Source organism: Stenotrophomonas sp. 8(2023), assembly GCF_030345295.1.
Classification (GTDB): domain Bacteria; phylum Pseudomonadota; class Gammaproteobacteria; order Xanthomonadales; family Xanthomonadaceae; genus Stenotrophomonas; species Stenotrophomonas muris.
In genome coordinates this window covers 4,004,559-4,117,479 of record NZ_CP128404.1, presented here as the reverse complement: position 1 = coordinate 4,117,479, position 112,921 = coordinate 4,004,559, and the positions used below count along the sequence as shown (strand labels likewise).

Annotated in this window: 104 protein-coding genes and 2 riboswitches (2 of these 106 only partly in view); of the genes, 59 read left to right on the top strand and 45 right to left on the bottom strand. The window is 67.9% G+C overall.

Going from position 1 to position 112,921, the window contains the following annotated elements; genetic code table 11:
- The 6 genes from QP609_RS19005 to QP609_RS18980 all read right to left on the bottom strand — a co-directional run.
- Positions 1-909: the beginning of an MFS transporter gene (locus tag QP609_RS19005; RefSeq protein WP_014648652.1), read on the bottom strand. Its footprint begins 981 nt before the window's first position; the window shows 909 of its 1,890 coding nt (coding positions 1-909); it begins with the start codon at positions 907-909; its stop codon lies beyond the left edge, outside the window.
- 98 nt (positions 910-1,007) lie between these two features.
- Positions 1,008-1,802: an SDR family oxidoreductase gene (locus QP609_RS19000; protein WP_014648651.1), complete on the bottom strand. Its 795-nt coding sequence runs from the start codon at positions 1,800-1,802 to the stop codon at positions 1,008-1,010.
- Positions 1,803-1,944: 142 nt separating this feature from the next.
- Positions 1,945-4,122 carry a YccS family putative transporter gene (gene yccS / locus QP609_RS18995; protein ID WP_014648650.1) on the bottom strand — a complete coding sequence of 726 codons (2,178 nt, stop codon included), beginning with the start codon at positions 4,120-4,122 and terminating at the stop codon, positions 1,945-1,947.
- A 185-nt stretch (positions 4,123-4,307) separates the two neighbouring features.
- Positions 4,308-7,430: an efflux RND transporter permease subunit gene (locus QP609_RS18990; RefSeq protein WP_049403847.1), complete on the bottom strand. Its 3,123-nt coding sequence runs from the start codon at positions 7,428-7,430 to the stop codon at positions 4,308-4,310.
- Positions 7,431-7,461: 31 nt separating this feature from the next.
- Positions 7,462-10,695, bottom strand: coding sequence for an efflux RND transporter permease subunit (locus tag QP609_RS18985; protein ID WP_049440059.1), 3,234 nt, complete (start codon positions 10,693-10,695; stop codon positions 7,462-7,464).
- 74 nt (positions 10,696-10,769) lie between these two features.
- Entirely contained in the window at positions 10,770-12,014 is a 1,245-nt protein-coding gene (locus QP609_RS18980) for an efflux RND transporter periplasmic adaptor subunit (protein WP_014648647.1), read from the bottom strand.
- A 186-nt stretch (positions 12,015-12,200) separates the two neighbouring features.
- Between QP609_RS18980 and QP609_RS18975 the strand changes: the two genes are divergently transcribed.
- The 9 genes from QP609_RS18975 (at position 12,201) to QP609_RS18935 (ending at position 21,230) form a co-directional block, all read left to right on the top strand.
- Positions 12,201-13,520 carry a M20 family metallopeptidase gene (locus QP609_RS18975; protein ID WP_046432850.1) on the top strand — a complete coding sequence of 440 codons (1,320 nt, stop codon included), beginning with the start codon at positions 12,201-12,203 and terminating at the stop codon, positions 13,518-13,520.
- A 529-nt stretch (positions 13,521-14,049) separates the two neighbouring features.
- Positions 14,050-14,868 carry an NADPH-dependent 7-cyano-7-deazaguanine reductase QueF gene (queF, locus tag QP609_RS18970; RefSeq protein ID WP_014648645.1) on the top strand — a complete coding sequence of 273 codons (819 nt, stop codon included), beginning with the start codon at positions 14,050-14,052 and terminating at the stop codon, positions 14,866-14,868.
- Positions 14,869-15,153: 285 nt separating this feature from the next.
- Positions 15,154-15,447 (top strand): LysM peptidoglycan-binding domain-containing protein, encoded by a 294-nt coding sequence (locus tag QP609_RS18965; RefSeq protein WP_005419771.1) that lies wholly within the window; start codon positions 15,154-15,156, stop codon positions 15,445-15,447.
- 45 nt (positions 15,448-15,492) lie between these two features.
- A complete protein-coding gene (locus tag QP609_RS18960; RefSeq protein WP_014648644.1) occupies positions 15,493-16,005 on the top strand; it encodes a hypothetical protein in 513 nt (170 codons plus the stop codon).
- A 357-nt stretch (positions 16,006-16,362) separates the two neighbouring features.
- Positions 16,363-18,585 carry an NADP-dependent isocitrate dehydrogenase gene (locus tag QP609_RS18955; RefSeq protein WP_046432822.1) on the top strand — a complete coding sequence of 741 codons (2,223 nt, stop codon included), beginning with the start codon at positions 16,363-16,365 and terminating at the stop codon, positions 18,583-18,585.
- 316 nt (positions 18,586-18,901) lie between these two features.
- Complete coding sequence (locus tag QP609_RS18950) at positions 18,902-19,867, top strand: hypothetical protein (RefSeq protein ID WP_046432820.1); 966 nt, start codon at positions 18,902-18,904, stop codon at positions 19,865-19,867.
- A complete protein-coding gene (locus QP609_RS18945; RefSeq protein ID WP_014648641.1) occupies positions 19,860-20,408 on the top strand; it encodes an ATP/GTP-binding protein in 549 nt (182 codons plus the stop codon). Before QP609_RS18950 ends, QP609_RS18945 begins: the two co-directional genes overlap by 8 nt.
- Complete coding sequence (locus QP609_RS18940) at positions 20,401-20,817, top strand: roadblock/LC7 domain-containing protein (protein ID WP_197621720.1); 417 nt, start codon at positions 20,401-20,403, stop codon at positions 20,815-20,817. Before QP609_RS18945 ends, QP609_RS18940 begins: the two co-directional genes overlap by 8 nt.
- Positions 20,818-20,870: 53 nt before the next feature.
- On the top strand, positions 20,871-21,230 hold the full coding sequence (locus tag QP609_RS18935) for a hypothetical protein (protein ID WP_014648639.1): 360 nt from the start codon (positions 20,871-20,873) through the stop codon (positions 21,228-21,230).
- A gap of 74 nt (positions 21,231-21,304) precedes the next feature.
- On the opposite strand, the gene QP609_RS18930 is transcribed toward QP609_RS18935, so the two are convergent.
- Positions 21,305-22,051, bottom strand: coding sequence for a KilA-N domain-containing protein (locus tag QP609_RS18930; protein WP_014648638.1), 747 nt, complete (start codon positions 22,049-22,051; stop codon positions 21,305-21,307).
- Between the two features lie 155 nt (positions 22,052-22,206).
- Between QP609_RS18930 and aceK the strand changes: the two genes are divergently transcribed.
- The gene (gene aceK, locus QP609_RS18925) at positions 22,207-23,937 is read left to right on the top strand and encodes a bifunctional isocitrate dehydrogenase kinase/phosphatase (RefSeq protein ID WP_049439331.1); all 1,731 of its coding nucleotides are present in this window, start codon (positions 22,207-22,209) and stop codon (positions 23,935-23,937) included.
- An 80-nt stretch (positions 23,938-24,017) separates the two neighbouring features.
- On the top strand, positions 24,018-24,908 hold the full coding sequence (locus QP609_RS18920) for an energy transducer TonB (RefSeq protein ID WP_049404052.1): 891 nt from the start codon (positions 24,018-24,020) through the stop codon (positions 24,906-24,908).
- A 39-nt stretch (positions 24,909-24,947) separates the two neighbouring features.
- Here QP609_RS18920 and QP609_RS18915 read toward each other — a convergent pair whose 3' ends face one another.
- From QP609_RS18915 to trxA, 3 genes are all read right to left on the bottom strand, one after another.
- Entirely contained in the window at positions 24,948-26,522 is a 1,575-nt protein-coding gene (locus tag QP609_RS18915) for a sensor domain-containing diguanylate cyclase (protein ID WP_032961682.1), read from the bottom strand.
- 208 nt (positions 26,523-26,730) lie between these two features.
- Positions 26,731-28,476 (bottom strand): transcription termination factor Rho, encoded by a 1,746-nt coding sequence (gene rho / locus QP609_RS18910; protein WP_046429862.1) that lies wholly within the window; start codon positions 28,474-28,476, stop codon positions 26,731-26,733.
- A gap of 227 nt (positions 28,477-28,703) precedes the next feature.
- Positions 28,704-29,033: a thioredoxin gene (trxA, locus tag QP609_RS18905; protein ID WP_005411275.1), complete on the bottom strand. Its 330-nt coding sequence runs from the start codon at positions 29,031-29,033 to the stop codon at positions 28,704-28,706.
- Between the two features lie 508 nt (positions 29,034-29,541).
- Here trxA and rhlB point away from each other — a divergent pair.
- The 8 genes from rhlB (at position 29,542) to QP609_RS18865 (ending at position 36,654) form a co-directional block, all read left to right on the top strand.
- Positions 29,542-31,263, top strand: a complete 1,722-nt coding sequence (gene rhlB, locus QP609_RS18900; protein ID WP_049439326.1) for an ATP-dependent RNA helicase RhlB — start codon at positions 29,542-29,544, stop codon at positions 31,261-31,263.
- 164 nt (positions 31,264-31,427) lie between these two features.
- On the top strand, positions 31,428-32,114 hold the full coding sequence (gene ftsE / locus QP609_RS18895; RefSeq protein ID WP_014648630.1) for a cell division ATP-binding protein FtsE: 687 nt from the start codon (positions 31,428-31,430) through the stop codon (positions 32,112-32,114).
- Positions 32,115-32,117: 3 nt separating this feature from the next.
- Positions 32,118-33,065, top strand: coding sequence for a permease-like cell division protein FtsX (ftsX, locus tag QP609_RS18890; protein ID WP_197621437.1), 948 nt, complete (start codon positions 32,118-32,120; stop codon positions 33,063-33,065).
- Positions 33,066-33,072: 7 nt separating this feature from the next.
- Positions 33,073-33,915, top strand: a complete 843-nt coding sequence (locus tag QP609_RS18885) for a response regulator (protein WP_019660837.1) — start codon at positions 33,073-33,075, stop codon at positions 33,913-33,915.
- Positions 33,912-34,625, top strand: a complete 714-nt coding sequence (gene ung, locus QP609_RS18880) for a uracil-DNA glycosylase (protein ID WP_014648627.1) — start codon at positions 33,912-33,914, stop codon at positions 34,623-34,625. The genes QP609_RS18885 and ung overlap by 4 nt, the downstream gene beginning before the upstream one ends.
- Before the next feature lie 278 nt (positions 34,626-34,903).
- Entirely contained in the window at positions 34,904-35,779 is an 876-nt protein-coding gene (gene rpoH / locus QP609_RS18875; RefSeq protein ID WP_005411269.1) for an RNA polymerase sigma factor RpoH, read from the top strand.
- A gap of 169 nt (positions 35,780-35,948) precedes the next feature.
- Entirely contained in the window at positions 35,949-36,338 is a 390-nt protein-coding gene (locus QP609_RS18870; protein WP_080053023.1) for a type II toxin-antitoxin system RelE/ParE family toxin, read from the top strand.
- Complete coding sequence (locus QP609_RS18865) at positions 36,322-36,654, top strand: DNA-binding transcriptional regulator (RefSeq protein WP_014648626.1); 333 nt, start codon at positions 36,322-36,324, stop codon at positions 36,652-36,654. The genes QP609_RS18870 and QP609_RS18865 overlap by 17 nt, the downstream gene beginning before the upstream one ends.
- 78 nt (positions 36,655-36,732) lie before the next feature.
- Here QP609_RS18865 and purD read toward each other — a convergent pair whose 3' ends face one another.
- A complete protein-coding gene (gene purD, locus QP609_RS18860) occupies positions 36,733-38,016 on the bottom strand; it encodes a phosphoribosylamine--glycine ligase (protein ID WP_014648625.1) in 1,284 nt (427 codons plus the stop codon).
- 61 nt (positions 38,017-38,077) lie between these two features.
- Positions 38,078-39,661, bottom strand: coding sequence for a bifunctional phosphoribosylaminoimidazolecarboxamide formyltransferase/IMP cyclohydrolase (gene purH / locus QP609_RS18855; protein WP_014648624.1), 1,584 nt, complete (start codon positions 39,659-39,661; stop codon positions 38,078-38,080).
- 208 nt (positions 39,662-39,869) lie between these two features.
- Here purH and QP609_RS18850 point away from each other — a divergent pair, with 208 nt between their 5' ends.
- From QP609_RS18850 to QP609_RS18825, 6 genes are read left to right on the top strand one after another with little or no spacing between them, the layout of a single operon-like run.
- On the top strand, positions 39,870-40,487 hold the full coding sequence (locus tag QP609_RS18850) for a CDP-alcohol phosphatidyltransferase family protein (protein WP_075076469.1): 618 nt from the start codon (positions 39,870-39,872) through the stop codon (positions 40,485-40,487).
- A gap of 34 nt (positions 40,488-40,521) precedes the next feature.
- Positions 40,522-42,273 carry a bifunctional alpha/beta hydrolase/class I SAM-dependent methyltransferase gene (locus QP609_RS18845; RefSeq protein ID WP_049439322.1) on the top strand — a complete coding sequence of 584 codons (1,752 nt, stop codon included), beginning with the start codon at positions 40,522-40,524 and terminating at the stop codon, positions 42,271-42,273.
- Between the two features lie 23 nt (positions 42,274-42,296).
- Positions 42,297-43,601: a phosphatase PAP2/dual specificity phosphatase family protein gene (locus tag QP609_RS18840; protein WP_173390349.1), complete on the top strand. Its 1,305-nt coding sequence runs from the start codon at positions 42,297-42,299 to the stop codon at positions 43,599-43,601.
- Complete coding sequence (locus QP609_RS18835; protein ID WP_014648620.1) at positions 43,598-44,035, top strand: hypothetical protein; 438 nt, start codon at positions 43,598-43,600, stop codon at positions 44,033-44,035. The genes QP609_RS18840 and QP609_RS18835 overlap by 4 nt, the downstream gene beginning before the upstream one ends.
- A gap of 13 nt (positions 44,036-44,048) precedes the next feature.
- Positions 44,049-44,678 (top strand): lysophospholipid acyltransferase family protein, encoded by a 630-nt coding sequence (locus QP609_RS18830; protein ID WP_014648619.1) that lies wholly within the window; start codon positions 44,049-44,051, stop codon positions 44,676-44,678.
- A complete protein-coding gene (locus tag QP609_RS18825) occupies positions 44,675-45,670 on the top strand; it encodes a phosphatidate cytidylyltransferase (protein WP_014648618.1) in 996 nt (331 codons plus the stop codon). Before QP609_RS18830 ends, QP609_RS18825 begins: the two co-directional genes overlap by 4 nt.
- A gap of 126 nt (positions 45,671-45,796) precedes the next feature.
- Here QP609_RS18825 and fis read toward each other — a convergent pair whose 3' ends face one another.
- From fis to prmA, 3 genes are all read right to left on the bottom strand, one after another.
- Positions 45,797-46,072, bottom strand: coding sequence for a DNA-binding transcriptional regulator Fis (gene fis / locus QP609_RS18820; protein WP_005419706.1), 276 nt, complete (start codon positions 46,070-46,072; stop codon positions 45,797-45,799).
- 115 nt (positions 46,073-46,187) lie between these two features.
- A complete protein-coding gene (locus tag QP609_RS18815) occupies positions 46,188-46,955 on the bottom strand; it encodes a DUF3426 domain-containing protein (protein WP_049407899.1) in 768 nt (255 codons plus the stop codon).
- 42 nt (positions 46,956-46,997) lie between these two features.
- On the bottom strand, positions 46,998-47,918 hold the full coding sequence (prmA, locus tag QP609_RS18810) for a 50S ribosomal protein L11 methyltransferase (RefSeq protein ID WP_014648616.1): 921 nt from the start codon (positions 47,916-47,918) through the stop codon (positions 46,998-47,000).
- Between the two features lie 164 nt (positions 47,919-48,082).
- On the opposite strand from prmA, the gene QP609_RS18805 reads away from it, so the two are divergent.
- Together QP609_RS18805 and QP609_RS18800 are read left to right on the top strand one after the other, a co-directional pair.
- Positions 48,083-49,054 carry a hypothetical protein gene (locus tag QP609_RS18805; RefSeq protein ID WP_014648615.1) on the top strand — a complete coding sequence of 324 codons (972 nt, stop codon included), beginning with the start codon at positions 48,083-48,085 and terminating at the stop codon, positions 49,052-49,054.
- The gene (locus tag QP609_RS18800; RefSeq protein ID WP_032959077.1) at positions 49,051-49,425 is read left to right on the top strand and encodes a hypothetical protein; all 375 of its coding nucleotides are present in this window, start codon (positions 49,051-49,053) and stop codon (positions 49,423-49,425) included. Before QP609_RS18805 ends, QP609_RS18800 begins: the two co-directional genes overlap by 4 nt.
- 129 nt (positions 49,426-49,554) lie before the next feature.
- On the opposite strand, the gene accC is transcribed toward QP609_RS18800, so the two are convergent.
- From accC to QP609_RS18775, 5 genes are all read right to left on the bottom strand, one after another.
- Entirely contained in the window at positions 49,555-50,922 is a 1,368-nt protein-coding gene (accC, locus tag QP609_RS18795; RefSeq protein ID WP_164077586.1) for an acetyl-CoA carboxylase biotin carboxylase subunit, read from the bottom strand.
- Positions 50,923-50,932: 10 nt separating this feature from the next.
- Complete coding sequence (gene accB, locus QP609_RS18790; protein WP_005419696.1) at positions 50,933-51,412, bottom strand: acetyl-CoA carboxylase biotin carboxyl carrier protein; 480 nt, start codon at positions 51,410-51,412, stop codon at positions 50,933-50,935.
- A gap of 54 nt (positions 51,413-51,466) precedes the next feature.
- Positions 51,467-51,892 carry a lysozyme inhibitor LprI family protein gene (locus QP609_RS18785; RefSeq protein ID WP_197621436.1) on the bottom strand — a complete coding sequence of 142 codons (426 nt, stop codon included), beginning with the start codon at positions 51,890-51,892 and terminating at the stop codon, positions 51,467-51,469.
- Positions 51,889-52,338 (bottom strand): type II 3-dehydroquinate dehydratase, encoded by a 450-nt coding sequence (gene aroQ / locus QP609_RS18780; RefSeq protein WP_032959080.1) that lies wholly within the window; start codon positions 52,336-52,338, stop codon positions 51,889-51,891. The genes QP609_RS18785 and aroQ overlap by 4 nt, the downstream gene beginning before the upstream one ends.
- 273 nt (positions 52,339-52,611) lie before the next feature.
- Complete coding sequence (locus tag QP609_RS18775) at positions 52,612-53,340, bottom strand: DOPA 4,5-dioxygenase family protein (RefSeq protein WP_197621435.1); 729 nt, start codon at positions 53,338-53,340, stop codon at positions 52,612-52,614.
- A 164-nt stretch (positions 53,341-53,504) separates the two neighbouring features.
- Here QP609_RS18775 and QP609_RS18770 point away from each other — a divergent pair, with 164 nt between their 5' ends.
- Positions 53,505-54,332: an isocitrate lyase/phosphoenolpyruvate mutase family protein gene (locus QP609_RS18770; RefSeq protein ID WP_134966121.1), complete on the top strand. Its 828-nt coding sequence runs from the start codon at positions 53,505-53,507 to the stop codon at positions 54,330-54,332.
- 57 nt (positions 54,333-54,389) lie between these two features.
- Here QP609_RS18770 and QP609_RS18765 read toward each other — a convergent pair whose 3' ends face one another.
- The gene (locus QP609_RS18765) at positions 54,390-54,923 is read right to left on the bottom strand and encodes a hypothetical protein (RefSeq protein ID WP_134809360.1); all 534 of its coding nucleotides are present in this window, start codon (positions 54,921-54,923) and stop codon (positions 54,390-54,392) included.
- Between the two features lie 126 nt (positions 54,924-55,049).
- Between QP609_RS18765 and QP609_RS18760 the strand changes: the two genes are divergently transcribed.
- Both QP609_RS18760 and QP609_RS18755 read left to right on the top strand, forming a co-directional pair.
- Positions 55,050-55,646 (top strand): NAD(P)H-dependent oxidoreductase, encoded by a 597-nt coding sequence (locus tag QP609_RS18760; RefSeq protein WP_049407909.1) that lies wholly within the window; start codon positions 55,050-55,052, stop codon positions 55,644-55,646.
- A gap of 16 nt (positions 55,647-55,662) precedes the next feature.
- Positions 55,663-56,256 (top strand): TetR/AcrR family transcriptional regulator, encoded by a 594-nt coding sequence (locus QP609_RS18755; RefSeq protein ID WP_049439310.1) that lies wholly within the window; start codon positions 55,663-55,665, stop codon positions 56,254-56,256.
- A 5-nt stretch (positions 56,257-56,261) separates the two neighbouring features.
- On the opposite strand, the gene QP609_RS18750 is transcribed toward QP609_RS18755, so the two are convergent.
- Positions 56,262-57,056 carry a D-alanyl-D-alanine carboxypeptidase family protein gene (locus QP609_RS18750; protein ID WP_197621438.1) on the bottom strand — a complete coding sequence of 265 codons (795 nt, stop codon included), beginning with the start codon at positions 57,054-57,056 and terminating at the stop codon, positions 56,262-56,264.
- A gap of 132 nt (positions 57,057-57,188) precedes the next feature.
- Here QP609_RS18750 and QP609_RS18745 point away from each other — a divergent pair, with 132 nt between their 5' ends.
- A complete protein-coding gene (locus tag QP609_RS18745; protein ID WP_014648604.1) occupies positions 57,189-57,755 on the top strand; it encodes a GIY-YIG nuclease family protein in 567 nt (188 codons plus the stop codon).
- A gap of 7 nt (positions 57,756-57,762) precedes the next feature.
- Here the strand turns inward: QP609_RS18745 and QP609_RS18740 are convergent, their stop codons facing one another.
- Entirely contained in the window at positions 57,763-57,906 is a 144-nt protein-coding gene (locus QP609_RS18740) for a hypothetical protein (protein ID WP_162838509.1), read from the bottom strand.
- Positions 57,907-58,004: 98 nt separating this feature from the next.
- Between QP609_RS18740 and QP609_RS18735 the strand changes: the two genes are divergently transcribed.
- Positions 58,005-58,904: a LysR substrate-binding domain-containing protein gene (locus QP609_RS18735; protein WP_014648603.1), complete on the top strand. Its 900-nt coding sequence runs from the start codon at positions 58,005-58,007 to the stop codon at positions 58,902-58,904.
- A 34-nt stretch (positions 58,905-58,938) separates the two neighbouring features.
- Here QP609_RS18735 and QP609_RS18730 read toward each other — a convergent pair whose 3' ends face one another.
- Positions 58,939-59,655: a transporter substrate-binding domain-containing protein gene (locus tag QP609_RS18730; protein ID WP_180835826.1), complete on the bottom strand. Its 717-nt coding sequence runs from the start codon at positions 59,653-59,655 to the stop codon at positions 58,939-58,941.
- An 82-nt stretch (positions 59,656-59,737) separates the two neighbouring features.
- Here QP609_RS18730 and QP609_RS18725 point away from each other — a divergent pair, with 82 nt between their 5' ends.
- Positions 59,738-60,109 carry a VOC family protein gene (locus QP609_RS18725; RefSeq protein WP_014648601.1) on the top strand — a complete coding sequence of 124 codons (372 nt, stop codon included), beginning with the start codon at positions 59,738-59,740 and terminating at the stop codon, positions 60,107-60,109.
- 65 nt (positions 60,110-60,174) lie between these two features.
- Here QP609_RS18725 and QP609_RS18720 read toward each other — a convergent pair whose 3' ends face one another.
- Positions 60,175-61,014 (bottom strand): arylamine N-acetyltransferase, encoded by an 840-nt coding sequence (locus tag QP609_RS18720; protein WP_197621434.1) that lies wholly within the window; start codon positions 61,012-61,014, stop codon positions 60,175-60,177.
- Positions 61,015-61,217: 203 nt separating this feature from the next.
- On the opposite strand from QP609_RS18720, the gene QP609_RS18715 reads away from it, so the two are divergent.
- Complete coding sequence (locus tag QP609_RS18715) at positions 61,218-63,755, top strand: methyl-accepting chemotaxis protein (protein ID WP_197621433.1); 2,538 nt, start codon at positions 61,218-61,220, stop codon at positions 63,753-63,755.
- Between the two features lie 92 nt (positions 63,756-63,847).
- On the opposite strand, the gene QP609_RS18710 is transcribed toward QP609_RS18715, so the two are convergent.
- The 5 genes from QP609_RS18710 to QP609_RS18690 form a co-directional block, all read right to left on the bottom strand.
- Positions 63,848-66,370: a sulfite reductase flavoprotein subunit alpha gene (locus tag QP609_RS18710; RefSeq protein ID WP_197621432.1), complete on the bottom strand. Its 2,523-nt coding sequence runs from the start codon at positions 66,368-66,370 to the stop codon at positions 63,848-63,850.
- Positions 66,371-66,994: 624 nt separating this feature from the next.
- On the bottom strand, positions 66,995-67,558 hold the full coding sequence (locus QP609_RS18705; RefSeq protein WP_197621431.1) for a TlpA disulfide reductase family protein: 564 nt from the start codon (positions 67,556-67,558) through the stop codon (positions 66,995-66,997).
- Positions 67,555-69,903, bottom strand: a complete 2,349-nt coding sequence (locus QP609_RS18700; RefSeq protein WP_197621430.1) for a protein-disulfide reductase DsbD domain-containing protein — start codon at positions 69,901-69,903, stop codon at positions 67,555-67,557. Before QP609_RS18700 ends, QP609_RS18705 begins: the two co-directional genes overlap by 4 nt.
- On the bottom strand, positions 69,900-70,238 hold the full coding sequence (cutA, locus tag QP609_RS18695; protein WP_197621429.1) for a divalent-cation tolerance protein CutA: 339 nt from the start codon (positions 70,236-70,238) through the stop codon (positions 69,900-69,902). The genes QP609_RS18700 and cutA overlap by 4 nt, the downstream gene beginning before the upstream one ends.
- Before the next feature lie 68 nt (positions 70,239-70,306).
- Positions 70,307-72,097: an endonuclease gene (locus QP609_RS18690; protein ID WP_169411503.1), complete on the bottom strand. Its 1,791-nt coding sequence runs from the start codon at positions 72,095-72,097 to the stop codon at positions 70,307-70,309.
- Positions 72,098-72,408: 311 nt separating this feature from the next.
- On the opposite strand from QP609_RS18690, the gene QP609_RS18685 reads away from it, so the two are divergent.
- From QP609_RS18685 to QP609_RS18675, 3 genes are all read left to right on the top strand, one after another.
- On the top strand, positions 72,409-72,696 hold the full coding sequence (locus QP609_RS18685; protein ID WP_005411227.1) for a co-chaperone GroES: 288 nt from the start codon (positions 72,409-72,411) through the stop codon (positions 72,694-72,696).
- A gap of 81 nt (positions 72,697-72,777) precedes the next feature.
- Complete coding sequence (gene groL / locus QP609_RS18680; RefSeq protein ID WP_005411226.1) at positions 72,778-74,427, top strand: chaperonin GroEL; 1,650 nt, start codon at positions 72,778-72,780, stop codon at positions 74,425-74,427.
- Positions 74,428-74,559: 132 nt separating this feature from the next.
- Positions 74,560-75,171, top strand: coding sequence for a DUF6445 family protein (locus QP609_RS18675; protein ID WP_197621296.1), 612 nt, complete (start codon positions 74,560-74,562; stop codon positions 75,169-75,171).
- A gap of 92 nt (positions 75,172-75,263) precedes the next feature.
- On the opposite strand, the gene QP609_RS18670 is transcribed toward QP609_RS18675, so the two are convergent.
- Positions 75,264-76,427 (bottom strand): serine hydrolase domain-containing protein, encoded by a 1,164-nt coding sequence (locus tag QP609_RS18670; protein ID WP_197621295.1) that lies wholly within the window; start codon positions 76,425-76,427, stop codon positions 75,264-75,266.
- Between the two features lie 67 nt (positions 76,428-76,494).
- Positions 76,495-77,424: a retropepsin-like aspartic protease gene (locus QP609_RS18665; protein ID WP_197621294.1), complete on the bottom strand. Its 930-nt coding sequence runs from the start codon at positions 77,422-77,424 to the stop codon at positions 76,495-76,497.
- A 106-nt stretch (positions 77,425-77,530) separates the two neighbouring features.
- Here QP609_RS18665 and QP609_RS18660 point away from each other — a divergent pair, with 106 nt between their 5' ends.
- The 7 genes from QP609_RS18660 to QP609_RS18630 all read left to right on the top strand — a co-directional run bounded on the left by QP609_RS18660 (position 77,531) and on the right by QP609_RS18630 (position 82,982).
- Positions 77,531-78,238, top strand: coding sequence for a response regulator transcription factor (locus QP609_RS18660; RefSeq protein ID WP_014648590.1), 708 nt, complete (start codon positions 77,531-77,533; stop codon positions 78,236-78,238).
- A 32-nt stretch (positions 78,239-78,270) separates the two neighbouring features.
- The gene (locus QP609_RS18655; RefSeq protein WP_014648589.1) at positions 78,271-79,569 is read left to right on the top strand and encodes a HAMP domain-containing sensor histidine kinase; all 1,299 of its coding nucleotides are present in this window, start codon (positions 78,271-78,273) and stop codon (positions 79,567-79,569) included.
- A 72-nt stretch (positions 79,570-79,641) separates the two neighbouring features.
- The gene (locus QP609_RS18650; protein ID WP_032958244.1) at positions 79,642-80,142 is read left to right on the top strand and encodes a MarR family transcriptional regulator; all 501 of its coding nucleotides are present in this window, start codon (positions 79,642-79,644) and stop codon (positions 80,140-80,142) included.
- Complete coding sequence (locus QP609_RS18645; RefSeq protein ID WP_111206765.1) at positions 80,139-80,879, top strand: DNA alkylation repair protein; 741 nt, start codon at positions 80,139-80,141, stop codon at positions 80,877-80,879. The genes QP609_RS18650 and QP609_RS18645 overlap by 4 nt, the downstream gene beginning before the upstream one ends.
- A 48-nt stretch (positions 80,880-80,927) precedes the next feature.
- Positions 80,928-81,266: a DUF6616 family protein gene (locus QP609_RS18640; protein WP_046432768.1), complete on the top strand. Its 339-nt coding sequence runs from the start codon at positions 80,928-80,930 to the stop codon at positions 81,264-81,266.
- Between the two features lie 90 nt (positions 81,267-81,356).
- Entirely contained in the window at positions 81,357-81,614 is a 258-nt protein-coding gene (locus tag QP609_RS18635) for a hypothetical protein (protein ID WP_014648585.1), read from the top strand.
- A gap of 294 nt (positions 81,615-81,908) precedes the next feature.
- Positions 81,909-82,982: a 3-deoxy-7-phosphoheptulonate synthase gene (locus QP609_RS18630; RefSeq protein WP_014648584.1), complete on the top strand. Its 1,074-nt coding sequence runs from the start codon at positions 81,909-81,911 to the stop codon at positions 82,980-82,982.
- A gap of 262 nt (positions 82,983-83,244) precedes the next feature.
- Here the strand turns inward: QP609_RS18630 and QP609_RS18625 are convergent, their stop codons facing one another.
- Positions 83,245-83,862, bottom strand: coding sequence for a trimeric intracellular cation channel family protein (locus QP609_RS18625; protein WP_005411215.1), 618 nt, complete (start codon positions 83,860-83,862; stop codon positions 83,245-83,247).
- 84 nt (positions 83,863-83,946) lie between these two features.
- A riboswitch (glycine riboswitch) is annotated at positions 83,947-84,050 on the bottom strand.
- Positions 84,051-84,063: 13 nt separating this feature from the next.
- Positions 84,064-84,153, bottom strand: a riboswitch (glycine riboswitch).
- Positions 84,154-84,193: 40 nt separating this feature from the next.
- On the opposite strand from QP609_RS18625, the gene QP609_RS18620 reads away from it, so the two are divergent.
- The 3 genes from QP609_RS18620 (at position 84,194) to QP609_RS18610 (ending at position 85,504) form a co-directional block, all read left to right on the top strand.
- The gene (locus QP609_RS18620; RefSeq protein WP_111206764.1) at positions 84,194-84,469 is read left to right on the top strand and encodes a GIY-YIG nuclease family protein; all 276 of its coding nucleotides are present in this window, start codon (positions 84,194-84,196) and stop codon (positions 84,467-84,469) included.
- A gap of 144 nt (positions 84,470-84,613) precedes the next feature.
- Complete coding sequence (locus QP609_RS18615) at positions 84,614-85,045, top strand: nuclear transport factor 2 family protein (RefSeq protein WP_049408669.1); 432 nt, start codon at positions 84,614-84,616, stop codon at positions 85,043-85,045.
- A 3-nt stretch (positions 85,046-85,048) separates the two neighbouring features.
- Complete coding sequence (locus tag QP609_RS18610) at positions 85,049-85,504, top strand: hypothetical protein (RefSeq protein ID WP_046432762.1); 456 nt, start codon at positions 85,049-85,051, stop codon at positions 85,502-85,504.
- 92 nt (positions 85,505-85,596) lie between these two features.
- Here the strand turns inward: QP609_RS18610 and QP609_RS18605 are convergent, their stop codons facing one another.
- Complete coding sequence (locus tag QP609_RS18605) at positions 85,597-86,877, bottom strand: NAD(P)/FAD-dependent oxidoreductase (RefSeq protein WP_142235122.1); 1,281 nt, start codon at positions 86,875-86,877, stop codon at positions 85,597-85,599.
- Between the two features lie 123 nt (positions 86,878-87,000).
- Between QP609_RS18605 and QP609_RS18600 the strand changes: the two genes are divergently transcribed.
- Positions 87,001-87,780, top strand: coding sequence for an NYN domain-containing protein (locus QP609_RS18600; protein ID WP_014648580.1), 780 nt, complete (start codon positions 87,001-87,003; stop codon positions 87,778-87,780).
- Between the two features lie 112 nt (positions 87,781-87,892).
- Positions 87,893-88,513 carry a glutathione S-transferase gene (locus QP609_RS18595; protein WP_014648579.1) on the top strand — a complete coding sequence of 207 codons (621 nt, stop codon included), beginning with the start codon at positions 87,893-87,895 and terminating at the stop codon, positions 88,511-88,513.
- A 96-nt stretch (positions 88,514-88,609) separates the two neighbouring features.
- Here the strand turns inward: QP609_RS18595 and QP609_RS18590 are convergent, their stop codons facing one another.
- On the bottom strand, positions 88,610-90,787 hold the full coding sequence (locus QP609_RS18590) for a primosomal protein N' (RefSeq protein WP_289214020.1): 2,178 nt from the start codon (positions 90,785-90,787) through the stop codon (positions 88,610-88,612).
- Positions 90,788-91,199: 412 nt separating this feature from the next.
- Here QP609_RS18590 and QP609_RS18585 point away from each other — a divergent pair, with 412 nt between their 5' ends.
- From QP609_RS18585 to sppA, 4 genes are all read left to right on the top strand, one after another.
- A complete protein-coding gene (locus QP609_RS18585; protein ID WP_014648577.1) occupies positions 91,200-92,204 on the top strand; it encodes a hypothetical protein in 1,005 nt (334 codons plus the stop codon).
- Entirely contained in the window at positions 92,197-92,778 is a 582-nt protein-coding gene (locus QP609_RS18580; RefSeq protein ID WP_134809344.1) for a DUF3106 domain-containing protein, read from the top strand. Before QP609_RS18585 ends, QP609_RS18580 begins: the two co-directional genes overlap by 8 nt.
- A 206-nt stretch (positions 92,779-92,984) precedes the next feature.
- A complete protein-coding gene (locus QP609_RS18575; RefSeq protein WP_046432753.1) occupies positions 92,985-94,349 on the top strand; it encodes an MATE family efflux transporter in 1,365 nt (454 codons plus the stop codon).
- 115 nt (positions 94,350-94,464) lie between these two features.
- Entirely contained in the window at positions 94,465-96,387 is a 1,923-nt protein-coding gene (gene sppA, locus QP609_RS18570; RefSeq protein WP_032958263.1) for a signal peptide peptidase SppA, read from the top strand.
- A 98-nt stretch (positions 96,388-96,485) separates the two neighbouring features.
- Here sppA and QP609_RS18565 read toward each other — a convergent pair whose 3' ends face one another.
- Entirely contained in the window at positions 96,486-96,698 is a 213-nt protein-coding gene (locus tag QP609_RS18565; RefSeq protein WP_005414610.1) for a hypothetical protein, read from the bottom strand.
- A 111-nt stretch (positions 96,699-96,809) separates the two neighbouring features.
- Between QP609_RS18565 and QP609_RS18560 the strand changes: the two genes are divergently transcribed.
- Positions 96,810-97,586, top strand: coding sequence for an SDR family oxidoreductase (locus QP609_RS18560; protein WP_014038643.1), 777 nt, complete (start codon positions 96,810-96,812; stop codon positions 97,584-97,586).
- Between the two features lie 94 nt (positions 97,587-97,680).
- Here QP609_RS18560 and QP609_RS18555 read toward each other — a convergent pair whose 3' ends face one another.
- The 9 genes from QP609_RS18555 to QP609_RS18515 form a co-directional block, all read right to left on the bottom strand.
- Positions 97,681-98,394 (bottom strand): hypothetical protein, encoded by a 714-nt coding sequence (locus QP609_RS18555; RefSeq protein ID WP_041864295.1) that lies wholly within the window; start codon positions 98,392-98,394, stop codon positions 97,681-97,683.
- Between the two features lie 34 nt (positions 98,395-98,428).
- Entirely contained in the window at positions 98,429-99,118 is a 690-nt protein-coding gene (locus QP609_RS18550) for a hypothetical protein (RefSeq protein WP_014648571.1), read from the bottom strand.
- A gap of 43 nt (positions 99,119-99,161) precedes the next feature.
- A complete protein-coding gene (locus QP609_RS18545) occupies positions 99,162-99,752 on the bottom strand; it encodes a Sua5/YciO/YrdC/YwlC family protein (protein WP_080053022.1) in 591 nt (196 codons plus the stop codon).
- Between the two features lie 128 nt (positions 99,753-99,880).
- On the bottom strand, positions 99,881-102,373 hold the full coding sequence (locus QP609_RS18540; protein WP_049408649.1) for a DNA topoisomerase I: 2,493 nt from the start codon (positions 102,371-102,373) through the stop codon (positions 99,881-99,883).
- A 193-nt stretch (positions 102,374-102,566) separates the two neighbouring features.
- Entirely contained in the window at positions 102,567-103,496 is a 930-nt protein-coding gene (locus tag QP609_RS18535; protein ID WP_014648568.1) for an RDD family protein, read from the bottom strand.
- Positions 103,497-103,545: 49 nt separating this feature from the next.
- Entirely contained in the window at positions 103,546-104,310 is a 765-nt protein-coding gene (locus QP609_RS18530; RefSeq protein ID WP_014648567.1) for a pilin, read from the bottom strand.
- Positions 104,311-104,349: 39 nt separating this feature from the next.
- Positions 104,350-104,823, bottom strand: coding sequence for a DUF494 family protein (locus QP609_RS18525; protein WP_005419622.1), 474 nt, complete (start codon positions 104,821-104,823; stop codon positions 104,350-104,352).
- 43 nt (positions 104,824-104,866) lie between these two features.
- On the bottom strand, positions 104,867-105,994 hold the full coding sequence (gene dprA, locus QP609_RS18520; RefSeq protein ID WP_111206760.1) for a DNA-processing protein DprA: 1,128 nt from the start codon (positions 105,992-105,994) through the stop codon (positions 104,867-104,869).
- Positions 105,995-106,123: 129 nt separating this feature from the next.
- Entirely contained in the window at positions 106,124-107,254 is a 1,131-nt protein-coding gene (locus QP609_RS18515) for a LysM peptidoglycan-binding domain-containing protein (protein WP_032958270.1), read from the bottom strand.
- A gap of 126 nt (positions 107,255-107,380) precedes the next feature.
- Between QP609_RS18515 and def the strand changes: the two genes are divergently transcribed.
- The 5 genes from def to QP609_RS18490 all read left to right on the top strand — a co-directional run.
- Entirely contained in the window at positions 107,381-107,893 is a 513-nt protein-coding gene (def, locus tag QP609_RS18510) for a peptide deformylase (protein ID WP_014648564.1), read from the top strand.
- A gap of 120 nt (positions 107,894-108,013) precedes the next feature.
- On the top strand, positions 108,014-108,937 hold the full coding sequence (gene fmt / locus QP609_RS18505) for a methionyl-tRNA formyltransferase (RefSeq protein ID WP_053494589.1): 924 nt from the start codon (positions 108,014-108,016) through the stop codon (positions 108,935-108,937).
- A gap of 3 nt (positions 108,938-108,940) precedes the next feature.
- On the top strand, positions 108,941-110,272 hold the full coding sequence (gene rsmB, locus QP609_RS18500) for a 16S rRNA (cytosine(967)-C(5))-methyltransferase RsmB (protein ID WP_046432737.1): 1,332 nt from the start codon (positions 108,941-108,943) through the stop codon (positions 110,270-110,272).
- 24 nt (positions 110,273-110,296) lie between these two features.
- On the top strand, positions 110,297-112,006 hold the full coding sequence (locus QP609_RS18495; RefSeq protein WP_197621293.1) for a glycosyltransferase family 39 protein: 1,710 nt from the start codon (positions 110,297-110,299) through the stop codon (positions 112,004-112,006).
- A 152-nt stretch (positions 112,007-112,158) separates the two neighbouring features.
- Positions 112,159-112,921, top strand: the 5' portion of a protein-coding gene (locus QP609_RS18490) for an O-antigen ligase (protein WP_046432731.1). 497 nt of this gene lie beyond the right edge of the window; 763 of the gene's 1,260 nt are visible here — the first part of the coding sequence; its start codon is at positions 112,159-112,161; its stop codon lies beyond the right edge, outside the window.

Below are 112,921 nucleotides of genomic sequence, written 5' to 3'. Positions count from 1 at the left end.
GCCGAACGCGCCCAGCGGTACCAGGCCGATTTCCACCGTACGTGCTGACAGCTTCTCGCACAGCAGCGAGCCGACGCCGGTGCCCACCGAGAACAGGGCCAGCGCGAAGATGTACAGGGTCGGCTGGCCGCCCAGGTTGGTCACCGCATAGGCCGGCAACTGCGAGGTCAGCACGGTGCCGACGAACCAGAACCAGGACACGCCCAGGATCGAGTTGCGTACGGCTTTCTGCTGGCGCGCCATGCGCAGCACCGCCAGCGATTCCGGCAACGGGTTCCAGTTGATCTTCAGGTTCGGGTCGCCGGCATCGACCTTGGGAATCAGGCGGGCGGCGATGTTGCCGCAGATCGCCAGGGCGATGATCGCGCACGCGGCCACCACCGTGCCGTGGCTGCCAGCCACGGTGAACACCAGGCCGCCGACGATCATGCCGGAGAGGATCGACATCGAGGTGCCCATCTCGACCAGGCCGTTGCCGCCGGTCAGCTCTTCTGGCCTGAGCACCGACGGCAGCACTGAGTACTTCACCGGGCCGAACAGGGTGGACTGCATGCCGGTGCAGAACAGCGCGACCAGCAGTACCGGCAGGCTCTGGGTGAGGAAGCCGGTGGCCGCCAGCGACATGATCACGATCTCCATGGTGGTGGTGATCACGATCAGTCGCGATTTTTCCAGTTTGTCGGCGATCTGCCCGGCCAGCGCCGAGAACAGGAAATATGGCAGGATGAAGATGGCCGGTGCCAGGGTGGCGTACAACCCCAGTTCTTCCTCCGGCACAGCCATGAACAGCAACATGCTGATGATCGCCTGCCGGTACACGTTGTCGTTGAACGCACCGAGCGCCTGGACCACGAAGAACGGCAGGAAACGGCGCTGGCGCAGCAGGGCGAACTGGTTGTGACCGGACATGGAACCTCCTTGACCGGCGCAGCCTAGCATTCCTTCCCCTCCGCTGTGGATGCGGACCTGTGGGTGCGGACCGTTGGTCCGCACACCTGCCAGCACTCTCAGACGATATCGTCGACCACGCCGCCATCCACGCGCAGCGCCGCACCCGAGGTTGCCGAGGCCTGCGGCGAGGCCAGGTACACCACCATGTTGGCCACTTCCTCGACCGTGGCGGTGCGCTGGATCACCGAGGACGGCCGGTGCGCCATCACGAACTCACGGCCGATCTGCTCCAGCGGCTTGCCGCTGCGCTGGCGTTCATCCTCGAACATCGCCGCAAAACCATCGGAGAGGGTCGGGCCGGGCAGCACCGCGTTGACGGTGACGCCACTGCCGGCCACGCGCTTGGCCAGGCCGCGCGACAACGACAGCTGCGCGGTCTTGCTGACCCCGTAATGGATCATGTCGGCGGGAATGTTGCGCGCTGATTCGGAGGAAATGAACAGCACGCGGCCCCAGCCGGCATCGACCATTGCCGGTAGCAGCGCACGCGACAGGCGCACGCCGGACATCACGTTGGTCTGCCAGTAGCGCTCCCAGGTCGCGTCATCGGTCTCGAAGAAGTCCTGTGGGCCGAAGATGCCGGCGTTGTTGACCAGGATGTCGACCTTGGGCAGGCCGGCCAACAGTGTTTCGACACCGGCTGCATCAGAGAGATCGGCGGCGACGCCGAGCACGTCGGCTCCCGGCACGGTGGCGAGCAGGTGCCGGCGGGCGCGCTCGACGCTGTCGGTGCTGCGGCCATTGAGAATGACACGCGCACCAGCGCTGGCCAGTCCTTGGGCAATGGCCCGGCCGATGCCGGCGGTGGAGGCGGTGACCAGCGCGGTGCGGCCACTGAGCTCGATTTTCATGGCGATAGTCCGGAGCGGGGGGATTGCCCAGTATCCGCGCGGCCGCGTGATCGAACCGCAGCGCCACGCGCAACGCGCCGTTGCACACGGCGCAATTGACCCATGCCACGCGTGGGTGGGATCTCCGATCAGCGATGAGGAGTCAGGTCAGGCTGGTCACCGCTTCATTGGCCGCTGCCCGCACCTTCGGCAGCATTCGCAGTACCAGCGCCATCTGCGTGCGGATCAGCTGCAGTTTCGGCGGCATCGCCTCGTCGATCTGCTCCAGCTCGGCGGCCACCGCGCGGTCGGCGTCGTTGTCATCGTCGGCGACCGGTTGCCGTGCGGTCAGCGCCGAGGCCAGTTGCTGCAGTGCCTTGCGCACGCGCTCGCCGGCCGCCAATGCCAGCGGGTCGCCCGCATAGCTGTCCACCTGGTCGCGATGCGCGCCCAGCGCCGACAGGTGTCCCAGCAGCGTGTTGGACAGCGCCAGGAAGCGGAAGCCGGCATCCAGATTGCGGCGCACATGGCCGGGCTCACGCAGCATGTTCGACAGTGCGGTGGACAGCGCGGCATCGGCATTGTGCATGTCGCGCCGCGCGATGCGGTAGGCCAGGTCGTCGCGCATGCCGCTGCGGTACTGGCCCAGCACCGAATCCAGGTAGCGAGCCGCAGTGTCCAGCACGCGTGCCAGGACGAGATGCAGCTGCCGGCCCTGCCAGTCGGGCAGGACCAGGAACGCGGCCGCCGCTGCGATCGCGCAACCCAGCACCGTATCGACCATGCGCGGCACGATCAGCACGAAGCCGTCGCCGATCAGGTTGAAGCAGGTCAGTGCCATCACCGTGATCGCCGCCGACGCCACCAGGTAGCGGTCGGTGCGGGTGAAGAAGAACAGAAGTGCAGAGAGCAAGGCGATCAGCAGCTGCACGTGCAGCTGCGGGAACAGCTGCAGCAGCGCCCAGGTCAGCACCAGTCCGGCCAGGGTACCGACGATGCGCTGGGCCAGGCGTTGGCGGGTGGCGCCGAAGTTGGGCCGGCACACGAACACGATGGTCAGCAGTACCCACGAACCGTTCTGCGCATTGAACAGGCGGATCGCTGCAAAGCCGGCAATCAGCGCCAGCGCCATGCGCAGCCCATGCCGGAACAGCACCGAGCCGGGCGTAAGCTGCTGGCGGATGCGCACGCCCATCTCGCGCAGGGTGTGTGGGTTGCTGTCGCGCAGGCGGGTATCGACGTTGTCCAGGCTGGCTTCGGAGCGCTCGGCATCCAGCAGGCGCCGTTCGATGCTGCGCAGGTTGTGCACCAGCAGGTCCAGCGAGCCCAGCAGGCGCTGCCATTGCGGCCGCTGCTGGTCGCGCAGGTAGGCCAGCGCATCGGCCAGGTCGCGCCCGGCCTGCTGGTTGCCTTCTCCGTACACGAACGGACGGCGCAGCCGGATTGCCTCGCCCAGGCGGGCACAGGCCTGTCCCTGCAGGTCAAGCAGGCGCTGGCAGCGGTACAGCACGTCGCTGTGGAAGAACGCGTCCACCAGCGCGCCGTACGGGTAATGCGAGGAACTGGCGCGCTCGTGGAAATCCTGCGCCATGTAGTACAGGCGCAGGTAAAGGCCGGAGTTCACGCCGGGTCGGCCGGAGCGGCCGAAGCGGGCCAGGATCGCGGTCTTGGCCTCGTTCAGCGCGCCGACCACGCGGCGGTTCTGTTCGGCCAGGTCGAGCTGGCGACGTTGAAGGTCGGCTTCGCGCACCGGCTCGAACAGCGCGGCCTTCAGCTGCAGGTAGCGGCCCAGCTCAACGTACAGTCGCGCCACCCGCTCGCGGACCGGCCGGTTGGCGAACAGCGCGGTCCACAGGATCGACAGCAGGCCGTACCAGACCGCACCGGCCAGCAGGTGGCTGACCGCTTCCAGCGCACTGTGCAGGTCGCTGGCACCGTGCTGTTCCAGGCCGATCATGGTGTAGATCGCCAGCGTCACCGTGGCCTGGGCAATGGACGCATAGCGCTCGCCGAGCGCGCCGAGCAGGGTCAGGCCGAAGGTGGACAGCGCCAGCGCGCCGATGAAGATCCACGGCCACGGGAACAGCCAGATCACCGATGCTGCGGCAATGCAGAAGCACAGCAGCGACAGCGCCACCGCCTTGGTCCGGCCCCACCAGTTGTCATCGGTTTCGGCGATGGCACTGGCGATGATGCCGAGGAACACGCCGGGCAAGGCGGTCAGCGCATCCAGCTGCCAGCACACCGCCAGCGCCGCGGTCAGGGCGATGAACACCCGCAGGCCGTAACTGGCCTTCTCGTGGGCCCACAGGCGGCTGAGGCGGGATTGTCGGGCGGACATGCAGGCTCGGTGGAAGGGTCTCCGACCATTATTGCGGGTGTGGGGTGAAATATGGAGTGCGGACCAACGGTCCGCACCCACGGTAGTGGTAGTGCCGGCCGCTGGCCGGCAGATTTGCGGTACGGAGAAAGCCGGCCAGCGGCCGGCTCTACCCATAGATCCACGCCGCGCGTGGATGGGCCCTTCTAGGCCCGCTGCGCGCGCTTGAGCAGCTTGGCTTCGCGCCTGCGTGCGCGGCGTGCGCGCCAACGCTCGGCCAGGCACGAGAAGATCACGTACAGCGCCGGCGTGCTGAGAAGGGTCAGGCTCTGCGAGAACAGCAGGCCGCCGATCATCGCGATGCCCAGCGGGCGGCGCAGCTCGGACCCTTCACCCAGGCCGATCGCCAGCGGCACGGCGGCCAGGATCGCGACCATCGTGGTCATCATGATCGGGCGGAAGCGCACGATGCTGGCCTCGCGTGCGGCATCGCGCGGCGCCAGCCCATGCTCGCGCTGCGCCACCAGGGCGAAGTCGATCATCATGATCGCGTTCTTCTTGACGATGCCGATCAGCAGAACCAGCGCGATCATCGAGATCACCGACAGTTCGGTGTTGGTGCCGAACAACGCCAGCAGCGCACCGACGCCCGCCGCCGGCAGCGTGGACAGGATGGTGACCGGGTGGATCAGGCTCTCGTAGAGCATGCCCAGCACCAGGTAGACGGTCAGGATCGCGGCAAACACCAGGATCAGCATGTCGCTGGGATCTGAATTGAAGCCGAAGCCCGCATCGTCGGCCAGGCGGATGTCGCCAGGCATGCGCATGCCGGCGACGGTGGCATCGATGATCGCCTTGGCCTCACCCATGCTCACGTTCGGAGCCAGGTTGTAGCTGAGGTCCATCGTCGTGTACTGGTTCTCGTGGGTGATCTGCGAGGGGGCCAGGCCGGGCATCTGCGTGGCCACCGCGGTGATCGGCACCATGTCGCCGTTGCGCGCACGCACGTACACCTCATCCAGCGCCGCCGGGGTGGCGGTCTGCGAGGGCAGGGCGTTGACCACCACGCTGTACTGGTTGATGTCCGAATAGATGGTGGAGATCTGGCGCTGGCCGAACGCACCGTACAGCGCGCCGTCGATGGCGCCGACCGTGATGCCCAGGCGCGCGGCCTTGGCGCGGTCGATCTGGATGTTCTGGCGCAGTCCGGCATTGTCCACGTCGGTGCCGACGTCACGCAGCTTCGGGTTCTTCTTCAGTTCCGCCTGCAGCTTGGGCAGCCATTCCTGCAAAGCAGCCAGGTCGTTGCCCTGCAGGGAAATGCGGTACTGCGCGCCCTGGCTGGAACCGCCGCCATCGTTGCTGGGCAGGTCCTGGATCGCGCGCAGGCGCAACTGCAGGTCGGGGTAGCGATCGGCCTTGGCACTGAGTCGCGCCAACGCATGTGCGGTGGTTTCGCGGCGACCGTCGCTGCGTGACTTCAGCTCGATGTTGAACTGTGCACTGGAGCCCTGACGGCCGCTGCCGAGGCGCACACCCACGGTTTTCACTGCCGGGTCGGCCATCAGCATGTCGGTGATGCGACGCTGGCGGGCGACCATGTCCTCGAAGGAGACGGTGGCGCTGGAATTGGCGCGGCCCCAGATCAGGCCGGTGTCCTGCGGCGGGAACGCGCCCTTCTTCACCGCCCCGAACAGGAAGATGGTGACGCCGATCAGGATCAGCGGCGTCAGCGACAGCAGCAGCGCGTGGCGCAGCGAGAAGTCCAGGAACACGGTGTAGATGCGCAGCATGCGCTCGTGGCCGGCATCCAGCCAGCGTCCGAAGCGCGACGGCGGCGCGCTGTGGTCATGGGCGCTGAGGAAGCGGCTGCACAGCGCCGGGGTCAACGTCAGCGAAACGATCATCGAGACCACGATGGCCGCCACCAGGGTGACGGTGAACTCGCGGAAGAACGCGCCCATCATGCCGCTGGCGAACAGCAGCGGGATGAACACCGCGACCAGCGAGGCGGTGATCGAGACAATGGTGAAGCCGATCTCGCGCGCACCGGTCAGCGCCGCCTGCATGCGCGGCATGCCCTCATCGAGGTGGCGCATGATGTTCTCGATCACCACGATCGCATCGTCCACGACGAAGCCGATCGCGATCACCAGCGCCAGCAGGCTCAGGTTGTTCAGGGTGAAGCCCATCACGTACATCACCAACGCGGCACCGGCCAGCGACAGCGGCACGGTCACTGCGGCGATCAGCGTCGGTGCCAGCCGGCGCAGGAACAGCGCCATGGTCAGCACCACCATCGCCAGGCTGATCAGCAGGGTGATCTGCACTTCATGCAGCGACGAACGGATGGTCGGCGTACGGTCGAAGTACGGCGTCATCGTGGTGCCGGGCTGCAGGTAGTCGCGCAGGGTCGGGATCTGCGCCTTGACCCGGTCCACGGTCTCCACGATATTGGCGCCGGCACGGGTGAACACGTACATCACCACCGCCGGCTTGTGGTCGAACCACGCGGCCTGGTAGGCATCCTGCTGGCCGTCGTAGACATTGGCGATGTCCTTCAGGCGGATCACCCGGCCATCGCCCTGGGTCTTGACCACCAGGTCGGCGAAGTCCGCCGCACGCGCCACCGAATCGTTGGCGATGATCGCAGTGGTGGTGTTGCCATCGCTGAGGAAGCCGGTGGGCGAGGTCACGTTGGCCGCGCGCACGGCATTGCGCAGGTCGTCGGCAGTGAGTCCCAGCGCGTTCATCAGGCGCAGGTTAACGTCCACCCGCACCGCTGGCGTGGAGGCACCGGCGATGTCGACCGAGGCGACGCCACTGATCTGGCGGATGCGCTGCGCCAGCAGCGAATCGGCGACGTTGTACAGCTCATCGGCCGACTGCGTCTGCGAGGTCAACGCGATGGCGATCACCGGGTCGTCGTTCGGGTTCGCCTTCTGGTACATCGGCGAGCCCATGCCCGAGGGCAGGTCGGCCTGCGCCGAGTTGATCGCGGTCTGTACGTCCAGCGCGGCCGAATCGATGTTGTGGCCGCTCTGGAAGATCATGAACACCAGCGAGCTGCCTTCCGAGCTCGACGAGCGCATGCGGTCGATGCCCGGCAGCTGGCCGAGATGGCGTTCCAGCGGCGCGGTGACCGTGGAGGCCATGGTCGCCGCATCGGCGCCGGACTGGCTGGCATGCACGAAGATCACCGGGATCTCGATGTTCGGCAGTGCCGATACGCCCAGGCGCAGGTAGCAGATCAGGCCGACCATGAACAGGCCGATGGCCAGCAGCGCGGTGCCGATCGGGCGGCGGATGAAGGGGCCGGACAGGTTCATCGTGCGGCCCCTTGCAGCAGCGGGGCGTGGATCATGCCTGCGGCTCCTGCAGCGAACCGTCGCGCAACGCACGCTGCTCGCGGCGGCGGGCAAGCCACTCGGAGAAGCGCTCCATGTACAGGTAGATCACCGGCGTGGTGTACAGCGTGACCAGCTGCGACAGCAGCAGGCCGCCGACGATGGCGATGCCCAGCGGGCGGCGCAGCTCCGAGCCGATCCCGGTGCCCAGGGCCAGCGGCAGCGCGCCCAGCATGGCCGCGGCGGTGGTCATCATGATCGGGCGGAAGCGCAGCAGGCAGGCACGGCGGATTGCTTCGTGCGCGTTGGCACCGGCGCGGCGGGCCTCGATCGCGAAGTCCACCATCATGATGCCGTTCTTCTTGACGATGCCGATCAGCAGCACGATGCCGACGATGCCATCCACCGACAGGCTCAGGCCGCACAGCATCAGCGCCAGCAGCGCGCCGACACCGGCCGGCGGCAGCGTGGAGATGATCGTGATCGGGTGGATGTAGCTCTCGTACAGCACGCCCAGCACGATGTAGATCACCACCAGCGAGGCCAGCAGCAGCCACACCACGTCCGTCTGGCTGCCAGTGAACTCGGCGGCCTTGCCGATGAACTCGGCATGCAGGTGGGTGGGCATGTCCAGGCTGTCCTTGGTCTCCTGGATTGCACGCACCGCTTCGGACAGCGAATAGCCCGGCGCCACGTTGAACGAGACCGTCACCGCCGGCAGCTGCTGCTGGTGGCTGACCACCAGCGGCGCGCTGCTGACCTTGCCTTCGGCCAGCGCCGACAGCGGGATGATGTTGCCGGCGCCGACGGTGATGCCGGTGTTCTGCGCGCCGATGCCGGTGGCGGTCGACGAGTTCGACGAGGTGACCTGGCCGAAGCTGGTGGCATTGGTGCCGGTCAGTGCGCCGGCGCCGTTGGAGGCCACCGCCAGCTGCTCCATCAACGCGGTGCTGGTGCGGAACTCCGGCGCCACTTCCAGCACCACGCGATACTGGTTGAGCTCGGTGAAGATGGTGGAGATCTGGCGCTGGCCGAACGCATCGTAGAGCGTGTCGTCGATGGTCTGCATCGGCACGCCCAGCACGCTGGCCTTGTCGCGGTCGATGTTCAGCTCCAGGGCGCGGCCCTGGTTGGACAGGTTGTTGTCGACGTCAGCCAGTTCCGGGCGCTTGCGCAGCGCTTCGGTCAGGCGCGTGGCCTGGGTGGCCACCGTTGCCGAATCGACGTCCGACAGCGAGTACTGGTACTCGGTGGCGGCCACGCGGGTATCCAGGGTCACGTCCTGCACCGGCTTCAGGTACAGCGCCACGCCGGGAATGCCGGCCACCGCCTTCTGCAGGCGCGGCAGGATCTGCTCCAGGCCATCGCGCTGGCTGCGCTCCTTCAGCACGATCGACAGCTGGCCTTGGTTGAGCGTGGGGTTCATGCTGCCGGCACCAATGAACGCCGACACGCCGGTCACATCCGGATCGTGCCGCAGTGCTTCGGCGACCTGCCGGGTGCGCTGTTCCATCTGCGGGAAGGCAATGTTCTGGTCGGCCTGCACCACGCCGGTGATCAGGCCGGTGTCCTGTTCTGGCAGCAGGCCTTTGGGAATCAGCACGTACAGCAGCACGGTCAGTACCAGCGCGCCGCCGGCCACGGCCAGGGTCAGGCGCTGGTGGCCCAGCACCCAGTCCAGGCTGTGCTCGTACAGGCCGACGGTGCGCGTCCACAGGTTCTGCTTGCCGGCGGCCGCTGCGCGCTCATGCGCGTCCTCGCCCTCGGGCAGGGCGTCGGGCTTGAGCAGGTAGGCACACATCATCGGGGTGAGCGTCAGCGAGATCAGCATCGACAGCACCACCGCGATGCTCAGCACCCAGGCGAACTCGTGGAACAGGCGGCCGGTGACGCCGGGCATCAGCAGCAGCGGCAGGAACACCGCTACCAGCGAGACGGTCAGCGACAGCACGGTGAAGCCGATCTGGCGCGCGCCGATCTCGGCCGCTTCCTTGCCACTCTTGCCCTGCTCGATGTAGCGCACGATGTTCTCGATCATCACGATCGCATCGTCGACCACGAAACCGGTAGCCACCACCAGCGCCATCAGCGAGAGGTTGTCCAGCGACATGCCGGCGAACGCCATCACCGCGAAGGTGCCGGCCAGCGACAATGGCACCGCCACAGAGGGAATGATCGTGGCCCACAACCGGCGCAGGAACACGAAGATCACCGCCACCACCAGGCCGATGGTGAGGATCAGGGTGAACTGCACTTCATGCACCGAGGCGCGGATGGTCTCGGTACGGTCGTTGAAGATCTCCAGGTGCACGTCGGCCGGCAGCACGCCCTGCAGCTGCGGCAGGATCGCGCGGATGCGCTCGACGGTCTGCACGATGTTGGCACCAGGCTGGCGCCGGACTTCCAGCAGCACCGCCGGCTTTCCATCGGCCCAGGCGGCCAGCTGGTCGTTCTCCACGCCATCGATCACCTCGGCCACGTCCGACAGCCGCACCGGGCGGCCGTTCTTGTAGCTGATGATGGTGTCGCGGTACTCGGCGGCGCTGGCCAGCTGGTCGTTGGTGCCGATGCTGTAGGACTGCGTCTTGCCGTTCAACGAGCCCTTGGGCGCATTGACGTTGGCCTGGGTCAGTGCGCTGCGCAGCTGCTCCAGGGTCAGGCCCATGTTCGACAGCTGCGCCGGATTGACCTGGATGCGCACGGCAGGGCGCACGTTGCCGGCGATCGACACCAGTCCCACGCCCTGCACCTGCGACAGGCGCTGGGCCAGGATCGAGTCGGCGTAATTGTTGACGTCGCGCAGCGGGCGCGTGTCGGAGGTCAGCTTCAGGGTGACGATGGCCGCGTCGGCCGGATTCACCCGGTTGTAGACCGGCTGGTAGGGAAGCGACGAGGGCAGGGTGGCCTGGCGGATCGCCGCCTGCACGTCCTGCGCGGCGATGTCGATGTCGCGGTCCATCGAGAACTGCAGGATGATCGTCGACAACCCGGCCGACGAGTCGGAGGTCATCAGCTCCAACCCGGAAATCTGCCCGAACTGGCGCTCCAGCGGGGTAGTGACCAGCGAAGCCATGGTGGTGGCGTTGGCACCGGGGTACTGGGTGGTGACCACCAGGCTGGGCGCATCGATTTCCGGCAGCGCCGACACCGGCAGCTTGCGGTAACCGAGGATGCCCAGCAGCAACAGGCCCGCCATCAACAGCGAGGTGGCGATCGGGCGGCGGATGAAGATCGTCGAAAAGCCCACGGACTGATCCTTGCTGGCACTTCAATGTCGGCGCCGGCGGGTATGCCGGCGCGAGGGAGATCAGTGGCCTGCGCTCAGCGCGGGCCACCACCGCGACGGCCACCGCCGCCTGCGTTCTTCTGCTCGGCCGCCTTCAGTTCGGCCTCGGTCGGTGCGGCCGGGGTCTCGCCCGGCTTCAGCGCGGTGACCTTGCTGCCCGGCTTCAGGCGGAACTGGCCTTCACTGACCACCCGCTCGCCGCCCTTCAGGCCTTCGGCGATCTGCACCTGGCTGTCGCCCACTTCCACGCCGCTGCGCACGGTCTGCATCTTTACCGTGTTGTCGCCCTGCACGATGTAGACGTACTCGCCATCCGGGCCACGCAGCACCGCCTGGGTGGGGATGACCACACCACCGGCGATCGTGCGCAGCTGCATGCGCACGTTGACGAACTGGCCCGGCCACAGGCCGTTGTCGGTGTTGTCGAAAATCGCACGCGCCTTGAACGTGCCGCTGTCGGCACTGATCAGGTTGTCGACCACGTCGAGCTTGCCGTCGCCGGACAACACATGCGAATCGGCACGGTCCAGCGCGGCCACCGGCACCGTGCCGGCGGCCTGCGCCTGGCGCACGTCGCCGAGCTGGCGCTCGGGCAGGTTGAACAGCACGTGGATCGGATGGATCTGGGTCAGCGTGACCAGCGCGGTGCCGGCGTTGACCACGTTGCCCGCGTCGACCGCGCGGATGCCGGCGATGCCGGAGATCGGTGCGGTGACCTTGGTGTACTGCAGCTGCACCTGCGCCGAACGCATGCTGGCCTCGTTGGCGGCCACGGCGCTTTCGTACTGTGCCACTTGGTTTCGCTGTGTATCCAGATCGGTCTTGGCGACGTACTGGCGATACTCAGGCGCGTTCGAGCGCTGGAAGTTGGAGCGCGCAGTGGCCAACAGGGCTTCGTTCTGGCGCTTGGCTGCGGCGGCCTGGTCATAGCTGGCCTGGGCCGTGCGCGGATCGATCACCGCCAGCACGTCACCCTGCTTCACTTCCTGGCCTTCGCGGAAATTCAGGCTCATCAGCTGGCCGCCGACCTGCGGGCTGACGGTAACGGTGTTCATCGCAGTCACCGTGCCCAGCGCGCTGGCATACACCGGCACGTCCTGGCGCGTGGCCTCCACCACGGTCACCGGTACTGGACCGGCATTCGGATCCTCGCCGCCTTGGCGCGCCCCCGCAGCTGCACCACCGGCCTTGTCCTTGCCCCCGCCCATGACGCGCAGGCCGACCACGGCCAGCACCAGCACTGCCACGACCAGCAGCACGATCTTCCAAACACGTGACATTACGAGGACTCCGAGAGGGCTGGACCAGGCGGGACGCCGGGGCAATGCGCAAAGCATACCTGTGCCACATCACGTTTCCTGCATGACGGATGGGACGGGCGCTAAGACCGGATCGAGCGCCGGAGGTTCCCGTGGCGGCGGTGTTGCCCTACATTCAGCTGGAACCCTTCTGCTGTGGAGATTGCGATGCGCCGTTCGCTGCTGCTGTCCGCCCTGCTGCTGGCCCTGCCGGCCCTTGCCCACGCCCAGGACGGGCAGCGCCCGGAAGTGACCGCCGCCGCGCAGCGGCTGCAGGCCAAGGTGGTCGAATGGCGCCGCGATTTCCACCAGCATCCGGAGTTGTCCAACCGCGAGGCGCGCACCTCGGCCGAGGTCGCCAAGCGCCTGCGTGCGATGGGCCTGAAGCCGAAGACCGGCATCGCCCACCACGGCGTGGTTGCGATCATCGAGGGCGGCAAGCCGGGGCCGAAGATCGCCCTGCGCGCCGACATGGACGCGCTGCCGGTGACCGAGCAGACCGGCCTGCCGTTCGCCTCCAAGGCCACTGACCAGTACCGCGGGCAGACCGTGGGCGTGATGCATGCCTGTGGCCATGACGCGCACACCGCGACCCTGCTCGGCGTGGCCGAAGCACTGGTGTCGATGAAGAAGGACCTGCCGGGCCAGGTGATGCTGATCTTCCAGCCGGCCGAGGAGGGCGCACCGCCGCCGGAAGAGGGTGGTGCGGCACTCATGCTGAAGGAAGGCCTGTTCGCCGATTTCAAGCCGGAAGCGGTGTTCGGCCTGCATGTGTTCTCCAGCGTGCAGGTGGGTCAGATCGCGGTGCGCGGTGGCCCGTTGATGGCGGCCTCGGACCGGTTCGGGATCAAGGTGATCGGCCGCCAGACGCATGGCTCGGCGCCGTGGAACGGGGTTGATCCGATCGTCGCCACCGCCGACCTGGTGGGCACCGCGCAGACCATCGTCAGCCGCCGCGCCAACCTGTCCAAGCAGCCGGCAGTGCTGACCTTCGGCGCGATCAACGGCGGCATCCGCTACAACATCATTCCCGATGAAGTGGAGATGGTCGGCACCATCCGCACCTTCGACGAAGGCATGCGCCAGCAGATCTTCGCCGACCTGCGCAACGTGGCCGAGCACACCGCCGCCGCGCATGGTGCCAAGGCGGTGACCGAGATCTACGAAGCCGACGGCAACCCGGCCACGGTGAACAACCCGGCATTGACCGCGAAGATGCTGCCGAGCCTGCAGGCGGTGGTGGGCAAGGACAACGTATACGAGCCACCGCTGCAGATGGGTGCGGAAGATTTCTCGCTGTACGCCAAGGAAGTGCCGGGCATGTTCTTCTTCGTCGGCTCCACCAGCGCGGGCATCGATCCGGCAACGGCGCCGGCCAACCATTCGCCGAAGTTCCTGCTGGATGAGAAGGCGCTGGATGTCGGGTTCCGCGCGCTGCTGCAGGTGAGCCTGGATTATCTGCACGGTGCCGGCACCCCGGCGGAGTGAGGGTTTCCGCAGGGCTTGCAGCCCTGCACCCGCTTGGATCAACGGCAACGTCAACGTCAACAGCGGGCATTCCGTGGGATGGCGGGGTGGGTCCGGTTGAGGGGGACGCCGTAAACCCGTCCCTGGGGGCTTGGCCGCGGCATCCATGCCGCGGACACCCCCTCAACCGGACCCACCCCGCCTTCGACAGTGTCCCGCGGCTGTTGGTGCCCGCTGCTGTTGGTGGGTGCCGACCGTTGGTCGGCACGGCGGACGTCATGAACGTCTGAAGGATCGGATTCTGATTTTGATTTTCCTGATCTTTCCCGTGGTGGCGCGGGAAATTGTCCGTGGCCGGGAGGGTGGGTTGGCTGGGGGCGTGAGCCGCATGGATGCGGCGACCGAGCCTCCATGGATGGATTCACGGCGTCCCCCGGCCAACCCACCCTCCCGGCCAGCTCCTGTATCCGGCAACACAACCACCACGGAGGGGCTCCGCCGTTGGCCGGCCCGGCCGAAGGCCCGCCGTCCGCGCGATACAATGGCGCCCATGAACACCCCACAGGATTCCAGCCTCGGTCGCGAGGTCAGTTACCCGTCGCAGTACGATCCCGGCCTGCTGTTTCCCATCCCCCGCAGCGGCGCCCGCGCCGAGATCGGCCTCGATGACGCCGCGCTGCCGTTCGTTGGCCACGACCGCTGGCATGCCTTCGAGCTGAGCTGGCTCGACGCGCGTGGCAAGCCGCAGGTCGCCGTCGCCACCGTGCAGGTGCCGTGCACCTCGCCGCGGTTGATCGAATCGAAGTCGTTCAAGCTGTACCTGAACTCCCTCAACAGCACCCGTATCGACAGCGCCGAGGCACTTCGTGGGCGCCTGGTGGCTGACCTGTCGGCCTGCGCCGGTGCGCCGGTGGAGGTCGAGTTCGGCCTGCCGGGCCTGCGCGAGACGCCACTCGGTGAATCCATCGACGGCCTGGATGTGGAGATCGACTGCTACGGCCCGCCGCAGGCAGACTTCCTCGCCGCTGATACCGGCGAGGTGGTGGAGGAAACCCTGGTCTCGGCGCTGCTGAAGTCCAACTGCCCGGTTACCGGCCAGCCGGACTGGGCCACGGTCAGCCTGCGCTACCGCGGGCCGAAGATCGACCGCGCCGGCCTGCTGCGTTACCTGGTCAGCTACCGCGAGCACGCCGAGTTCCACGAGCAGTGTGTTGAACGGATCTTCAGCGAGGTGTCTGCGCGCTGCCAGCCGCAGTGGCTGGAAGTGGAGGCCCGCTACACCCGTCGTGGCGGCCTGGATATCAACCCCTGGCGTGCCAGCCCGGGCATCGCCGCCCCGGCTGCGACCTACCGCGAACTGCGGCAGTAACCGCCACAGGCGGTTGCCCGTTGCGCCGGGCCATGCCCGGCGAGCGCCGGCCAGCGGCCGGCACTACCATGATTCGCAGGTGGTTACGGGTAGAGCCGGCCGCTGGCCGGCAATCGGCCAAGGCCGGATCCCCCTGGCACAGCCGGCCAGCGGCCGGCACTACCGGGCGTCCATTCCCCCGATTGTTCAGCCGCCCCGGGGGGCGGCTTCACATCTGCACCATCCCCATTTAACAACCTCCATGGCACCGTGCGAATCACGTAGTCATGCAGACGGGAGTTGTGGATGAGTACCGAGAAGAAAGCCGATTTCTCCGGCGTCAGTGGCAGTGTCGACAGTACCGCCGAGCAGGTGCCGAAGGCGGACTTCTCCGGCGTCAGCGCTTCGGTGGACAGCACCGCAGACGTTGTCAGCGGCGGCACCTATACCGTGCAGAAGGGTGACTCGCTGTCGAAGATCGCCAAGCAGCATCTGGGCGACGCCAATGCCTGGAAAAAGATCTTCGAAGCCAACCGCGATGTGCTTGATGACCCGGACAAGATCTTCCCGGGCCAGACCCTGAAACTGCCGCCGAAGTAAGCCGGCCATCGAACGCCGTCCGACAATCCCTGGGAGGAACCCCGAATGATCAAGACCACCCCGCTACAGACCGCCCTGATCGCCGCCCTGCTTGGCAGCGTTGCCCTGGTCGGTTGCAAGAAGAAGGAAGAGTCGACCGACAGCAACGCCGCTCCGGCAGCGACCGCCCCGGCCGAACCCGCAGCTCCCGCGCCGATGACCGGCGCACCGCCGCCGATGGCCGAAGCCGCTGCGGTCAACGTCTCGTCGGTCACCGTCGGCAAGACCGCCGCCGCCGACAAGTCGGTTGCGACGACGGCTTTGTTCGCACCGAAGGATGACATCATCGTTTCGGTCAAGACCGACGGCGCTGCAAACAACGTCACCGTTGGCGCCAAGCTGACCTATCAGGACGGCCAGGTAGCCGGCGAACAGAACGCCACCCTGAACACCAGTGGTGCGGAAACCACCAACGTCACGTTCAAGAATGCAAAGGGCTGGCCGGCCGGCAAGTACCGCGCCGAGGTCACCGTCGATGGCAAGGCGGCCGGAACGCCGCAGGAGTTCGAGGTCAAGTAAGTCCTGCCGACTCTCTCCCGGCAGGGCTCACGATGGACGCAGCCGCGAGGCTGCGTCCTTTTTTGTTGGGCGATGGCTGGCTTCATCCACGCATGGCGTGGATCTGCTGATGCTGTGGGGGGCTTCATCCTGGCGCGGATGGATCACAGCGTTGCCGCCGTGCAGTACCGCCGCGTATGGCGCGGCTTTGCCCCGCGCGGCTGAAAACGCGACAATGCAGGGGTTTCCCCGCCGCGCGCCCACCCTGACGGCGACGGGGGAAAGCGTGGGGCCCGGCCCCGCGCGCGACACGGTTGCACGTGGCCCGGCGCTGGCGCCGGCCTTCCCCTGAGCACTGCTACAGAGTCCAAGTCCCCCATGTCCAAGATTCTCTACACGCTGACCGACGAAGCACCGTTCCTGGCCACCCAGTCGCTGCTGCCGATCGTCGGCGCCTACACCGCCACCGCAGGCATCGTGGTGGAAACCCGTGACATCTCGCTGTCCGGCCGCATCCTGTCGCTGTTCCCTGAACTGCTCAGCGACGCGCAGAAGGTCAGCGACGACCTGGCCGAGCTGGGCCAGCTGGCGACCACCCCGGACGCCAACATCATCAAGCTGCCGAACATCTCCGCCTCGGTGCCGCAGCTGAAGGCGGCCATCAAGGAACTGCAGGACCAGGGCTATCCGCTGCCGGATTACCCGGAAACCCCGGCCGACGACCAGCAGCGCGACTACAAGGCGCGCTACGACAAGGTCAAGGGCAGTGCGGTGAACCCGGTGCTGCGCGAAGGCAACTCCGACCGCCGTGCACCGCTGTCGGTGAAGAACTACGCGCGCAAGCATCCGCACCGCATGGGCGCCTGGGCGTCGGATTCGAAGTCGCACGTCGCGCACATGGCCGCCGGTGACTTCTACGGCAGCGAGAAGTCGGCCACCCTGGCCAACGCCGGTTCGCTGAAGATCACCTTCCACGGCAAGGACGGCAGCGCCGTCGTGCTGAAGGAAAAGACCGCAGTGAAGGCGGGCGAGATCGTCGATGCCGCCGTCATGAGCCGCAAGGCACTGGCCGCGTTCATCGGCGAGCAGATTGCCGATGCCAAGGCCCAGGGCGTGCTGTTCTCGCTGCACCTGAAGGCGACCATGATGAAGGTCTCCGACCCGATCATGTTCGGCGTGGCGGTGAACGAGTTCTACAAGGACGTACTGACCAAGCACGCCGACGTGCTGAAGCAGGCCGGTTTCGATGCCAACAACGGCATTGGTGACCTGGCTGCGCGCCTGCCGTCGCTGCCTGAAGCCACCCGCGCCGCGATCGAGGCCGACCTGGCCGCCGAGTACGCGCAGCGCCCGGGCGTGGCCATGGTCAATTCGGACAAGGGCATCACCAACCTGCACGTGCCGAGCGACGTGATCGTCGACGCCTCGATGCCGGCGATGATCCGCGACTCGGGCAAGATGTGGAATGCCGAAGGCAAGCTGCAGGACACCAAGGCGGTCATTCCGGACCGCTGCTACGCCGGCGTGTACCAGGCCGTCATCGACGACTGCAAGGCGCACGGTGCCTTCGACCCGGCCACCATGGGCTCGGTGCCGAACGTCGGCCTGATGGCGCAGAAGGCCGAGGAGTACGGCTCGCACGACAAGACCTTCCAGATCGCCGCCGATGGCGTGGTCAAGGTCACCGATGATGCCGGCGCCGTGGTGTTCGAGCACGCCGTGGAAGCTGGTGACATCTGGCGCATGTGCCAGACCAAGGACGCGCCGATCCAGGACTGGGTCAAGCTGGCCGTCGAGCGCGCCCGCCTGAGCAGCACCCCGGCCGTGTTCTGGCTGGACGCCGCCCGCGCCCACGACGCGCAGGTCATCGCCAAGGTCGAGCAGTACCTGAAGGACCACGACACCACCGGCCTGGATATCCGCATCCTGCCGCCGGTGGAAGCCACCGCGTTCTCGCTGGACCGCATCCGCAAGGGCGAGGACACCATCTCGGTGACCGGCAACGTGCTGCGTGACTACCTGACCGACCTGTTCCCGATCATGGAACTGGGCACCAGCGCCAAGATGCTGTCGATCGTGCCGCTGATGGCCGGTGGCGGCCTGTTCGAGACCGGTGCCGGTGGATCGGCCCCGAAGCACGTGCAGCAGTTCGTTGAAGAGGACTACCTGCGTTGGGATTCGCTGGGTGAGTTCCTGGCCCTGGCCGCGTCGCTGGAACACCTGGGCAACCGCTACGACAACGCCGCTGCCCGCGTGCTGGCCAAGGCGCTGGACGAAGCCAACGGCCAGTTCCTGGACAACGACAAGTCGCCATCGCGCAAGCTGGGTGGCATCGACAACCGTGGCAGCCACTTCTACATCGCGCTGTACTGGGCCCAGGCCCTGGCCGCGCAGGACGAGGACGCCGCCCTGAAGGCGCGCTTCGCCCCGCTGGCCAAGACGCTGACCGACAACGAGCAGAAGATCGTCGAAGAGCTGATCGCAGTGCAGGGCAAGGCCGTGGACATCGGCGGCTACTACCGCCCGGACGTGGCCAAGGCCAGCAAGGCGATGCGCCCGAGCGCGACCTTCAACGCCGCGCTGGAACAGCTGCGCGGCTGATCCACTGCCGTTCGGCCGTGACACCGGAACCCGCGCTTCGGCGCGGGTTTCTTTTTATGGCGCTGGGGTCAGATTCCTTTTGCAAGCAAAAGGGATCTGACCCCATTCGACCCGTGTCCAGAACCGTGACATCCGTCGGTCGTCGGAATGCCGTCAACGGGGCATGAAACTTGCCCGCGATGGCGGTCGCAGAATGGATCGGCGCCGTTTCGCAGTCGCCTTGAATCTGAGCAATCGATCACGACGGCCGCCGCTGGCGATGCCCTAGCCTTGGCGACGCGAGGCCACCGGGGAGGTGGCCGCACGGGGAACACGGATGGCACGCGTGCTGGTAGTGGGAACCGATATCCAGGGCGAGCAGGCCCTGCTGCAAAGGCTGCGCCTGGCCTCGGCGCTGCCGGATGGCCAGGTCCGCCGCAGCCAGGATCTGGACGATTGTGATCTGCTGGTCATCCGCGATACCCCGGCGCTGCGCAACGCCGCCCAGCGCATGCGACAGCAACGTCCGCGCCTGCAGTGCTGGATCGAGGACATCGGCGGCCAGCTGCGTGATGGCGACGGGCATCAGGACGTGCTTGATGACGGTGCCATCGGTCGCGCGTTGCGTCGCATGCAGTTGGCACCGGAGCCCCTGGTCATGCAGACACCTGCGCCGATCCGCCTGGCAGATGGCGCGCACGCCATCACCCGCCTGCTGCGCGAGCGGCTGCCGCTGCGACAGGGCCAGGCACTGCTGGGTGATGCAGGCGAGCCTCTGCTGCTGATGGATCTGGAGCACGATCAGGCCGTGCTGTTGCAGGAGCCGGCTGCGGCGCTGGTGGAGCGGCTGGCCGATGCCTTTGAGCGCCTGCAGCTGGACGCGCTGACACCGGCGCGCCTGCAGGCCCTGGCCGGCGAGCGGCCACGCCAGCCGCTGCGGCCACTGCTGTGGCAATGGGCGCAACGCAGCCGCCATTGGCAGGCGCTGGACGAGCGCCTGCGCGGCGCCTCGGTGAAGCTGCTGCGCTGGCCGGACTTCCGCGTACTGGGCCATGACCACGATGGCTTCCGCCTGTGCTCGCTGCTGCTCAAGCGTGCGTGCACGGTTGAGGAATGCGCGATGCTGCTCGAACTGCCGGCGGCGGCCGTTCGCGATTTCATCCATGCCGCCTATCTGTGTGGCTACGCGCAGCTGCAGGCCGCCCCGGCGACGCTGATGATGGCGGCGGGTGGCACCCGCACCGACAACGGACTGCTCGCCCGCCTGTGGCGGCACCTGCGCGGGAGCGAGCGCAATGCGTGAGCACAAGGTGGTCGTGCTGGGCGGCATGGGCAGCGGCAAGTCGACGCTGGTACGCAGCATCGCGGCTGGCGCGGTGGTCGACACGGATGTGGCCAACAGTGATCGCCTCGGCGCCGACAAGGCCTCCACCACCGTGGCGCTGGACTATGCAGACATCGACCTGCCCAACGGCGAACGCCTGCGTCTCTACGGCACACCCGGCCAGCAGCGTTTCGATTTCCTGTGGCCGATCCTGCTGCAGGGCGCGCGTGGCGCGGTGCTGCTGCTGGATGCGCGCCGCGCCGGCCTGGCCAGCGAGCTGGAAGGCTATCTGCAGGTGCTGCAGCCGTTCGCATCATCCTTGGCACTGGTCGTGGCGGTCACCCACCTGGACCAGGCACCGCAGGCCGCACTGGATGACTGGGCCATCCGTGCCTGCCTTGACGACCAGCCGCTGCCGCTGCTGGCCGTGGATGCCCGTGACCGAGGACAGGGACTGCTGCTGATGGATGTACTGATGAGCGAAATGGAAGCGCACGCACTGGTGGCTGCACATGGCTGACGGGCAGGTGGTGGTACTGCCCGACGCCGGTCAGCGTGAGCGCCTGCAGCCCCTGCTGCAGGACCTGCAGCAGCGGGTCGAAGGCGTGCGCACGGTCGTGCTGGCCAGCGTCGATGGCTTTGCCCTGGTCAGCGCCGGCGCCGAAGGGCGCGGCGAACGGCTGGCGGCGATGACCAGCGCGATGCTGGCGCTGGCTGCGGCGGTCGGGCGCGAACTGGTGCTGGGCGATCTGCAGACACTGATGCTGGAAGCGGCGGGCGGAAAGGTGCTGATGCTGGCGATCCAGGCCGAAGGGCGCGCACCGTTGCTGCTGATGGCGGCCTGCGACCAGCGCAGCGTGATCGGCCAGGTGCTGTGGCAGAGCAGGGAATGTGGCCAGGCGATCCTGGCCGAACTCGGCGGATCGTGAGCCCGGCCGCAGGGGAACAAGGGGCTCGGACCAACATCGACAAGGGGTGCGACGTGGCTGGATTGAATGATTCGTTGAACGCACTGATGGGCATCGACGGCGCGCAGGCAGTGGCGCTGGTCGATTACGAAAGCGGCATGCTGCTGGGCGAAGCCGGTGCCGGCATGGACATGGAAGTGGCCGCCGCCGGCAATACCGAAGTGATCCGCGCCAAGATGAAGACCGCCGCATCGCTGAACCTCAACGACAGCATCGAGGACATCCTGATCTCGCTGGGCAAGGCGTACCACATCATGCGCCCGGTGGCGAAGAAGAAGGGCCTGTTCTTCTACATCGTGCTGGACCGTACCAAGTCCAACCTGGCATTGGCCCGGCGCAAGGTGCAGGACGTGGAGGCCGAACTGGCGATCTGAGCGGCCGCCTCCGTAGCGCCGGACCATGCTCGGCTGCTTCCAGCCGAAGCAGCCGAGCACGTTCGGCGCTGCCTTCAGGCTGCTGGAAGCAGCAGTGCAGAGACGAACGAGAGAGCCTTGCTGTCGCGTGCGGCGAAGTACCTGGGCGCATGATCTGGCAGCCACACTTCGTTGAAGTGGCGGCGGAAGTCCTCGTAGAACTCGTTGGGATACAGCTTGGCCTGCACCGTGCGGCCGTCCGGGTAGGCGTGGTCATACGTGGGCAGCGCATCGGTGTCGACGCCGCGATGATCCCTCAGCCATTTGCAGAACAGTCGGCCTTCGGAGATGTCCGGCACCAGCGCCTGCGGGAGCGTATAGCCCGCCTGCTCCAGCGGTGCGATCAGGTTCAACGTCAGCTCGTTGAGCATCGAGAAATGGGTGTACGGCACCTTGGCACGGTTCTGCATGTAGCGGTCGATGTGCACGGGCAGCAACGCATTGGCGCGACCCTGCTGCCATTCCACCACCCACTGCGAGACCTTCACTGCGAACCTGCGCGACAGCCACTGGCCGAGGTGGATGGCGAGGTACGGGTGGATCCAGGTGCCCTGCATGGCCGGGTTCCCACCGGATACCACGTGGATCAGCTCATTCTCGGACAGCTTCGTCTGCGCCATGAGCTCCTGCAGGAACTCCTCCGTCGATTTCAGTGCCCGGTAGTCGGACCAGCGCTTGCCGACGGACTGGCACAGGGCGGTCGCGCTGATGTAGCCGTCGCGGGCGCGCTGCGGGATGACGTTGCCTTCCTCCACGCGCGGAATAAAGGTCATTTGCTGCATGCGTCACCTCGTGCCGTTGTTGGGCCTGAAAGGGTAGGCAGCAGGGAGGCATCAGGTCTGTAGGAATCGTTGCGTTTGTCGCGGCATGCAGTGGCCCTACACAAGCCACCCCACGCCAGCGTATGGTGAGGCAGGTCCTCCCGGGTGAGCCCTGCATGTCCGAGCCTGACACCGTTGCCGACTTGGCGTCGCGCATCGCCGGCGCCATTCACGCCGGCTTCGAGCAGTATCACGCCCGCTTTGCGGCGATCACCGCCCGTGCGCGGCAGCGTTTCGAGCAGCGCGACTGGGTGGGCGCGCGCCGGGATGCAGTCGAGCGCATCGCGTTGTACGACCTGTGCATTGCCGAACAGATGGATGCGCTGCGGCGCCTCGCCGGCGAAGCGATCGGGGAACGCGCGCTGTGGCTGCAGGTGCATGCGCGCTATAGCGCACTGCTGCGGGGGCTGATCGACGCCGAGCTGTACAAGACCTTCTACAACACGCTGTCGCGGCGCTTGTTCTCCACCCGTGGCGTGGACCCGGCGCTGGAGTTCATCGCCTTCGATGTCGAGCCGTCCGATGCGATCACCCACCCGGTCGCACGGCATACCTATGCGGTCTCGCCGACGCGGCCGGTGGAGGCTCTCCAGCGCGTGCTGGCCGATTACCGCTTCGACATTCCGTATGCGCACCAGCTGCGCTGCGCGGCGGCCATCGCTGTGCGCCTGCAGGATGATCTGGCCCACTGGGGTGATACGCCGGTGCGCAGCATCGAGCTGCTCGACACCGTGTTCTACCGGGAGCGCCGCGCCTACCTGGTGGGTCGCGTGTTCGGCGAACACCGCTTCTCACCGTGCGTGATCGCCCTGGTCAACGATGGGCAGGGCCTGCGTGCAGATGCGGTGCTGACCCGGCGTCGCGATGTCGCCCATCTGTTCGGCGTGTCGCGCAGCTATTTCCAGGCCGACCTTGCCACGGTGGGCGATGCGGTGGTGTTCCTGCGCAGCCTGTTGCCGGGCAAGCCCATTGATGAGATCTATACGGTGCTGGGCCGCGCCAAGCAGGGCAAGACCGAGCGCTACCGTACCTTCTTCCGCCACTTCAACGAACATCCGCAGGAGCGGCTGGTGCATGCCGAAGGCACGCCGGGCATGGTCATGGCGGTGTTCACCCTGCCCAGCTATCCGCTGGTGTTCAAGCTGATCCGCGACCGCTTCGCGTGGCCGAAGTCGATGTCGCGGCAGCAGGTGGAAGAGAAGTATGCGCTGGTGTTCAACCTCGACCGTGTCGGTCGCCTGCTTGATGCGCAGCCGTACCGCCATCTGCGTTTCCCGCGCGACCGCTTCGCACCGGCCTTGCTGCAGGAGCTGCTTGCGCAGTGCGCGCAGAGCGTGCGCGTTGATGGCGATCAGGTGGAAGTCGCACTGTGCTACGTGCAGCGTCGCTTCCGTCCATTGAACCTGTACCTGCGCGAGCAGGGCGGCGACGCGGTGCGTGCGGCGGTACTCGACTACGCGCAGGCGATCACCGACATGGCGCGCAACAACATCTTCCCCGGCGACATGCTGCCGAAGAACTTCGGCGTATCGCGGCATGGCCGGGCAGTCTTCTACGACTATGACGAGCTGTGCCTGGTCAGCGACTGCGTCTTCCGCGCCTGGCCGCAGCCGCGCACGCCGGAGGAAGCCATGGCCGACGAACCCTGGTTCCATGTCGGGCCACGCGACGTGTTTCCCGAGCGCTTCGGCCCGTTCATGGGCCTGCCGGCGGGCGAGCTGGCGGCGGTGCGCGAACATTACCGGCACCTGTTTGATCCCGCGTGGTGGCAGGGCCTGCAGGCGCGCTTCGCCAGCGGTGATTATCCGGATACGCCGCCCTATGCGGCGGTCCATCGCCTGGCCTGAACGGCGTGGCGTGGACTGCCTGCCGGTCCCGCTCGGACTGCGGTACGCTCGGGGTTCACCTCATCACCATGGATCCGGCAATGATGCGTTCCCCCCTGTTCCTTGCGCTGGCCCTGGCGTTCGCCGCCGGTGCTCCCCTGCTGCCGGCCGATGCCATGGCCCAGAACGCGCGCGCCGTGCGCGCCACTGCCGAGATGAGCATGGTGCTGTCGGGCAGTATCGACGTGGCGGCCGATGGTTCGGTCAGCACGCTGGTCCTGGACCAGCGTGCCATGCTCGCACCCGGCATCGTGTCGTTCGTGGAAGGCGCCATCCGCGGCTGGCAGTTCGAACCGACGCTGCGCGATGGCACGCCGGTGGCCGTCCACGCGCCGCTGCGCGTACGCCTGCGTGGCAAGCAGCAGGAAGACGGCAACTACCAGATCAGCATGACCAGCGTCGACTTCAGTGAATATGATCCGAAGGCTACCGATTCGATCACCCAGAAGCGCATGCCGCCGCCGCGCTACCCCGAAGAGGCCTTCCGCAATGGCGGGCAGGGTGACGTACTGCTGCTGGTCAAGGTCGCACGCGACGGCACCGTGGCCGATGTCATTGCCGAGCAGGTGAACATGACCGTGGTCGCACCGGAACGGACCATGGCCAGGATGCGCGACATCTTCGCCAAGGCCAGTATCAGTGCGGCCCGCAAGTGGACCTTTTCGCCGCCGACCACCGGCGAGGACAGCACGCGGGATTCATGGACCGTGCGCGTGCCGGTCACTTTCGCCCTGAACAACAGCGACAACGGCCAGCCGGAACGCTACGGCCGCTGGCGTGCCTTCATCCCCGGCCCGCGCCAGGCCGCACCCTGGCGCACGCCGGATGGCGCCGGACAGGCGGGAAGTGATCTGCTGCCGGCCGGCGGCGTGTACATGGTCGATGGCACCCAGCGCGGCCTGCGCCTGCTGACGCCGCTGGCGCAGCGCTGAGCCCGGTGCGATGGAGCGGTCGGCCAGGCCGGCCGCTTTTCAGTCCGCGTACGGGTAGACCACCACGCGGTTGCGGCCCTGTTCCTTGGCCATGTACAGGGCCTTGTCGGCCAGCCGCAGCGCCTGCTCGGCATCGACATGGAAGCTGGGGAAGTGGGCCACGCCCAGCGACACGGTGATGGTGCCGACCGGCTCGAACGGATGATCGGCGATGTGCTGGCGCAGGCGCTCGCCGGCCTGGCGCGCCGAGTCGGTACTGATGCCCGGCAGCAGCAGCAGGAATTCCTCGCCACCGGCACGGCAGAGGATGTCGCTGTCGCGCGAGTAGCGGCGCATCTGGTCGGCGATATGGACGATGGCGGCGTCACCGACGTCATGGCCGTGGCTGTCGTTGATCGATTTGAAGCGATCGATGTCCAGCGCCAGGATCGCGAACGGAATGCCCTGCACCTGCAGCGCATCCAGCGCCTGCTGCAGGCCGCGGCGATTGAGCAGGCCGGTCAGCGGATCGGTACGGTTGGCGCGGTTGAGTGTGCCAATGCGGTCCTGCAGGGCGTTGAAGCTGTGCAGGACCGCTTGCTTGAGCTGGGCAACCTCGAAGTACCATGCGCGGATGCCGCTGACGTGGTTGATCGCGCTGCCGGTGTCCTCGCCACCCTGCACGTTGCGCGCCAGCTGCCACAGCGGCATCGAGATGCGCCGGGCGAACCACCAGGTGATCAGCAGTGACAGCAGGCCGAGCGGGATCGCGTTCCAGATCACCGCGGTCATCAACCGTGACAACGGCTGCAATGTGGCCTCGGTCGGCCGCTGGGCGATGATGCCCCAGCCGGTGGCCGGTACCGGCGCGTAACCGGCCAGCATCGACACGCCCAGGTTGTTACGGACCTGCTGCGCGCCGCGCTCACCGCGCACCACCGCCTTCACCGCCGGGTTGCCGACCACGTAGTCGCCGACCCGCTTGCCGTCGGCGTGGTACAGCAGGCGGCCATGGCGGTCGACCACGTACAGGTAGGAGCCGTCGCGGTAGTAGTGCTTGCCCAGCAGCGTATGCAGCGCGCTGCGCTGGCGCAGGTACAGGGTGCCGCTGACGTAGCCGCGATAGTGGCCCTGGCGGTCGAAGATCGGGTGCGACAGCGAGACCAGCAGCTTGCCTGTGGTCGACTGGTACGGGTCGCTGATCATCGGCTGGCGTGCAGCCAATGCGGCATTGTTGCCGACGCTGTGCAGGATCTCGCCCTGCAGCTGCAGGGTCTGCGGCGAGGTGGCGATCACCAGGCCGTCGGCGTCCACCACCAGCGAGGAATTGAAGCTGTTGGTCTGCAGCTGCAGGCGGCTGGCCTCGTCCTGCGCCTGTGCCGGATCGAGGTCACTCTGGCCGAGCCGGGTGGCGGCGTAGGCCAGCTCCTGCTGCGCGGCCAACAGGAAGTTCTGGGTGGTCTCGGCCAGCTTGGTGGCATAGACGCGGTTGGCTTCCAGGGTATTGCCGACCAGCTGGTCGCGCTGCACGCGGTAGCTGGCCAGCAGTGTATTGGCCAGGGCGATGATGGCGCTGAGCAGGGCCAGGGCGAGGATCAGCTTGCCCAGGTTGAGGCGGGGAGACAGCGTTCGCATGCGTCGACGGATCCGGCAGGAGGCTGGACCCGACCGGTTCTCCGGAAGGGGCGACAGCGGAATCGGTGGCCACGCCCGCAGGGCCGGGCAGGGTATCGGGCGGATTATCGCCAAAAGTCGGCGGCGGCAAAGTGAAGTGGGTCGCCCTGCAGGCAAAAAAAAACCTGCCGCAGCGAGCGGCAGGTTCCTTTCGATGCAATGCCGTGGATCAGCGCTTCATCGAGCCGAAGAACTCGTCGTTGGACTTGGTGTTCTTCATCTTGTCCAGCAGGAACTCCATCGCGGCCATTTCATCCATCGGATGCAGCAGCTTGCGCAGGATCCAGATCTTCTGCAGCAGTTCCGGCTCGATCAGCAGGTCCTCGCGGCGGGTGCCGGAACGGTTGATGTCGATGGCCGGGAACACGCGCTTTTCAGCGATACGGCGGCTCAGGTGCACTTCGCTGTTGCCGGTGCCCTTGAACTCTTCGTAGATCACCTCGTCCATCTTCGAGCCGGTGTCGACCAGCGCGGTGGCGATGATGGTCAGGCTGCCGCCTTCCTCCACGTTGCGCGCGGCACCGAAGAAGCGCTTCGGGCGGTGCAGGGCGTTGGCGTCCACACCACCGGTCAGCACCTTGCCCGAGCTCGGCACCACGTTGTTGTAGGCGCGGGCCAGACGGGTGATCGAGTCGAGCAGGATCACCACGTCCTTCTTGTGCTCGACCAGGCGCTTGGCGCGCTCGATGACCATTTCGGCCACCTGCACGTGGCGCGCGGCCGGCTCGTCGAAGGTCGAGCTGATGACCTCGCCGCGCACGGTGCGCTGCATTTCGGTCACTTCTTCCGGGCGTTCGTCGATCAGCAGCACGATCAGGTGCACGTCCGGATGGTTGGTGGTGATGGCAGTGGCGACCTGCTGCATCATCATCGTCTTGCCGGCCTTCGGCTGGGACACGATGAGCGAGCGCTGGCCCTTGCCCTGCGGCGCCATCAGGTCGAGGATGCGGCCGGTAATGTCTTCCGACGAACCGTTGCCACGCTCCAGGGTGAAGCGGCGGCGCGGGAACAGCGCGGTCAGGTTCTCGAACAGCACCTTGTTCTTCGACGCTTCGATCGGCTCACCGTTGATGGTGTCGACGATGTTCAGCGCGAAGTAGCGCTCGCCGTCCTTCGGGAAGCGGATGCGGCCGGAGATGTGGTCGCCGGTGCGCAGGTTGAAGCGGCGGATCTGGCTGGGCGAGATGTAGGTGTCGTCCGGGCCGGCCAGGTAGCTGGCTTCGGCCGCGCGCAGGAAGCCGAAGCCGTCCGGCAGGATTTCCAGCACGCCATCGGCGGCAACGCCGTCGCCGTGACGGGTCAGCACCTTGAGCAGGGCGAAGATCACGTCCTGCTTGCGGGCACGGGCCACGCCTTCGGAGATCTGCAGCTGCTCGGCGATCTCCAGCAGCTTCTGTGCCGGCATGCGCTTGAGGTCGCTCAGCGAGTAGACCGGGAAGCCCTCGGGCACGTTGGCGTGCGGGCGCGGCACGAAGGGCTGCTGCTCGCCGCCGTCCTGCGGCATGCCGTCATCGCGGCCACCGCGGTTGCGGTCGCGGTCGCGACGGTTGCGGAAACGGTCGCGGCGATTGCCCTGGCCCTGCTGGCCGTTCTGGTTGTAGGGGTTGTTGTTCTGACCCTGGCCCTGGTGCTGCCCACCGCCCTGGTGGTTCTGCTGGCGCTGTCCGGATTCGCGGCCTTCGCCACCCTCACCGCCGCCGGAGGCGGGGGCTTCAGTGGCAGGCGCGCTCGGCGCGGGGGCGGCTGCAGCCGGTGCCGGCGCTTCGGGCGCGGCTGCCAGCGGCAGGGTCGGTTGCGCCGGAGCGGCGCTGGTTTCGGCGGCTGCCGGGGCGGCGGCCTTGCTCACGCGGGGCTTGCGCACGCGCTTTTCGGCGGGCGCATCGGCGCTGCCGGTTTCGGAAGTGTTATCGGACAAGAGCGTTATTCCTCGCTTGAAGGTGCGAGCGCCCGGCTGGGGCGGCGAACGTTGGGAATGGGTCTGGAAGAAACTGCGTCCAGAGGGTGCGGCACGCGAGCGCGGCCGGATATGCCGACACTATCATCGGCCTGCGGCGGCATGCAAGGGTCGCCGGGAACAGCATTCATGATGGACGCGGGGCGCCCGCCGGCAGCCGCGGGCAGCGGCTGCCGGGAACAGCAGGATCAGGCCAGGGCCTTGTCCAGCAGGCCGGCCAGCTGGGCCTTGCCCACCGCACCGATCTGCTCGCCGACCTTCTCGCCGTCCTTGAACACGACCAGGTACGGAATCGAACGCACGTGGTACTTGGCGGCCAGTGCGCGGTTGTGGTCGACGTTGACCTTGGCGATCTTGGCGCGGCCCTGGTAGGCATCGGCCAGTTCGTCCAGCGCCGGGGCGATCATCTTGCAGGGGCCACACCACTCGGCCCAGAAATCGACCAGCACCGGTTCCTTGGAATTCAGCACTGCGCTATCGAAGTCGGCGTCGCCGACATGTACAACCTTGTCGCTCATCTTGGTTTCTCGTCTTGGATTGCACCCGGCCATGCCGGAGGTGGGTGAACTGGGCCATGCCCGGTGGCGCGACCCTCGTCGTTGCCTCGCGGCGCACTGCCGCGGTGCGTTCGGCGGGATGCCTGGACGCTCACGGCCGGCAGTGTACCCCTATCGCAGGGCAGGGACAGGCGCCGGTTGGAACCCAGCGTATCGTGATCGCTTCGATGGCCGGTATGTGTCGGATTTCACTGTCTTCCTGTACATGGGGCTGGCAGTGGGCGACACCAGCGAACCCGGGCAGGCCGTTCAAGTCCGGTGTGGCTGGGTGAAGGTGGCGTCTCTGGACGCCATGAGACGCCGCATTCCGGTTTGCCTGCCCGAGTGCGGTAAACTGGGGCATTGTGCGGCGCGCGGACCGGTGGTCCCAGCCTGCCAACCCGCCGCAGGGGCCGCAGTTTGCGACGGTGCCCCTAGACGATGAAGTGCCAGCCGCCCCACGGGCCGGCGGCCATACCAAGACGGACTCATGAGCGACAAACCGCTGACCGATTTGACCTTCTCCTCCTTCGAGTTGCATCCGGCCCTGCAGGCCGGCCTTGAAGGAGCCGGATTCACCCGCTGCACCCCGATCCAGGCGCTGACCCTGCCGGTCGCGCTGCCCGGCGGTGATGTTGCCGGCCAGGCCCAGACCGGCACCGGCAAGACCCTGGCCTTCCTGGTCGCTGTCGTGAACCGCCTGCTGACCCGCCCGGCGCTGGCCGACCGCAAGCCGGAGGATCCGCGTGCGCTGATCCTTGCCCCGACCCGCGAACTGGCCATCCAGATCCACAAGGATGCGGTGAAGTTCGGTTCCGACCTGGGTCTGCGTTTCGCGCTGGTCTACGGTGGCGTGGATTACGACAAGCAGCGTGAGCTGCTGCAGCAGGGCGTGGACGTGATCATCGCCACCCCGGGCCGCCTGATCGACTACGTCAAGCAGCACAAGGTGGTTTCGCTGCATGCCTGCGAGATCTGCGTGCTGGACGAAGCCGATCGCATGTTCGATCTGGGTTTCATCAAGGACATCCGCTTCCTGCTGCGCCGCATGCCGGAACGCACCATCCGCCAGACCCTGCTGTTCAGTGCCACCCTCAGCCATCGCGTGCTCGAGCTGGCCTACGAGCACATGAACGAGCCGCAGAAGCTGGTGGTCGAAGCCGAGACCATCACCGCTGCGCGCGTGCGCCAGCGCATCTATTTCCCGGCCGACGACGAGAAGATCCCGCTGCTGCTGGGCCTGCTGTCGCGCAGTGAAGGCGCGCGCACCATGGTGTTCGTCAATACCAAGGTGTTCGTCGAGCGCGTCGCCCGCTCGCTGGAAAAGGCCGGCTACCGCGTTGGCGTGCTGTCCGGCGACGTGCCGCAGAAGAAGCGTGAGAGCCTGCTCAACCGCTTCCAGAAGGGCCAGCTGGAAATCCTGGTGGCCACCGACGTGGCCGCGCGTGGCCTGCACATCGACGGCATCAAGTACGTCTACAACTACGACCTGCCGTTCGACGCCGAAGACTACGTGCACCGCATCGGTCGTACCGCGCGCCTGGGCGAAGAGGGTGATGCGATCAGCTTCGCCTGCGAACGCTACGCGATGGGCCTGCCGGACATCGAGGCCTACATCGAGCAGAAGATCCCGTCCGAGCCGGTCACCAAGGAACTGTTGACGCCGCTGCCGCGCCCGGAACGCCCGGCCCCGGCTGCTGGCGAGGAAGGTGAGGAGAACGAGAGCGTCGGCCAGATCTTCCGTGAAGCGCGCGAAGCCCGCGCCGCTGAAGAAGAGCGCCGTGGTGGTGGTCGCAGTGGGGGCCGCTCCGGCGGTGGCCGTGGCGAGCGTCGCGACGGTGAGCGCAGCGGCGAGCGCCGTTCGCGTGGCCCGCGCAAGCCGCGCGTGGAAGGCGAGCAGGTTGCAGCTGCCCCGGCCGAAGGTGCTGAAGCCGCTGTCGCCCAGGCTCCGCGTCCGCCGCGCCCGCCCCGCGCCGAGGGCGCGCCGGAAGGTGCCGTGGATGGCGAGCGCAAGCCGCGCAAGCGCCGTCGTCGTCGCCACGGCCGTCCGGTCGAGGGTGGCGAGGGCGTGCAGGCCAACGCCGGCAACGGCGCCAGCCCGGTGACCCCGGTGCAGGTGGTGGCCAAGCCGGTGCGCACGGCGGCCGACAGCGGCGATTCGTTCCTGACCCGCATCGGCCGCAAGATCCGCCGGATGCTGTCGGGCAGCTGATCGGCGCTGCCGATCAGCGGGAAGCCCCCGACCGCTGGTCGGGTGGCTTTGAACGGTAGTGCCGGCCGCTGGCCGGCAACCCACATGGCTGCCGGCCAGCGGCCGGCACTACCGATCGGCGCCACCGTCTCCACGAGGTCGCGCCGCTCCTGCATAATCGGGGCATGAGTGTCCTGCGCTTCGACAATGTCAGCAAACAGTACGCCGGTGGCCACGAGGCGCTGATCGATGTCAGCTTCGAGGTCGCGCCGGGCGAGATGCTGTTCGTCACCGGCCATTCCGGTGCGGGCAAGAGCACCCTGCTCAAGTTGATCCACCTCGACGAGCGGCCCAGCCGCGGCGCGGTGGTGTTCGACGAGCGCAACCTGCTGAAGGTGCGCGGCGGCGACGTGCCCCGCCACCGACGCGCGGTGGGCGCGGTCTACCAGGACCACCGGCTGCTGATGGACCGCTCGATCGCCGAGAACGTGGCGCTGCCGCTGATCCTGCGCGGCACCCGCCGTGGCGACATCAGCAAGCGCGTGCGCTCGGTGCTGGAGCGGATGGGCCTGGGCCATCGCGAGAAGGCGCTGCCCTCGCAGCTGTCGGCCGGCGAGCAGCAGCGCGTGGGCATCGCCCGCGCCATCGTCGGCGAGCCCAAGCTGCTGGTGGCCGATGAGCCGACCGGCAACCTCGACCCGACCCTGGCGGCGGAGATCATGGCCCTGTTCGCCGAGCTGCCCTCGCGCGGCACCAGCGTGCTGGTGGTCAGCCACGACCTGCCGCTGCTGCGCCGCATGCGCAAGCGCGTGCTGATCCTCGACCATGGCCGGCTGGTGGATGACATCTCGCCGCAGGACCTGGCGGAGTAACCGATGGCGAAGAACGAAAACAGCGAAGCCGCCGCCCCCTCGCGCGTGGGCGTCTGGTTCCAGCACCACGTGCACAGCGTGGTGTTCAGCCTGGGCCGCGCCTGCCGCAAGCCATGGGCGACCCTGCTGACGGTGATGGTCATGGCGCTGGCGCTGGCGCTGCCGCTGGGCCTGTCGATCGCGCTGGACAACCTCGAGCAGTTCGCCGGCAGCGTGCAGCAGTCGCGCGACATCAACGTGTTCCTGAAGGGCAACGTCGATGCACCCGGCGCGCTGCGCCTGGCCGGCCAGCTGCGCGACCGCGACGACGTGGCCGAAGTGAACGTGCGCACGCCCGAGCAGGGCCTGCAGGAACTGCGCGATGCCGGCCTGGGTGAGGCGATCGACGCACTCAACGACAATCCGCTGCCTTCGCTGCTGGTGATCACTCCCGGCCAGGGCAAGGACGACGCACGCCTGGCGCGCGCGCTGGAAAGCCTGCCCGAGGCCGATCTGGTGCAGCACGATGCGCTGTGGCGCCAGCGCCTGGATGCCTGGCTTGCCTTCGGTGCGCGGCTGGTGCAGGTGCTGTCGGTCCTGCTCGGCGCAGGTGCCGCGCTGGTGGTCGGCAACACGGTGCGCCTGGACATCCAGGCCCGCCGCGAAGAGATCGGCGTGCTGCAGCTGCTCGGCGCCAGCGATGGCTTCATCCGCCGCCCGTTCCTGTACCTGGGCGCGTGGTACGGCCTGGGCGCCGGCGCGGTGGCGCTGGCCCTGATCGGCGCTGCGGGTGCCGCCCTGCGCATGCCGCTGGCCGAACTCTCGCGCAGCTACGGCAGCCCGTTCGTACTGCACGGCCTGGACCTGCTGCACGGCGGCCTGGTCCTGCTCGGCACGCTGCTGCTGGGTTGGCTGGGCGCCTGGCTGGTCACCGGCCACTTCCTCCGCCAGACCCGCCCGACCGACACCTGAGACCGGCATGCAACCGCAAGCGCTGAAACACCTTGAAGGGCCCGCGACGCGGGTGATGGTGGTCGATGGCTCGAAGCTGGTGCGCAAGCTGATCGCCGACGTCCTGCAGCGTGACCTGCCGGGCGTGGAGGTGATCGGCTGCGACAGCATCGAGGACGCACAGCAGGCGCTGGCACAGGGGCCGGTGGACCTGGTGACGACCTCGCTGACCCTGCGCGATGGCGACGGCCTGGCGCTGGCGCGGATGGTGCGCGAAGCGGCTGGCCAGGCCTATGTGCCGGTGATCGTGGTCTCCGGCGATGCCCAGCAGCACCTTGAGCAGCGCCGCTTCACCGAGTACGTCACCGACTATTTCGACAAATCGCTCGGCCATGAAGCACTGGCGACCTTCATCCGCGGCTACGTGCAGCCGCAGACCATCCCCGGTGCCACCATCCTCTATATCGAGGACAGCCGCGTGGTGGCCGAGGCCACCAAGCGCATGCTGGAACGCCAGCAGTTGAACGTGCTGCACGTGGTCAGCGCCGAAGAAGCGTTCACCCTGCTCACCGCCGAGTCGCTGGGCCGCAGTCGCCACCGCATCGACCTGGTGCTGACCGACGTCACCTTGAAGGGCGAACTGAGCGGTCGCGACGTGGTGCAGCGCGTGCGCGTGGATTTCGGCTACGGCAAGCGCCGCCTGCCGGTGCTGGTGATGACCGGCGATGGCAACCCGCACAACCAGACCGGGCTGCTGCAGTCCGGTGCCAACGACCTGGTGCTCAAGCCGATCGAAGAACGGCTGCTGGTCACCAAGGTGCTGTTCCAGCTGAGGCTGGCCCGATTGAACGATGGACCTCTGTTGCGATGATGGATGAAGTAGCCGACACCCCGACGATCCAGCTGGAACCGAGCTGGAAGCAGCATGTCGGCGATTACCTGTTGCAGCCGCAGATGCGCGAGCTGTCCAGCTTCCTGCGCCAGCGCAAGGCCAGTGGCGCGGCGGTGTTCCCGCCCGGCCCGCAGATCTTCGCCGCGTTCGACGCCACGCCGTTCGAGCAGGTGAAGGTGGTGATCCTCGGGCAGGACCCGTACCACGGTCGCGGCCAGGCACATGGCCTGAGTTTCTCGGTGCCGCCGGGCGTGCCGGTGCCGCCGTCGCTGCTGAACATCTACAAGGAGATCGAGAGCGATCTCGGTATCCCGCGTCCGGACCACGGCTGCCTGATTCCGTGGGCGCAGCGTGGCGTGCTGCTGCTCAATGCGGTACTGACGGTGGAAGAGGGCAAGGCCGGTGCGCACCAGGGTCGTGGCTGGGAAGGCTTCACCGACCACGTGGTGGATGTGCTCAACCGCGAGCGCGAAGGGCTGGTGTTCATGCTCTGGGGCGCCTATGCGCAGCAGAAGGGCAAGGTGATCGACACCCGCCGCCATCGCGTGCTGAAGTCGCCGCATCCGTCGCCGCTTTCGGCCCATCGGGGCTTCCTCGGCTGTCGTCATTTCTCGATGGCCAACGAGTACCTGCAGCGCCGCGGCCAGGCCCCGATCGACTGGTCGCTGCCGCCGCGCTCGGTGCTCTGAGCGCCGGCTGGCGGCCGGGCCTGAACGCCGGACAACGTTCCCTGGCCTGAATGGGCCTCCAGAACGGCCCGTTCAGCTCCGCTTGACCGGAATCGGCCGGTTCCCGGCAGGTAATTGCTTGAATTCCAAGGGATTGTGAATCCCGAAAAGCATGCTCGCCACTGTCATCAAATCGCGCTACGGTAGGGCTCTGTTTGGGACCAGTGTTGCATCAATGGGATGCTGGAACTTTTTCCTCCTTTAGCAGTCCAAATCCCGGACTGCTAAGATGGGTGCCTATGAGCCAGAACACCTCTACTGCCCTTGTGGCAAACAATCTCCCGATTCCCAGTGCGCTCGGTTCGCTGGACGCCTACATCGGTGCCGTGCACCAGATCCCGGTGCTGTCGGTCGATGACGAACAGGACCTGGCCCGTCGCTTCCGCGATGGCAACGATCTGGACGCTGCCCGCGAGCTGGTGCATTCGCACCTGCGCTTCGTGGTGCACGTGGCCCGCGGCTACAACGGCTACGGCCTTGCCCTGGGCGACCTGATCCAGGAAGGCAACATCGGCCTGATGAAGGCGGTCAAGCGCTTCGACCCGGACATGGGCGTGCGCCTGGTCTCCTTCGCGGTGCACTGGATCCGTGCCGAGATGCACGAGTTCATCCTGAAGAACTGGCGCATCGTGAAGGTCGCCACCACCAAGGCGCAGCGCAAGCTGTTCTTCAACCTGCGCAAGTCGAAGACGCGCCTGGGCTGGATGAACGCGGCTGAGGTGAGCGCGGTGGCCAAGGACCTGAACGTGTCCGAGCGCGAGGTCATGGAAATGGAGTCGCGCCTGTCCGGCCGCGATATCGGTTTCGATGCGCCGACCGACGAGGACAACGAGCACGCGCCGCCGTCGCCGGCTGCGTTCCTGGTTGCCGATGACGAAGACCCGTCGATGGCCTACGAGCGCGAGGACAGCGAAGATAACCAGATGCAGCTGCTGCGCGAAGGCCTGGCGGAACTGGATGCCCGCTCGCGCGACATCATCCGCCGCCGCTGGCTGGACGCGGACAGCAAGGTGACGCTGCAGGAACTGGCCGACGAGTACGGCGTGTCGGCCGAGCGCATCCGCCAGGTTGAAGCGAACGCGCTGAAGAAGATGAAGGCGCTGTTCACCGCGTAAGCGGGGTGGCGTTGGATTGAAGAAAGGCCCGGCGGAGATGCCGGGCCTTTTTGTTTCTGGAGCGCATCCACGCATGGCATGGATCAATCCTGACGCCAGGGTGGCAGCTGCGCCGACCGGAGCATGCGCTGGACGCTGATTTTCACGCCGTACCACTCGGTGGCACGGTATGATCATGTCACGTGTCTTCCGCACTCGAAGCTTCAACCGCAGTACACGACGTTCTTCACTGACCGATAGAGCCTTGTGCCGCGCGGTGGTGGAAATGCGTCAAGGACTGATTGATGCAGATATAGGGGGCGGCCTTCTCAAAAAGCGGGTGGCGCTGCCGGGCCGCGGAAAGCGCGGTAGCGCCCGCGTTATTGTCGCAACTAGGGTGGGGCACTACTGGTTCTTTCTCTTCTGCTACGAGAAGAACGCGCGCGCGACCATCAGTAGTGCGGAACGGGACGCCCTTCAGCTGTATGCGTCTGAGTTCTTGAGAATGAGCCCTGAACAGTTGGACAGGGCAGTTATCTGCGGAGAACTGCAGGAGATTTGCCATGACAAAGACGGTTGAACATGGACGTGCAAAGAGTGCGATCCTCGATGCGGTGCATGAAGGCGCGGCGGGCCTTTACGCCAGCGGCTTCATCGACAAGCGGCGCATGAGCATGTACGAGGCGCTTTGTCTGAGGCCTGTGCCCGAATACAGCAGCGCCCAGATCCGTGCACTTCGCACGTCGTTGGAACTTAGCCAGCCGGTGTTCGCAGGTGTGCTCAACACCAGCGTTTCGACAGTCCGTAGCTGGGAACAGGGCGGGAAGAAGCCGAGCGGGCCGTCGCTGAAGCTTTTGAACCTGATTGATCGGAAGGGTCTCGAAGCAGTCCTGTAAAGCAAAGGCCCGGCAATGCCGGGCCTTTGCTTTACTGTGGTATTCAATCCGCGCCATGCATGGAAGCGGGGGTGTGCCTCACCCCTCGCGTGCGATCGCGCGCCAACCGATGTCGTTGCGGTGGAACGCGTTGGCCCAGCTCACCTTGGCCACGCCGGCATAGGCATTGGCCTGCGCGTCGCGCACGCTGTCGCCCAGTGCGGCCACGCACAGCACGCGACCGCCCGCACTGACCACGTGGCCCTGCGCATCCAATGCCGTACCGGCATGGAACACCTTGGCACTGGCCGGCACGTCGTCCAGGCCGGAAATCACGTCACCGGTGATCGGCGCTTCCGGGTACGGCCTGGCCGCCAGCACCACGCCCAGCGACGGGCGCGCGTCCCACTGCGCTTCGACCTCATCCAGGCGACCATCGATAGCCGCTTCCACCAGCTCGACCAGGTCCGACTGCAGGCGCAGCATCACTGGCTGGGTTTCCGGGTCGCCAAAGCGCACGTTGAATTCGATCACCTTCGGTGCGCCGCTGGCATCGATCATCAGGCCGGCGTAGAGGAAACCGGTGAACGGGATGCCGTCGGCGATCATGCCCTGCACGGTGGGGTTCACCACCTCGCGCATCACCCGTGCATGCACCTCCGGCGTCACCACCGGGGCCGGCGAATAGGCGCCCATGCCGCCGGTATTCGGGCCGGTGTCGCCGTCGCCGACGCGCTTGTGGTCCTGCGAGGTGGCCATCGGCAGCGCATGCACGCCGTCCACCATCGAAATGAAGCTGGCTTCCTCACCGTCGAGGAATTCCTCGATGACCACGCGCGCACCGGCATCGCCAAACGCGTTGCCGGACAGCATGTCACGCACCGCGTCCTCGGCCTCGGTCAGGCTCATCGCCACGATCACGCCCTTGCCGGCGGCCAGGCCATCGGCCTTGACCACGATCGGTGCGCCCTTCTCGCGCACATACGCCAGCGCGGCGTCCACGTCGCTGTGCACGGCGTAGTACGCGGTGGGGATGTTGTGGCGCGCCAGGAAGTCCTTGGCGTAGGCCTTGCTGCCTTCCAGCTGCGCGGCGGCGGCGGTTGGCCCGAAGATGCGCAGGCCGGCGGCGCGGAAGCGGTCGACCACGCCGGCCACCAGCGGTACTTCCGGGCCGACCACGGTCAGCGCTACGCCTTCGGCCTGGGCCAACGCCAGCAGGCCGTCGATATCGGTCACCTTGACTGCCACGTTGCGGCACGTGTCTTCGCTGGCGGTACCGGCGTTGCCGGGCGCCACGATCACTTCGGTGACACGGGAGGACTGGGCCAGCTTCCATGCCAGGGCGTGTTCGCGGCCGCCAGAGCCGATGACGAGGATCTTCATGGGACAGGGTTCTCGGGTACGGAAGAGAAAAGCCGGGCAGGGCCCGGCTTGGTGATGCGGATCAGTGGCGGAAGTGGCGCACGCCGGTGAACACCATGGCCAGCCCATGTTCGTCGGCGGCGGCGATCACTTCGGCATCGCGCATCGAACCGCCCGGCTGGATGACCGCCTTGATGCCGGCGGCTGCAGCGGCATCGATGCCATCGCGGAACGGGAAGAAGGCGTCGGAGGCCATCACCGAGCCCTCGACCACCAGGTTCGCATCGGCGGCCTTGATGCCGGCGATGCGGGCCGAGTACACGCGGCTCATCTGGCCGGCACCGACACCGATGGTGCGGTTGTCCTTGGCGTAGACGATCGCGTTGGACTTCACGAACTTGGCGACCTTCCAGGCAAACAGCAGGTCGGTGAACTGCTTGTCGGTCGGCGCCAGCCTGCTGACCACCTTCAGTTCGTCGCGGGTCATGCCGCGGTTGTCCGAGGACTGCAGCAGCAGGCCCGAGCCGACGCGCTTGCTGTCGAAGTTGTTCAGGCCGTCGCCGTGCGGGATGCGCAGTACGCGCACGTTGGCCTTCTTCTGCGCGTACTCCAGCGCGGCCGGCTCGTAGTCCGGGGCGATCAGCACTTCGACGAACTGGCGATCGAGGATCACCTTGGCGGTGGCGGCATCCAGCGGCTTGTTGAAGGCGATGATGCCGCCGAAGGCGCTGGTCGGGTCGGTGGCGTAGGCCAGCTCGTAGGCATCGCCGTTGCCGGCGCCGACGGCCACGCCGCACGGGTTGGCGTGCTTGACGATGACGCAGGCCGGCGCATCGAACTGGCGCACGCATTCCCACGCCGCATCGGCGTCGGCCAGGTTGTTGTAGCTCAGCTCCTTGCCCTGCAGCTGCTGGAAGGTGGCCAGCGTGCCCGGCACCGGGTACAGGTCGCGGTAGAACGCGCCGCTCTGGTGCGGGTTCTCGCCATAGCGCAGGTCCATCACCTTCACGAAGGTGGAGTTCATCTGCGCCGGGTACTCGGCACGGGCCGGCACGGCGGCGTCAGTGGCGGTGACCGCCGACAGGTAGTTGCTGATCGCCGCATCGTACTGGGCGACGCGGTTGAACGCGGCCACCGAGAATGCGAAGCGGGTGGCCGCCGTCAGCTGGCCGTTGTTGGCCTCCAGCGAGGCCAGCAGCTCGGCGTACTGCGACGGATCGGTGGCCACCGCCACGCGGGCGAAGTTCTTGGCCGCCGAGCGCAGCATGGCCGGGCCGCCGATGTCGATGTTCTCGACCGCGTCGGCCAGGGTGCAGTCGGCCTGGGCGGTGACCGATTCGAACGGGTACAGGTTCAGCACCAGCAGGTCGATGGCACCGATGCCGTGCTCGGCCATCACCGCATCATCCAGGCCGGAACGGCCCAGCAGGCCGCCGTGCACCATCGGGTGCAGGGTCTTGACCCGGCCGTCCATCATTTCCGGGAAGCCGGTAACCTCGGCCACGTCCTTCACGGCCAGGCCCGCATCGCGGATCGCCTTGGCGGTGCCGCCGGTGGACAACAGCTCCACGCCGCGTGCCGCCAGCGCAGTGGCCAGCTCGACCAGGCCGGTCTTGTCGGAAACGGAGAGGAGGGCCCGGCGGACGGGCAACAGATCAGCAGTCATGGGACAGAATCGGCAGCGGAGCGGGGCCGATATTGTAGGCGGTGGGGGCCGGTGGCGGGCGCCGGCGGGGAAAATCGACCCGCACCCACGGCCTGTGGCCGCCTTCAGCACAGCCTGGCCGGGGGCGGTCCGCAAGCAATTCGATGGGGCGCGCTGCTCCAATCGGGTAGGCTGTGCCGGAACTGCCAAGGATCAGCGGGTTCGGATCGTGTCGATCTATGCATTGAAAGGACGTTTTCAGGACCTGTTGCGTCCGGCCGTACGCGGTCTGTACCGCATGGGGATCACCGCCAATGCGGTGACCGTGACCGCGGCCGTGGTCTCGCTGCTGGTCGCTGCCGCCGTCTGGTGCTGCGCGCCGGCCCAGCCCCTGCTGTACCTGCTGCTGCCGCTGTGGATGCTGCTGCGCATGGCGCTCAACGCCGTGGACGGCATGTTGGCCCGCGAGTTCGGCCAGCAGTCGCGGCTGGGCGCCTATCTGAACGAGCTGTGCGATGTGATCGCCGACGCGGCGCTGTACCTGAGCCTGCTCAGCGTGCCGGGCGTGCGCCCGGAAGTGCTGTGGCTGGTGGCCTGGACGGCGGCGCTGAGCGAGTACGCCGGGGTGCTGGGGCTGATGGTCGGTGCCAGCCGCCGCTATGACGGCCCGATGGGCAAGAGTGACCGCGCCTTCGTCGTCGGCGTGTTGGGTCTGCTGCTGGCGTTTGGGTGGGTTGGCGCGATGACGGTGACGGGCGTGGCCGCGGCCATGGCGGTGCTGTGCATGCTGACCATGATCAACCGCGTCCGTCGCGGACTGCGGGAAACGGCGGTTTCGTCGAATTAATCAAGCAGATACAAAAAGACAATCAGGAGATTGCATGCGTCAGGCGCAGGAACGGGAATTCCACAGCTTCGACCAGGTACCGCTGTTCTACCGGTACTGGGCGGGCACCACCGCCACCCCGGCCACCCGGGCCATCGTGCTGCTGCACCGCGGCCACGAGCACTCCGGGCGCGTCACCCACCTGGTCGATGAGCTGGACCTGCCCGACACCGCCTTCTTCGCCTGGGATGCGCGCGGCAATGGCCGTTCGCCGGGTGCGCGTGGCGATGCACCGGGCTTCCCGGCGCTGGTGCGCGACCTGGACAGCTTCATCGCCCACATCGGCGCCGAGCACGGCATTGCGGTGGAAGACATCGTGGTGATCGCGCAGAGCGTAGGGGCGGTGGTCGCCGCGACCTGGGTGCACGATTACGCGCCACGCCTGCGTGCGCTGGTGATGGCTTCACCGGCGTTCAAGGTGAAGCTGTACGTGCCGTTCGCGCGGCCGGGCCTGGCCTTGATGCAGAAGCTGCGCGGCAACTTCTTCGTCAACAGCTACGTCAAGCCGCAGTGGCTGACCCATGACCCGGCGCGGGTGGAAAGCTACCGTACCGATCCGCTGATCACCCGGCCGATCTCGGTGCGCGTGCTGCTGGGCCTGTACGAAGCGGCCGACCGCATCGTGGCCGATGCGCAGGCGATCAGCGTGCCGGTGCAGCTGCTGGTGTCCGGCTCGGATTTCGTGGTGCACCGTGGCCCGCAGGATCGCTTCTATGAGCGCCTGTCCAGCCCGATCAAGGAGCGGGTGCACCTGCCGGGCTTCTTCCACGACACGCTGGGCGAGCGCGATCGGGCACCGGCACTGGCGCGCATCCGCAGCTTCATCCAGGCGCGTTTCGCCGAGCCGCTGCGCGAGCTGTCACGGCGCGACGCGCACCGTCACGGGCCAACCTTCGAGGAATCGGAGATCCTGGCCTGGCCACCGGAACGCAACAGCCTGGCCGACCTGCGCTGGCGCGTGGTACGTGGCGGCCTGCGCTTCGGCGGCACGCTGTCCGAAGGCATCGCGCTGGGCCTGCAGACCGGTTTCGATTCCGGTAGCACGCTGGACTACATCTACCGGAATGAGGCGCGCGGCAAGGGCCCATTGGGGCGGATGGTCGACCGCAACTACCTGGATGCGATCGGCTGGCGTGGCATCCGCGTGCGTGGCCAGCACCTGCAGGAACTGCTGCGCGACGCCGCACAGCGCCTGCGCGGGCAGGGCACGCCGGTGCGGGTGCTGGACGTGGCCGCCGGCCATGGCCGCTATGTGCTGGAAGCACTGGGCCAGGGCGAGCAGCGCGCCGACCGCATCGTGCTGCGCGACTTCAGCGATCTGAACGTGACCCAGGGCCAGGCGTTGATCCAGCGCCTGGGCGCGGCAGACATCGCGCGCTTCGAGCAGGGTGATGCGTTCGACCCGGCACAGCTGGCCAAGGTCGATCCAGCGCCGACGCTGGCGGTAGTCTCGGGCCTGTACGAACTGTTCCCCGACAACGACGCCGTGCTGCGCTCGCTGCAGGGCATTGCCGCAGCGGTGCCAGTGGGTGGCTACCTGGCCTATACCGGCCAGCCCTGGCACCCGCAGCTGGAATTCATTGCCCGTGCCTTGACCAGCCACCGCGGTGGCGCGGCGTGGGTGATGCGCCGCCGTACCCAGCAGGAGATGGACGAACTGGTGCGCCTGGCCGGGTTCGAGAAGGTGGCGCAGCGTATCGACGACTTCGGCATCTTCACCGTATCGCTGGCGCGCCGGACCGCGTGATGGCGACGCTCGCCGCATCCCCACTGGCCGCAGAGGGGCGCCCCTGGCGGCGCGCCCTGTTGTGGCTGGCCCTGCTGGGTCCGTTCTTCTTCGCCAGTTATGGCTTCGCCAACTGGATGGCCGGCCGCCACGCTACCCTGCCGGTGATGGCGTTCGGCTGGGAGACCCGCATCCCGTTCGTGCCATGGACCATCGTGCCGTACTGGTCGATCGACCTGTTCTACGCGGTCTCGTTCTTCCTGTGCCGGCAACGGCTGGAGCTGGACCGGCACGCATTGCGGCTGTTCAGCGCACAGCTGATCGCCGTGAGCTGCTTCCTGCTGTGGCCGCTGCGCTTCAGCTTCGAGCGTCCGCAGATCGGCGGTGTGTTCGGCTGGCTGTTCGATGTGCTGCTGGGCTTCGACAAGCCGTTCAACCAGGCACCGTCGCTGCACATCGTGTTGCTGATCGTGCTGTGGGTGAAGTTCGCACAGTACCTGCACGGCGTGTGGCGCTGGGTGCTGCACGCGTGGGCGCTGTTGATCGGCGTCTCGGTGCTGACCACGTTCCAGCATCACTTCATCGATATCCCGACCGGCCTGCTGGCCGGCTGGTTGTGCGTGTGGCTGTGGCCGGAGCAGGGCACGCCACCGCTGCGTGCATGGCGCACGGCACGTGATGCCAAGCGCTGGCGCCTGGCAGGGGTGTACCTGCTGGGGGCCGCTGTGCTGCTGGTGCCGGTGGTGCTTCTGCGTGGCGCCGCGTTGTGGCTGCTGTGGCCGGTGGTGTCGCTGCTGCTGGTGGCGCTGGCCTATGCCGGGCTGGGTACCGCGGTGTTCCAGAAGCGCGCCGATGGTCGCCTGACCATGGCGGCACGCTGGCTGCTGGCGCCGTACCTGGGCGCAGCCTGGGTCAATTCGCGGCTGTGGACGCGGCGTGCGCCGCATCCGGTGCCGGTGATGGATGACGTGTGGCTGGGACGCATTCCCTGTGCTGCGTTGCCAACACCGCTGGTCGGCGTGGTCGATACCTGTGCTGAACTGTCCTGCCGCGCGCCGGGCGCGGCGTATGCCAGCGTGCCGATGCTGGACCTGGTGGTGCCCACGCCGGAACAGCTGCGCGAGGCGGCCGATGCCATCGAGCGTCTGCGCGTGCAGGGGCCGCTGCTGGCGTGCTGCGCGCTGGGCTATTCGCGCAGCGCCGCCAGCGTCGCCACCTGGCTGCTGCGCAGTGGTCGTGCCGCCGATGCGAACGCGGCAGTGGCGATCGTGCGGGCTGCACGCCCCGGCATCGTGCTGCACGCGGCGCATCTGCATGCCATCACTGCTGCGGCAGGAGCGCGCGCATGAGCACGGTTCCCGATCTGGTGACCATGCACCTGCTGCTGCGCCAGGGGCGTTGGCCGGCGCTGCTGTCGCTGGGCATGTTGCTGGTGGCACTGCTGCTGCTCGGCACCGAGCCGGGGCTGGCGATGATCGCTGCCGGCCTGTTGCTGCTCAGTGTTGCCGCGGGCATCGCACAGGCCTACCACGCGTGGCGGGTGGGGCTGGATGCCAGCCTGCTGCAGCTGCTGCGCGATGAAGGACTGGAGGGCGAAGCCGCCGCACGCCGCATCGATCAGCTGCTGCACGACAGTGGCCTGCGCCGCGCGTCGCCCGATGCGCCACTGCGTGGCTGGGATGCGCGCTGGTCCGGCATGCGCCGCCTGCTGCTGCGCCAGTACCTGCTGACCGCAGTGCAGTTCGCACTGCTGGTGCTGGCCGTGGTGTGGCCGCAGACGTGAATGGGAGTGACCGATGTTTGCCGAACTGATTGCCCGCGCCTGCAGTGGCGCGATCCATGTGGTGACCGGCGCACGCGCGCTGTGGATCGGTTGCGCGCCGTCCAGCGAGCGCCGCGTGTACTACGGCAACCACGCCAGCCATGGTGACTTCGTGCTGATCTGGTCATCGATGCCACCGGCACTGCGGCGCCAGGTGCGCCCGGTGGCCGCGGCCGAGTACTGGCAGCGTGATGGCCTGCGTCGCTACCTGATCGATGCGGTGTTCAACGGTGTTCTGGTCGAGCGCGAGGCCGGCCATCGCCAGCAGGACCCGTTGCAGGTACTGCGCGATGCGGTGGACGAAGACTGCTCGCTGATCCTGTTCCCGGAAGGCACGCGCAATATCGGCGATGAACCGCTGTTGCCGTTCAAGAGCGGCATCTACCATCTGGCGCGGCAACGGCCGGAGCTGGAGTTCGTGCCGGTATGGATCGACAACCTGAAGCGGGTGATGCCGAAGGGGCGGTTCCTGCCGTTGCCGCTGCTGTGCACGGCCACCTTCGGCACGCCGCTGCGGCTGCAGGCCGACGAGGACAAGGCCGCATTCCTGGCCCGCAGCCGGCAGGCGCTGCTGGACCTGGCGCCGAATGGAGGTCGTGCATGAGTTTCGTGCTGGATGTATCTGGCGATCTGGCAACGCAGAGTGTCGGCCAGCAGACCGGCCTGCTGTTTGCCGGCGTCGGCGCGGTGCTGGTGCTGGCCACGCTGGTGGCCGAGACCCTGCGCTGGCGCCAGCGCGGTCAGCCCAGCGCGGTGATCGCCAACCTGGTGTCGCGTATCCGTGCATGGTGGGTGATGGCGATCGTGGTCGGGCTGGCGCTGTTCTTCGGTCGCGCCGGGGTGATCGTGCTGTTCGCGATCATTTCGTTGTTCGCGCTGCGCGAGTTCATCACCCTGGCACCGACCCGTTCAGGCGACTACTACGCGCTGCTGGCTGCGTTCTACATCGTGCTGCCGTGGCAGTACTACCTGGTGTGGATCGACTGGTACGGCATGTACACGCTGCTGATCCCGGTCTATGCGTTCCTGTTCCTGCCGATCCTGTCGACCATCGGTGGCGATACCACGCACTACCTGGAGCGCACCGCGAAGGTGCAGTGGGGGTTGATGATCTGCGTGTTCTGCATCTCGCACGTGCCGCTGCTGCTGAACCTGCACGTGCCCGGTCACGACCCCTCGCGCAACGTGCTGCTGTTCGCCTTCCTGGTGATCGTGGTGCAGTCCTCGGACGTGTTGCAGTACATCTGGGGCAAGCTGCTGGGCCGGCACCTGATCGCGCCGAAGCTGTCGCCGTCGAAGACGGTGGAGGGCTTCGTGGGTGGCGTGCTGAGCGCCAGCGCGCTTGGGGCGGCGCTATGGTGGATCACCCCGTTCACGCCGCTGCAGGCGTTCGGCCTGTCGCTGCTGATCAACCTGATGGGATTCTGGGGCGGCCTGGTGATGTCGGCGATCAAGCGCGACCGTGGGATCAAGGACTGGGGCCACATGATCGAGGGCCATGGCGGCATGCTCGACCGGCTAGATTCGGTGTGCTTCGCCGCGCCGGTGTTCTTCCATGTGGTGCGGTACTACTGGAAGGCGGGCGGCGGCGGGTGATCCCGCCGGGGCTGCATCCACGCATGGCGTGGATCTACCGGTAGTGCCGGCCGCTGGCCGGCAACTGCGACATCCTGCCATCGTTCATGGGGTTGCCGGCGAGCGGCCGGCACTACCCGCGCGCGCTCAGGCGCTGATGCCGTATTCCTTCAGTTTCTTGCGCAGGGTGGCGCGGTGGATGCCCAGCATCGCGGCGGCGCGGCTCTGGTTGCCTTCGCAGTGGTTGAGCACTTCCACGAACAGCGGGATTTCCATCTCGCGCAGCACGATCTCGTAGACATCGTCCGCGTCGCAGCCATCAAGATCACGCAGATAGCGGCGCACGGACTGGGCGACGTGTTCACGCAGCGGTGGCCGGGGAGCGCCACGACTGTTGTCAGGACGAGAGAGGACAGCGTTCAAGGGGGTTCCCGATTCGGTTGGCCCGTGCGCGCGGAGCGCGCGGCCGGACGAGGTGGTGGCGGCCAGTCTAGCGCGAGCGTGCCCGACCTGCCACGGCTGGTCGCCTCTACCCTGGTCAGAGGAAGTCGAAGGTGAATGCGACGGTGGACGCGGCGGGTTCCTGCACGCGGAACGCGATGCGCGCACTCTGGCCCGGTTCCAGCACGGTCGTGGCCGGGCTTTCGCCAAGGTATTGCGCGGGCGTGAACACGCCGCTGCCGATCACCCGGCCATCGGCATCGGACAGTGACAGGCGCAGGTCCGGCCAGGCCTGTGCCCAGCGCGCATCGTTGCGGATGCTGGCCTGCACCTGCAGCACACCGGCCTGGCCGGGCAGGGGGCGGATCTCGCGGCTGGTCATGGTGAACGCGGTCGGCTCGTGCCAGGCCGGCAGGCTGCAGCGCAGCACGCCGCACAGTGCGCCCAGCCAGGTGCGGTTGCCGGCGTCGGCGGCCAGGCGCGCACGATCGGCCAGCACGCTCTGCAGTACCAGCAGCAGTGCCAGCCCGGCGACCAGCACCCAGTGCCAGCGCGGCGTCGGCAGCGCGCGCGGCCGCGAAGTGCCCAGGAAGCTCGGCGCATCGCCGGCCACCGCCTGCGCGGCCGGGACGGCAAGGACGGGTTCGATCACGGTCGCTTCGTCGAGGATGACGGTGTCATCGAGCTGTCGCGTCTCCGCCATCGGCGGCAGCGCCGCGTCGACCGGGTCCCCGGACTTCGCGGCAGGGATGTCATGCGCCGACGGGTCGGGCGTGCGCGCGTCGGTCGCAGGTGCGGCCTCGCCTTCCGACGCGGGGCGCAGGAAGGTGGCCAAAGGGCGGCGCGGCGGGTTCGGCTCGGACATGCTCAGGGCGCGGGCTCGGATCCAGCGGTCATTCAATCACGATCAGGCGCGGCGCGTGCCGGTGATGCGCATCCAGTCGCCATCCTGGGTGGCCTGCAGATCGTCGAACCACGCGGCATAACGCTGCAGCAGTTCGCCTTCCTGGCCCTGCAGGATGCCCGACAGGGCGATGCGACCGCCGGCGGCGACGCGTGCGGCCAGCAGCTCGGCCAGCGCATCCAGCGCCGAGGCAAGGATGTTGGCGACCACGATCGGGTAGGTGGCGACCGGTTCGTCCTGCGGCAGGTACACCTGCATGCGGGCCTGCTCGCCATTGCGCTCGGCATTGTCGGCGGTGGCGACCAGCGCCTGCGGGTCGTTGTCCACGCCGATCGCTTCGGCGGCGCCCAGCTTCAGCGCGGCCAGCGCGAGGATGCCCGAGCCGCAGCCGAAGTCGAGCACGCGCTGGCCCTGCAGCTGGCCGTCCACGGCCAGCTGGTCCAGCCAGCGCAGGCACAGGGCGGTGGTCGGATGGGTGCCTGAGCCGAAGGCCAGGCCCGGGTCCAGCCGCACCACGGCGGCATCGGCGGCCTGTGCAGCGTCCGGCAGTTCATGGTTCCACGGCACGATCCAGGTGCGGCTGCCGAAATCCATCGGCTGGAACTGGTCCAGCCATGCGCGCTCCCAGTCTTCGTCTTCGACCGCGCGGAAGCTGCCATTGCTCCAGTCCAGTTCCGGGTCGAAGGATTCCAGGGCGGCCAGCAGCAGCAGCGCATTGCTGTCGGCGGGGAACAGCGCGCTCAGCACCAGGGTGTCCCACAGCGGCGTTTCCCCCACGCCGGGTTCGAGGATGGCCTGTTCGTTGCTGGTGTCGGCTTCGGCATCAAGCAGGGTCACGGCCAGTGCGCCGACGTCCTCCAGCGCATTTTCATAGCGGGGCTGGGTGGCTTCGGTGCAGCGCAGGGTCAGTTCCAGGAACGGCATGGCGGTGGGGACAGTCGCGGGAAAGGGGGCAATGCTAGACCATCGGGGCGTCTCCGTATTGCCTGAGATGCCGCTTTGAGATGAATGGGGGCAGTTCAGACAGGCCTGCCGGGCCTTGCTAAACTCGGCGCTTTCCTGCGTGCCGTGAACGCTCACCACCGCCGATGGCCTTCGCTCCGACCCTGAAAACCTGGTTGCTCGTGCTGCCGGCGGTGGCCGTGCTGGGCGTGGCCGGGTATCGGGCCAGCGGCCATGCTGCGGGCGTGGCGTCGACGTCGGCGTCGCCGGACCTGCCGCTGGCCATGGCCAGCCGTGACGGCGGAGCGCCGCTGCCGGTGGTGCCGGAAGCGCTGGCGCGGCGGCTGGCGGCTTTCGAGCGCGGCAACACGCTGCCGTCGGGCCTGCCGCTGGACCTGCGCGCCGACATCGAAGACGCCAGCGACCTGTATGCCTACGCCCAGCGCCTGCGCGCACAGGCCGACAACGGCAATCACGAGGCGCGCTGGATGCTCAGCCGCGTCTATGACTATTGCGCGCAGTACGCACTCGATCCGGGTGGCTACCGCCTGGACAACAACGTACTGAGCGGGTTGGGCCTGACTGCGGCGCCGGCGATGATCGAGGCACGCGAGCGGGTGGCACAGCGGTGTGGCGGTTTCGTGCCGGGCGACAAGCTGGGCGCGGCGCTGGTGCTGGCCGAACGCCGCAAGGCGGCCGCGCAGGGCAACCTGGCCGCGGAAGCGTCGCTGTTCGCCGAGGGCGAGCCCTTGCATGACAGTGCCGAGTACCGCCGCGACCTGGTCGAGCGCGTGCGCACCTCGCGCGACCCCGAGGCCTACATGGCCATCGCGCCAGGCATGGGCGTGCGTGCGGCCGGTGACCGCGCGCTTGACGGGCTGGTGGCGGGCGAGCAGCTCAGTGAACTTGCATGGCGGCTTGCGGCCTGTGAACTCGGCCTGGCCTGTGGAGCGGACAGCGTGCTGGTCAACAATTTTTGTGCGAACGGAGGGATCTGTTCGCAGGATGGAGCGCAGGATTTCCGGGATTTCGTGTATGACGCTGCGGTATCGCGGCAAGGTGCTGGGAAAATGAAGGAATGGATCAAGCGATTGGTTGGAAAGAGGGACGGGCGATGAATTACCGTCGATTCCTGCATGGGGCCAAGTTCTGGTTCTGGGTGGCGCTGTTCGTGGCCTACTCGGCTGGGGCGGTTGGCCTGCTGATGATCGATACCTACGAGGACCGCTACCGGCATCTGTCGAAGGTGGAGCTGACCACGGTGAAGGCGCAGGAAGACGTGCGCCGCGCCGGTGCCAGCCAGGTCGCTGCGGTCTACCGCGCGCAGAGTGGCATGCCATTCGCTTCACTGCCGGCCGGCAGCACCTTCCAGGTGGTGTGGCCCGATGGTTCGACCGAAACCATGGTGATCGTCGATCCGACCTCGCCCAATGGCGTGCGGCCGCTGGCCCATTCGCAGATTCCGGCCGACGTGGCCGACAAGCGCTGACGTGCTCGCTGTGGAGCCGAGCCCATGCTCGGCTGTGCTTGGCGGCAAGCCGAGCATGGGCCCGGCTCTACAGGAACAGAAAAGGGCGGGGATATCCCCGCCCTTTTCATGTCCAGCACCTGGCGCCGATCAGGTCAATGCGATCGGCTTGTTCTTGCGCTCGGCCAGGCGCTTTTCCAGGTAGTGGATGTTCTGGCCACCGGCCTGGAAGCCCTTGTCACGCATGATCCTCTGCTGCAGGGCGATGTTGGTCTTGATGCCATCGACCACCATTTCGCTCAGTGCCACCCGCATGCGGGCAATGGCGGTTTCGCGGTCCGGGCCGTGCACGATCAGCTTGCCGATCATCGAGTCGTAGTTCGACGGCACGCGGTAGCCACTGTAGATGTGGGTGTCCACGCGCACGCCGGGGCCACCCGGCGGATGGAAGCCGGTGATGGTGCCCGGGCTCGGCACGAAGGTTTCGGCGTCTTCGGCGTTGATGCGGCACTCGATGGCATGGCCGGTCAGCACCACGTCGCTCTGCTTGATCGACAGCTTCTGGCCGGCGGCGATCTTCAGCTGCTCGGCCACCAGGTCGATGCCGGTGACCATTTCGGTGACCGGATGCTCCACCTGGATGCGGGTGTTCATCTCGATGAAGTAGAAGCGGCCGTCCTCGTACAGGAACTCGAACGTGCCCGCGCCGCGGTAGCCGATGCGGATGCAGGCTTCCACGCAGACCCTGCCGATCTGCTCGCGCTGCTCGGCGGTGATGCCCGGCGCCGGTGCCTCTTCCACCACCTTCTGGTGGCGGCGCTGCATCGAGCAGTCGCGCTCACCGAGGTGGATGGCATTGCCCTGTCCATCGGCCAGCACCTGGATTTCCACGTGGCGCGGATTCTCCAGGAACTTCTCCATGTAGACCTCGCCATTGCCGAACGCGGCCTTGGCCTCGCTCTTGGTGGTTTCGATCGAGGTCTTCAGCGACGCTTCGGCGTGCACCACGCGCATGCCGCGACCACCGCCACCGCCGGCCGCCTTGATGATGACCGGATAACCGATCTCGCGGGCGATCTTGGTGTTGGCGACGATGTCCTCGCCGAGCGGGCCGCCCGAGCCGGGCACGCACGGTACGCCCGCGGCCTTCATCGCGCGGATGGCTTCGACCTTGTCACCCATCATGCGGATGGTGTCGGCCTTGGGGCCGATGAAGATGAAGCCGGATTCTTCCACGCGTTCGGCGAAGTCGGCGTTCTCCGACAGGAAGCCGTAGCCCGGGTGGATGGCCTGGGCGTCGGTGACTTCCGCCGCCGCGATCAGGGCCGGGATGTTGAGGTAGCTCTGCGGCGACGGCGCCGGACCGATGCAGACCGACTCGTCGGCCATGGCCACGTGCTTGAGGTTGCGGTCGACCGTGGAGTGCACGGCCACCGTGCGGATGCCGAGGGTATGGCACGCGCGCAGGATGCGCAGCGCGATCTCCCCTCGGTTGGCGATGACGACTTTGTCGAGCATGGCGCGCCCCTCAGCCGATCACGAACAGCGGCTGGTCGAATTCCACCGGCTGGCCGTTCTCGCCGAGGATGGCAACGATGGTGCCGGAGGTGTCGGCTTCGATCGGGTTGAACATCTTCATTGCTTCGATGATGGCCAGGGTTTCGCCTTCCTTGACCTGCTGGCCCACGGTGACGAAGGCCGGCTTGTCCGGGGCGGACGAGGCGTAGAAGGTGCCGACCATCGGCGAGCGCAGCACGTGGCCTTCCGGCAGTGCCGGGCCCGGCTTGGCGCTGCCGCCGGTGGAGGCTTCGGTCGGCGACTGCATCGGCATCGCCTGCGGCGCCGGGGCGGCCGGAGCGGCATACACCGGCGCGGCGACCGGGGCGGCATAGCCGGCCACCGGGGCGCGCGACAGGCGCACCGACTCTTCGCCTTCCTTGATTTCGATTTCAGCCAGGTTCGACTCTTCCAGCAGGTCGATCAGCTTCTTGATTTTGCGGAGATCCATGGTGGCCTCTTTGCTCGTGATGTCAGTGTGGTGGAGAGTGCGGTTGCACTCGGTTCAAAGCAGTTCGTAGAACTCGCGCAGCTGCCGCGTACGGTCGCGCGTCTGGGTGATCAGGCATTGCATCTTCGCGGGGTTGCGCGAGGTGCCGTCTGCATTGAAGGCATACACCGCCTCGCAATCTGCATCGCGCAAGGTGATCCAGATGCGCTGGGCCTTCACCAGCTGCTGTTCGGCCGCCGCGCAGCGGCTGCAGCTGCCATCGGTTGCCTGCGCCTTCAGTTCGCCACGCGCCTGCGCGTAGACGGCGTTCAATGCGCTGTCGGCATCATCCAGGCGATCGGAATCGCACATGTCGCGCTCGTAGCCGCCGCTTGCCTGTGCGCAGTCGATGCCCGCGGCCGCGCGCTCGGCAGCGACACTGGCGCCGCACAGACCGGCCCACAGCAGGATGCTGGCAAGCACGCGCGGCGGCATCTTCACGCGCTGGCCGCCTGCACGCGCAGCAGCGCCGCGTCCATCGCGTAGCGGTAGCTGTCGGCACCGAAACCGCATACCACGCCCACTGCCTTGTCACTGAAGTAGCTGTGCTGGCGGAACGGCTCACGGGTATGCGGGTTGGACAGGTGGATCTCGATGAACGGCACCGCCACCGCCGCCAGCGCATCGCGCAGGGCGACCGAGGTGTGGGTGAAGGCGGCGGGGTTGATCAGGATGAAAGCGGTTCCGTCGCTGCGCGCAGCCTGCACGCGGTCCACCAGCACATGCTCGGCGTTGGACTGCAGGCGTTCCACGGTGTGTCCGGCGGCCGATGCCTGGGCAGCCAGGGCCTGGTCGATGTCGGCCAGCGTGGTGTGGCCGTAGACCTCCGGCTCGCGGGTGCCGAGCAGGTTGAGGTTGGGGCCGTGCAGGACCAGCAGCTTCGCCATGGGATCCGGAAGACGGGAAAGGGCGGCAGTCTGGCGGAACCGGCGGATGCTGTCCAGTTCGGCGAAGTTTGCAGCGTTTCAATCGTATGTTTGAAATCTGCCGGAGCGCTTGCGGCCGTATGGCGGGCGCTGGATCAAGGCGCGCTGAACGTGGTGCTGGACGGGGATGCGTGCACGTAGGCCGACGATGCCGGCATCCACGCCACGCGGGGAGACGGGGTTCGGTGGGCAGCACACTGCGCCTCCACATGGAGCTGTCCGGCACCCGGCCGCTCAGATCTCCAGCGGCACCGTCGGCACCACGTTCGGGAACACCTCTTCCAGCGGTTCCGGCTGCCCGGGCTTCGGCGCCGGCCAGTTGTAGGCATTGACCGGCTGCGCGCGGTTCACCCACAACGCGTAATGCAGATGGTCAGCGCGGCCATCGCCGGTATTGGGGTGGATCAGGATGGTCAGGCCCAGGCTGTTGAGCTGCAGCCAGGGCACCAGCACCGGCAGCAGGTCGTTGGTGAAGCCGAAATAGAACGACGGGGTGATGTGCGGCCCGCGTGGCTCAAGGTTCCAGTTGCCCAGCTCCACAGGGAAGCGCTCGGCGGCCCAGCGCCGCAGCAGCGCGGCCTTCTCGAAGCTGTCCTCGTCGAAGTAGATGTGGGCGTGGTAGCTCTTGATGGCGGTGTAGGCACGTGGCCGGGTGGGCAGCGTGGCCTCGCCGGGGCGCACGCTGGCCGGCCGCGGGGTAGGCTCGCTGGCCGTAGCCTGGCCCCAAGGGCTGCGGCCCTCGGGCGCCGGCGGAACGATGGCGCGGAAGCCGGGTCGCCCGGGTTCGGTGGTGTTCACGGCGTTGTCGCTGCGCGCGGCTGCGGTGGCAGCCGACGCGCTGGCCAGGCCGCCAGCGGCCAGCCCGGCCGACGCGATCAGGCGACGGCGCGCGGGTGAAAGCAGGTCGGCCCAATGGGCGTCATCGTCGCCGGCGTCGATCAGGGTCTGCGGGTCCGGGTGCATCTGGGGCTCCGAGGGGCACTGTGTGGCAGGCAAGCACGCTCGGGCAGCGTGCACGGTGGTGTCCAATAAGCAGCCGGCATCACCTCATGCGCGTTGGCCCACGCCGTGATTGAGTGCCGCCGCAGCGTGGGCTAGGGTGCAGGTCCGCCGCCCGGGAACCCGCCATGACCCCGCTTGATGCCGACACCCAGCGCAAGCGCGCGCGTTTCCGCCAGCTGCATGCGCGCGGTTGTTTCGTGCTGCCCAATCCGTGGGACGTGGGCAGCGCCCGCTACCTGCAGCGGCAGGGCTTCCAGGCACTGGCCACGACCAGTGCCGGCTGCGCCTGGAGTGAAGGGCGGCCGGATGGGGCGGTTTCGCTGCAGGCCACACTGGAACATCTGCGGCTGATGGCGGCCGCGACACCGCTGCCGTTGAACGCCGATTTCGGTGATGGCTTCGGCGCCACGCCACAGGCAGTGGGCGAGGCGGTGGCGGCGGCCATCGACACCGGTATCGCGGCGCTGTCGATCGAGGACGCCAGCGGCGTGGCCGATGCGCCGCTGCGGCCGATCGGGCAGGCGGTCGAGCGACTGTGTGCGGCACGTGCGGCCATCGACCGCGCGGGGGGCGATGTGCTGCTGGTCGCGCGGGCCGAGAATTTCTTCGTTGGCGTGCCGGATCTGCAGGACACCCTGCAGCGCCTGCGCGCCTATGCCGAGGCCGGCGCCGATGTGCTGTATGCACCGGGCATCAGCACGCCCGAACAGATCAGCGCGGTGGTTGCCGCTGCGGGGGCGAAGCCGGTGAACCTGCTGGTCGGTGGACCGACACCGCTGAGCCTGCAGGACATCGCCGCACTCGGCGTGCGACGGGTCAGCCTGGGCGGTGCGCTGGCGCGAGCCGCGTGGGGTGGGCTGATGCAGGCCATCGAGCCGATCATGCAGGACGGCCGCTTCGATGGCCTGCAGCAGGCGGCTTCGGGCGCGGCGTTGAACGCGCTGTTCCGCTGACACACGCCCAGGCCTGCAATGGATCGAGCCCGGGCGTGGATGGACGCGCGCCTGCGACTACAGCGCTTCCATCCCGCCCCTGGGCAGCGTCACGCCCGGCTCCAGCGCCGGCAGCAGTTGCCGCAGCAGTGCCGGGTTGTCCAGCATCGCCGCGCCGTCCAGATAGCGCCATTGCGTTGTACCGACGCGTCGCACAGCAACCATGAATGACGTGCTGCGCATCGGCGCTTCGCGCACGCGCAGCAGTGACTGGCGCGGTACGAAGCAGACTTCCTCGTCACCGGCCGCATAGGTGCGGCCCGGCACGCCTGCCTCGTCGCTGATGATGCTGACGCCGGCCCTGCGCAGCGCCTTCACGGTGTCGCGGGTCGCCCGCGCATAGGCCTCGTCGCCACCGGCCAGCTGCTTCAGGCTGGGATGGGTACGCGCGATGATCAGCTCGGTATCGCCACGGGCGAAGGCGCCCATCATCGCCTGCACCTCATTGCGCAATGCGGCCGAGTCTTCCGGACTGAGTTCACCGGCCAGCGCGGGCGTAACGTCCATTGCCATCGGCAGGGCCAGCAGAAGGGCAAGCAGATACCGGTGCATCGTCGGGCAGCTCAGTGGGAACCGCCGCACTATACGGTGGATGCGGAAACAGCGTCCCACGCATGGCGCTGGTATCCCGGGCGACACTACTTACTATTGGTAGTTAGTGAACTCCGGACATGCCCCATGCACACCCTCATCGTTACCGCCCACCCTGAACCTGGCGCGTTGACCCATGCCATCGCCAGGCGCATCGGCGAAGCCATCACCGCGTCGGATGCCGCCAACAGCGTGACCCACGCCGATCTGATGGCTGAAGGCTTCGATCCGCGCTTCAACATGCAGGACCAGGCGCTGTTCCGTGGCACCGGCGCGACTCCGGCTGACGTCGCCGCCGAGCAGGCGCGGCTGCAGGCTGCCGACACGCTGGTACTGGTCTATCCCCTGTACTGGTGGTCCTTCCCCGCGCTGCTGAAGGGCTGGATCGATCGTGTGTTCACCCAAGGCTGGGCCTACCAGGACGGCGCCGATGGCAAGGTGCAGAAAAAGCTGCAGCGGTTGGGCGTGCATCTGGTCGGCATCGGCGGGGCTGGCGCGGACATGATCGAACGGCGCGGCTACGGTGCGGCGATGAAGACCCAGATCGACATGGGCATCTTCGACTACTGCGGCGCGCGCGTGCTGTCGTCCGACCTGCTGCTGGACGCCGATTCCGGTGCAGCCGAAGCGCATCTGCAGACCGCGCTGGCGATCGGCCGTAAAATCGGTGCTCCGATGCGCTGACCGCCGTGCTCCACCGATGCCTGCCAACGCCGCTCCCACGCGCCGCCGATTGACCCGCGAGCAACGCGCCCGCCAGTTGCTGGACGTGGCCTGGGCGCTGGTCGGCGACGAAGGCACCGACGCATTGACGCTGGGGCGGCTGGCCGAGGCGGCCGGTGTGACCAAACCGGTGGCCTATGATCACTTCGTGACCCGCAACGGGCTGCTGGCCGCGCTCTACGATGACTATGACGGGCGGCAGACGGTGGTCTTCCACGAGCGTATCGGTCGTGCCAGGGCGCAGCTGGCCGATCGTGCGGCGGCCATCGCCTCCGGCTACATCGACTGCGTCCTCAGCCAGGGCAGTGAAGTGCAGGGCATCCTCGCTGCGCTGGTGGGCGCGCCGGAACTCCATGAAGTGCGTCGGCGCTACCAGCAGGACTTCATCGACAACTGCGACACCTGGCTGGGCCCGTTTGCGGCCGATGGCACGGTCCCCCTGGCCGGACGCTGGGCGATTCTCGGTGCGGCCGAAGCCCTGTCCGAAGCCGTGGCGGCAGGCGCGCTGGACAAGGTCGGCGCCGAGGCCGAGCTGCAGCGCTTGATCGTGGCGACGGTCAAGCGACGCTGATCCGCTCAGGCGTCGGCGGTGGTGTCGTCCAGCGCCGCAAACCCGGCGGCCAGCCGCTCGCGCACAAGGGCATCGCGTGCGTCGCGGCTTTCAGCGCCCAGCACCACGGTGATCAGGCGTACCGGCAGGTTCCGCCCGGGCACAGCCCGGCAGGCAGTGGCGGCCAGGCAGAAGCCTGCGGCCTGGGTGTAGCCGGTCTTCAATCCATCCACGCCGTCTTCGCCAAGCAGGGCGTTCTGGTTGCTGCGGCTGAAGCGGCCATGCGCGAACGTGCGCTGCGCGGTGATTGCCAGGATCTGCGGATGGTCATTCAGCAGGCAGGCGGCGAGTACCGCCATGTCGCGCGCGCTGGAGGCATGGTGCGGGGTGGTGATGCCGGACACGCTGGCGAACCGCGTGCTGCGCAGGCCAAGCTGGCGCGCGTGCCAGTTCATGCGGCCCAGGAACGCAGGCTGTGATCCGTCCAGATGGCGTGCGATGGCCAGCGCCGCATCATTGCCGGAGACGATCATCAACCCTTCCAGCAGGCGCGCCAGCGTGACCGTTTCGCCGGGCACCAGGCCCATGCGTGTTTCATCATCGGCTACGGCAAGCACATCCTCGGCGGCGATGGTGACCGCCTGGTCCCACGTGCCACCGTTCTCTTCGACGCATCCGTAAGCGGCGTAGGCGGTCATCAGCTTGGTCAGCGAGGCCGGTTGCCGCGCGATGTCCGCGTTGTGCTGGTGGACCACCGCGAAGGTTGCCGCGTCCAGGGTGATGGACGAGACCGGCAGGTGGGCAGGCGCAGGAGCAGGCATGGTGGCGGTGATGACAGCGACAGCCAGCAAGGATAGTCCGAAGCGGCTGCATGAAGCCGTACTGCCAAAGCCCTGCGGCGCCCACGGCAACGCCCGGTTGCGCCCGGGCTGCAGTGGAGGCAGCCTGCGCACATGCAGTCGCATATCCGCATCGACGGTCGTGTCTTCGCCTACGTCTTCCCCTGTGCGTGGGAGGACTACGCGAAGATCGGCTTTTCACGCGATCCGCTCGGGCGCATCAGCGCATTGCACCGGCGCTGGTTCGAGTTCTTCGACCTTGATGCCGGTACGCTGGTGGAAGCGGAGAGCGAGCGCGATGCGCGTGATCTGGAGCTGCAGCTGCGTTCGCCGTTCAAGGCGCACCGCGCGCCGGCGCCGATGACGGTCCAGGACAAGGCCGGAGGTCGCACCGAATGGGTGCGTGGTGCCAACCAGGCGTTGTCGCTCGCGGTTGATGCGTTGGGCGCACAGGGCTATCGCTGTTTCCAGCTCAAGGCTTGGCTGCAGGCCGCCCAGCGCCTGCGCATGGACCGGCTGCACGACTGGGCGGCGGTGCAGCTTCCGGAAGAGGATGGCCTGCGCATGCCCGGTGGCCCCGGCGAGCGCGTGCTGCGTGACACCCTCGACGGTTGCCGGGTGCTGGATATCGACCCAATGCCATGGCTGCCTGAACACGTCCAGCGTTGGTATGCAGGTTGAGCCGTGTTCAACGGCCACGCGGTTTCTGAACCGGCGCGGCCGGTTGCGGCGCACCCGTGGGGGAGCCGGTGGACGGGCAGGCCAGCTGCCGGGCCAGTTCGGCGTTGGCCACGTGGCCCTGCAGGAACAACAGGCTGCCGTAGATGTTCATGAGCGTCCCTCCACTTGAGTGGATTGCACGATACGGGCAGCATTGACCGGGAAAAAGCGACATTTCCGCAAGCATGCCTTGAGAGGAATTCAAGCCTGATGTCCCGTCCGCCCCTTCACGCCCTGCAGGGTTTCGTGGCCGCCGCGCGGCTGGGCAACCTGTCACGCGCAGCGGCGTCGATGAACCTGACCGTCAGTGCGCTCAGCCATCAGATGCGCCAGCTGGAAGAGCGGCTGGGGCAGCCGCTGCTGGTCCGCCAGCCACGCGGCGTCACCCTCACCCTGGAAGGGCAGCGCCTGCTCGACCAGGTAGGCCCGCATCTGGATGCGATCAACGAGGCCTTCCAGCCCTATGCCGCACGCGCCGAGCACGTGCTGACGATCAGCGCGGTACCGTCGATGGCGTCGGCGTGGCTGGTGCCGCGCTTGGGGCACTTCGTTGCCGAGCATCCACAGATCGAGATCAACCTGCAGTCGAGTGAACGCCTGATTGACTTCGAGCGACAGCGCCAGTTCGACGCCGCGCTGCGGCTGGGCAGCGGGCAGTGGCCGGGCCTGGTGGTGGAGCCGCTGTTCGACGAGTGGCTGCTGCCGATGGCCAGCCCGGCGCTGATCGAACGCATGGGAGGGATCGACCGCGTGCCGCTGAACCAGTGGCCGCTGCTGGGGGATCCCGATGGCGCGTGGGGCGCCTGGTTCGCGCTGAGTGGGCAGAACCCGCCGCCGCGCTTCGTGGCGGTGCTGGATGATTCGGAGGCGCATCACCGTGCGGCGCTGGACGGGGTGGGCGTAGCGCTGGGACGGGTGACGCGGGCGCGCCTGCTGCTGGATTCCGGCCAACTGGTGGCGCTGTCCAGCCTGCGACTGAAAACCGCCTGGCCGCATTGGCTGGTCTACCCGCAGCGCTCGGCCCGCCATCGCGGCTTCCTGGCCTTCCGCGACTGGCTGCACGCTCAGGCGGCCGAGCACGTCCGGCACATGGCAGACGCGCATTTATAGCGTCGAGCCATGCCCGACTGCGTGTGTCCGGCAGTCACCGTACCAACGTAACCGCCTGCCCTGCACGGGCGAAGGCTTCGCCCAGCAACGAGCCTGCCTTGATCGCCTCCACTTCCTCGAACAGCGCCTGCAATGCATCGGCCGGGCGCGAGGCCGGCGCCGCGACCGCCTGCTGGATCACGGTGAAACGGTCGGCCAGCACGCGGTGGCCGGGATGCGCCTGCGCCCAGGCGGCCAGCGGCTGGCGCACGCCGGCGGCGGCATCCAGGCGCTGCAGATCGAACAGGGTGATGGCAGCGGCCGACGTCTCGGCCCGCTCGATCATGGCGTGGCGCAGTTCGCGGCTGAGGAACAGGTCGTAGGCGGCGCCACGACCGACCGCGACGCGCAGGCCATCGCGGTCCAGGTCGGCCACCTGCTGCGCAGGGCTGTCCTCGCGCACCAGGTAGGTGCCTTCGATCTCCACATAGGGGGCGCTGAAGGCGATGCGGTCGGCGCGCGCCGGATCGATGGCCAGGAAGGCCAGGTCCCAGGCATCCTTGCTGGCTGCAGCGACCACCGCGGCCGCGGCGTCGTGGCAGGTGAAGCGTGCCTGCACGCCCATGCGCTGCGCCAATGCCGTGGCCAGTTCCAGTGACGGCCCGCGCGGTGAGCGCGCGTCCCCCTGCGCCAGTACTGGATTGCCCAGGTTGATGGCCACGCGCAGGAAGCCCAGCGGTGCCAGCGCACCACGATGATCGGCCAGGGACATGCAGGACTCCGCGGGGAAAGGGCGGTCCAGCATGCCAGTACGGACCTGCAAGGCAGTGTCAGCATCCGGTTATCCTGCGGACATGAACCCCATCCTGCACGTCGAGATACCGGTCACTGACCTGGGCCGGGCCATCACGTTCTACCAGCACTGGCTGCAGGTGGCGGTGGACGAACCGATCCTGCTGCACGACTGCAGGATGGCCTACCTGCCGTTTGCCGATGAGGCCACCGGTGCCAGCATGGCGCTGGTGCGGGGGGCCGACTATCTGCCCTCCGTCCACGGTGCGCGCATCTACATCGGGGTTGACGACCTGGATGCCAGCCTCGAGCGTGCGCTGCAGGCCGGGGCCGAGCTGCGCTTCGGCCCGGCCGATGCCGGTGACTGGCGCGTGGCCGAGATCGCCGACAGCGAAGGCAATCGCATTGCGCTGCAGGCGCGCGTGGTTCTTTAGGGCCGAGCCCATGCTCGGCTGCTGTTGACCCAGCCGCCAACGCTCATCCGAGCATCGGCCCGGCTCTACACCGTGGCCGCGCGCGAGCGCTGCAGCCAGTCGTTGATCGCCGGGTCCAGCCGTGGGTCGTCCGGCAGCTGCATGCCGAAGCGCTGCTGCAACGCCTCGCGCACGTCGCCCACATCGCGCAGCGGACGCTTGTCCGGTGCCTGGCCGGGACGGTACTCGGTGTAGTTGCCACTGCCGATGGTGCGTCGCCAGTCCGGCCCGGTCAGGGATGCGCGCAGCTGGCCGGGGAAACTGGAATCGGGATGGGTGCACACGTACCAGTTGCCCACGACGTTGTCGATCGGTGCCGGCGCGTGCAGGTCGAAGCGATACATCGCCCGCCAGCCATCGCCGGACTCGGCGGACAGCACGAAATCCCCCTCGCCGGGCAGGCGCTGCAACAGGAAGCGCTCGTGGGGCGTGGCCTGCGGCTGCGGATCATGCAGCCGCAGCGGCACGGTCGGGGTCAGGCTGCCGAAACCGGCATCCACCAGCCAGTCATCGCCGTCCACCTGCACGCGCAGCAGCAGGTGGGTGCGTGCGGTCAGTTCGCCGTCCTGGGCGGCCAGCAGCACGCGCGCGCTCAACGGCTGTGCATCGAAGCCCAGCGCCTGCAGCAGTGCCAGCAGGCCGCCGTTGAGTTCGAAGCAGTAGCCGCCACGACGGTCGTCGAGCAGCTTGCGCTGCACGCTGTCCAGGTCGATCGGTACTGCATCGCGCAGCAGGCAGCTGAGGGTTTCGAACGGCAGCAGTGCGTTGTGGCGCTGCTGCAGCAGGGTCAGGCCCGCCAGCGTCAGCGGTGGCAGTGCATCCAGCTGCAGGCGTTGCAGGTAGCGGGGGACATCGAGCGTCGTCATGCGCGCGCCGGGCGGGGGAGGGAGATCTACTGTGCTCTCCCAACCGGGGTTGAGGTCAAGCATTGCGCGGGTGTCATCCCCCCGTCGCCTGTGCCGGGTACAAAGGCCGCGTCCGCCAGCAATCGGTGGGAGTGAACCAGGAGCGCCCTAAAGTTGCGCCATTTCCCGCCGATACAGGTGCGTCCTTCCGCCTGGAGCCTGTCATGTCGGCCGTCGTCCCCCACCTCCGGTCCCTGCGCATGCGGCTTGCCGCACTGCGCTCGGCGTCCCCCGGCCTGCTGCTGTGGCTGCAGCCGCATCGGCTCAGTGTGGCCAGCAAGCTCAAGGCGACCCTGTGGGTCTGTGGGCTGGGCCTGATCGCGATCGCCGCCGTCTACGCCTGGACCGGCCATGCCAGCACGCAGGCGGCGCGCAGCCAGGCCAGCTACCAGCACGGCAGCGATCTGGCCGCGAGCGTGGCCACGCAGGTGGCCGAGGCGCGTCGTCTGCAGACCCAGTATGCACGTAGTTTCGACGATGCCGACCGCGCGCAGCTGCTGGCGACGCAGAAGGCGCTCCAGGCCGATCTTCAGGCGCTGCGCGCGATGCCGATGGATCCCGGCCGGCGCGAGGCGCTGCAGGCACTGACCGAAGCCGCCGGCGCGTTCTCGCAGGGTGTGGCCGCCCTGTTCGAACGCGTCGATGAGATGGGTCGTGGCGATGCCGGCCTCGCCGCGCAATTGCAGCAGGCCGCCGACGCCCTGCACGCGCAGGTGGATGCGTTGCAGCGGCCTTCGTTGGCGTTGTCCCTGCAGAAGATGCGCCGCCAGGAGGCACTGCTGCTGCTCGATGGCGACTCCACCCATGCCGACCGTGCGAGCGAAGAAAAGCTGCCGTTCGATCTCGCACTGGTGGGCCTGCCGACCGATGCGCAGGATGCCCTTCGCAACGGCATGGAGGCCTATCAGGCCGCATTGCTGGGCTATACCGCCGCCCGCGTGGGCCTGGATGTAGAGGCGCAATCGCTGCTGGATACCGCCGCCGGCGTGGCGCCGGCGCTGGCCGCCTTCCAGCAGGCCCAGGTGGCGGCGCTGGCCAAGGCACAGGCGCGCCAGCAGGCCGGCGCACACACCATGAGCGTGCTGTTCGCGGTGACCCTGCTGCTGGTCGCCGGTGTGTTGATCACCAGCCTGGTGCTGGTGCGGCGTGCGGTGCGCCAGCCGATCCAGGACACCCTGCGCTTCGCCAGCGACATCGCCGACGACCGACTCGACACCACCCTGCGCGTCTACAACGCCAACGATGAAATCGGCCAGCTGGCGCAGCGCCTGGTCGACATGCAGCAGCGCCTGCGCGCGCGCATCGAGACCGAGCGTGCCGTGGCGCGCGGCAACACCCGTGTGCGGCAGGCATTGGACAGTGCGCAGACCGGGCTGATGGTGATCGATGCCGAGGGCCAGGTGGCCTACGTCAATCCGGCACTGCTGCAGCAACTCGAGCGCGAGGCCGAAGATCTGGTGGGCAGCGATGCCGTGCGCCTGCATCCGGCGCTAGCCAGCCTGGCCGGCGCGCGCCAGCGCGAGGAGCGCGAGATCGGCCATGCCGGCGTGCGCTACCAGCTGATTGCCAACCCCATCATCGACGAAGGGCAGTTCCTCGGCGTAGCGGTGGAATGGCGCAGTCGTGCGCTGGAGACGCTGCTGGAAACCGAGGTCGCTGCCCTGGTCGATGCTGCAGCACGCGGCGACCTGCATGGCCGTATCGTGCTGGAGGGCAAGCAGGGCTTCGTGCGCACCTTGTCGACCAGCATCAATCGCCTGCTGGCCACCTTTGAAACCAACCTTGGTGACCTGCAGGCACTGCTGGCTGCGCTGGCCCGCGGCGACCTCAGCGTGCGCATGGAGGGGGACCTGCAGGGCGTGTTCGCGCGCATGCGCGACGATGCCAATGCCACCGTCGCGCAGCTGGGCCGCATCGTCACCCGCATCCAGCAGGCCACCTCCAGCCTGGATACCGGCGTTGGCGAGATCGTCGCCGGCCATCACGATCTGTCGCGGCGCACCGAGCAGCAGGCCGCCAACCTGGAAGAGACCGCGGCGTCGATGCAGGAGCTGACCGATACCGTCGGCCGCAACGCCGATGCCGCAGGCCGCGCCGATGCACTGGTGCAGGGCGCGGCGGCGGTGGCCCAGCGGGGTGGCGAGGCGGTCGGCCAGGTGGTCGCGACCATGCATGGCATCAGCGAAGCCTCGCGACGGATCGGCGACATCACCCAGTTGATCGACGGCATCGCCTTCCAGACCAACATCCTTGCCCTCAATGCGGCGGTGGAAGCGGCGCGTGCCGGCGAGCAGGGCCGCAGCTTCGCCGTGGTGGCCGCCGAAGTGCGCCTGCTGGCGCAGCGCAGTGCCGAGGCGGCCAAGCAGATCAAGGGGCTGATCGAGGATTCGGTGGCGCGTGTCGGCCAGGGCAACCAGCAGGCCGCGCAGGCCGGCACCACGATGGGCGAGATCGTCGGCAGCGTGCAGCAGCTGGCCGAGCTGCTGGCAGGTATCCGCAGTGCGTCGCAGGACCAGCATGCGGGCATCGCTCAGGTGAACCAGACCATCGTGCAGATGGAAGCCAGCACCCAGCGCAACGCCAGCCTGGTGGAAGAGGCGGGGGCCTCGACTGCGCAGATGCAGGCGCAGGTGCGTGCCTTGGCAGAAGCCGTGGGCGCGTTCCGCTTGCAGTCGATGCCGCAGGCGCGCGCGGCGGCCTAGTCAGCCGAGCGTGGGCTCGGCGCTACATCGGCTGCACGAACACTGTAGAGCCGAGCCCATGCTCGGCTCACACCAGCGTTCGGCGGCAGGAATCAATACACGTCGCGGCGGTAGCGCCCGTTTTCCAGCAGCGTTTCCACCGCTTCATCACCCAGCGCAGTACGCAGCACCTGGTCCACGCCTTCGGCCATGCCCTGCAACGACCCACAGACATGGATCACCGCACCGCGCTGCATCCAGTCGCGCAGCGCATCGACGGCCGCACGCAGGCGATCCTGCACGTAACCACCCTCGCCATCGCGCGAGAACGCCAGGTCCACCCGCGTGAGATGGCCATTGGCCTGCCAGGCTTCGATCTCGTCGGCGAACAGGAAGTCGTGTGCGCGCTGGCGTTCACCGAACAGCAGCCAGTGCCCGCGCTCGCCTGCGTGGGCAGCTTCGCGCAACAGGCTGCGCAGCCCGGCGATGCCGGTGCCGTTGCCGATCAGCACCATCGGCGCGCCGCTGACGCGATGGAAACCGGGGTTGCGATGCACGCGGGCGACGATGCCGGAACCGATCGGTGCATGCAACGACAGCCAGCCCGAGCCCAACCCGGCGCGACCGGAGGCGTCATGCACCAGCCGCACCACCAGCTCCACCACGCCATCATCCGTGCAGGAGGCGATCGAATACTCGCGGCTGGGCAGCAGCGGCAGCCCGGCCAGCCACAGGCAGGCATCCTGCACCGCCAGCGCGGCATCGGCCTCGGGCAGCTCGCGTTCACTGGCCAGCGCCAGCAGCGTGCGCGGATGGCCATCGACCAGCAGGGGCTGCAGCGGATCCAGACCGTGTCCCTTCAGCACGGCACCGGCATGCCGCGCGTTGTGGCGGGGTGCGATGTGCAGGATGTCACCCGCCTGCCACTGCACGTCGGCCGGTGCGGCAAGACGGATACGCCAGATGGCTCCGCCGACGCTGCCCGGGTTGAGGTGGTCGCGGCCGAGCAGGCGCCACTCATGCATTTGCGTAGCCGCAGGCAGCACGCTGTCATCGGTGACGATGCCGGTGAGCGTACCCAGCTGCTGCTGCCATTGGCGCAATGCCGGCACCGAAGCGGCATCGACATCGATGCGCTCGAACAGCGGGCGCGCGCCGTTGCCGATCAGCCAGCCATCGAACTGGCGGCCGAAGCCGCAGTAATGCGGGTACTGGCGGTCGCCCAGCGCGAGCAGGCCGAACTGCAGGCGCGACAGGTCCAGGCGTTGTGCGAGCAGCAGCCGCGCCGCGCGGCGCGTGGCATCCGGTGGCTCGCCGTCGCCGAACGTGCTCAGCACGAGCAGCGCCTGGGAGGTGGCCTGCAGCGTCGCGGCACCGACGCGGGCCAGCGATAGCACCTGCACCGCATGACCGGACGCCTGCAGCTGCGCGGCCGCACGCCACGCCAGTTGTTCGCCCAGTCCGCTCTGGCTGGCATGCACCACCAGCCACGGCGGACCACGGCCATCGGTGGTCGTGGCCGGCAGCGCGCGGCGCAGCCCTCGCGCTGCACGCTGGCTGCGGCGGCGGTCCAGGTACAGCATCCAGCCGGTGATGAAGAACAGGCTCATGCCCAGGCTGCTGAGCATCACCACCACGCGCCCGGGCACACCGAAGTAGCTGCCCGAATGCAGCGCGAACACGCTGGTGGCCAGCTGTCCGCCCGCGCCCTGGCGTGCGTACGGGCGGGCATCGAGAACCGCGCCGCTGGCCGGATCGAGCTGCAGCAGGTCATGCGCACGGTCGTGGTGGCCGCCGCGCTGCGACGGATCACCGGCCATCACCCGCACGTTCAGCGCCTGCCCCGGCTTCTCCGGCAGGCGCAGGTCGATGAAGCCGGTGCGCACGCCGGGTAGCGCGTACAGCGTGGCCTCGATGCGATGGACGTCCAGTGCCGCGTCGGCGGCAACCGTGTGCTTTGCCGCCGGCGCCACACCGAGCAGCGTGTTGGCCGCGTTGCGGTACCAGTCGAACGACCACCACAGGCCGGTCAGCGCACTCATCAGGTAGATCAGCAGCACCCAGGTGCCGACCACCGAGTGCAGGCTCCACAGGAAGCCTCGGCCGCTGCGCGTCCACTCCACCGCCAGCCAGCTGCGCCAGTGCCACCAGCGTCGTGGCCAGCGCAGGTAGAGACCGGACAGGGTGAAGAACAGCAGCGCGATTGCACAGCTGCCGGTGATCCACTTGCCGCGCTCACCGGCAGCGAGGTGGCGATGCAGGTCCTCGACGACGTCGAAGAATGCCTGCCCGCGCAGGGCGCTGAAGCGCTCGCCGCTGTACGGATCGAAGTACACCCAGTGTTCCTTGCCGCCGGCAAAGCGCGCGACCGACGGCCGCTGTCCGGTGGCATCCACGCGAAGGCGTTGCAGGGGGCGCTCGCTGCCAGCCTGCAGCAACGGCACCAGTTCGCTGAGTGCAAGGGGATGCTGGCCGTCCGCATGGTGCTCGGCGATTTCAGCGAAGCCAGGATTGGCCGCGCGCAGCAGCTCGTCCTCGAAGGACAGCATGGCGCCGCTGAGGCCCATCAGGGCCAGGACGGCACCGGCGGTAATGCCCAGCAGCCAATGCAGTTGGAACAGGACGTTCTTGAACATCGAAGGAGAGGGGCCCGGGAGGCTGCCGCCCGCATCCTGCGCAACAGCAAATGAGAATTAGTCGCGGAATTCTCCGTGGCGCCCTGCCTGCGGTCAAGCAGGGGGTGCCGGCCGGGCTGCGCCCGGCACCCGCGGTAGTGCCGGCCGCTGGCCGGCAACAGCACAAACAGTGGATTTTTAGCAGGTAGGCGGGGTGGGTCCGGTTGCGGGGGACGCCGTGAACCCGTCCATGGAGGCTCGGTCGCGCCATCCATGGCGCTCACGCCCCCTCAACCGGACCCACCCCGCCTTCGACAGTTCCTGCGATCTGTCGGAACGACGTTCTGCTTTGGTGGGTGCCGACCGTTGGTCGGCACGGGGTCTGATTCCGTTCTGAATATCGATATCTGACAGATGTGTCGACCAAGGTCGACACCTACCAACAGCCGCTGGAATCTGTCGAAGGTGGGGCGGTGTGGCTGTGCGGGACCGTTGGCGCCATGGATGGCGCCATCGAGCCCCCACGGACGGGTTTACGGCGTGTCCTGCACGGCCACAGCGCCCCGCCATCCCACGGAAAGCCCGCTTTGGCTGTTGCCGTTGCATTGAGCAGGGTGCAGGGCTGCAAGCCCTGCAAAAACACCCTCACTTCACCCAGCCGTCGATCTCGCCGTGGGCGAACGGCCCCAGCTTTGCCTTCACCAGCCGCCCCTGTGCATCGAACAGCACGCTGTAGGGCAGCAGGCCCTGCGTATTGCCCAGCTGCACGCTGGCATCGCGTGGCCCCGGCGTCTCGACCACGATCGGGTAGTCCACCGGCACCCGCAGCAGGAAAGCGCGCACGTCGTCCGGGGCATCCAGCGCAATGCCCAGCACCTGCACACCGTTGTCGCCCTGGGCTTCGGCGAAGCGGGCCAGTTCGGGCATCTCTTCCACGCAGGGCGCACACCAGCTGGCCCAGACATTGATCAGCAGCGGCCGGCCGGCGAAGCGGGCGCGCAGGTCCAGCGGCTGTTCCGCCAGGTCCGGCAGGATCAGCGCCGGCAAGGGATCACCCACCTGCAGGGTAGGCTTCACGGCCGTCGCTGTGGAAGCCGTCGTTGCCGCGGCCGGTGCAGACGGGCCGGGTGAGAATCGATGCCCGGCCCACAGGCCGAGGCCGGCGGCCAGCACCGCTGTCCACAGCAGCGCTGGCCGTTGCCACTTCATCGTGCGGTGCGCAGCAGCGCTTCCTCGACCACCGCCTGGGTCAACAGGGTCGGCAGCACGGTCGGCGGCGCCCCCGGGCCGTACACCACGTACAGCGGCACGCCCACGGCCTTGTGCTCTTCAAGGAACGTGGTGATCTGCGGGTCGACGTTGGTGTAGTCACCGCGCATGTACACCGCGTTGGTGCGCTTGAGCAGTTCCTTGAACTCCGGCCGCGACAGCACGGCACGTTCATTGGCCTTGCAGCTCACGCACCAGTCGGCAGTCATGTTGACGAACACCACGCGGTTGTCCGCACGCAGGCGGTCCAGCAACTGCGGCGAATACTCGACCACGTTCTCGCTGGCGGCCTGTGCGGCCCGCGCCGGTGGTGCCAGCTGGGTCACGCCCCAGGCAGGAACCAGCGCGCCGATCGCCAGCAGCACGCCGAGCAGGGTCACCGCACGCGAGCCGGTCCAGCGATTGCGCTCGAACAGCCACAGGCCGAAGGCGAACAGCAGCAGGCCACCCAGCACCAGTGCCATGCCGTCCACGCCGCGCTGTTTGCCCAGCACCCACAGCAGCCACAGTGCGGTGGCATACATCGGGAAGGCCAGCACGTGCTTGAGCGTTTCCATCCACGGGCCGGGCTTGGGCAGGCGGCGTGCCAGCGCCGGCACGAAGCCGATCAGCAGGAACGGCAGCGCCAGGCCCAGGCCGAGGAACAGGAATACGGTCATCGCCTTCAGCGGCGGGGCAATGAAGGCATAGGCGATCGCCCCGCCCATGAACGGGCCGACGCAGGCGCTGCCGACCAGGCAGGCCAGCGCACCGGTGAAGAAATCGCCGGCCGGCCCGCTGCGGCTGGCCAGCGACTGGCCGAGGTTGCCGATGCCACCGCCGAGGGTAAACACGCCGGACAGGCTCAGGCCCACCGCGAACATGATGTAGGCCAGCGCCGCCACCACGCCCGGGTGCTGCAGCTGGAAGCCGATGCCGACGGCGTTGCCGATCGCGCGCAGGCCCACCATCAGCGCGCCGATCACCGCGAACGCGACCAGCACGCCCAGCGTGTACCAGAGGGCATGGCTGCGTGCCCGCTCAGGGCTTTCGCCACTCTGCGCCAGGCTCAGCACCTTCAGCGACAGGATCGGCAGCACGCAGGGCATCAGGTTCAGCACCAGGCCACCGGCCAGCGCCAGCAGCAGCACCCAGACGAACGAACGGTCCGGGTTCGGGGTTGTCGCCGGTGGGCGCGTGCGCAGTGCGTTGCCATCGCGCGCGTCGGCGGCGAACTCATTGCGCGCGCCCTCACTGCCGCTGGCGGCGGGAGTGGCAATGCCGTCGTTGGGGACGGTCGGCAGCAGGCGCAACGGTGCGCCGTTGGCGGATTCACGTGGCACGCCGGCGGCGGGCAGCGGGCTGATCACCTCGTTGCGCGCTGGCGCCTGGTCAATGCTGGCGGACAGCTTGCCAGCGGGAATCGACAGCTTCACCCGGCGGGTCATCGGCGGGTAGCAGATGCCATCGGTCTGGCAGCCCTGGAAGGTCACCACCAGGGTGCTGTCGACGGCATCAGTGACAGTGCGGCGCAGCGGCAACGGCACTTCCACCTGGTTGAAGTAGACCGAGACATCGCCGAAGTGCTCGTCGCGATGCGATTGCGCGGCTGGCCAGCGCGGCTTGCCGGCCAGCACGCCGGCGCTGCCTTCCAGCTTCAGCGAGGTGCGGTCGCGATACAGGTAATAGCCGGGCGCTGGGCTGAAGCGCAGCAGCAGGGTGTTGCCGTCACTGGCGATGGCATCGAAGCCGAACGCCTGTTCCGACGGCAGCGGCAGGGCCTGGCTGTTGTTGGCCGCGCCCGGCAGGCGCAGGCCACCGCTGTTGCCGGCACCGGCCAGCGGGTTGTTGAACGGGCTGGCCGCACCGGCGCCCGGCAGGGTGACCTGCACCACGCGCTTCTGCGGCGGGTAGCAGACACCGGCATCGGCGCAGCCCTGGTAACGCACTTCCAGGCTGATGGTGCCGGCAGCCTCGGACGGCGTGCCGGGCAGGGTGGCCTGCAGGCGCTCGCGATAGGTCTCGACTTCGCCGAAGAAATCGTCGTGGTGCTTGTCGCCCTTGGGCATCTGCAGCGCGCCGGCATTGAAGGCCGGGTCGGCCTTGACGCTGGTGCGGTGGCGATAAAGGTAATAGCCCGGTGCGATCTTGAACTGCAGTTGCACCTGGCCCCGTTCGGGGGCACTGGCGGTCAGCGCGAACGCCTGGTCCACCGGCAGCAGGTCCTTCTCATCCAGCGCGAAGGCCGGCAGCGAGAGCCACAACAGGGCGCACAAGGCGGCGCCGCGCGCAAACAGAGTCTTCAATCAGTGTCCTCCCGGGTCTGTGCCCGGATCCAGTCCAGATACGCCGGCAGGCCGGCCCGGGTTTCGACCGCGATGCACTCCGGGAGTTCATACGGATGCAGTGCGACGATCCGGGCAATTGCGTCATCGACGCGGCTCGCGGTGGTTTTCACCAGCAGCTGCAGTTCGGCGTCGGTGGTCACCTCGCCCTGCCAGCGGTAGGTCGACTGCGCGCCATCGAGGCGGGTCACGCATGCCGCCAGGCGCTCGCCGACCAGCGCGTGCGCGATGCGCTCGGCACTGGACCGGTCCGGGCAGGTGGTCAACAGCAGCAGGACGGGATCGACGGTCGACATGACCGCCGAGTATAGGGCCGCCGCCGGGTCAGGGCCCGGCGGCGGCAGTGGACCGCTGCGTTGCGCGGTCAGTTGGCCAGCTGGCAGGTGGCCGGCTTGGCCGAGGTGAACAGGGCCGGGGTTGCCCACTCGGGGTGGTCGATGAACGGGTTGCGGTTGCCCTGGAAGCTGTAGATCACGTCATTGCGCGCACGCTCGGCATCATCCGGCGGATCGGACAAGTGCCAGTCGATCAGCGTGGACAGCAGGCCCATGTAGGCCGGCGAACTGCTGGTCTTGACGATTTTGCTGCGGTCGTCGGTCAGCTCCAGGTCCGGCTCGGACTGGCCGGTGGCCGCATCCTTGCCGCCCTCGTAACGGATCGCCATGTACATCACCGCACGCGCCATGTCGCCCTTGCGCTTGCCCCACACCTCGAAGGTGCCGGTGTTGCCGTCTGGCGTGCGCACCCAGTTGGAGTTGCCCGGATAGCCGCCGCTGCCGCCGCCCTGGCCGTTGTTGGCCTCGGTGGCGCGCTCGCCGCAGTTGGCGTCGCACTTGCCGAACGGCTTGTTGCCGCGGTCGGCGTTCCACTGCGCGTCGGTCAGGTACAGCATGTGGGTGTCGGTATACGGCGCGTACGGCAAGCCCTTGTCACCGGTGGTGGTGGCAAAGCCCAGCGAGTTCGGCCAGGTGTGCTCGCGGTTGTACTTCAGGCCACTGCCACTGCCGGCGCGATCGGTCACCTTGGCGTAGCTGTGGTTGCGATATGCATCGAGGATCCTGCCGGAATTGTTCGGATCCTCGTCGGCGATTTCCAGAATGGTCCAGGTACTGGTGCCCGAGCCGCTGTAAGGGTAGGCGGTGTGGCCCTTGATGGTGGCATGCAGCGAGCAGCGCAGCTGGCCGGGGCTGCTGGTGTTGACCTTGGAGTAGTAGCCGGCCGGCACGCCCGGGTTGCCCGGGTCCGGATTGCCGCCGGTGCTGGCCACGGTGAAGGCGATGCGGCTGTCGGCGGCCGGGTGCGCGCCCTGCAGGTCGGTGATGCGCGCGGCGCGGATGTCGAAGCGGCAGGCCTCACCGGCCACCAGCGCAGTGTTGGTGGACAGCTTCACGCTGCGGCCGCTGGCCGGGAAGGTCAACGGCACGCTGCCGGAGGTGCCGCAGCTCAGGGCGAAGGCGCCACTGGCCAGGTTCACCGTCTCGCTGAACACCACTTCCAGGTCGGCGGCGGCCGGGAAGGTGCTGCTGCCCTGCGCCGGGGTGGTGGTGGAGACCGACGGCGGTGTGTTCGGGCCCGGCGTGCCGCCGCCACTGAAGGTCTGACCGTTGTTGCAGCTGCCGAAGGTCTGCCTGGCCGACTCGGCCCAGGTGAAGTGGGTGTACTGGCTGCCGCTGCCGGTCAGCTGCAGCGAGGTGCCCGCGGCCGTGCTGTTGGTCTCGGCCACCGGGATGTTCTGGCTGGTCATGCCGGCGGCAGGGCCACCGGAGGCGGTGATGGCGCCCTCGTAGCTGAGGAACTGGACCACCTTGCCGCTGGCATCGACCAGGGCGATGCCGTCGTTGGGGCCGTTCTGGATGCCGTTGGTCGGGTAGTTGACCACGGCGATGGTCGCGCTGCCGCAGCCGGCGGCGGTGCCGGCCGGGACCGGGTTGTTGGCGTAGACCGCGGCCGCCGAAGGATTGCTGCCGTTGTAGAGGTAGAGGCGGTAGCCGGACAGGTCCTCGCCCGCGGTGGCGACCACTTCGATGGCTTCGCCGACGTCACCGGCGGCGGTGCTGTCGTCGTAGTGCAGTTCGTTGATGAAAACCTCGGCCTGGGCCGGCGCGGCGGCCAGTGCCAGCAGGCAGGCGGCGGCAAGCGGGGACAGCAATCGCATCGACTACTCCTTGTGATTGGGAATGCCTGACCGAGCCTAAGGCCGATCCAGTGACACTTTGTCGTAAATGAACGTCAGATATCTGACAGTGCGACGCTTGTCACCGAAATTGTCCAGGACCGACGCCTTGGCCGAGGCGCGCGGGCGGAAAAATTTTTTCATTCCGCCCTTGAAAGGGGGCGGCGGGGCTCCATCTCTGCCCTGCTCCCGACGTTGTCGGGTTTCTTCACGTGCGGTTCTGGCACTCGCTTGGGGTGAGTGCTAACATCGCCGGACTTTTTTAGACCAATCAATCACTTAAGAGGTCTCCTATGAGCATCAAGCCGCTGCACGACCGCGTTGTGGTCAAGCCGATCGAAGCCGACGAAATCTCCGCCGGTGGCATCGTCATCCCCGACTCGGCCAAGGAAAAGTCCACCAAGGGTGAGGTCGTGGCCGTCGGCCCCGGCAAGCCGCTGGACAATGGCAACGTGCGCGCGCCGTCGCTGAAGGTCGGCGACAAGGTCATCTACGGCCAGTACGCCGGCAGCTCGTACAAGAGCGAAGGCGTCGAATACAAGGTCCTGCGCGAAGACGACGTGCTCGCCGTCATCGGCTGAGCCCCGGCGCGACCTGTTTCAACCTGATCCCAAACTCCCAGCCGCCGGGCATCGTCCGGCGCTACCAATGAGGTAAATGCAATGGCTGCCAAGGATATTCGTTTCGGTGAAGACGCCCGTTCGCGCATGGTGCGCGGCGTCAACGTTCTCGCCAATGCCGTCAAGGCCACCCTGGGCCCGAAGGGCCGCAACGTCGTGCTGGAAAAGAGCTTCGGCGCGCCGACCATCACCAAGGACGGCGTCTCCGTCGCCAAGGAAATCGAACTGGCTGACAAGTTCGAGAACATGGGCGCGCAGATGGTGAAGGAAGTTGCTTCGCGCACCAACGACGATGCCGGCGACGGCACCACCACCGCCACCGTGCTGGCCCAGGCCCTGATCCGCGAAGGCGCCAAGGCCGTTGCCGCCGGCATGAACCCGATGGACCTCAAGCGCGGTATCGACAAGGCCGTCTCGGCCGCCGTCGCCGAGCTGAAGAACATCTCCAAGCCGACCGCCGACGACAAGGCGATCGCCCAGGTCGGTACCATCTCGGCCAACTCGGACGAGTCGATCGGCCAGATCATCGCTGACGCGATGAAGGAAGTCGGCAAGGAAGGCGTCATCACCGTTGAAGAAGGCTCGGGCCTGGACAACGAACTGGACGTGGTCAAGGGCATGCAGTTCGACCGCGGCTACCTGTCGCCGTACTTCATCAACAACCAGCAGTCGCAGACCGCTGACCTGGATGACCCGTTCATCCTGCTGCACGACAAGAAGATCTCCAACGTCCGTGACCTGCTGCCGGTGCTGGAAGGCGTCGCCAAGGCCGGCAAGCCGCTGCTGATCGTGGCCGAGGAAGTCGAAGGCGAAGCGCTGGCCACCCTGGTGGTCAACACCATCCGTGGCATCGTCAAGGTCGTGGCCGTCAAGGCCCCGGGCTTCGGCGACCGTCGCAAGGCGATGCTGGAAGACATGGCCGTGCTGACCGGCGGCACCGTGATCTCCGAAGAAGTCGGCCTGTCGCTGGAGAAGGCCACCATCAAGGACCTGGGCCGCGCCAAGAAGGTGCAGGTCTCCAAGGAGAACACCACCATCATCGACGGCGTCGGCGACAAGGCCAACGTTGATGCACGCGTGGCGCAGATCAAGACCCAGATCCAGGACACCTCCTCGGATTACGACCGCGAGAAGCTGCAGGAACGCGTGGCCAAGCTGGCCGGCGGTGTTGCCGTGATCAAGGTCGGCGCCTCGACCGAAATCGAAATGAAGGAAAAGAAGGATCGCGTCGACGACGCCCTGCACGCGACCCGTGCGGCCGTTGAAGAGGGCGTGGTTCCGGGCGGCGGCGTTGCCCTGGTCCGCGCGATCACCGCGCTGGCCGGCCTGAAGGGCGCCAACGAAGACCAGAACCACGGCATCCAGATCGCCCTGCGCGCGATGGAAGCCCCGCTGCGCGAGATCGTGGCCAACGCCGGTGACGAGCCGTCGGTCATCATCAACAAGGTCAAGGAAGGCACCGGCAGCTTCGGTTACAACGCCGCCACCGGCGAGTTCGGCGACATGCTGCAGTTCGGCATCCTGGACCCGACCAAGGTGACCCGTTCGGCGCTGCAGAACGCCGCCTCGATCGCTGGCCTGATGATCACCACCGAAGCCATGGTTGCCGAAGCTCCGAAGAAGGACGAGCCGGCCATGGGTGGCGCCGGTGGCATGGGCGGCATGGGTGGCATGGGCGGCATGGACTTCTAAGTCCACGTCCCCGGCGGTCGTTGCCGACCCTGGTCGGCACGCCCTCCCGATGCAAGGAAGAACCCCGCCGCAAGGCGGGGTTTTTCGTTGCCCGGTTGCCGCCGCAGCAGCGCATCGCTACGCTCGGTGGCCATGCCTACCTCCTTCATCGTCGTCGACGACTTCCTTTCTCCTGCCGATGCGCAGGGGCTGCGCCAGGCGGCGCTGGGCCTGACCTATCCGGTGCAGGAGGGTGCATTCCCCGGCCGCAATTCGCAGCAGCGGCTGGAACTGGATGGGCTGTCCGGCGCGATCTCGCGGCTGGTCAACGAACCGCTGCGGCCGGTCAACCCACCGCAGTCGCACGGCAAGTTCCGCCTTACCCTGGCCGGTGACACCGGCCGCGCCAAGGTGCACGCCGATCACTCGCACTGGTCGGGCATCCTCTACCTGAGTGCACCGGAGCACTGCGAGGGCGGCACCGAGTTCTTCCGCCACCGCCGTACCGGCACCGAGCGCATGGCCCTGGATGCAGCGGAGCTGGCCGCATTGGGCTATGCCAACGGCCGCGACATGCATCGTGACATCATCGAGCGCGACAGCAACGACGACAGCCAGTGGGAAATGACCATGCGCATCCCGATGCGTTTCAACCGGCTGGTGCTGCTGCGGCCCTGGTTCTGGCATACCGCCGGGCCAGCGTTCGGCGACCGCCCGGAGAATGGCCGGCTGGTGTACCTGATGTTCTTCGAGCAGGCGCGCTGAGCGGAGCAGGCATCCACGCGTGAGGTGGATCCACACGCCATGCATGGTTGCTCCCATCCCTCCGCACTCCCCGCCCAGGGATCATCGCGCCTTCATTCGACGAAGGCCTTCGCCGCGCCGTACTCCCACTGCCATGGCACGCCGGTATCACCCAGCACGAACGCCACCAGTGCCGGGAAGGTGGCCTCGGCCCGTACATCGTTGCCCAGGATCACCACGCAGCGTTTGTGCCGCTCGATGCACACCAGGGTGTTGCCGACCGCATCGTCGTGGCCGCCCTTGTAGAAGCCTGCACCCTGGGGGCCACGGAAGGTCACCACGCCCAGGCCCGCGGCCAGATCCCGGTGCTGCTGCGCAACGGGCAGCTCCGGCTGCAGCGTTGGGAACTGGCTGGCGGTGGTGATCGGCAGCTGCGGCCGCACCAGTTCCCTGCGCATTGCCGCAGACAGCCCATCGCCGCGCACATAACCGGCGGCGAAGTGGGCCATGTCGGTGATGGCGGTATCCATCGATCCTGCCGCCCGCACACGGCTGCGTTGATCGTGCGGCTCTGTATTGCCTTCGACGGTCCAGCCATCGGCCAGGTTGCCGGCGAAATCCGCGCGCCACGACATGCTGGTGCGCGCCATGCCGAAGCGATCGAACACGCGCTGCTGCATCAACGCACCCACATCCTCGCCCAGTCGCCCACGTTCGATCACGAACTGCAGCAGGATCAGGCCCTCGCCGGAATAGCCGTAGCGGCTGCCGGGCTCGAAGTGGAACTTCAACCGGCCATCCGGTTCGAGAAAGCCGAAGTTGGCAAAGCCGCTGGCGTGATTCAGCAGCTTTCGGGGCGTGAGCCGGCGCCAGCGTGCATCACTCGCCAGCACGCTGTAGTCGGCGTACTTCTTCGGTTCGGGCGGGTAGTCTGGCAGCGGCACGTCCAGAGCTGTGGCGATGCTGGCATCCAGATCGATCTCCCCGTCCTGCGCCAGCTGTGCGACCAGGTGGCCGAAGGCCATCTTGGTGAGCGATGCGGCATACATCACGGTGTCGGTGCGCAGCGGCTCGCCTGCGGCGTTGCGTTCACCGTAGGCGGCCACATGCACCACCTTGCCGTCATCGATCACCGCCAGCGCCATCCCGCGCGCATGGGCCGCCTGCATCAGCCGCCGTGCTTCGGCATCGATGCGAGTGGGCGAGGGCACGGGTGGCGGCGCGGCCAGTACCGCCAGCGGGAGCAGCGTCAGCAACATCAGGGTGGCACGGCACATGCGTGGAACTCCTGGTGGGGCGCACGGTGATGCTACGCCGGGCTGCCGCTGGCGTCATCGCCAGTTGTCAGCCGGCCTGCGGCCGGCGCAGGCAGATCCGTGCTGCGCCGGCACCGATGTCCACCTGGCCGCCGCGCATTGCATCGGCACCGAGGATCAGCGCCGGCCGGCCCTCCAGGCCGATCGCCTTGAACACCGGCAGTTCGCTGATGCGGACCTCCATCGACGGGTGCTGCCAGCCGCCGCCGGTCATGCCGGGCAGGGTGTACAGCCAGGTTGCCTGCTTGCCGCCGCCCAGGCCTTCGGTGCCCTTTTCACGCACCCGCACCCGCGCGTCGCTGCCGTCGGTGCGCAGCCCCAGTGCGCGGGCGGCTTCGGCGTTGAGGACGGTCTGTGCGGCACCGGTGTCGACTACGGCGATGGCGTCCACCGCGGGCGCGCCCAGTGCAAGCGTGATGAAGCCGAACTGGCGCAGGCCGCCAGTGCGGCCGGGCAGCGCATTGGGCTGGCAACCCGGTCCTTCCAGGTTCAATCCGCCGGGTGTCCACAGCGCCAGTAGATTGCGGCCGAAGTCCCAACGGGTGTCCCAGCGCCCGGTCAGATCGTTGCCGATCAAGCCGTCGATGGCTGGATCATCATCCTTCGGCAACGATGACAGATCGACGTTCATGGCTTGGGCCTGCAGCTGCCAGCCGCCCAGCTGCCAGGACGTGCTGCGCATGCGCTGCAACCGCGCCGAAGCTGCACTCGCCCCTTGCGCCTGTGATACCTCTGCATCCGCATCCTCCAGGCCATAGCGCCGCACGACGCGGGCATCGACCAGCGTTGCCCCCGCGGCACTGTCGACCACGAAGCGCAGCGGTTCGGCGCGCCCGTCCAGCGAGACGGCCACCGCCGGATGACCGCCCTGCATCCACATCGGCAGGATGTGCGCGGCGGCGTTGGAGGCGAGCGCAGGCAAGGGAGCGGCGAACAGGGGCAACAGGAAGAGGCGCAAGGGAAGACTCCGCAGTGATCGTGGGTGACCATTGGCGCACGGCGGCGTATCGCCGGAATATCGGCGTTGATACCGTCCTGATACACAGGTGCTGGATACTGTGCGAATGAGTACTCCCATCCGTGTCATCGTCGTCGACGACGATGCCAGCATCCGCGACGCCATCGCCGACCACCTGCTGCTGCACGGCTACCAGGTACGCCTGGCGGCGGATGCGGCGGCACTGGACGTGCTGCTGCAGGCCGAACGACCGGACCTGATCATCCTCGACTGGATGATGCCCGGTGAGGATGGGCTGTCGGTCTGCCGCAGGCTGCAGGCGAGGGCGATCCCGATCCTGATGCTGTCGGCGATGGGGGCTGCACCGGACCGCGTGATCGGCCTGGAGATGGGCGCGGACGACTACCTGGCCAAACCCTTTGATCCGCGTGAACTGCTGGCGCGGGTACGCGCACTGCTGCGCCGTCAGGACAAGCTGCGCACGCAGGTGGCCAGCGAGCTGCGGTTTGATGGCTGGCGATTGCTGCCCGACCAGCGTCGCCTGTTCGCACCGGACGGTGCCGAGCTGGTGCTGAGTCGTGGCGAGTTTTCCCTGTTGCTGGCGCTGGCCGAACGTCCCGGGCGGGTGCTGGGGCGTGAGCAGCTGCTGCAGTTGAGTCGCGGAGAAGCCAGTGACAGCGTGGACCGTGCCATTGACCTCGCGATCAGCCGCCTGCGCCGCAAGCTCGGGCAGGCCGCGTCCGGGGCAGAAGCCCTCGTGCAGACACTGCGCGGGGAAGGGTATCGCTTCGACGCTGAGGTACAGGTGCTGTGAGCAGCCGGTGGTCGACCACTCGCTGGATCGCGATGCTGGCGCTGGCCAGCCTGCTGCTGGCAACCCTGGCCAGCGTTGCAGTGGTGGGTTGGATGCCCCGGCCCGCGCCGCCACCGATGCGGCTGGACCATGCGATGCAGGTACTGCGTGGGGAACAGGCGCCGGCGTCACTGGGATTGCGCAGGGCGACGCAGGACGCGCCCCCCCAAGGTAGCGCCAGCGACTGGCTCGCGCAGCTGGCGGCCGCGCAGATGGGCATGCCGGCCGAGGATGTACGCCTGGCATGGACGGGGCAGGGCAGGGCGCCCGATGTGCAGGTCATCGAGGGTGGCGCGGTACTGGACGCCTCCGGTCGTGCTGGCGTGCTGAAATCACAGGCCGCGCTGCTGACCGCGATGCAGTGGCCGCCGTTTGAACTGGGGATGCGCCAGGCCGACGGCCGCTGGCGGGTGGTCGGCAGCGACCATAGTGACCTGGCGGCCTGGCGCCGCCAGGTGATGCTCGCCCTGTTGGGCGGTGCGATCCTGCTGGCGCCGTTGGCGGCGTGGGCGTCGATCCGGTTGGGGCGCCCGCTGCGGCGCCTGGCCGAAGCGAGCGCACGCGTCGACCTGCAGGCCGAGTCGCCATTGCCCGACGATGGCCCACGCGAAGTGCAGATGCTGGCCGCCGCGATCAGCACCGGTCGCGAACGCCTGCGGGTCCAGGCACAGGACATGACCCATATGCTGGCGGCAGTGGCGCATGACCTGCGCACGCCCCTGACCGGCCTGCGCCTGCGCGCCGAGTTCGCTCCCGCACCACAGGCCGCCCGGATGGTGGCGGACATCGAACGCATGGACGCGATGATCGAGCAGGTGCTGGACTATGCACGCGGCGAGCTGCAGCCCTTGCAGATGCGCTCGCTGGATCTGGCTGCCCTGCTGCAGGAATGCCTGCAAGGGGCGCTGCTGCGCGGGGTCGACATTTCGCTTCAGTGCCCGGATACGCTGCCGTGGCATGGCGATGCGCTGCTGCTCCGGCGCGCGGTCGACAATCTCATCGACAACGCCGAGCGTTACGCGGGCGCCGTGGAGCTGCATGTCGCCGTGTGGGGACATGGGGTGCAGCTGGATGTGATGGATCGCGGGCCGGGCATCGCCGAAGCTGATCGTGTCCGCCTGCTGCAACCGTTCCAGCGCAGCGAAAGCTCGCGCAGTCGCGCTACCGGTGGGACCGGGCTGGGACTGGCCATGGCCGCCAACGTGGCCAGGCGTCACGCAGGCGAACTGCAGCTGCTGCACCGCGAGGGCGGCGGGCTGATCGCGCGCCTGCTGCTGGGAAAGCTCCCCTGATATCGGCTGTGGTTTACAGATGGCGGCTATCCGGTGATATGATTAGGCACCTAACCATATCGTGTTCGTGAGATGATCGAAGCCAAGCATCAGGCCCTGCTGGAGGAATCGCAGCGACGCGGCCACGCCAACATCGCGCAACTGCGCCTGTGCTTCCAGCTGCTCTCGTTGTCCTCGTCGATCGATCGCGACTGCGCCGCGCGGCTGGCACCGCATGGGCTCAGCGAGGGCCGCTTCATCGTGCTGTTCCTGCTGCACGGGGCCGGTGGCACGCTGCCGCCGCACCTGCTGGCCGAGCGTGCCGGCGTGACCCGTGCCACCATCAGCGGCCTGCTCGATGGCCTGCAGCGTGAAGGCCTGCTGCAGCGTCGCAGCGATGACGGGGATGGCCGCCGTCTGCAGATCGTATTGACCGCACCGGGAAAGCGCTTGGCCGAGTCGTTGTTCGAGCAGCACACGCAATGGATCAGCGGCCTGTTCGACGGCCTGGATGCGGGTGAACAGCAGCAGCTGTCGCAGCTGCTGCACAAGGTCTGGCAGCACACGGACGGTGGGCGGGAATCGGCAGCATGAGCACGCCCGTTCCTGCGCAAAGGCTGCATGCACTCAACAGTGGCAGCGCTGCTGCCACCCATCTGGCCGAATGCCTGGCCGTGGATTTCACCGCGCTGCTGCAGGTGGTGGCGCCTGCCCTTGAGCCGGAATCGCTGCAATGCATGCGCGACGCCTCAGGCAAGGGCATCACCCAGCGCATGGCGCTGGCGGCGCGGTTGCTGCACGAAGCCGGACAGGGGGAGCCTGCGCGCTGGCAGGCGCATACGTCAGACACGGTGCGTGGCTGGGCCTGCTACCTGATCGGCGGCGACGCCGACGCGACGCTGCCGGCCAAGCTGCAGGCGATGCGGCCACTGGCTGACGACCCGCACTTCGGCGTGCGCGAATGGGCGTGGCTGGCGCTGCGTGCCGACATTGTTGCCGCACCACTGCAGGCGCTGGAGTACCTGCAACCATGGACGCAGGAAGGATCGCCGTACCTGCGCCGCTTCGCCTGCGAAGCGCTGCGCCCGCGCGGCGTGTGGGCCACACATGTCGCGCTGTTCAAGCGGCAGCCGGAACTTGCAGAGGCGATGCTGGAGGCACTCGCCGACGACCCGGAGCGCTATGTGCAGGACTCGGTCGGCAACTGGCTCAATGATGCCGGCAAGACACAGCCGCAGTGGCTGCGTGCGCTGTGCGCGCGCTGGCAACAGCAGCACCGTGGCGATGCCAATGCCTACATCCGCAAACGCGCCATGCGCTCGCTCCGGTAGTGCCGGCCGCTGGCCGGCAACCCCCCAAACCTTCAAGGAAGAAGCAGCATGTCGCACACCTTCATCGAGCTCTACACCGCCACCCCCGCCTGGACCACGCTCCAGCCCGAGCAGCGGAATGCCTTCTTCGCCCGTATCGGTGCAGGCATGCAGCAGTTCGATCCAGTCCGCATCACACTGCTGGCGATGGGCCGCATTGCCAGGGGCGTACAGCACGGCAGCGATGAGCAGTTCTATGCGGTCTGGCGCTGTGCAAGCCGCGCGGACGCCGATGCGCTGGTGGCCGGCATTGCCGCCACCGGTTGGCATCAGTACTTCGCCACCATCAACGCCGTCGGCGCAGACGATGGGATGGGGCAGCACCTTGCCGACCTGGCCGCCTTGTAGCAGCGTCTCCGGACGCGCATGGCACATGCGCCTGTCACCCGGACGCGGTAAACAGGACATTGCCCATGTCCATCCGCAGGGAAGTTGATCATGCAGAGCACGCTCCAGGTCACGCTGTTCGGCCCGCTTGGCGACAGCCCGGCATTGCAGTTGCCGGGGCGGGAAGGGCCGTCGGTGGCCATCCCGGAGGCGGCCCTGCGGCGGTTGGTCTCCGACCTCTACACCACCCGTTCCCTGCTCAATCCCGAGCAGCTGGACGAGGCCAGGCAGGAGCTGGACCGCGTGCTGGAGCGCTGGGCCGACATCCACGAAGGCCTGTTGCTGGACGTGGAAGTGCATGGCAAATGAGCAGCTTTGCGTGGCTGCTGCCGCGTGGGCAGCGCCGGCGCGCGCCTCGCTGAACCGCACCCGCGGTTGCGGATGAAACATTTTGCACTGCGCAAAAGCTGTGCTATCAATACACCCCATGAACGCAGCCGCCACCCGCTTTTACTGGTATTACTTTCCGAAGCCACTGGCGGAGGAAGGACTGCGCTCACCCTGAAGAAAGCTTCAGACGCATTCCCGAAAGCCGCCAGCGAACCTGGCGGCTTTTTTCATGCCGCCACGCTGGGGACCCCAACGTTCCGGAGATCTCCTGCAATGCCCCCGCACACCGACGACCTGCGCATCCGCACCATCGAACCGCTGACACCGCCTGCCCAACTGCTGGCGATGCTGCCCTGTGACGATGAAGCCTCCGACACCGTCAGCGCCTCGCGCGCGGCCCTGCACCAGATCCTGCACGGCCGTGACGACCGCCTGGCAGTGGTGGTGGGCCCGTGCTCGATCCACGACCCGAAGGCCGCCATCGAATACGCCCAGCGCCTGAAGCCGCTGCACGACGCGCTGGCCGGCGAACTGGAAATCGTCATGCGTGTGTACTTCGAGAAGCCGCGCACCACGGTGGGCTGGAAGGGCCTGATCAACGACCCGGACCTGGACGGCAGCTTCAGGATCGACAAGGGCCTGCGCATTGCCCGCGGCCTGCTGCGCGACATCAACAAGCTCGGCCTGCCGGCCGGTGTCGAATTCCTCGATGTGATCTCGCCGCAGTACATCGCCGACCTGGTGGCGTGGGGCGCGATCGGCGCGCGTACGACCGAAAGCCAGGTGCATCGTGAGCTGGCCTCGGGGCTGTCGTGCCCGGTCGGCTTCAAGAACGGCACCGATGGCAACGTCAAGATCGCCGCTGACGCGGTGGGTGCGGCGTCCAATCCGCATCACTTCCTGTCGGTCACCAAGCAGGGCGGCACCGCCATCGTGTCGACCACCGGCAATCCGGATTGCCATGTGATCCTGCGGGGCGGCAAGCAGCCGAACTACGACGCCGGCAGCGTCGCCGACGCCTGCCAGGTGCTGGCCAAGGCCAAGCTGCCGACGCGCCTGATGATCGACGCCAGCCACGCCAACAGCCTGAAAAACCCCGAGAACCAGCCGAAGGTGATCGAAGACATTGCTGTTCAGCTGGAAGACGGCGAACAGCGCATCGTTGGCGTGATGATCGAGAGCCATCTGGTCGGTGGCCGCCAGGAACTGGTGGAAGGCCAGCCGCTGGTTTACGGGCAGAGCATCACCGATGGCTGCATCGACTGGGACACCACCGTGACGGTGCTGGAGCGTCTGGCTGCGGCCGTGCGCGCCCGTCGCGACGTGAAGGTGTCCGAAGCAGCCTGATCGAAGCCGCCTGAGTGCGGCACGTGTGTGGATGGCGGCCAGCGCCTGCGGGGGTGCGGCCGCGATCAGGGTCGGTCGGAGTTGGAGGCCGGCCCATCTGCACCGGCGATGCGCCTGGCGCTGCGCATGAGCGACAGCGCCAGGTACATCGCCGGGGTGGTGATACCGCTTCCTGTAGCGTCGAGCCATGCCCGACCTGCGCGCGAAGCGCGTTGGTTTCCTGCAAAGAGCAGTCGAGCATGGCTCGACTTTACGAAGAGGCTCAATGCACTTCGTCGTGGTACACGAACTTCGGCATTTCCCAGCGGTAGTGGATCGCCAGCAGGCGCAGCGCGAAGCCGCCGCCGAGGCAGCACAGGATCGCGGTGGCGTCGGCCACGCCCCAGTGCAGCAGCAACAGATAGGCCGCGCCGGTCAGCAGCGCGATGATCGCGTACAGCTCCTTCTGGAAGATGAGTGGCACCTCGTTGCAGAGGATGTCGCGCAGCACCCCGCCGAACGCACCGGTCAGCATGCCGGCGATCAGCACGATCGGCATTGCATGGCCGGCTTCGCGCGCGATCGAGCAGCCGATCAGGGTGAAGGCGATCAGGCCCAGGCCATCGAGCACCAGGAAGGTGCGGCGGAAGTGGTGCATCCAGCGCGCCACCCAGGTGGCGATCAGCGCCGCGCATACGGTGAAGCCCAGGTACTCGGGATGCTTCACCCAGCCCAGCGGATAGTGGCCGAGCAGGATGTCGCGCAGCGAGCCGCCACCGAGGGCGGTGACGCAGGCGATCATGACCACGCCGAACAGGTCCATGCGGCGGCGGCCGGCGGACAGTGCGCCGGTCATGGCTTCGGCGGAAATGGCGATCAGGTAGATGATGGACAGCAGCATGGGACAGGCTCCGGCCGCGGTGGGGCCGGCCATGCGCGACCGCCGCCACTGCCTGCGCAATGACGGGATGACGATGACCGGTGCCGCTCCCGCTGTCCTTTTGCCTGAGAGTTCAGCGGCATGGGCCGCGTGCCCCTTCGGCGGATCGTCCCGGGCATGCCCGGTGACCTCTCTCCAGCTCGGCGAGTCGAATGCATGGTTGGTGGGATTCCAGCCCACCGGCCTGAGCGATCATGGGAGCCTGCGCCTTCGGCGGGCGCCAGCGCGGCGCCTCTCTCCTGCATTCGGGTGCCAGTATATCCGCTGCAGTGCAGCACGGCATAATCCAGGCATGGCCTCGTCCGTCCGCCCGTGGTTCCTGTACCTGCTCGAATGCCGCGATGGCAGCTATTACGCCGGCATCAGCACCGATGTGGAGGCGCGTTTCGCCGCCCACCAGGCCGGCAAGGGCGCGCGCTACACCCGGGCCCGGCCGCCGCTGCGCGTGCTGGCCGTGCGCGAATACCCGGACCGGGCCGCCGCCTCGCGGGCCGAGTGGCAACTCAAGCAGCAGCCCCGCGAACGCAAGCTGGCCTGGCTGCAGGCAACGGATCCTGCGCTTCTGTAGAGCCGAGCCCACGCTCGGCTGTTGTTCCGTCTGCCCGATGCGGGAGCCGAGCATGGGCTCGGCTCTACAGTAGATCCACGTCATGCGTGGATGGGCCATTCGGCCCATGCGATGATCGCCCCGCGCCCAGAGCCGGAGACCCGGATGTCCACGATTGCCCTGCTGTTCGCGCTTTCCGCAGCAACGAGCCCTGCCGCCGACCCCGCCACGATCGCGGCCATCGAAGCCACCTGCCACGACTACGTCGATGGCCAGCTGGAGGCCGATCCGCAGCGCGTCGCCCGTTCGCTGCACCCGGACCTGGCCAAGCGCGCGGTCCTCGGCGATACACCCGACGAGCGCCTGGGCCTGCGCCGGATGTCGAAGGAAGAGCTGGTCTCGCTGACGAAACAGGGCGCGCTGAAGACCCCGAAGGATCAATGGGATCGCCGCTGCACGGTGCTGGACGTGACCGGCAACGCGGCCTCGGTGCGGCTGGAAACCCCGTGGTTCGTCGACTACTTTCACATGGGGCGTTTCGACCAGCGCTGGGTCATCGTCAACGCACTGTGGTACCCGAAGCCGAAGGCGCACTGAGCGATGCGTGCCGCCGGCAACGCATGGATCTCCGTCGTCGTGCTGGTCGCCGGCATCGCGCTGCTGCCTGGCCTGCTGTATCTGCTCGGGCTGGCATTGGTGGACGGTCGGCCGAAGCCGGCCGACCGCGCGCCCAGTGGTGTGGCTGCGTGCAGCGGTGAGCCACGGGCGGGATACCAGCCAATGAACCCCTGGCGCTTCACCGCCCAGTTCTTCGACAAGGACGGGATGAAGAACAAGGTGCCTGAAGTGGAGCGGGAGGCCTTCTGGATTGCCCGGCGCCACCTGTGGCGGCAACCTCGGCGCGGCATGCTGCGCTGGCATCTCAGCAGCACCGCGTTGGCGATCTGGATCACCCGGCATTGGAGTACCGCGCAGATTGCGGACACCGCGAGGAAGGAGGACTTCTGCCGGACCTGGTCGAAACGGCGGGTGCCCGGTGGCCAGATGAACCGGTAGATCCACGCCATGCGTGGATGGCGCTCCATGTTTGTTGACGGGGTCAGAGCCCTTTCCCGCGGAAAGGGATCCGACCCCTGTTGCGTGCGGCCTTACCGCCTCGGCCGCCGGTCGTCCTGATCATCACCGAAGATGATGCGCGCGCTGCGCTGGTAGCTCCAGTACGCGACCGCCCAGTTCAGCAGCACCACGATGCGGTTGCGGAAGCCGATCAGGAAGAACACGTGCGCGGCCAGCCAAAACCACCAGGCCAGCACGCCGGAGAGCTGCAGCCGGCCCAGGTGCACGATCGCGGCCATGCGGCCAATGGTGGCGAGGTTGCCGTAGTCGGCGTACTTGAACGGCCCCGGTGCCGCCTTGCCATGCAGGCGCGCGCGGACCACCTCGGCCACGTACTTGCCCATCTGCTTGGCCGCGGGCGCCACGCCGGGAACCGGCTTGCCATCGGCCTGGCTCAGTGCGGCCAGGTCGCCGGCCACGAACAGCTCCGGGTGATCGGGCAGGGTCAGGTCCGGCTGCACCTGCACGCGGCCGGCGCGGTCCAGCGGCACGTCCAGCGTGCGCGCCAGTGGTGAAGCGGCCACGCCGGCGGCCCAGACGACGGTGCGGGCCGGCACGAACTGCTCACCGAGCTTGAAGCCCTGGCTGTCGATGTCGCTCACCGGGGTACCGGTCAGCACTTCCACGCCCAGCTTTTCCAGCTGGCGGCGCGCCTTCAGCGAAAGCACTTCCGGGAACGAGGACAGCACGCGCGGCCCAGCCTCGACCAAGCGCACCTTGGCGCTGGCCGGATCGATGTGGCGGAATTCGTTGCGCAGCGTGTGGCGCGCGATCTCGGCCAGCGTGCCGGCCAGTTCGACGCCGGTGGGACCACCACCGACGATGGCGAAACTCAGCCACGCCGCCTTCCTGGTCGGGTCCGGTTCGGCCTCGGCACGCTCGAACGCCAGCAGCAGCTTGCGGCGCAGCGCAATGGCATCGTCCAGCGTTTTCAGGCCGGGGGCATCTTCGGCCCACTGGTCGTTGCCGAAGTAGGCGTGGGTAGCGCCGGTGGCCAGCAGCAGGCTGTCGTAGTCCAGCGTGCTGCCATCGGCCATGCCGATCTGCCGTGCCTGCTTGTCGATGGCCACCACTTCGCCGAGGCGGACTTCCACGTTGCGCTGGTGGCCGAGGATGTGGCGCAGCGGTGCGGCGATATCCGGCGCGGACAGGCCGGCGGTGGCCACCTGGTACAGCAGCGGCTGGAACAGATGATGGTTGCGGCGGTCGACCAGGGTGATGCGTATGCGCTCGCGGGCCAGGGCACGGGTGGCCCAGAGACCGGCAAAACCGCCGCCGACAACGACCAGGTGGGGAACGCGCTCGCGACTCATCGACTCACTCCAGTGGGGGCATTGGGGGAAGCGCCTGGCATCTTCGCACGGCGGCCACCTGTCACGTCAGCGCCTGGGTGGATCGGCGATACTCGGGTTCAGGCAACCGCCCGCGAGGAATCCATGAGCGAACCGGAAAAGCGCATCGCCCTGTTGATCGATGCCGACAATGCGCCGGCCTCGAAGATCGACGAGGTCCTGGCCGAAGTCGCCCGCTATGGCGTGGCCAACGTGCGCCGTGCCTACGGCAACTGGAAGAGCCCGCGGTTGAAGGGCTGGGAAGCGGTGCTGCACGAATACGCGATCCGCCCGATCCAGCAGTTCGCCTACAGCAAGGGCAAGAATGCGTCGGACATGGCGATGGTGATCGATGCCATGGACCTGCTGTACGCGCGCAACCTTGATGGCTTCGCCATCGTGTCGAGCGATGCCGATTTCACCCCGATGGTGATGCGCCTGCTGACCGACGGCGTGAAGGTGTATGGCTTCGGCGAAAAGAAGACGCCGGAACCGTTCGTCAACGCGTGCTCGAAGTTCACCTACCTGGAAGCGCTGGGCCAGACCCACGCCAGCGTGCCGGATGCCGAGCAGGCATCGAGCGAACAGGCATCGAACGAGCCCGTCGCCAATGATGATGCACGCCCGCGCAAGAGCGGGGCGGAGATGCGCAGCGACACCCGGCTGGTGAAGATGCTGCGCCGCGCGGTGTCCTCGGCCGAGGGCGAGGATGGCTGGTCGCACCTGGGGCCGGTCGGCAGCCAGATCGGCAACCAGGCCTCGTTCGATCCGCGCAACTATGGCTACGGCAAACTCAGCGATCTGCTGGCGGCGATCGGCCTGTTCGAGCTGAAGAAGGATGGCAAGTCGTCCTACGTGCGCGCGCTGCCAAAAAAGAACCGGTAGTGCCGGCCGCTGGCCGGCAGCGCGCAGGCGCCCGATCCCGCATCCGGCACGCACATCTCCACTCCAATCAGGCGTATCGTTGCCGCTCGCATTGCCAGCAAGGAAAACCCGCATGTTGAAGATCTGGGGCCGCCGCAATTCCAGCAACGTCCGCAAGGTGCTGTGGTGTGCCGAGGAGATCGGCCTGCCGTACGAATCCATCGAAGTCGGCGGCAGCCATGGCGGCACGCAGACGCCGGAGTACCAGGCGATGAATCCCAACGGCCTGGTGCCGGTGATCGAGGACCACGGCCTGCCGCTGTGGGAATCGAACACCATCGTGCGTTACCTGAGCGCGCGCTATGCGCTGGGCACGCTGTACGCCGAGGACCCGATGGAGCGCGCGCAGGCCGAAAAGTGGATGGACTGGAGCACCTCGCGGATGGCGCCGCTGTACAGCGACCTGGTCTGGGGCATCATGCGCACCGCGCCGGCCGACCGTGACGAAGCGCGCATCAGCGCGGCCATCGTCCGTGCCGGTGACTACCTGGCGATGGCCGATGCCACCCTGGCCACGCAGCCATGGCTGTCGGGCGGGACGTTCGCCATGGGCGACATTCCGCTCGGCTCGCTGGTGTACGCCTGGTATGAACTGCCGATCCAGCGCCCGGACCTGCCGCACCTGGCCGAGTGGTATGCGCGCCTGCGTGAGCGACCGGCCTACCAGCGCGGCGTGATGTCGCCGCTGACGTAAGCGAAGGCGTCCGGGGTCAGAGCCCTTTTCTGCGAAAAGGGATCCGACCCCAGGGCATCGGGGTCGGATCCCACCCGACGGGTGGGCTCTGACCCCTCAATAAAGATCCGTTGGATCCACATCCAGCGACCAGCGCACCTTGCGTGCTTCCGGCAGCGCGTACAGCTGCGGAACCAGTTGCGAAAGCACGCCATGCAGCGGCGGCCGCTGCACCGCAGACAGCAGCAGCTGCGTGCGCTGGTAACCGGCCCGCCGTGGCATCGGCGCCGGCATCGGCCCGTAGGCCTCGACCACGTTCTGTTCGCCCAGCAGGTGCCGGGCCGCCAGCAGGAATGCATTGGCATGCTCCACCTGCTGCGCTTCGGCGCGCATCAGCGCCAGATGCGCGAAGGGCGGGAATCCGGCCGCCTGGCGCTGGTTCAACTCGGCTTGCGCGAACGGATGGTAGCCACCGCTCACCAGGGTTTCCAGCAGCGGGTGCCCGGGGTGATGGGTCTGCAGCCAGACCTCGCCCGGGTCGCGCGCACGTCCCGCGCGGCCGGCCACCTGGATCAGCTGCTGCGCCAGTTTTTCGCTGGCGCGGAAGTCGGTCGAGAACAGGCCCTCATCGATACCCACCACCACCACCAGGGTCAGCTTGGGCAGGTCGTGGCCCTTGGCCAGGATCTGCGTGCCGACCAGGATGCCGGGCTGGTCGCCCAGTTTCGCCAGCTGCTGTTCCAGCGCGTCGCGCCGTGAGGTGGTGCCGCGGTCGATGCGCACCACCGGGAAGTCGGCGAAGGCCGCAGTGAGATGTTCTTCCAGGCGTTCGGTACCGATGCCCTGCGGTTGCAGCGCCAGGCTGCCGCAGGCCGGACATGCCAGCGGCGCCGGTTGCCGCGCGCCGCAGTGGTGGCACTGCAGGCGACGACCGCCACCATGCACGGTCATCGGCGCATCGCAGCGCTGGCATGGCGCGGTCCAGCCGCAGTCGTGGCACAGCAGCACCGGTGCGTAGCCGCGGCGGTTCTTGAACACCAGCACCTGCTGGCCACGCTGCAGATGCTCCCCGATGCCGGCCAGCACATCGGCCGAGAGGCCGTCATGCAGCGGGCGCTTGCGTACATCGAGGATGCGCACGCGCGGTGGCCGCGCATCGCCGGCGCGCTGTTTCAGGCGCAGGTGGGTGTAACGCCCGGCGTAGGCGTTGTGCAGGGTTTCCAGCGAGGGCGTGGCACTGCCCAGCAACACCGGAACGCCCAGCGACTTGGCCCGGACCACGGCGAAATCGCGCGCGTGGTAACGGATGCCGTCCTGCTGCTTGTAGCTGCCGTCGTGTTCCTCGTCGACGATCAGCAGGCCGGCCTGGGGCAGCGGCGTGAACACCGCTGAGCGGGTGCCGACGATGACGCGCGCTTCGCCGCGTGAGGCCGCTGCCCAGACGCGCGCGCGCTCGTTGTCGTTCAACCCCGAGTGCAGCGCATGCACGGCGATGCCGAGGCGGCCACGGAAGCGTGCCAGGGTCTGCGGGGTCAGGCCGATTTCAGGCACCAGCACCAGCGCCTGCCTGCCCTGCGCCAGGCAATGGATGATCGCCTGCAGGTAGACCTCGGTCTTGCCGCTGCCGGTCACGCCATCCAGCAGGAACGGCTGGAAGCCGTCGGCGGCAGTGATCGCGGCCACCGCCTCGGCCTGGTCCGGGTTGAGCGTGGGACCGGGCAGTGGCTGCGCGTGTTTGGGGGCCACGCTCAGCGCAACCCGCTCGGCCAGCCCGCGCTTGGCCAGGCTGCGCGCGGCGGTGCGCCAGTCCTGCATGCGTTCGCCCAGCACGTCCTCATCCACGATGGCTTCGGCCAGCAGCTCGGCCAGTTGCCGTGGACGGCTGCCGGCGCGCAGCTTTTCACGCTGGGCGTGGCCTTCGGCTGTCAGCTGCCAGCCCCAATGGTGGGTGTCGGGCAGGGCCTCGCCATGGCGCAGCGGGCCGGGCAGGGCGGTGCTCAGCACCTCGCCCAGTGGCGCATGGGTGTAGCGCGCCAGCCATTGCAGGCTCTGCCACAGCTCCCCCTGCAGCAGCGGCTGCGGGTCGCACCAGGCCAGGGCCTGGCGCAGTCCCTGGCCGTCGTCGGTCTGGCCGTGCCCCACCACCACACCGACCAGCTCCCGGTTGCCGAACGGCACCTTCAGGCGGCAGCCGACCGCGACCGCCGGTGCATCGCCCTCCGGCGACAGGTAGTCGAACAGGCGGGGCAGGGGGACAGGCAGGGCGACCTGCAGGGTCGGAATCGGTGAAAGCATCGGGCCAGTGTAACGGGCCATGCGCGCGCGAACGGCAGCAGCGGGAGCGGCGGGGCGGCGCCCGTTGAATCATAAATGTCACCTAAATATCGGTGTCCATTGGAGATTCAGTCTTATCCACATGTTCTGTGGATAACGTTGTGCGTTAACGGCCATCGGAAACGTAGAAGGCCGATGGCGACGGCCTCACGCTTGGGTTGGTCAAAAAATCGCCACACAACAAAAGACAATAAAATCAATATCTTAAGTGTGAAACAATGCTGAAACAGAGTGAATTCAGCCCGAAGCCACAGTTTTCGCCGGAGGCTGCGTGGTGCTGTGCACAACCTGCAGCACGAAGTGCCTGTGGGCGCAAGTCCTACGGGCGTCGATGGCCTGCCGCTATCATGCCGGCAGACCTTTGGAGTGACCGATGACGGCTGTGCCCGCCCCTGTTTCCTCGACCGCGGCCGGCGCGCTGTCGGCGTTCCTGCGTGGCGTCGAGCGCCGTGCCCTGGTGGTCGCTGAACTGCAGTGCGGCGATGCCGCGCGCGCCGAGCAGACCCTGGTGGCGGTGATGCGCGCCTTTGCCGCAGTGGCCAGCGACCTGCCGATGGCGCAGTGGCCGACCCGCTTCTGGACCCTTCTGGGCCAGCGCCAGGCGCTGCGCGAGCCGGTGGGCGGGCAGTGGCTGCCGCCGTTGGCCGTGCTGGGCGCGATGCCGCCGCTGCCGCGCCTTGCGCTGCTGCTGCGGGTGGGGGGCAGCCTGGACGAGGGCATCGCCATGCGCGTGCTCGACCAGGACGAGGCGGGCTACCAGCACCTGCTGGCCGACGCCTGCCCGCGTGATGCCCACGGCCAGCCGGATGCCTCGGCCTGGCGCCAGTTGGCCGAACAGGTGCAGGCGCGTATCCGTGAGTTGCCGGCCGCGCGCCTGCAGCAGCTGCAGCAACCCGCCGCCGCGACCGCCCACAATGAAGCCCCGACCCCGAGCTGGCGCGCACCGCAGCGCGATGAGCGGGCGGCCGCCAATGGCAAGCGCCGTCGCACGAACGCCAAGCCACGTTGGCGCGGTCCGCTGATCCTGCTGGCGACCGTGGCGATACTGTTGGCCGCAGCGCTGGGCTGGCGCCACTGGCAGGGGCATTCCTTCGGCAGTGATGCACCGCTGCCGGAGGGGGTGGTGGGCGAAGCCGGTCCGGTGACGGTGGAAGCCCTGCCACCCAGCAAGGTCAACGCCACGCCGGATGCGACCACGGCCCAGGCCACGGACGACGCAGCGATGCTGGCCGATCGTGACTACCCGCTGGTTGCCGATGCCGACCTGTACGCGTGGACTGCCGCGGGCGGCCCGCTGCCGGTGGATGAATCGCAATCCAGGCCGAGCCGGCCGGAGCCGGCCAGTGCCACGCTGGAAACCGCTGCTGCCGATGAATAAGTCCGTGTTCGCCAGCCTGCTGCTGGCCCTGCCGTTGTCGCTGTCTGCCGCGCCGCAATCGTTGAACGTGCCGTTGCCGCCACCGACGTCGCCGACCACGCCGGTGGCTTCGCCAGCACCGTCGACGGCAGCACCCTCTGGCTTCGCCCAGCTCGATGCGCAGCAGCAGCGCCAGCGCCGCGCCGACTACGCCGCCTGGCGCGCGCTGCCGGAAGGAGAGCGCGAGCGCATCCGCCAGGCGGCTGCGCGATTCAATGCGCTGCCTGCGGACCAGCAGCAGCGCCTGCGCCAACAGTTCCGCGACCAGGACCAGGCGTTCCGCGACGGGTGGCGGCTGGGCCCGCAACTGGGCCTGGAATTCCCCAAGCTGCATGGCTTGTTCGGCTTCGTGCCGCCGGAACAGCGCGAGACCGCGCTGGCCGTACTGCGCCAGCTCAGCCCGGCGCAGCTGGCCCAGCTGACTCTGGTCGCGCAGCGCACGCCACCGCAGGAACGCGACGCAGTGCGCAGCGCTTTCCTCGCCGTGCCCGCCGCCGAGCGCGACAGCTGGCTCAAGCGCCAGGCCGGCCAGTAAAAAAGGGGACGGAGGGGATTAAGTCGCATCCGGCACTAGCGGGCCTGAAACGACTTAATCCCCTCCGTCCCCTTTTTGTGTGGGGCGGCTGAAACCCAGCATTCACGCCATGTCATGGGAATGCACGCGCCGCCCGCGTAAGATGGGCGCCCGCAACCCGGTGCCTGTGCCCTTCGCGCGCAACCGCAGTTCGCTTCAAGCACCTTATGTCTACTGCAACCTCCACGCCGCGCTTCAGCAAGGAAGTCGGCGCCACCGGTCTGCTCGCCCTGCCGCTTGTGCTGGGCCATGTGTCCACCGGTCTGATCTCCTTCGTCGACAACGTGATTGCCGGCCACCACGCCACGGCCACACTGGCCGCCGTCACCATCGGTACGGCGCTGCTGTGGCTGCCGATGCTGATTCCGATCGGCACCCTGATCTCGCTCACCGCCTCGGTGTCGCAGCTGCATGGCGCCGGCCGCGAGCGCGAGATCGGCCCGCTGTTCCGCCAGGCACTGTGGCTGGCCTTGGGGCTGGGCCTGATCATGTTCACCTTCCTCACCGTGGTGCCGCCGCTGCTGCCGTCGTTCGGCATCGCGCCGGACATCGTGCCGGGGGCGACCGCGTTCCTGCATGCGGTGCGCTGGGGCGGACCTGCGCTGACCCTGTACTTCTGCATGCGCTATCTCAGTGAAGGCATGCACTGGACGCTGCCGACCATGCTGCTCGGCTTCGGTGGCCTGCTGGTGCTGGCACCGATGGGCTATGTGCTGGCCAACGGCAAGCTCGGCTTCCCGGAAATGGGCGCCGAAGGCCTGGGCATCGCCTCGGCGGTGATGATGTGGCTGCAGGCAATCGCCTTCGCCACCTACCTGTGGTTCACCAGGCGCTTCGCCCATCTGCAGCTGTTCTCGCATTTCGAAGGGCCGCGCTGGAAGGCGATCTGGGACTTGCTGCGCACCGGCCTGCCGATCGGCATCACCGTGCTGATGGAGGGCGGCCTGTTCATCGTCACCGCGTTGCTGATCGGCCGCCTTGGTGCCAACGAAGCCGCTGCGCACCAGATCGCGATCAATGTCGCGCAGCTGTGCTTCATGATCCCGATGGGCGTGGCCGAGGCCACCACCGTGCGCGTCGGCCATGCGGTCGGCCGTGGTGACGGCTTCGGCGTGCGGCGTGCGGCCTGGGCCGGTTACGCGATCATCATGGGCACGCAGACGTTGTCGGCGGCGGTGCTGCTGTTCGGCCACGATGCCATCGTCGGTGTGTACACCAACGACCTGGCAGTGGCCGGCCTGGCCTCGACCCTGCTGCTGTACGCGGCCACCTTCCAGTTCCCGGACGGCATCCAGGTGCTGTCGGCCGGCGCGCTGCGCGGCCTGAAGGACACCCGCGTGCCGATGTTCATCGCCATGTTCGCGTACTGGGGCCTGGGCATGCCGCTCGGCGCCGGGCTCGGCCTGGGGCTGGGCATGGGCCCGCAGGGCATGTGGATCGGCCTGATCGTCGGCTTGACCGCCGCTGCCATCCTGATGGGCTGGCGCCTGCGCCGCAGCAGCCAGCGCATCGGGCAATCCGCGCTGTCCTGATCTTCCCGCCCGCCACGTTCACCCGTGACGGGCGATCCCCTGACTTGTGTCCGATGCTGCATCACGCGGCACCGGCTATGCTGGTACCACGGCAAGAAGCCATCCGGAGCGTTCCATGAATCAACCCGTGCCCCCGCTGCCCCCGGCGCGTCGCAACCCCGTCGCCAGTTTCTTCATCGGGCTGTGGGACGTCATGAACTTCACCCGCCGGTTGATCCTCAACCTGGTGTTCTTCGGCCTGCTGTTCCTGCTGCTGGTGATGTTCGTCATCGCCGCCGGCATGGGCGCCGGTGCCAGCAAGTCGCTGCAGGACCGCACGACGCTGGTGATCGCGCCGGAAGGCCGCCTGGTCGAGCAGTTCAGCGCCGACCCGGTCAGCCGCGCGCTGGCCAAGGCGGTGGGTGACAACGGCGCCGAGGAGATCCAGCTGCGCGATCTGCTGCGGGTGATCGAGTCGGCCAAGGAAGACAAGAAGATCGAACGCGTGGTGCTGGAGCTGGACAAGCTGCAGCCGTCCGGTTTCGCCTCGCTGCGTGAGGTGGCCGCCGCGCTGCAGGACCTGCGCGCCTCCGGCAAGCAGCTGGTGGCCTACAGCGAGAGCATGGGCCAGTCGCAGTACCTGCTGGCCGCGCAGGCCGACGAGGTCTACCTGGACCCGATGGGTTCGGTCGTGCTCGAAGGCCTCGGCCGCTACCGCCAGTACTTCCGCACCGGCCTGCAGGACAAGCTGGGCGTGGACGTGCACCTGTTCAAGGTGGGCGAGTACAAGTCCGCGGCCGAGCCGTACGTGCTCGACGCGGCGTCGCCGGCCTCCAAGGAAGCCGACCTGTTCTGGATGAACGACGTGTGGCAGCGCTACCTGGGCGACATCGCCAAGGCCCGCCGCCTGGATCCGGCACAGCTGGCCGCCGGCATCGACACCCTGCCGGAAGGCATCGCTGCCGCCGGTGGTGACCTGGCCAAGTTCGCCCTGCAGCAGAAGCTGGTGACCGCGCTGAAGACCCGCGAGGAATTCGAGGATCTGATGATCGAGCGCGGCGTGGCCGACGAGGATGCCGACGGTGGTTTCCGCAACGTTGACTTCGGCCGCTACCTGGCCCTGCTCGACGCGCGCCGCAACCCGGTGGACTCGCGTCCGCAGGTGGCCGTGGTGGTGGCCGCCGGCGAAATCAGTGGCGGTGACCTGCCGGCCGGCCGCATCGGTGGCGAGTCGACCTCGGCGCTGCTGCGTGCCGCGCGCGACGACGACAACGTGAAGTCGGTGGTGCTGCGGGTGGATTCGCCGGGCGGTGAAGTGTTCGCCTCCGAGCAGATCCGTCGTGAAGTGGTAGCCCTGCAGGCCGCTGGCAAGCCGGTCGTGGTGTCGATGGGTGATCTGGCCGCTTCCGGTGGCTACTGGATCAGCATGAACGCCGATCGCATCTATGCCGATCCGTCGACCATCACCGGTTCGATCGGCATCTTCGGCATGGTGCCGAACTTCAGCCGCGCGCTGGACAAGATCGGCGTGCACACCGACGGTGTCGGCACCACCCGCTTCGCCGGCGCCTTCGATGTCACCCGCCCGATGGACCCGGCCGTCGGCCAGGTCATCCAGACGGTGATCAACAAGGGCTACGCGGACTTCACCGGCCGTGTCGCCGACGCCCGCAAGAAGCCGGTCGAGGCCGTGGACGAGGTCGCCCGTGGCCGCGTGTGGAGCGGTGCACAGGCCAAGGAACGCGGCCTGGTCGACGCCTTCGGTGGCCTGAAGGACGCGGTGGCCGATGCGGCCAGCCGCGCCAAGCTGGGCAAGGCCGATGCCTATCGCGTGCGCTACATCGAGAAGGCAGCCACGCCGTTCGCACAGTTCGTCAGCGGTTTCGCCGGCAGCCGCGCCGGTGCCTGGATGCTGTCCGATTCGGGGATGGCGCGGATGATGCTGGCACGCACGATGCCGGAAGTGGACACTCAGTTGCGCTTCGTCGAGAACGCGGCCCGCGAGAAGGGCAATGGCGCTCCGGTGAAGGCGCTGGCGTACTGCTTCTGCGGATTCTGATCGGCAACGGTACCGAATGAAAACGCCCGGCTCTGGCCGGGCGTTTTCGTTCATGGGGTCGGATCCCTTTGCCCCGCAAAGGGCTCTGACCCCACAGGTCACTGCGTCGCGTCGGCCTCGGCCTTGCGTTCGCGTGCGGCGGCCTCTTCCACCGCTTTCTGCGCGCCCTTGGCGCGGTCCAGCGGTTCCTGCATCGCACGCGACATCGCTTTGGGCACCGGTGGCTTCTCCGGGTTCGGCGTCGGCGGCCGCTGGCAGGCCACCAACAGCACGCCGGCCAGCAGGGACGAGAACAGGGTCAGGATGCGCATGGCGGCTCTCCGCAGTGGGCGTACGTGCAGTGTCGCATCCTCGGCAGAGGGCCGCCGTGAGCGCGTATCCTTGCGGCATCGAAACACAGCGGGCGCGGCCCCGGAGGACTCATGACCCAGCAACGGTGGCGCCTGGACGGCCAGACGGCCCTGATCACGGGTGCCAGCGCCGGTATTGGCCTGGCCATTGCGCACGAACTGGCTGGCCTCGGCGCCGACCTGATGATCGTCGGCCGCGACATCGACATGCTGGAAACGGCGCGCGACGAACTGCTGGATGTCTATCCGCAGCACCAGGTGCACGCGCTGGCGGCCGATGTCTCCGATGACGAGGACCGTCGGCAGATCCTGGACTGGGTGGAAGATCACAGCGATGGCCTGCACATCCTGGTCAACAATGCCGGTGGCAACGTCACCAAGGCGGCCACGGAATATTCCGAGGACGAATGGCGCAAGATCTTCGAGACCAACCTGTTCTCGGCCTTCGAGCTGTCGCGCTACGCGCATCCGCTGCTGGCCCGGCACGCGTCGTCTTCGATCGTCAATGTCGGCAGCGTGTCCGGGCTGACCCATGTGCGCAGTGGCGTGGTCTATGGCATGACCAAGGCGGCGATGCACCAGATGACCCGCAACCTGGCCGTCGAGTGGGCGGAGGATGGCATCCGGGTCAACGCGGTGGCGCCCTGGTACATCCGCACGCGGCGCACGTCCGGTCCGTTGTCGGACCCGGACTACTACGAGGAAGTGATCAACCGCACGCCGATGCGCCGCATCGGCGAGCCGGAGGAAGTGGCCGCAGCCGTTGGCTTCCTGTGCCTGCCGGCGGCCAGCTATGTCACCGGCGAATGCATCGCGGTGGATGGCGGCTTCCTGCGCTACGGGTTCTGATCTTCCAAAGGGTAGTGCCGGCCGCTGGCTGGCAACTGGAATCACTTGAAGATCCTGCGATTGCCGGCCAGCGGCCGGCACTACCGGGTGGCTGTCACCCCGGTACCGGGCAGTTGCTGGCCTCCAGCACGCCCTGCAGCCGTTCGCGTTCCCCACGGGCGTTGTCGCGGTTTTCCGGCGAGGCGAACCGCTCACGGCCACGTGCGTCGCGGAAGCGTTGCTGCCAGCTGCTGCAGCGCTGCGCGTCCGGCAGTTCCTCGCAGCGGTCGCGCACCACTTCGCAGCCGGCGGCATTGACCGGCGTGGCGCCGCCCAGTCCCTGCACGGTCATCAGTTCGCAGCGCCCGGGGGCGGCTTCGTATTCGTGCAGGTAGCCACCGCCCTGGCTGTCGGTGCACTGGAAGATCGGTGGCAGCGGCGGCTTCGGCGGCGCATTGCTGTCCGGCGCGGCATCGGCCTGGCGTGGCAGCGATGCACTGTCGAGTATCAGATCGCCGCCTTCGCGTTCGACCATGCCAGCTTCCATGATCGTGCGTCCTTCGCCGGGGCGACGAGGCGCGGGTGCGGGAACGGACGGCGCAGTGGCCGCGGCCGGTCCGGGCGCGGCCGGCACGGGTGCCGCTGACGCCGGCGCCGGCGGAGCACTGGCCGGCACCCTCACCACCTGCTGCTTGCTGCCGGCAGGGCAGGGCGTGCGTTGCAGGGTGGGCACATCGCTGCTGCTGGAGGTACAACGGTAGATCACCCCGTCGTCGGCCAACGCGTTGCCGGCGAACAGGCCCAGGGCCAGCCAGATCAGGTTCTTCATGCGCACAGCGTACATGCCCCGGCAGGCATCGCGCTCAGCGTTCGCAGTCCCGCGACAGGCGCGCGTCGATGCCGCGCTGTTCATTGCTGATGGCGGTGCGCTCACTCTGCAGCGCGCTGTTGTAACGGCGGTCCAGTTCCCAGCGGCGGTCACGCAGGCGCGCACAGACGTCCTGCGGCGGCAGCGCATGGCAGCTGTCACGGACCAGCACGCTGCCGGCCGGCACCTGCACGCCGACGCCCACCGCAGGCGGCCGGTAGCCTGTGCCTTCACCGATCGGCGCACCGACCGGCGTGCCGAAGCCCGGGCGTGGACCGGGATGGACCGCGCCGTGGTGCCCGTGCGGGAGCCACACGCTGGTCCACAACGGGACCCAGCGCGGATTGCCCTCGTTGCTGTCGCTGGTGTAGCGGCGACCGTCGTCGCTCACGCACTCGTACAACGGTTGTGGCGGCTGGATGTAGACGTGGCGGACTTCGCGATCGCGCATCACCGGAACCTCGCTGGGCGCCGCGGGAGGGGCGTCGCTGCGCACCACCCGGGGTGCCGGATCGCGCGGGCGCTGCAGGTCACGCACCTCCTGCCGGCCGCTGCTGCAGGGCCTGTCCTGCAGGGCCACGGCGCCATTGCTGGCGACGCAGCGGTAGACGCGCACGTCCTCGGCGGCCGGTGCGGTCCATGGCAGCAGCAGGCACAGGCCCAGGGCGGTGCGCAGCAGGTTCATGGCGGCAGGGTGCGTGATTGTGCGTGGCAGTGCAATCGTCCGCTCAGGAGCGCAGCACGTTGCCGCTGAGCGCGTCGCGGATCGGGGTGGGCTGGGCCAGGCCGCCGGTTTCGCCATCGAGGATGCCATCGAGCAGGCGCAGCAGGCGTGGATCCAGCTCGGCACGGCTGCGTGCCGGTGGTTCACCGGCCAGGTTGGCGCTGGTGGAGACGAGGGGCCCCCCCCAGGCGCGGCACAGGGCGGCGACCAGCGGGTGCGCGCTGATGCGCACGGCGATGCCGCTGTGCTCGCCGGTAATCCAGGGCTGGGCGCGCGGACCGGCCGGCAGGATCCAGGTGTTGGCACCCGGCCAGCTGGCCAGCACCGCGCGCTGGCGGGCATCGGGCAACGCCTGCAGGCGCACCCAGCCCTCCAGCTGCGACAACTCGGCGGCGACCAGGATCATGCCCTTCTCGATCGGGCGCTGCTTCAGCCGCAGCACCATGTGCACCGCCGCCTCATGCGAGGGATCACAGCCCAGGCCCCAGACCGCTTCGGTCGGATAGGCGATCACGCCGCCGGCGCGGAGCGTGGCGACAGCAGAGTCCAGGGTGAGTTCTTTCATGGCGGCGACCGGCCCGACGTGGGCCCCCATTATCCCCCTGCGGCGTGCAGAAGGGGTGGACCCTGGCCCGGTAGTGCCGGCCGCTGGCCGGCATCGGGTGCTTCTGGATGTTGCCGGCCAGCGGCCGGCACTACCCCTTATCCACGCATGGCGTGAATCTACTTCGCGGCTTTCTTGACGGCCTTCTTCGCCGGTGCCTTCTTTGCAGCGGCCTTCTTTACCACGGCCTTCTTCGCCGCCTTCTTGGCAGGCGCTTTCTTGGCTGCGGCCTTCTTCGGCGCCGCTTCCTTCTTCACCGCCGCCTTCTTGGCCGGTGCCTTCTTCGCGGCAGCCTTCTTGGCGCCGAAGCCCTTGCGCACGGGCTTGCCGGTTTCTTCCATCAGCTGCTGCACTTCGGCCAGGGTCAGCGATGCCGGCTCGCGATCCTTGGGGATCTTGCCGTTCATCCTGCCGTCGCTGATGTACGGGCCGAAGCGGCCGTTCAGCACCTGGATGTCGCTGCCCTCGAACTCCTTGATGATCCGGTTGCGCGCGATCTCTTCCTTCTCTTCGATCAGGAACACGGCGCGGGCCAGGTCGATGGTGTACGGGTCGTCTTCCTTCTTCAGCGAGGCATAGGTGCTGCCGCGCTTGGCGAACGGGCCGAAGCGGCCGATGCCGACGCTGACCGGCTCGCCGTTGTCCTCGCCCAGCGCGCGTGGCATCAGGAACAGTTCCAGCGCGTCTTCCAAGGATATGGTGTGCATCGACTGGCCGGGGCGCAGCGAGGCGAATTTCGGCTTCTCCTCGGCGTCCTCGGCGGTGCTGCCGATGGCGGCGTAAGGCCCGAAGCGGCCGAGGCGCACGCTGACCGGCTTGCCGGTCTTCGGGTCGGTGCCGAGCTCGCGCGCGCCACTGGCCTCGGCGCGGTCCACCGATTCCTTCTTGTCTTCCACCAGCTCCTTGAACGGCTCCCAGAAGCGGGCCATCAGCGGGATCCACTCTTCTTCGCCACGCGAGACGGCGTCGAGCTCGTCTTCGAGCTTGGCGGTGAAGTCGTAGTCCACGTACTGGGTGAAGTGGCTGGACAGGAACTTGGACACCGCGCGGCCGACGTCGGACGGGCGGAAGCTGCGGCCTTCCATTTCCACGTACTTGCGGAACAGCAGGGTCTGGATGATCGAGGCGTAGGTCGACGGACGGCCGATGCCGTACTCTTCCAGCGCCTTCACCAGCGCCGCTTCGGTGTAGCGCGGCGGCGGCTGGGTGAAATGCTGCTCGGCCTGGATGCGTTCCAGCGGCACGCGGTCGCCCGGCTTCATCGCCGGCAGCTTGCGGCCTTCGTCCTCGTCTTCGGCGCTCTTGTTGTCCTTGCCTTCCTCGTACACGGCCAGGAAGCCGGGCACCACCACGGTGGTACCGCTGGCACGGAACACGTGCTCGCTGCCAGCGGACAGGTCGACGCTGACGGTATTGAGCGTGGCCGGGATCATCTGGCAGGCGACGGCGCGCTTCCAGATCAGTTCGTACAGGCGGCGCTCGTCGTCGGTCAGGAAGCGCGCCACCTGGGCCGGGGTGCGCAGGGCCGAGGTCGGGCGCACCGCCTCGTGCGCTTCCTGGGCGTTCTTGGACTTGGTCTGGTACGTGTTCGGCTGGTCCGGCAGCGAGGCGATGCCGTAATCACGGGCGATCACGTCGCGGATCTCGGCCAGCGCGTCCTGCGACAGGTTCACCGAGTCGGTACGCATGTACGAGATGAGGCCGACGGTGCCTTCGTCACCGATCGCCACGCCTTCATACAGCTTCTGCGCCACCTGCATGGTCTTGCGGGTGGTGAAACCGAGCTTGCGCGAGGCTTCCTGCTGCAGGGTGGAGGTGGTGAACGGCGGCGCCGGGCGGCGCTTGCGCTCCTTGCTGGCCACGTCGGTGACATGCAGCGAGCCCTGCGCGGCCTGCTGGATGCGCAGGCGGGCGGCTTCGGCGGTGTCGCCGTCGGTGATGGTGAACTGCTCGAATTTCTGCCCGTCCAGCTTGACCAGCTTGGCGTTGAAGTGCTGCGACGGGTGTGCGCACTCGGCGGCGATCGACCAGTACTCGCGGGCGATGAAGGCTTCGATCTCCTCCTCGCGCTCGACGATCATGCGCAGCGCCGGGCTCTGCACGCGGCCGGCGGACAGGCCGCGCTGGACCTTGCGCCACAGCACCGGCGACAGGTTGAAGCCGACCAGGTAGTCCAGCGCGCGGCGCGCCTGCTGGGCATCGACCAGGTCGCTGGCGATCGCGCGTGGCTGGCTGATCGCTTCCTTGATGGCGCGCGGGGTGATCTCGGTGAACACCACGCGCTGCATCGGCTTGTCCTTGACCAGCCCGCGTTCCTTCAGGATCTCGGCGATATGCCAGCTGATCGCTTCACCTTCGCGATCCGGGTCGGTCGCCAGCAGGATGTCGTCGGCGCCCTTGGCGGCCTTGGCGATCGCGTCGACATGTTTTTCGTTCTTGTCGATCACGTCGTAGTGCATGGCGAACCCGTTGTCCGGGTCGACCGCGCCTTCCTTCGGAATCAGGTCACGCACATGCCCATACGAGGCCAGGACGGTGTAGTCCTTGCCGAGGTATTTGTTGATCGTCTTGGCCTTGGCCGGCGATTCGACGATGAGCAGGTGCTTGGGCATGGCAGCAGTATCTGTGGGGCGAGCCGCAGGGGAGGGGCCGCTAGGGTGGAGCAAACGGCCGCATTAGTGAAGCGGCCACGGACAAATCAATACGCTGAACGCCCGGTAGTGTGCCGGGCGTTCAGGTTTCACCTTATTAGAGGAATCACGCCCGGCCAGCCCCTGTCAAGCAGCCAGACGTGAGGATGGCCGTTCATGAGGCCATCTTGGCGATGAAGCCGACCGCGGCCACCAGCAGCACCAGGCCCGCCAGCACCAGCAGGCCGGTGAGCACCAGGATCACGATGGTGACCGTGCCCAGCTCATGGCGCTGCAGGTGCGGCTGGTCGGTGTAGGCCCAGCGGTCGACCACCAGGGTGTCGCAGATCATGTCGTGCAGGCCCTGCTTGCGCTCGGTGAAGGCGGCCATCAGGAAGCCGATGCCGAGGGTGAAGCTGCTCAGCAGCATGGCCCAGTAGCGGCCGAAGGCGCGGCCCTTGGTCAGGCGATCGCCGTTGCTGCGCACGACCTTGATGCCGACCGCCATCTTGCCCAGCGTGGCGCCACCCTGCGAGGAATGGAACCAGGTGTAGTAGGCAACGCCGATGGCCATGTTGATCAGCGCGCTGGCCACCTGCGCGACGATTTCGATGGAGGTCTCGCCGCTGCCCACCGCGCCCATGCTGGCGCCAAGCACCACGCCGATGATGGCGCCGATGATGCCGCCCGGAATGGCCAGCACGAAGTAGTCGATCATGTACGCCGCTACGCGCTTCCAGAAGCCTGCGTAGACCACCTCGCCGCCGATCACCGGCTGCGGGCCACCGGCACCGGAAGCGGCCGGGGCGCTGTAGGGCGAGCTGCTGAGCGCACCCGTGCCAGGCAGCGGTGCAGTGCCGTTGTCGATGGCGGCGTAGTCGCCGCGCAGGTCGAAGCCGCCGCTGGCGGTGGCCGTGCTGGCATCGGCCAGTGTCTGCAGGCCGAGCTCATCGACCACCTGGCGCAGTGCAGCCCACTGGGCCATGCCTTCGCGCCAGACCAGGGTGTCCAGGTTCAGTTCGCCCCGCTGGAAGCGCTGGCGGATTTCCTGGACCGGCAGCGGGCCCTGGCGTTGCTGTCCTTCGGCGTAGTACCACTCGGTCATTGCATGTTCCCTGTTGGATCGTCCTTGGAGGTGCTGCCGTGCGCGTGGCTCAGCCGCGGCACGACGGCGGCAGGTACTTGTCGTCGCTTTCACCGCTGCATTCCCAGCGGCCGCTGTCGCGATCATATTCCAGCCACAGCAGGTCGCCATCGAGGCTCTTGCCGGGCACGGCCAGCGTTGCTTCGATGCCGCAGTGGCCGTTGTTGAAGCGGCCGATGTTCACCGCCGACAGGCCGGCCTGGGTGAAATCACCCGGCGCCGGGAAACCGGCATCGTTGGCACCGGGGCAGCGGCCTTCGTCGTCGGCGAAGTGCTGCACCTGCTGTTTCAGCGGCTGCAGGGCATTGACCGCGGTGGCAACCTTGGCACGCACGGTGTAGTCGTTGTAGGCAGGCAGGGCGATCGCCGCGAGGATGGCCATGACCGGCACCAGCACCAGCAGCAGGCCGCCGCCGATGATCGCGGTCAGGGCGCAGCCGGAGAGCTTCTTTTTCGGCGGCGGCAGCACCCCGGCCGGGGTCTGCGTGGCATAGGGCGTGGACGGTGGCAGCACCGGTGGTTGCGGCGGCGGCGGCGCAACCGGTTCCGGTTCGGGCTCCGGCTCGGGTTCCACGGCCGGCGCGGCGACGTCCAGCGCCGGCACGATCAGGCCCAGCTCATCGACCACGCTGCGCAACGGCTGCCATTGCGGCAGGCCGTCGCGCCAGACCAGGGTGTCCAGGGAGATCTGGTTGTTGCGGAACAACTCGACCAACTGTTCCGCCGGCAGCGGGCCTTGCTGCCGGTTGCCTTCTGCGTGGAACCACTCGCTCACGGGGACGCTCCTGAATGCGCTATGCCCCCAAGTGTACGGTCAGTGCAGGGGTTCTGGCTCGTCCATGAACATCTGCGTCTCCATCCAGGCGTAGGCCGCTTCGGAGCCGGGCTGGTTGAACAGCACCATCAGCACGACCCACTTCAGGTCGTCCAGGTCCAGTTCGTCCTGGTCCAGGGCCATCGCCCGGTCCAGCACCAGCTCGCGCTGGTCGGCGTCGAGGATGCCGTGCTGTTCCAGGTACAGCAGGAAGCCGCGGCATTCCACGTCCAGCTTGTCCAGCTCGGGGCCGTGGTAGATGCGCACGGGGCCATCGACCCGCGCCTGGGCCACGCTCGGCCGCTGCGCGGCCAGGGCATCGAGCCAGTCGAACGCCTTGTTGATCTCGGTGGGGCTGAAACCGGCCTGGATCAGGCCGTTCTGGAGCGAATCGCGGTCACGGATCAGGTCCGCATCTTCGCTGAAATAGTGTTCAAACAGGTACAGCAGTACATCCAGGATGCTCTCTTTCATTGCCCCTCGGCCTGCGTCGCGCGACGCTGTGGAGGTGAAGAAACTAGGGAGTTCGACAGTAGCGGCCGTGTACGCACACCACGATTCCCGCCAGTTCCATGGCCAGCAGCATGGAGGACACCTGTGACGCCGTCAATCCACAACGCGTGATCAGTGAATCCATACCGCTTGGGTTGTGGTCCAGCGCCCGCCACAAGCACTGGTAGTCAGGGTCGTCGGCCCAGCGCGCCGGCAGGAGCGCCGGCGGTGCCTGTTCAGTGGGGGTGGCCAACCGCGATTGCAAGCCCGGCAGCTGCTGGCGAAGGGCGGGGGCGAGCAGTTCCAGGACCTCCTCGGGACGCTCGACCAGCGCCGCGCCCTCGCGGATCAGGCGATGGCAGCCGGCCGCGCGCGGGTTGAGCACCGACCCGGGCAGGGCACAGACCTCGCGGCCTGCCTCGGCGGCCAGGCGCGCGGTGATCAGCGCGCCCGAGCGCTGCGCGGCCTCGACCACCACGGTGGCCAGCGCCAGTCCGGCCACCAGCCGGTTGCGCGCAGGGAAGTGGCTGGGACGGGCAGCCGTGCCCGGCAGGTACTCGCTGAGCACCACGCCTTCGGCGGCGATCCGCGCCTGCAGCCGCGCGTGGCTGTCCGGATAGGCCCGGTCAGGGCCGGTGCCGATCACTGCCATGGTGCAGCCGCCGGCCTCCAGCGCAGCCTGGTGCGCGGCCGCATCGATGCCTGCGGCCAGGCCGCTGGTCACCGCCAGGCCGGCCTCGACGAAGCAGCCGGCAAAACGCGCGGCCAGTGCACGCCCGCCCGGGGTGGGCGAGCGGCTGCCGACCAGCGCCACCGAAGGGCGCCAGGCCAGGCAGGGATCACCGGCCACGAATAGCGCCAGCGGCGGGTTGGGTACCTCCAGCAGTGATGGCGGAAAGGCCGGATCGGTACACGGCAGCAGGTGATGGTTGTCCTGTTCCAGCCAGCGCCGGGCCGATGTCCAGGCCCGGGTATCGGGGCGTTCCAGGGCGGCGCACTGCTCCGGCGTGCAACCGTGCGCACGCCAGGTCGCAGTGCCTTGCGCGATGGCGGTTTCCGCATCGCCCGCGGCCTGCAGCAGGGCCCGTCGGGACGCCAGTGCGCCTCCCGCCATCAACAGGCGCAGCAGCGCCTCGTATGCATGTGTGGTCATCCCCCACTATCGGCCGCGCACAACAAAGGCGCCCTAGGGCGCCTTCGCATGTGGCTGTCAGGTTTTGCCGGAGGTGCCTGCCGGCCCGCGGCCGGCACTCCAGTGGTGGCCGGGGCAGTCCGGCAACCGTTACTTCGCATCCGGGTGCAGCGCGTTGTAACCCACCTGCACCGGCTTCACGCCCTGCATCACCAGCGCGTAGCTGACGTTGTCGAAGGTGCGGAACACCATCGCATGCGCGGCATATTCATCCGGCAGCGAGACCCGGCCTGCGCCGGTGCTGAGCGAGTCGTCCATGCGCGAGGAGGTCGGGTACTTCATGCGGTGCGCTACATGCCGGCCCGGGCGCCACAGCGAGAACACGGTGCCGTTGTCCACGCCCTGGGCACGGCCGGCCGAAATCGCGATCACGTCGCGTGGGCCACCGGCGGTGAACATGTCGGTGACCGCCAGCACGCGCACGTCCACGCCCTCGACACCCGCAGCGGGTACGTGGGGCACGAACTGCAGGTCGTACGGCCGGGCTTCGACCGGCACCAGGCGGTCGCCGGCGCGCACTTCGCGGCCGCCGACGTTCTTGTCCAGCACCAGCGTGGAGGCCTCGACCTTGCCGCCGGCGATCTGGGTGATGGTGCCGGTGGCGACCTGGGCCAGTTCGTAGCCGAGCACGCCACGACGTGCGTTGGGTGCGTTGTAGGCCTTCCACAGGTTGCCGCTGCCCGGGGTGACGTCGCCATTGGCGGTCAGGTCCTCGGTCGGCTTGGGCTGGGCGTAACGCACGGTCGGGCGTACCACGGCCCAGCGCTGGCCCACCTGGGCATCCGCCAGGCGCACGTAGACGGTGTCGCCACCGGACACGCGCAGGCGGCTGTCCTCCAGGCCGACGACGTAGGGCAGCTGCTTGACGCTGTCGACAACGCTCAGCTGCTTCAGGAACGGCTCGACCTGGGCCAGCGGAATGGCGTCGATCGGGGCCTCCTGGCGCGGACCGGCCTGGGACACGGTCACCCGGTCCAGGTAGGCCAGGCTCAGCACGTCACCTGGATAGATCAGGTGCGGGTTGGCGATCTGCGGATTGGCTTGCCAGATCTCCGGCCACAGCCAAGGCTTCTGCAGGAAACGTGCGGCGATATCCCACAACGTATCCCCTTTTCGGACCACATAGGTGTCCGGGTGCCCGCCATTCACTTCCACGGCGGTAGCATAGGCAGCCACGGTCAGCATCGCCGCGGCGACGACCGTACGAAAACGAAGCAACATAGGTGTGAAGCCCTGATTCCCCAACAGGTCCACGCACTATAGTCCAGAAACCGGGGCGCAAGGCAAGCGTTGGAGCTAGAATCTGCGACGTATGCCGGCGTGCCGGCCCCCTACCCGGAAACAGCCATGGCCCTTCTCCCCATTCTCGAGTTCCCCGATCCGCGCCTGCGTACCAAGGCTGCGTTGATCGACGCCGCCGAAGTCACCACGCCGGCCTTCCAGGAACTGATCGACAACATGTTCCTGACCATGTACGACGCCCCGGGCATCGGCCTGGCCGCCACCCAGGTGGACGTGCACAAGCGCTTCATGGTCATCGATGTCAGCGAAGAGAAGAATGAACCGCATGTGTTCATCAACCCGGAAATCGTCGCCAAGGACGGGGGCCGGGTGTACCAGGAGGGCTGCCTGTCGGTCCCGGGCATCTTCGCCGACGTGACCCGCGCTGACACGATCACCGTGAAGTACCTGGACCGCAACGGCCAGGAGCAGCAGCTGGAGGCCGGTGAAGTGCTGGCCACCTGCATCCAGCACGAGATGGACCACCTGGACGGCAAGCTGTTCATCGACTATCTGTCGCCGCTCAAGCGCGAGATGGTCCGCAAGAAGCTGGCCAAGCAGCGCAAGCACGTGGCGTGATCGCCAATCCGGGCCGCCCTCCGGGTGGCCCGTGCCTGCGCGACGCGCGCGGGCTGTACGGCGCCGGCCGACGGCGCCGTTTTCTTTCCTGCACGAATCCATCCTGCAAGTGGGGTAGCCATGAGGATTGTCTTTGCCGGTACGCCGGAATTCGCGGTGTCGTCGCTGCGCGCCGCGGCGCGCCACCACGAGGTCGTGGCCGTCTATACCCAGCCTGATCGCCCGGCCGGGCGCGGCCGTGGCCTGGCACCGTCGCCGGTCAAGCTCGAAGCCGTGGCCCGTGGCATTCCGGTCTACCAGCCCGAATCGCTGAAGGATGAAGCTGCCCAGCGGCAGCTGCGCGACCTGCAGCCGGACCTGATGGTGGTGGTCGCCTACGGCCTGATCCTGCCCAGGGCGGTACTGGCGATCCCGACCCACGGCTGCTGGAACGTGCATGCCTCGCTGCTGCCACGCTGGCGCGGTGCCGCGCCGATCCAGCGCGCGATCCAGGCCGGTGACGCAAAGACCGGCGTGTGCCTGATGCAGATGGAAGCCGGCCTGGATACCGGCCCGGTGCTGCTGCACCAGGAGCTGCCGATCGCGGCCACCGATACCGGCGGCCAGCTGCATGACAAGCTGGCCGAACTGGGCGCACAGGTGCTGTCCGACGGCCTGGGCCTGCTGCGTGCCGGCATCAAGCCGATCGCGCGGCCGCAGCCCGAGCAGGGCGTGACCTACGCGCACAAGCTGGACAAGGCCGAAGCCCGCCTGGACTGGGCGCAGGACGCCGATGCACTGGCCCGCACCGTGCGCGCCTTCAATCCGTGGCCGATCGCCGAGGCCACGCTGGCCGGCGAGCGCGTGCGCATCCACGGCGCGATCGCTCTTGACCTGGCCCACGGCCAGGCGCCGGGGGCGGTGCTGGCGGCCGGCCGCGATGGTATCGACATCGCCTGCGGCCAGGGCGCGCTGCGGCTGCGCACGCTGCAGCGCGAAGGCGGCAAGGCGATCACCGCCGCCGACTACCTCAATGCCCGCCGCGACCTGCACGTGGGGGCATAAGCGGTGTCGAAGCAGAATGATTTCTCCGTCGCCAAGGCGGCGCCGGGCGCGGCCACCCGCATGCTGGCCGCACGCGTACTGGCGCAGGTGTTCACCCGTGGCCGCTCGCTGAAGGCGGAACTGGCCTGGGCACTGCCCAAGCTGGCCGACAGTCGTGATCGGGCCTTGCTGGAAGCGCTGTGCTTTGCAGTCCTGCGCCGCCGCAGTACCTACGACGCTGCCTTGCAGTCGTGGATGCAGAAGCCGCTGTCGGCGCGTGATGCCGACCTGCGCACGTTGCTGATGGTGGGCTTCGCGCAGCTGGACGTGCTGGAACTGCCGGCGCATGCGGCCCTGTCGGCCACGGTCGACGCCGCCCGCGCGCTGGGCCGTGAGCGCCAGGCCGGGCTGGTCAACGCGATCCTGCGCCGCGCGCAGCGCGAGGGGTTCCCGGAGCAGCCTGCGCGTGACGCCTTTCCGGCGTGGCTGGCCGATGCCGTCGAGCGCGACTGGCCGTCCCAGGCCCAGGCGATCTTTGCTGCCAGCCTGCAGCCGGCGCCGCTGTGGCTGCGTGCCAACCGCCAGCAGGGGGGGCGTGACAAGGCGCTGGCCACGCTGGCCGAGGCCGGCATTGCTGCCGAAGCCAGCCCGCTCAGCGCCGACGCGCTGCGCCTGGTGGCGCCCATCGCGGTGAACCAGTTGCCGGGGTTCGCCGACGGTGCGCTGTCGGTGCAGGACCTGTCGGCGCAATGTGCGGCGGACGCGCTGGCACCGGCGTCCGGCGCCCGCGTTCTGGACGCCTGCGCGGCACCGGGTGGCAAGTCGGCGCACCTGCTGGAGCGTGACCCGAGCCTGCGCCTGCTGGCGCTGGATATCGATGCGCGTCGCCTGGCGCGTGCCCGCGATACCTACACCCGCACCGGTGTAGGTGAGGGCGCGCAGACCCGGGTGGCCGATGCCAGCGACCCCGGTGCGTGGTGGGATGGCACCCCGTTCGACGCCATCCTGCTGGATGCGCCGTGTTCGGCCACCGGCGTGATCCGCCGCCAGCCGGACGTGATGTTCCACCGCCGCGCCGAGGATATCGATGCGCTGGTCGGCGTGCAGGCCCGCCTGCTGGAGGCCTGCTGGTCGATGCTGCGCCCGGGCGGCGTGCTGCTGTACGCCACCTGTTCGATCCTGCGCGCCGAGAACATCGATCAGGTGCGGGCCTTCCTGAAGTGGCATCCGGACGCGGTGGCACAGCCGCTGGATGACAGATTCGGCCTGGACTGCGAGGGGATCGCGCGCCAGCGACTGCCGGGTGACAGCGATGCTGACGGTTTCTTTTACGCGCGTCTGCTAAAAACGGCCTGACCCCCCGCTGACGTTGCGAGTCCCATGCTGAAATCCCGCGCGTCGCGCGAGACGTGGTTGTTCGTGGTGATGGCCCTGCTGGTGCTGGGGGCCGGGCTGGGCCTTCGTGATCCGTGGCCGTCGGACGAACCGCGCTTCGCGCTGGTGGCCAAGCAGATGTTCGACAGCGGCCACTGGCTGTTCCCGCACCGCGGGACCGAGCTGTACTCGGACAAGCCGCCGATGCTGATGTGGTGGCAGGCCACGCTGTACAGCCTGGTCGGGCAGTGGCGCGTGGCCTTCCTGCTGCCGTCGCTGCTGGCGGCACTGGGCACGCTGTGGTGCGTGGTCGACCTGGGCCGGCGGCTGTGGACGCGGCGGGTGGGGCTGTATGCCGGCTGGGCGCTGCTGTTCGCGCTGCAGTTCACCTTCCAGGCGAAGAAGGCGCAGATCGATCCCCTGCTGCTGCTGTTCATCACCCTGGCCAACTACGGCCTGCTGCGCCACCTGCTGCTGGGGCCGGCCTGGCGCTGGTGGTGGCTGGGCTGGTTCTTCGCCGGCATCGGCGTGATCACCAAGGGCGTGGGCATGCTGGCGCTGCTGATGATCGTGCCCGCGGCAATCGCCACGGCGCTGCGGTGGCCACGGGTGGGCCTGCACGCGCGCGAGGCGCGCTTCTGGCTGGCGCCGCTGGCCTTCCTGCTGGCGGTGTCGTTGTGGCTGGCGCCGATGCTGCTGGCCGGCTTTGCCACCGGCTCGGACGAATATCGCGCCTACATGGACGATATCCTGTTCCAGCAGACGGCGCGGCGCTACACCCATTCCTGGGATCACCACCAGCCCGCCTGGTACTTCCTGGCGACGATGCCGCTGATGTGGATCCCGGCATTCCTGGCCCTGCCCTGGGCGATTCCGGCCTGGCGCCGCCGACTGCAACGCCGCGACGCGCGCTATCTGCTGCCGCTGGCCTGGTGGCTGATGGTGGTGCTGTTCTTCTCGATTCCCGCCGGCAAGCGCGACGTCTACATCCTGCCGGCGCTGCCGATGTTCTGCCTGGTGCTGGCACCGCTGTTGCCGGGGTTGCTGAAGCGACGCGATGTGCAGGCCGTGGTGGGGCTGTTCACCGGCCTGCTGTCATTGGGCCTGGCCGTGGCTGGCGCGATGGCGGTGCTGGGTGACCCGGCCTTCGAGCTGCGCCTGACCCATAGCCGCGGGCTCGCCCCCGGGGCCGTCGACGCGCTGGCGTGGACGATCCTGGCGATGGGCCTGTGGGGCGGATTGAGCCTGCTGGCCTGTGGCCGTCGCCGGCAGCTTGCGCTGGTGTCGACCCTGGCGGTGGTCTGGGTGCTGTACAGCCTGGTCGGCTACCCGCTGCTGAACGATTCCAGTTCGGCCCGTGGCCTGATGCGCGCGGTCGGTACCCGCCTGGGCCCCGATGCCGAGCTGGGGCTGGTGGCCTGGAAGGAACAGCACCTGCTGCTGGCCGACCGTCCCGCAGCGACCTTCGGTTTCGAGACTGACTGGGACGAGCAGCTGGTGGCGGCCACGCGCTGGCAGCGGCTGGCGCCCGGACGCCGTTGGCTGCTGGTCCACGAGTACGCGATGCTGTCGTGCGTCGACCGCAACCGCTCCGAACTGGCCGGCGTGGCCAACCGGCGGCGCTGGTGGCTGGTGCCGGCGGCGGCGGTGACGGTGCCGTGCGTGGTCACTGCCGAGGAGCGGGAACGTGAACGGCGTTTGCAGGAACATGACTAGCCAGCACGATTTCCGCTTGTCCAGTCTGCCCAAGCGGGTCCAAAGGCAGTAAAACAGCAGGCTGGGACGGGCCGCGTTGGCCCGTCCCATTCTTCCAGCAGATTGCAGCGATACTTCCCGACGTGCCAGCTTCACCGGACAACCTGAACCTCATGGCCGGCGACCCGCTGGGCGTTCCCGTCGGTGGGCGTCACGGGGTTGCACACGGGCTGGCCCAGCTGGGGCTGTTCTGCCTGCCGGCACTGGTGCTGACCGTGCCGATCAACCTGTTGCCGTATGGTCTTCTGCTGCTGCTCAGCACCCTGCTGGCGCCGGAGCTGCTGTGGCGCGCGCGGGGCATGGCCGGCCAGCCGGTGAAAGTGCTGGTCTGGCTGATGCTGGCGGTGCTGGCGCTCGGCGTACTGTCGGTGGTGCTGTTCGAACAGGGCCTGCGTGACGTCGACAACCGTTCGCGGTTCGTGGTGATCCCATGGATCGCGCTGTGGATCTGCGCGCTGCGTCCCAGCCTGCGGTGGCTCTGGTACGGCTCGTTGACCGGCCTGCTCGCCACCTTCGTGATGTCGCTGTGGCAGGTGCTGGGCGGCGCCCCGCGCGCGGAGCTGTTCACCAACGCCATCGTGCTGGCCGACATCGTGATGGTGTTGATGGTGCTGCTGGTGTTCTGCCGCCCGTCGCGGCGCTGGTCGCTGGTGATCCTCGGCATGGCCGCCGGCTGCGGCACCATCGTGCTGACCGGCAGCCGCGGTGTGTTCGCCGCCTTGCTGGCGCTGCTGGTGGTGCTGGCGCTGAGCCTGCGCTGGCGTACCGGTGCGGCGCGCCTGTCGGTGCTGGCCGGGATGCTGGCGATCGGTGCGACGCTGCTGCTGTCGGTACCGGAGCTGCGCCACCAGGTCCGCCTGAGCGAGCTGCACAGCG

Excerpts from the sequence above, each read along its gene's own strand:
- QP609_RS19000 (WP_014648651.1), bottom strand. The coding sequence starts at position 1,802 with ATGAAAATCGAGCTCAGTGGCCGCACCGCGCTGGTCACCGCCTCCACC.
- yccS (WP_014648650.1), bottom strand. The coding sequence starts at position 4,122 with ATGTCCGCCCGACAATCCCGCCTCAGCCGCCTGTGGGCCCACGAGAAG.
- QP609_RS18990 (WP_049403847.1), bottom strand. The coding sequence starts at position 7,430 with ATGAACCTGTCCGGCCCCTTCATCCGCCGCCCGATCGGCACCGCGCTG.
- QP609_RS18980 (WP_014648647.1), bottom strand. The coding sequence starts at position 12,014 with ATGTCACGTGTTTGGAAGATCGTGCTGCTGGTCGTGGCAGTGCTGGTG.
- QP609_RS18975 (WP_046432850.1), top strand. The coding sequence starts at position 12,201 with ATGCGCCGTTCGCTGCTGCTGTCCGCCCTGCTGCTGGCCCTGCCGGCC.
- queF (WP_014648645.1), top strand. The coding sequence starts at position 14,050 with ATGAACACCCCACAGGATTCCAGCCTCGGTCGCGAGGTCAGTTACCCG.
- QP609_RS18965 (WP_005419771.1), top strand. The coding sequence starts at position 15,154 with ATGAGTACCGAGAAGAAAGCCGATTTCTCCGGCGTCAGTGGCAGTGTC.
- QP609_RS18960 (WP_014648644.1), top strand. The coding sequence starts at position 15,493 with ATGATCAAGACCACCCCGCTACAGACCGCCCTGATCGCCGCCCTGCTT.
- QP609_RS18955 (WP_046432822.1), top strand. The coding sequence starts at position 16,363 with ATGTCCAAGATTCTCTACACGCTGACCGACGAAGCACCGTTCCTGGCC.
- QP609_RS18950 (WP_046432820.1), top strand. The coding sequence starts at position 18,902 with ATGGCACGCGTGCTGGTAGTGGGAACCGATATCCAGGGCGAGCAGGCC.
- QP609_RS18945 (WP_014648641.1), top strand. The coding sequence starts at position 19,860 with ATGCGTGAGCACAAGGTGGTCGTGCTGGGCGGCATGGGCAGCGGCAAG.
- QP609_RS18940 (WP_197621720.1), top strand. The coding sequence starts at position 20,401 with ATGGCTGACGGGCAGGTGGTGGTACTGCCCGACGCCGGTCAGCGTGAG.
- QP609_RS18930 (WP_014648638.1), bottom strand. The coding sequence starts at position 22,051 with ATGCAGCAAATGACCTTTATTCCGCGCGTGGAGGAAGGCAACGTCATC.
- aceK (WP_049439331.1), top strand. The coding sequence starts at position 22,207 with ATGTCCGAGCCTGACACCGTTGCCGACTTGGCGTCGCGCATCGCCGGC.
- QP609_RS18920 (WP_049404052.1), top strand. The coding sequence starts at position 24,018 with ATGATGCGTTCCCCCCTGTTCCTTGCGCTGGCCCTGGCGTTCGCCGCC.
- QP609_RS18915 (WP_032961682.1), bottom strand. The coding sequence starts at position 26,522 with ATGCGAACGCTGTCTCCCCGCCTCAACCTGGGCAAGCTGATCCTCGCC.
- trxA (WP_005411275.1), bottom strand. The coding sequence starts at position 29,033 with ATGAGCGACAAGGTTGTACATGTCGGCGACGCCGACTTCGATAGCGCA.
- rhlB (WP_049439326.1), top strand. The coding sequence starts at position 29,542 with ATGAGCGACAAACCGCTGACCGATTTGACCTTCTCCTCCTTCGAGTTG.
- ftsE (WP_014648630.1), top strand. The coding sequence starts at position 31,428 with ATGAGTGTCCTGCGCTTCGACAATGTCAGCAAACAGTACGCCGGTGGC.
- ftsX (WP_197621437.1), top strand. The coding sequence starts at position 32,118 with ATGGCGAAGAACGAAAACAGCGAAGCCGCCGCCCCCTCGCGCGTGGGC.
- QP609_RS18885 (WP_019660837.1), top strand. The coding sequence starts at position 33,073 with ATGCAACCGCAAGCGCTGAAACACCTTGAAGGGCCCGCGACGCGGGTG.
- ung (WP_014648627.1), top strand. The coding sequence starts at position 33,912 with ATGATGGATGAAGTAGCCGACACCCCGACGATCCAGCTGGAACCGAGC.
- rpoH (WP_005411269.1), top strand. The coding sequence starts at position 34,904 with ATGAGCCAGAACACCTCTACTGCCCTTGTGGCAAACAATCTCCCGATT.
- QP609_RS18870 (WP_080053023.1), top strand. The coding sequence starts at position 35,949 with ATGATCATGTCACGTGTCTTCCGCACTCGAAGCTTCAACCGCAGTACA.
- QP609_RS18865 (WP_014648626.1), top strand. The coding sequence starts at position 36,322 with ATGACAAAGACGGTTGAACATGGACGTGCAAAGAGTGCGATCCTCGAT.
- purD (WP_014648625.1), bottom strand. The coding sequence starts at position 38,016 with ATGAAGATCCTCGTCATCGGCTCTGGCGGCCGCGAACACGCCCTGGCA.
- purH (WP_014648624.1), bottom strand. The coding sequence starts at position 39,661 with ATGACTGCTGATCTGTTGCCCGTCCGCCGGGCCCTCCTCTCCGTTTCC.
- QP609_RS18845 (WP_049439322.1), top strand. The coding sequence starts at position 40,522 with ATGCGTCAGGCGCAGGAACGGGAATTCCACAGCTTCGACCAGGTACCG.
- QP609_RS18835 (WP_014648620.1), top strand. The coding sequence starts at position 43,598 with ATGAGCACGGTTCCCGATCTGGTGACCATGCACCTGCTGCTGCGCCAG.
- QP609_RS18830 (WP_014648619.1), top strand. The coding sequence starts at position 44,049 with ATGTTTGCCGAACTGATTGCCCGCGCCTGCAGTGGCGCGATCCATGTG.
- QP609_RS18825 (WP_014648618.1), top strand. The coding sequence starts at position 44,675 with ATGAGTTTCGTGCTGGATGTATCTGGCGATCTGGCAACGCAGAGTGTC.
- QP609_RS18815 (WP_049407899.1), bottom strand. The coding sequence starts at position 46,955 with ATGTCCGAGCCGAACCCGCCGCGCCGCCCTTTGGCCACCTTCCTGCGC.
- prmA (WP_014648616.1), bottom strand. The coding sequence starts at position 47,918 with ATGCCGTTCCTGGAACTGACCCTGCGCTGCACCGAAGCCACCCAGCCC.
- QP609_RS18805 (WP_014648615.1), top strand. The coding sequence starts at position 48,083 with ATGGCCTTCGCTCCGACCCTGAAAACCTGGTTGCTCGTGCTGCCGGCG.
- QP609_RS18800 (WP_032959077.1), top strand. The coding sequence starts at position 49,051 with ATGAATTACCGTCGATTCCTGCATGGGGCCAAGTTCTGGTTCTGGGTG.
- accC (WP_164077586.1), bottom strand. The coding sequence starts at position 50,922 with ATGCTCGACAAAGTCGTCATCGCCAACCGAGGGGAGATCGCGCTGCGC.
- accB (WP_005419696.1), bottom strand. The coding sequence starts at position 51,412 with ATGGATCTCCGCAAAATCAAGAAGCTGATCGACCTGCTGGAAGAGTCG.
- aroQ (WP_032959080.1), bottom strand. The coding sequence starts at position 52,338 with ATGGCGAAGCTGCTGGTCCTGCACGGCCCCAACCTCAACCTGCTCGGC.
- QP609_RS18775 (WP_197621435.1), bottom strand. The coding sequence starts at position 53,340 with ATGCACCCGGACCCGCAGACCCTGATCGACGCCGGCGACGATGACGCC.
- QP609_RS18770 (WP_134966121.1), top strand. The coding sequence starts at position 53,505 with ATGACCCCGCTTGATGCCGACACCCAGCGCAAGCGCGCGCGTTTCCGC.
- QP609_RS18765 (WP_134809360.1), bottom strand. The coding sequence starts at position 54,923 with ATGCACCGGTATCTGCTTGCCCTTCTGCTGGCCCTGCCGATGGCAATG.
- QP609_RS18760 (WP_049407909.1), top strand. The coding sequence starts at position 55,050 with ATGCACACCCTCATCGTTACCGCCCACCCTGAACCTGGCGCGTTGACC.
- QP609_RS18755 (WP_049439310.1), top strand. The coding sequence starts at position 55,663 with ATGCCTGCCAACGCCGCTCCCACGCGCCGCCGATTGACCCGCGAGCAA.
- QP609_RS18750 (WP_197621438.1), bottom strand. The coding sequence starts at position 57,056 with ATGCCTGCTCCTGCGCCTGCCCACCTGCCGGTCTCGTCCATCACCCTG.
- QP609_RS18745 (WP_014648604.1), top strand. The coding sequence starts at position 57,189 with ATGCAGTCGCATATCCGCATCGACGGTCGTGTCTTCGCCTACGTCTTC.
- QP609_RS18740 (WP_162838509.1), bottom strand. The coding sequence starts at position 57,906 with ATGAACATCTACGGCAGCCTGTTGTTCCTGCAGGGCCACGTGGCCAAC.
- QP609_RS18735 (WP_014648603.1), top strand. The coding sequence starts at position 58,005 with ATGTCCCGTCCGCCCCTTCACGCCCTGCAGGGTTTCGTGGCCGCCGCG.
- QP609_RS18730 (WP_180835826.1), bottom strand. The coding sequence starts at position 59,655 with ATGTCCCTGGCCGATCATCGTGGTGCGCTGGCACCGCTGGGCTTCCTG.
- QP609_RS18725 (WP_014648601.1), top strand. The coding sequence starts at position 59,738 with ATGAACCCCATCCTGCACGTCGAGATACCGGTCACTGACCTGGGCCGG.
- QP609_RS18720 (WP_197621434.1), bottom strand. The coding sequence starts at position 61,014 with ATGACGACGCTCGATGTCCCCCGCTACCTGCAACGCCTGCAGCTGGAT.
- QP609_RS18715 (WP_197621433.1), top strand. The coding sequence starts at position 61,218 with ATGTCGGCCGTCGTCCCCCACCTCCGGTCCCTGCGCATGCGGCTTGCC.
- QP609_RS18710 (WP_197621432.1), bottom strand. The coding sequence starts at position 66,370 with ATGTTCAAGAACGTCCTGTTCCAACTGCATTGGCTGCTGGGCATTACC.
- QP609_RS18705 (WP_197621431.1), bottom strand. The coding sequence starts at position 67,558 with ATGAAGTGGCAACGGCCAGCGCTGCTGTGGACAGCGGTGCTGGCCGCC.
- cutA (WP_197621429.1), bottom strand. The coding sequence starts at position 70,238 with ATGTCGACCGTCGATCCCGTCCTGCTGCTGTTGACCACCTGCCCGGAC.
- QP609_RS18690 (WP_169411503.1), bottom strand. The coding sequence starts at position 72,097 with ATGCGATTGCTGTCCCCGCTTGCCGCCGCCTGCCTGCTGGCACTGGCC.
- QP609_RS18685 (WP_005411227.1), top strand. The coding sequence starts at position 72,409 with ATGAGCATCAAGCCGCTGCACGACCGCGTTGTGGTCAAGCCGATCGAA.
- groL (WP_005411226.1), top strand. The coding sequence starts at position 72,778 with ATGGCTGCCAAGGATATTCGTTTCGGTGAAGACGCCCGTTCGCGCATG.
- QP609_RS18675 (WP_197621296.1), top strand. The coding sequence starts at position 74,560 with ATGCCTACCTCCTTCATCGTCGTCGACGACTTCCTTTCTCCTGCCGAT.
- QP609_RS18670 (WP_197621295.1), bottom strand. The coding sequence starts at position 76,427 with ATGTGCCGTGCCACCCTGATGTTGCTGACGCTGCTCCCGCTGGCGGTA.
- QP609_RS18660 (WP_014648590.1), top strand. The coding sequence starts at position 77,531 with ATGAGTACTCCCATCCGTGTCATCGTCGTCGACGACGATGCCAGCATC.
- QP609_RS18655 (WP_014648589.1), top strand. The coding sequence starts at position 78,271 with ATGCTGGCGCTGGCCAGCCTGCTGCTGGCAACCCTGGCCAGCGTTGCA.
- QP609_RS18650 (WP_032958244.1), top strand. The coding sequence starts at position 79,642 with ATGATCGAAGCCAAGCATCAGGCCCTGCTGGAGGAATCGCAGCGACGC.
- QP609_RS18645 (WP_111206765.1), top strand. The coding sequence starts at position 80,139 with ATGAGCACGCCCGTTCCTGCGCAAAGGCTGCATGCACTCAACAGTGGC.
- QP609_RS18640 (WP_046432768.1), top strand. The coding sequence starts at position 80,928 with ATGTCGCACACCTTCATCGAGCTCTACACCGCCACCCCCGCCTGGACC.
- QP609_RS18635 (WP_014648585.1), top strand. The coding sequence starts at position 81,357 with ATGCAGAGCACGCTCCAGGTCACGCTGTTCGGCCCGCTTGGCGACAGC.
- QP609_RS18630 (WP_014648584.1), top strand. The coding sequence starts at position 81,909 with ATGCCCCCGCACACCGACGACCTGCGCATCCGCACCATCGAACCGCTG.
- QP609_RS18625 (WP_005411215.1), bottom strand. The coding sequence starts at position 83,862 with ATGCTGCTGTCCATCATCTACCTGATCGCCATTTCCGCCGAAGCCATG.
- QP609_RS18620 (WP_111206764.1), top strand. The coding sequence starts at position 84,194 with ATGGCCTCGTCCGTCCGCCCGTGGTTCCTGTACCTGCTCGAATGCCGC.
- QP609_RS18615 (WP_049408669.1), top strand. The coding sequence starts at position 84,614 with ATGTCCACGATTGCCCTGCTGTTCGCGCTTTCCGCAGCAACGAGCCCT.
- QP609_RS18610 (WP_046432762.1), top strand. The coding sequence starts at position 85,049 with ATGCGTGCCGCCGGCAACGCATGGATCTCCGTCGTCGTGCTGGTCGCC.
- QP609_RS18605 (WP_142235122.1), bottom strand. The coding sequence starts at position 86,877 with ATGAGTCGCGAGCGCGTTCCCCACCTGGTCGTTGTCGGCGGCGGTTTT.
- QP609_RS18600 (WP_014648580.1), top strand. The coding sequence starts at position 87,001 with ATGAGCGAACCGGAAAAGCGCATCGCCCTGTTGATCGATGCCGACAAT.
- QP609_RS18595 (WP_014648579.1), top strand. The coding sequence starts at position 87,893 with ATGTTGAAGATCTGGGGCCGCCGCAATTCCAGCAACGTCCGCAAGGTG.
- QP609_RS18590 (WP_289214020.1), bottom strand. The coding sequence starts at position 90,787 with ATGCTTTCACCGATTCCGACCCTGCAGGTCGCCCTGCCTGTCCCCCTG.
- QP609_RS18585 (WP_014648577.1), top strand. The coding sequence starts at position 91,200 with ATGACGGCTGTGCCCGCCCCTGTTTCCTCGACCGCGGCCGGCGCGCTG.
- QP609_RS18580 (WP_134809344.1), top strand. The coding sequence starts at position 92,197 with ATGAATAAGTCCGTGTTCGCCAGCCTGCTGCTGGCCCTGCCGTTGTCG.
- QP609_RS18575 (WP_046432753.1), top strand. The coding sequence starts at position 92,985 with ATGTCTACTGCAACCTCCACGCCGCGCTTCAGCAAGGAAGTCGGCGCC.
- sppA (WP_032958263.1), top strand. The coding sequence starts at position 94,465 with ATGAATCAACCCGTGCCCCCGCTGCCCCCGGCGCGTCGCAACCCCGTC.
- QP609_RS18565 (WP_005414610.1), bottom strand. The coding sequence starts at position 96,698 with ATGCGCATCCTGACCCTGTTCTCGTCCCTGCTGGCCGGCGTGCTGTTG.
- QP609_RS18560 (WP_014038643.1), top strand. The coding sequence starts at position 96,810 with ATGACCCAGCAACGGTGGCGCCTGGACGGCCAGACGGCCCTGATCACG.
- QP609_RS18555 (WP_041864295.1), bottom strand. The coding sequence starts at position 98,394 with ATGAAGAACCTGATCTGGCTGGCCCTGGGCCTGTTCGCCGGCAACGCG.
- QP609_RS18550 (WP_014648571.1), bottom strand. The coding sequence starts at position 99,118 with ATGAACCTGCTGCGCACCGCCCTGGGCCTGTGCCTGCTGCTGCCATGG.
- QP609_RS18545 (WP_080053022.1), bottom strand. The coding sequence starts at position 99,752 with ATGGGGGCCCACGTCGGGCCGGTCGCCGCCATGAAAGAACTCACCCTG.
- QP609_RS18540 (WP_049408649.1), bottom strand. The coding sequence starts at position 102,373 with ATGCCCAAGCACCTGCTCATCGTCGAATCGCCGGCCAAGGCCAAGACG.
- QP609_RS18535 (WP_014648568.1), bottom strand. The coding sequence starts at position 103,496 with ATGACCGAGTGGTACTACGCCGAAGGACAGCAACGCCAGGGCCCGCTG.
- QP609_RS18525 (WP_005419622.1), bottom strand. The coding sequence starts at position 104,823 with ATGAAAGAGAGCATCCTGGATGTACTGCTGTACCTGTTTGAACACTAT.
- dprA (WP_111206760.1), bottom strand. The coding sequence starts at position 105,994 with ATGACCACACATGCATACGAGGCGCTGCTGCGCCTGTTGATGGCGGGA.
- QP609_RS18515 (WP_032958270.1), bottom strand. The coding sequence starts at position 107,254 with ATGTTGCTTCGTTTTCGTACGGTCGTCGCCGCGGCGATGCTGACCGTG.
- def (WP_014648564.1), top strand. The coding sequence starts at position 107,381 with ATGGCCCTTCTCCCCATTCTCGAGTTCCCCGATCCGCGCCTGCGTACC.
- fmt (WP_053494589.1), top strand. The coding sequence starts at position 108,014 with ATGAGGATTGTCTTTGCCGGTACGCCGGAATTCGCGGTGTCGTCGCTG.
- QP609_RS18495 (WP_197621293.1), top strand. The coding sequence starts at position 110,297 with ATGCTGAAATCCCGCGCGTCGCGCGAGACGTGGTTGTTCGTGGTGATG.